Annotated in this window: 94 protein-coding genes and 1 tRNA gene (2 of these 95 running past the window's edge); 51 read left to right on the top strand and 44 right to left on the bottom strand. The window is 67.2% G+C overall.

The features are described 5' to 3' along the window. Together ASD21_RS00835 and ASD21_RS00830 are read right to left on the bottom strand one after the other, a co-directional pair. Positions 1 to 174, bottom strand: partial view of a hypothetical protein gene (locus tag ASD21_RS00835; protein WP_056435332.1) — the 5' portion only. The gene continues 411 nt to the left of window position 1, outside the view; 174 of the gene's 585 nt are visible here — the first part of the coding sequence; its start codon is at positions 172 to 174; its stop codon lies off the left edge, out of view. A gap of 104 nt (positions 175 to 278) precedes the next feature. Further along, complete coding sequence (locus ASD21_RS00830) at positions 279 to 779, bottom strand: bactofilin family protein (RefSeq protein WP_056435329.1); 501 nt, start codon at positions 777 to 779, stop codon at positions 279 to 281. Between the two features lie 282 nt (positions 780 to 1,061). On the opposite strand from ASD21_RS00830, the gene ASD21_RS00825 reads away from it, so the two are divergent. Next, entirely contained in the window at positions 1,062 to 1,658 is a 597-nt protein-coding gene (locus tag ASD21_RS00825) for a hypothetical protein (RefSeq protein WP_056435326.1), read from the top strand. 73 nt (positions 1,659 to 1,731) lie between these two features. Here the strand turns inward: ASD21_RS00825 and ASD21_RS00820 are convergent, their stop codons facing one another. Together ASD21_RS00820 and ASD21_RS00815 are read right to left on the bottom strand one after the other, a co-directional pair. After that, on the bottom strand, positions 1,732 to 2,151 hold the full coding sequence (locus ASD21_RS00820) for a GNAT family N-acetyltransferase (RefSeq protein WP_056435324.1): 420 nt from the start codon (positions 2,149 to 2,151) through the stop codon (positions 1,732 to 1,734). 205 nt (positions 2,152 to 2,356) lie between these two features. Further along, complete coding sequence (locus tag ASD21_RS00815; RefSeq protein WP_056435321.1) at positions 2,357 to 2,815, bottom strand: helix-turn-helix domain-containing protein; 459 nt, start codon at positions 2,813 to 2,815, stop codon at positions 2,357 to 2,359. Positions 2,816 to 2,893: 78 nt separating this feature from the next. Between ASD21_RS00815 and ASD21_RS00810 the strand changes: the two genes are divergently transcribed. Both ASD21_RS00810 and ASD21_RS00805 read left to right on the top strand, forming a co-directional pair. Then, positions 2,894 to 3,115 carry a helix-turn-helix domain-containing protein gene (locus ASD21_RS00810; protein ID WP_056435318.1) on the top strand — a complete coding sequence of 74 codons (222 nt, stop codon included), beginning with the start codon at positions 2,894 to 2,896 and terminating at the stop codon, positions 3,113 to 3,115. Positions 3,116 to 3,255: 140 nt separating this feature from the next. After that, entirely contained in the window at positions 3,256 to 3,489 is a 234-nt protein-coding gene (locus tag ASD21_RS00805; protein WP_056435316.1) for a helix-turn-helix domain-containing protein, read from the top strand. A 1,379-nt stretch (positions 3,490 to 4,868) separates the two neighbouring features. Here ASD21_RS00805 and ASD21_RS00800 read toward each other — a convergent pair. Further along, positions 4,869 to 5,258: a hypothetical protein gene (locus ASD21_RS00800; protein WP_056435313.1), complete on the bottom strand. Its 390-nt coding sequence runs from the start codon at positions 5,256 to 5,258 to the stop codon at positions 4,869 to 4,871. 259 nt (positions 5,259 to 5,517) lie between these two features. After that, positions 5,518 to 7,794, bottom strand: a complete 2,277-nt coding sequence (gene uvrB, locus ASD21_RS00795) for an excinuclease ABC subunit UvrB (RefSeq protein ID WP_056435310.1) — start codon at positions 7,792 to 7,794, stop codon at positions 5,518 to 5,520. A 146-nt stretch (positions 7,795 to 7,940) separates the two neighbouring features. Here uvrB and ASD21_RS00790 point away from each other — a divergent pair, with 146 nt between their 5' ends. Further along, positions 7,941 to 9,332: a hypothetical protein gene (locus tag ASD21_RS00790; protein WP_235524815.1), complete on the top strand. Its 1,392-nt coding sequence runs from the start codon at positions 7,941 to 7,943 to the stop codon at positions 9,330 to 9,332. A 174-nt stretch (positions 9,333 to 9,506) separates the two neighbouring features. On the opposite strand, the gene ASD21_RS00785 is transcribed toward ASD21_RS00790, so the two are convergent. From ASD21_RS00785 to ASD21_RS00770, 4 genes are all read right to left on the bottom strand, one after another. After that, a complete protein-coding gene (locus ASD21_RS00785) occupies positions 9,507 to 9,791 on the bottom strand; it encodes a hypothetical protein (RefSeq protein ID WP_056435307.1) in 285 nt (94 codons plus the stop codon). Positions 9,792 to 9,879: 88 nt separating this feature from the next. Further along, positions 9,880 to 11,700 carry a hypothetical protein gene (locus ASD21_RS00780; RefSeq protein ID WP_056435306.1) on the bottom strand — a complete coding sequence of 607 codons (1,821 nt, stop codon included), beginning with the start codon at positions 11,698 to 11,700 and terminating at the stop codon, positions 9,880 to 9,882. A 354-nt stretch (positions 11,701 to 12,054) separates the two neighbouring features. Beyond that, a complete protein-coding gene (locus ASD21_RS00775) occupies positions 12,055 to 12,777 on the bottom strand; it encodes a peptidylprolyl isomerase (RefSeq protein WP_056435303.1) in 723 nt (240 codons plus the stop codon). Positions 12,778 to 12,862: 85 nt separating this feature from the next. Further along, on the bottom strand, positions 12,863 to 13,099 hold the full coding sequence (locus tag ASD21_RS00770) for a hypothetical protein (protein WP_156398248.1): 237 nt from the start codon (positions 13,097 to 13,099) through the stop codon (positions 12,863 to 12,865). 293 nt (positions 13,100 to 13,392) lie between these two features. Here ASD21_RS00770 and ASD21_RS00765 point away from each other — a divergent pair, with 293 nt between their 5' ends. Further along, the gene (locus ASD21_RS00765; protein ID WP_056435296.1) at positions 13,393 to 14,337 is read left to right on the top strand and encodes an AraC family transcriptional regulator; all 945 of its coding nucleotides are present in this window, start codon (positions 13,393 to 13,395) and stop codon (positions 14,335 to 14,337) included. 181 nt (positions 14,338 to 14,518) lie between these two features. Here ASD21_RS00765 and ASD21_RS00760 read toward each other — a convergent pair whose 3' ends face one another. From ASD21_RS00760 to ASD21_RS00750, 3 genes are read right to left on the bottom strand one after another with little or no spacing between them, the layout of a single operon-like run. Next, positions 14,519 to 14,995, bottom strand: coding sequence for a hypothetical protein (locus tag ASD21_RS00760; RefSeq protein ID WP_056436245.1), 477 nt, complete (start codon positions 14,993 to 14,995; stop codon positions 14,519 to 14,521). Positions 14,996 to 15,022: 27 nt separating this feature from the next. Beyond that, a complete protein-coding gene (locus tag ASD21_RS00755) occupies positions 15,023 to 15,433 on the bottom strand; it encodes a VOC family protein (RefSeq protein WP_056435293.1) in 411 nt (136 codons plus the stop codon). Next, positions 15,433 to 15,816, bottom strand: coding sequence for a protease inhibitor I42 family protein (locus ASD21_RS00750; RefSeq protein WP_056435290.1), 384 nt, complete (start codon positions 15,814 to 15,816; stop codon positions 15,433 to 15,435). The genes ASD21_RS00755 and ASD21_RS00750 overlap by 1 nt, the downstream gene beginning before the upstream one ends. Positions 15,817 to 16,052: 236 nt before the next feature. Between ASD21_RS00750 and groES the strand changes: the two genes are divergently transcribed. Both groES and groL read left to right on the top strand, forming a co-directional pair. Continuing rightward, entirely contained in the window at positions 16,053 to 16,343 is a 291-nt protein-coding gene (groES, locus tag ASD21_RS00745; RefSeq protein WP_056435287.1) for a co-chaperone GroES, read from the top strand. A gap of 54 nt (positions 16,344 to 16,397) precedes the next feature. Continuing rightward, positions 16,398 to 18,044: a chaperonin GroEL gene (groL, locus tag ASD21_RS00740; RefSeq protein WP_056435284.1), complete on the top strand. Its 1,647-nt coding sequence runs from the start codon at positions 16,398 to 16,400 to the stop codon at positions 18,042 to 18,044. A 165-nt stretch (positions 18,045 to 18,209) separates the two neighbouring features. Here groL and ASD21_RS00735 read toward each other — a convergent pair whose 3' ends face one another. After that, entirely contained in the window at positions 18,210 to 19,787 is a 1,578-nt protein-coding gene (locus ASD21_RS00735; protein ID WP_056435282.1) for a sensor histidine kinase, read from the bottom strand. A 356-nt stretch (positions 19,788 to 20,143) separates the two neighbouring features. Between ASD21_RS00735 and ASD21_RS24530 the strand changes: the two genes are divergently transcribed. From ASD21_RS24530 to ASD21_RS00725, 4 genes are all read left to right on the top strand, one after another. Further along, complete coding sequence (locus ASD21_RS24530; protein WP_235523755.1) at positions 20,144 to 20,272, top strand: hypothetical protein; 129 nt, start codon at positions 20,144 to 20,146, stop codon at positions 20,270 to 20,272. Between the two features lie 117 nt (positions 20,273 to 20,389). Then, positions 20,390 to 20,518, top strand: coding sequence for a hypothetical protein (locus tag ASD21_RS24985; RefSeq protein WP_268761047.1), 129 nt, complete (start codon positions 20,390 to 20,392; stop codon positions 20,516 to 20,518). A gap of 46 nt (positions 20,519 to 20,564) precedes the next feature. Next, positions 20,565 to 20,879 carry a hypothetical protein gene (locus ASD21_RS00730; RefSeq protein ID WP_056436242.1) on the top strand — a complete coding sequence of 105 codons (315 nt, stop codon included), beginning with the start codon at positions 20,565 to 20,567 and terminating at the stop codon, positions 20,877 to 20,879. Positions 20,880 to 21,115: 236 nt separating this feature from the next. Further along, on the top strand, positions 21,116 to 22,282 hold the full coding sequence (locus ASD21_RS00725; RefSeq protein ID WP_056435279.1) for a DUF3089 domain-containing protein: 1,167 nt from the start codon (positions 21,116 to 21,118) through the stop codon (positions 22,280 to 22,282). Positions 22,283 to 22,455: 173 nt separating this feature from the next. Here the strand turns inward: ASD21_RS00725 and ASD21_RS00720 are convergent, their stop codons facing one another. Further along, positions 22,456 to 22,635 carry a DUF1328 domain-containing protein gene (locus ASD21_RS00720; RefSeq protein ID WP_056436239.1) on the bottom strand — a complete coding sequence of 60 codons (180 nt, stop codon included), beginning with the start codon at positions 22,633 to 22,635 and terminating at the stop codon, positions 22,456 to 22,458. Between the two features lie 111 nt (positions 22,636 to 22,746). On the opposite strand from ASD21_RS00720, the gene cobT reads away from it, so the two are divergent. From cobT to ASD21_RS00700, 4 genes are all read left to right on the top strand, one after another. After that, positions 22,747 to 24,675, top strand: a complete 1,929-nt coding sequence (gene cobT / locus ASD21_RS00715) for a cobaltochelatase subunit CobT (RefSeq protein ID WP_056435276.1) — start codon at positions 22,747 to 22,749, stop codon at positions 24,673 to 24,675. Next, on the top strand, positions 24,672 to 25,751 hold the full coding sequence (locus tag ASD21_RS00710; protein ID WP_056435273.1) for an esterase-like activity of phytase family protein: 1,080 nt from the start codon (positions 24,672 to 24,674) through the stop codon (positions 25,749 to 25,751). Before cobT ends, ASD21_RS00710 begins: the two co-directional genes overlap by 4 nt. A gap of 308 nt (positions 25,752 to 26,059) precedes the next feature. Further along, positions 26,060 to 26,359 carry a hypothetical protein gene (locus tag ASD21_RS00705; RefSeq protein ID WP_056435270.1) on the top strand — a complete coding sequence of 100 codons (300 nt, stop codon included), beginning with the start codon at positions 26,060 to 26,062 and terminating at the stop codon, positions 26,357 to 26,359. Between the two features lie 243 nt (positions 26,360 to 26,602). Further along, on the top strand, positions 26,603 to 26,893 hold the full coding sequence (locus ASD21_RS00700) for a hypothetical protein (RefSeq protein ID WP_056435267.1): 291 nt from the start codon (positions 26,603 to 26,605) through the stop codon (positions 26,891 to 26,893). A 108-nt stretch (positions 26,894 to 27,001) separates the two neighbouring features. Here ASD21_RS00700 and ASD21_RS00695 read toward each other — a convergent pair whose 3' ends face one another. The 3 genes from ASD21_RS00695 to rpmB all read right to left on the bottom strand — a co-directional run bounded on the left by ASD21_RS00695 (position 27,002) and on the right by rpmB (position 29,435). Next, positions 27,002 to 27,538: a hypothetical protein gene (locus tag ASD21_RS00695; RefSeq protein ID WP_056435264.1), complete on the bottom strand. Its 537-nt coding sequence runs from the start codon at positions 27,536 to 27,538 to the stop codon at positions 27,002 to 27,004. A gap of 519 nt (positions 27,539 to 28,057) precedes the next feature. Then, on the bottom strand, positions 28,058 to 28,825 hold the full coding sequence (locus ASD21_RS00685; RefSeq protein WP_156398246.1) for a CPBP family intramembrane glutamic endopeptidase: 768 nt from the start codon (positions 28,823 to 28,825) through the stop codon (positions 28,058 to 28,060). Positions 28,826 to 29,135: 310 nt separating this feature from the next. Further along, positions 29,136 to 29,435, bottom strand: coding sequence for a 50S ribosomal protein L28 (rpmB, locus tag ASD21_RS00680; RefSeq protein ID WP_056435258.1), 300 nt, complete (start codon positions 29,433 to 29,435; stop codon positions 29,136 to 29,138). A 234-nt stretch (positions 29,436 to 29,669) separates the two neighbouring features. Here rpmB and ASD21_RS00675 point away from each other — a divergent pair, with 234 nt between their 5' ends. Further along, positions 29,670 to 30,137, top strand: a complete 468-nt coding sequence (locus tag ASD21_RS00675) for a DUF3617 domain-containing protein (RefSeq protein WP_056435255.1) — start codon at positions 29,670 to 29,672, stop codon at positions 30,135 to 30,137. Positions 30,138 to 30,408: 271 nt separating this feature from the next. Here ASD21_RS00675 and ASD21_RS00670 read toward each other — a convergent pair whose 3' ends face one another. Together ASD21_RS00670 and ASD21_RS00665 are read right to left on the bottom strand one after the other, a co-directional pair. After that, a complete protein-coding gene (locus ASD21_RS00670) occupies positions 30,409 to 30,819 on the bottom strand; it encodes a nuclear transport factor 2 family protein (RefSeq protein ID WP_056435252.1) in 411 nt (136 codons plus the stop codon). Positions 30,820 to 30,862: 43 nt separating this feature from the next. After that, positions 30,863 to 31,438, bottom strand: coding sequence for a methylated-DNA--[protein]-cysteine S-methyltransferase (locus ASD21_RS00665; protein ID WP_156390557.1), 576 nt, complete (start codon positions 31,436 to 31,438; stop codon positions 30,863 to 30,865). Between the two features lie 286 nt (positions 31,439 to 31,724). On the opposite strand from ASD21_RS00665, the gene ASD21_RS00660 reads away from it, so the two are divergent. After that, positions 31,725 to 33,329 (top strand): amidohydrolase, encoded by a 1,605-nt coding sequence (locus tag ASD21_RS00660; RefSeq protein ID WP_056436233.1) that lies wholly within the window; start codon positions 31,725 to 31,727, stop codon positions 33,327 to 33,329. Between the two features lie 127 nt (positions 33,330 to 33,456). Here ASD21_RS00660 and ASD21_RS00655 read toward each other — a convergent pair whose 3' ends face one another. Beyond that, positions 33,457 to 33,885, bottom strand: a complete 429-nt coding sequence (locus ASD21_RS00655; protein ID WP_156390558.1) for a nuclear transport factor 2 family protein — start codon at positions 33,883 to 33,885, stop codon at positions 33,457 to 33,459. A gap of 85 nt (positions 33,886 to 33,970) precedes the next feature. After that, positions 33,971 to 36,133, bottom strand: a complete 2,163-nt coding sequence (locus tag ASD21_RS00650) for an autotransporter family protein (protein ID WP_162250196.1) — start codon at positions 36,131 to 36,133, stop codon at positions 33,971 to 33,973. Here ASD21_RS00650 and ASD21_RS24235 point away from each other — a divergent pair. From ASD21_RS24235 to ASD21_RS00635, 3 genes are all read left to right on the top strand, one after another. Further along, positions 36,120 to 36,440, top strand: a complete 321-nt coding sequence (locus ASD21_RS24235) for a hypothetical protein (protein ID WP_162250195.1) — start codon at positions 36,120 to 36,122, stop codon at positions 36,438 to 36,440. The two genes, ASD21_RS00650 and ASD21_RS24235, sit on opposite strands and share 14 nt — an antisense overlap. 136 nt (positions 36,441 to 36,576) lie before the next feature. Then, positions 36,577 to 39,132 carry a helicase-related protein gene (locus ASD21_RS00640; RefSeq protein WP_056435238.1) on the top strand — a complete coding sequence of 852 codons (2,556 nt, stop codon included), beginning with the start codon at positions 36,577 to 36,579 and terminating at the stop codon, positions 39,130 to 39,132. Next, positions 39,129 to 39,428 (top strand): RNA-binding S4 domain-containing protein, encoded by a 300-nt coding sequence (locus ASD21_RS00635; protein WP_056435235.1) that lies wholly within the window; start codon positions 39,129 to 39,131, stop codon positions 39,426 to 39,428. The genes ASD21_RS00640 and ASD21_RS00635 overlap by 4 nt, the downstream gene beginning before the upstream one ends. Positions 39,429 to 39,472: 44 nt before the next feature. Here the strand turns inward: ASD21_RS00635 and ASD21_RS00630 are convergent, their stop codons facing one another. Both ASD21_RS00630 and ASD21_RS00625 read right to left on the bottom strand, forming a co-directional pair. Continuing rightward, positions 39,473 to 40,117 carry a hypothetical protein gene (locus ASD21_RS00630; protein ID WP_056435232.1) on the bottom strand — a complete coding sequence of 215 codons (645 nt, stop codon included), beginning with the start codon at positions 40,115 to 40,117 and terminating at the stop codon, positions 39,473 to 39,475. Positions 40,118 to 40,143: 26 nt separating this feature from the next. Further along, complete coding sequence (locus ASD21_RS00625) at positions 40,144 to 42,237, bottom strand: putative bifunctional diguanylate cyclase/phosphodiesterase (protein WP_156398245.1); 2,094 nt, start codon at positions 42,235 to 42,237, stop codon at positions 40,144 to 40,146. Between the two features lie 244 nt (positions 42,238 to 42,481). Here ASD21_RS00625 and fdxA point away from each other — a divergent pair, with 244 nt between their 5' ends. Together fdxA and ASD21_RS00615 are read left to right on the top strand one after the other, a co-directional pair. Continuing rightward, positions 42,482 to 42,823, top strand: a complete 342-nt coding sequence (gene fdxA / locus ASD21_RS00620; RefSeq protein WP_056435226.1) for a ferredoxin FdxA — start codon at positions 42,482 to 42,484, stop codon at positions 42,821 to 42,823. A gap of 301 nt (positions 42,824 to 43,124) precedes the next feature. Beyond that, positions 43,125 to 43,640 (top strand): CarD family transcriptional regulator, encoded by a 516-nt coding sequence (locus tag ASD21_RS00615; protein WP_056435222.1) that lies wholly within the window; start codon positions 43,125 to 43,127, stop codon positions 43,638 to 43,640. Between the two features lie 103 nt (positions 43,641 to 43,743). Here ASD21_RS00615 and ASD21_RS23715 read toward each other — a convergent pair whose 3' ends face one another. Next, a complete protein-coding gene (locus ASD21_RS23715; RefSeq protein ID WP_156398244.1) occupies positions 43,744 to 44,316 on the bottom strand; it encodes a hypothetical protein in 573 nt (190 codons plus the stop codon). Between the two features lie 109 nt (positions 44,317 to 44,425). Further along, positions 44,426 to 44,749 (bottom strand): hypothetical protein, encoded by a 324-nt coding sequence (locus ASD21_RS23710; protein ID WP_156398243.1) that lies wholly within the window; start codon positions 44,747 to 44,749, stop codon positions 44,426 to 44,428. Between the two features lie 733 nt (positions 44,750 to 45,482). Between ASD21_RS23710 and ASD21_RS00610 the strand changes: the two genes are divergently transcribed. Further along, a complete protein-coding gene (locus ASD21_RS00610) occupies positions 45,483 to 46,580 on the top strand; it encodes a helix-turn-helix transcriptional regulator (protein ID WP_162250194.1) in 1,098 nt (365 codons plus the stop codon). A gap of 110 nt (positions 46,581 to 46,690) precedes the next feature. On the opposite strand, the gene ASD21_RS00605 is transcribed toward ASD21_RS00610, so the two are convergent. Further along, positions 46,691 to 47,083 carry a response regulator gene (locus ASD21_RS00605; protein WP_056435215.1) on the bottom strand — a complete coding sequence of 131 codons (393 nt, stop codon included), beginning with the start codon at positions 47,081 to 47,083 and terminating at the stop codon, positions 46,691 to 46,693. 70 nt (positions 47,084 to 47,153) lie between these two features. Beyond that, the gene (locus tag ASD21_RS00600; protein ID WP_056435212.1) at positions 47,154 to 49,643 is read right to left on the bottom strand and encodes an ATP-binding protein; all 2,490 of its coding nucleotides are present in this window, start codon (positions 49,641 to 49,643) and stop codon (positions 47,154 to 47,156) included. A 194-nt stretch (positions 49,644 to 49,837) separates the two neighbouring features. Here ASD21_RS00600 and ASD21_RS00595 point away from each other — a divergent pair, with 194 nt between their 5' ends. Continuing rightward, a complete protein-coding gene (locus tag ASD21_RS00595; protein ID WP_156390560.1) occupies positions 49,838 to 50,212 on the top strand; it encodes a GFA family protein in 375 nt (124 codons plus the stop codon). 31 nt (positions 50,213 to 50,243) lie between these two features. Here the strand turns inward: ASD21_RS00595 and ASD21_RS00590 are convergent, their stop codons facing one another. After that, positions 50,244 to 51,530, bottom strand: coding sequence for a dicarboxylate/amino acid:cation symporter (locus ASD21_RS00590; RefSeq protein ID WP_235524820.1), 1,287 nt, complete (start codon positions 51,528 to 51,530; stop codon positions 50,244 to 50,246). A 122-nt stretch (positions 51,531 to 51,652) separates the two neighbouring features. On the opposite strand from ASD21_RS00590, the gene ASD21_RS00585 reads away from it, so the two are divergent. After that, positions 51,653 to 51,729: transfer RNA gene (locus ASD21_RS00585), tRNA-Arg, on the top strand. Positions 51,730 to 52,207: 478 nt separating this feature from the next. On the opposite strand, the gene ASD21_RS23705 is transcribed toward ASD21_RS00585, so the two are convergent. Then, entirely contained in the window at positions 52,208 to 54,283 is a 2,076-nt protein-coding gene (locus ASD21_RS23705) for a hypothetical protein (RefSeq protein WP_156398242.1), read from the bottom strand. Between the two features lie 269 nt (positions 54,284 to 54,552). Between ASD21_RS23705 and ASD21_RS23145 the strand changes: the two genes are divergently transcribed. Together ASD21_RS23145 and ASD21_RS23140 are read left to right on the top strand one after the other, a co-directional pair. Continuing rightward, on the top strand, positions 54,553 to 55,692 hold the full coding sequence (locus ASD21_RS23145) for a DNA cytosine methyltransferase (RefSeq protein ID WP_200941378.1): 1,140 nt from the start codon (positions 54,553 to 54,555) through the stop codon (positions 55,690 to 55,692). 46 nt (positions 55,693 to 55,738) lie between these two features. After that, the gene (locus ASD21_RS23140; protein WP_156398241.1) at positions 55,739 to 57,457 is read left to right on the top strand and encodes an ATP-binding protein; all 1,719 of its coding nucleotides are present in this window, start codon (positions 55,739 to 55,741) and stop codon (positions 57,455 to 57,457) included. Positions 57,458 to 57,765: 308 nt separating this feature from the next. Here the strand turns inward: ASD21_RS23140 and ASD21_RS00575 are convergent, their stop codons facing one another. Beyond that, on the bottom strand, positions 57,766 to 58,191 hold the full coding sequence (locus ASD21_RS00575; protein ID WP_056435203.1) for a very short patch repair endonuclease: 426 nt from the start codon (positions 58,189 to 58,191) through the stop codon (positions 57,766 to 57,768). A gap of 299 nt (positions 58,192 to 58,490) precedes the next feature. Between ASD21_RS00575 and ASD21_RS00570 the strand changes: the two genes are divergently transcribed. The 6 genes from ASD21_RS00570 to ASD21_RS00550 all read left to right on the top strand — a co-directional run bounded on the left by ASD21_RS00570 (position 58,491) and on the right by ASD21_RS00550 (position 66,856). Beyond that, entirely contained in the window at positions 58,491 to 59,237 is a 747-nt protein-coding gene (locus ASD21_RS00570) for a hypothetical protein (RefSeq protein WP_056435201.1), read from the top strand. A 425-nt stretch (positions 59,238 to 59,662) separates the two neighbouring features. Further along, on the top strand, positions 59,663 to 60,571 hold the full coding sequence (locus tag ASD21_RS23700) for a hypothetical protein (protein ID WP_156398240.1): 909 nt from the start codon (positions 59,663 to 59,665) through the stop codon (positions 60,569 to 60,571). Positions 60,572 to 61,054: 483 nt separating this feature from the next. Further along, positions 61,055 to 61,900, top strand: coding sequence for a TnsA endonuclease N-terminal domain-containing protein (locus ASD21_RS00565; RefSeq protein ID WP_056435198.1), 846 nt, complete (start codon positions 61,055 to 61,057; stop codon positions 61,898 to 61,900). Then, positions 61,897 to 64,098, top strand: coding sequence for an integrase catalytic domain-containing protein (locus ASD21_RS00560; RefSeq protein ID WP_056435195.1), 2,202 nt, complete (start codon positions 61,897 to 61,899; stop codon positions 64,096 to 64,098). Before ASD21_RS00565 ends, ASD21_RS00560 begins: the two co-directional genes overlap by 4 nt. Continuing rightward, entirely contained in the window at positions 64,095 to 65,021 is a 927-nt protein-coding gene (locus ASD21_RS00555) for a TniB family NTP-binding protein (RefSeq protein WP_056435192.1), read from the top strand. The genes ASD21_RS00560 and ASD21_RS00555 overlap by 4 nt, the downstream gene beginning before the upstream one ends. After that, positions 65,018 to 66,856, top strand: coding sequence for a hypothetical protein (locus ASD21_RS00550; protein ID WP_056435189.1), 1,839 nt, complete (start codon positions 65,018 to 65,020; stop codon positions 66,854 to 66,856). Before ASD21_RS00555 ends, ASD21_RS00550 begins: the two co-directional genes overlap by 4 nt. 54 nt (positions 66,857 to 66,910) lie before the next feature. On the opposite strand, the gene ASD21_RS23695 is transcribed toward ASD21_RS00550, so the two are convergent. The 6 genes from ASD21_RS23695 to ASD21_RS00525 form a co-directional block, all read right to left on the bottom strand. Then, complete coding sequence (locus tag ASD21_RS23695; protein ID WP_156398239.1) at positions 66,911 to 67,084, bottom strand: hypothetical protein; 174 nt, start codon at positions 67,082 to 67,084, stop codon at positions 66,911 to 66,913. A 456-nt stretch (positions 67,085 to 67,540) separates the two neighbouring features. Next, positions 67,541 to 68,725, bottom strand: coding sequence for a D-alanyl-D-alanine carboxypeptidase (locus tag ASD21_RS00545; RefSeq protein WP_056435186.1), 1,185 nt, complete (start codon positions 68,723 to 68,725; stop codon positions 67,541 to 67,543). A 208-nt stretch (positions 68,726 to 68,933) separates the two neighbouring features. Beyond that, complete coding sequence (locus ASD21_RS00540) at positions 68,934 to 69,509, bottom strand: hypothetical protein (RefSeq protein WP_056435183.1); 576 nt, start codon at positions 69,507 to 69,509, stop codon at positions 68,934 to 68,936. A 54-nt stretch (positions 69,510 to 69,563) separates the two neighbouring features. Next, on the bottom strand, positions 69,564 to 70,736 hold the full coding sequence (locus ASD21_RS00535) for a mechanosensitive ion channel family protein (RefSeq protein ID WP_056435180.1): 1,173 nt from the start codon (positions 70,734 to 70,736) through the stop codon (positions 69,564 to 69,566). 69 nt (positions 70,737 to 70,805) lie between these two features. Beyond that, positions 70,806 to 71,165 carry a hypothetical protein gene (locus ASD21_RS00530; RefSeq protein ID WP_056435177.1) on the bottom strand — a complete coding sequence of 120 codons (360 nt, stop codon included), beginning with the start codon at positions 71,163 to 71,165 and terminating at the stop codon, positions 70,806 to 70,808. Positions 71,166 to 71,273: 108 nt separating this feature from the next. Next, entirely contained in the window at positions 71,274 to 72,572 is a 1,299-nt protein-coding gene (locus ASD21_RS00525) for an SLC13 family permease (RefSeq protein ID WP_056435174.1), read from the bottom strand. Positions 72,573 to 72,665: 93 nt separating this feature from the next. Between ASD21_RS00525 and ASD21_RS00520 the strand changes: the two genes are divergently transcribed. Both ASD21_RS00520 and ASD21_RS00515 read left to right on the top strand, forming a co-directional pair. Further along, positions 72,666 to 73,508 (top strand): hypothetical protein, encoded by an 843-nt coding sequence (locus ASD21_RS00520; RefSeq protein WP_156398238.1) that lies wholly within the window; start codon positions 72,666 to 72,668, stop codon positions 73,506 to 73,508. A gap of 10 nt (positions 73,509 to 73,518) precedes the next feature. Then, a complete protein-coding gene (locus ASD21_RS00515) occupies positions 73,519 to 74,262 on the top strand; it encodes a universal stress protein (RefSeq protein ID WP_156390562.1) in 744 nt (247 codons plus the stop codon). A 7-nt stretch (positions 74,263 to 74,269) separates the two neighbouring features. Here ASD21_RS00515 and ASD21_RS00510 read toward each other — a convergent pair whose 3' ends face one another. Next, complete coding sequence (locus tag ASD21_RS00510; RefSeq protein WP_235523756.1) at positions 74,270 to 74,737, bottom strand: MarR family transcriptional regulator; 468 nt, start codon at positions 74,735 to 74,737, stop codon at positions 74,270 to 74,272. A gap of 768 nt (positions 74,738 to 75,505) precedes the next feature. On the opposite strand from ASD21_RS00510, the gene otsB reads away from it, so the two are divergent. The 13 genes from otsB to ASD21_RS00445 all read left to right on the top strand — a co-directional run bounded on the left by otsB (position 75,506) and on the right by ASD21_RS00445 (position 106,904). Further along, positions 75,506 to 76,279, top strand: coding sequence for a trehalose-phosphatase (otsB, locus tag ASD21_RS00505; RefSeq protein WP_056435165.1), 774 nt, complete (start codon positions 75,506 to 75,508; stop codon positions 76,277 to 76,279). Further along, positions 76,276 to 77,691, top strand: coding sequence for an alpha,alpha-trehalose-phosphate synthase (UDP-forming) (otsA, locus tag ASD21_RS00500; protein WP_056435163.1), 1,416 nt, complete (start codon positions 76,276 to 76,278; stop codon positions 77,689 to 77,691). The genes otsB and otsA overlap by 4 nt, the downstream gene beginning before the upstream one ends. A gap of 201 nt (positions 77,692 to 77,892) precedes the next feature. Continuing rightward, a complete protein-coding gene (locus tag ASD21_RS00495) occupies positions 77,893 to 78,129 on the top strand; it encodes a hypothetical protein (RefSeq protein ID WP_056435160.1) in 237 nt (78 codons plus the stop codon). Further along, positions 78,130 to 78,519 (top strand): hypothetical protein, encoded by a 390-nt coding sequence (locus tag ASD21_RS00490; RefSeq protein WP_056435157.1) that lies wholly within the window; start codon positions 78,130 to 78,132, stop codon positions 78,517 to 78,519. Continuing rightward, on the top strand, positions 78,516 to 78,785 hold the full coding sequence (locus tag ASD21_RS00485) for a DUF5985 family protein (protein ID WP_056435154.1): 270 nt from the start codon (positions 78,516 to 78,518) through the stop codon (positions 78,783 to 78,785). Before ASD21_RS00490 ends, ASD21_RS00485 begins: the two co-directional genes overlap by 4 nt. Beyond that, positions 78,785 to 79,063 (top strand): DUF5985 family protein, encoded by a 279-nt coding sequence (locus ASD21_RS00480; RefSeq protein ID WP_056435151.1) that lies wholly within the window; start codon positions 78,785 to 78,787, stop codon positions 79,061 to 79,063. Before ASD21_RS00485 ends, ASD21_RS00480 begins: the two co-directional genes overlap by 1 nt. Before the next feature lie 122 nt (positions 79,064 to 79,185). Further along, entirely contained in the window at positions 79,186 to 80,568 is a 1,383-nt protein-coding gene (locus tag ASD21_RS00475; protein ID WP_235524814.1) for a chloride channel protein, read from the top strand. Continuing rightward, a complete protein-coding gene (locus ASD21_RS00470) occupies positions 80,565 to 80,882 on the top strand; it encodes a hypothetical protein (protein ID WP_056435144.1) in 318 nt (105 codons plus the stop codon). Before ASD21_RS00475 ends, ASD21_RS00470 begins: the two co-directional genes overlap by 4 nt. Before the next feature lie 563 nt (positions 80,883 to 81,445). Further along, entirely contained in the window at positions 81,446 to 82,072 is a 627-nt protein-coding gene (locus tag ASD21_RS00465) for a hypothetical protein (RefSeq protein ID WP_056435141.1), read from the top strand. A 17-nt stretch (positions 82,073 to 82,089) separates the two neighbouring features. Then, positions 82,090 to 82,893, top strand: a complete 804-nt coding sequence (locus ASD21_RS00460; protein WP_156390563.1) for a hypothetical protein — start codon at positions 82,090 to 82,092, stop codon at positions 82,891 to 82,893. Beyond that, positions 82,890 to 97,553 carry an Ig-like domain-containing protein gene (locus ASD21_RS24525; protein ID WP_056435135.1) on the top strand — a complete coding sequence of 4,888 codons (14,664 nt, stop codon included), beginning with the start codon at positions 82,890 to 82,892 and terminating at the stop codon, positions 97,551 to 97,553. The genes ASD21_RS00460 and ASD21_RS24525 overlap by 4 nt, the downstream gene beginning before the upstream one ends. Positions 97,554 to 97,926: 373 nt before the next feature. After that, positions 97,927 to 99,621 (top strand): ShlB/FhaC/HecB family hemolysin secretion/activation protein, encoded by a 1,695-nt coding sequence (locus ASD21_RS00450; RefSeq protein WP_235524813.1) that lies wholly within the window; start codon positions 97,927 to 97,929, stop codon positions 99,619 to 99,621. 17 nt (positions 99,622 to 99,638) lie between these two features. Next, positions 99,639 to 106,904, top strand: coding sequence for a YDG domain-containing protein (locus ASD21_RS00445; protein ID WP_056435130.1), 7,266 nt, complete (start codon positions 99,639 to 99,641; stop codon positions 106,902 to 106,904). 50 nt (positions 106,905 to 106,954) lie between these two features. Here ASD21_RS00445 and ASD21_RS00440 read toward each other — a convergent pair whose 3' ends face one another. Together ASD21_RS00440 and ASD21_RS00435 are read right to left on the bottom strand one after the other, a co-directional pair. Then, positions 106,955 to 108,064: a hypothetical protein gene (locus tag ASD21_RS00440; protein ID WP_056435129.1), complete on the bottom strand. Its 1,110-nt coding sequence runs from the start codon at positions 108,062 to 108,064 to the stop codon at positions 106,955 to 106,957. Between the two features lie 10 nt (positions 108,065 to 108,074). Further along, positions 108,075 to 108,338, bottom strand: a complete 264-nt coding sequence (locus ASD21_RS00435) for a hypothetical protein (protein WP_056435126.1) — start codon at positions 108,336 to 108,338, stop codon at positions 108,075 to 108,077. A gap of 192 nt (positions 108,339 to 108,530) precedes the next feature. Here ASD21_RS00435 and ASD21_RS00430 point away from each other — a divergent pair, with 192 nt between their 5' ends. The 3 genes from ASD21_RS00430 to ASD21_RS00420 are packed head-to-tail and all read left to right on the top strand — an operon-like array spanning position 108,531 to position 112,348. After that, positions 108,531 to 110,117 carry a toll/interleukin-1 receptor domain-containing protein gene (locus ASD21_RS00430; protein WP_056435124.1) on the top strand — a complete coding sequence of 529 codons (1,587 nt, stop codon included), beginning with the start codon at positions 108,531 to 108,533 and terminating at the stop codon, positions 110,115 to 110,117. Then, positions 110,114 to 110,755, top strand: coding sequence for a nucleotide synthetase (locus tag ASD21_RS00425; RefSeq protein ID WP_056435122.1), 642 nt, complete (start codon positions 110,114 to 110,116; stop codon positions 110,753 to 110,755). Before ASD21_RS00430 ends, ASD21_RS00425 begins: the two co-directional genes overlap by 4 nt. A 60-nt stretch (positions 110,756 to 110,815) precedes the next feature. Beyond that, on the top strand, positions 110,816 to 112,348 hold the full coding sequence (locus ASD21_RS00420) for a tetratricopeptide repeat-containing protein (RefSeq protein ID WP_156398237.1): 1,533 nt from the start codon (positions 110,816 to 110,818) through the stop codon (positions 112,346 to 112,348). A 156-nt stretch (positions 112,349 to 112,504) separates the two neighbouring features. Here ASD21_RS00420 and ASD21_RS00415 read toward each other — a convergent pair whose 3' ends face one another. The 4 genes from ASD21_RS00415 to ASD21_RS00400 form a co-directional block, all read right to left on the bottom strand. Then, positions 112,505 to 113,173, bottom strand: a complete 669-nt coding sequence (locus ASD21_RS00415) for a Crp/Fnr family transcriptional regulator (RefSeq protein ID WP_056435118.1) — start codon at positions 113,171 to 113,173, stop codon at positions 112,505 to 112,507. An 82-nt stretch (positions 113,174 to 113,255) separates the two neighbouring features. Next, the gene (locus tag ASD21_RS00410) at positions 113,256 to 113,984 is read right to left on the bottom strand and encodes an SDR family oxidoreductase (protein WP_056435116.1); all 729 of its coding nucleotides are present in this window, start codon (positions 113,982 to 113,984) and stop codon (positions 113,256 to 113,258) included. A gap of 11 nt (positions 113,985 to 113,995) precedes the next feature. Beyond that, complete coding sequence (locus tag ASD21_RS00405; protein WP_056436224.1) at positions 113,996 to 115,207, bottom strand: UxaA family hydrolase; 1,212 nt, start codon at positions 115,205 to 115,207, stop codon at positions 113,996 to 113,998. Between the two features lie 2 nt (positions 115,208 to 115,209). Beyond that, a protein-coding gene (locus ASD21_RS00400) for a UxaA family hydrolase (protein WP_056435114.1) crosses the window boundary here: on the bottom strand, positions 115,210 to 115,343 show its end. It continues 163 nt past the right edge of the window; only the last 134 of its 297 coding nucleotides appear in the window; its start codon lies off the right edge, out of view; its stop codon occupies positions 115,210 to 115,212.

Raw genomic sequence — 115,343 nt, 5'->3', positions numbered from 1 at the left:
GCCCGGCTTGAGGGTCGTGGGCCCGCCCGCCGCCGGGGCCGCGTCCTGGCTGGCCGACGCCGCCGGCCCGTCGGCCCGGTCGTCGGTCCGCGAACAGGCGGCCAGACCCAGCAGGACAGGGCCCAGCAACAGGATCGGAACCAGGAGGCGATGGCTCGGAAGCAGGTGACGCATGCCTAAATCCTAGCGCGCTCTGCGGCTGGCGGAAGGGCCCCATGCCCTCTCGCGCCGCGCTCGAGCGGGCCGCCGACGGCGCCGCTCAAGAGCTGAACGCGCGATCAGCCAGGATAGACCGCCATGGCCGGCGCGTGGCCCGCGGCGGGGGCCGGAGCGGAAGCCGGAGCCTGGCGCTGGAACTTCAGGCTGCGGCCCTGGAACTGGGCGCCGCTCTCCATGGCCAGCTGCTCGTGGGTGATGTCGCCGTCGACCACGGCCGTCCCATAAAGACGCACCTGCTTGGCCGAGACCGAGCCGGTCACCTTGCCGTGGATCTCGATGACCTGGGCGTACAGCGAGCCCTCGACCCGGGCGTTGGGGCCCAGGACCAGCTTGCCCACGCGGATGTCGCCCTGGACCACGCAGTCCAGATGCACCTCGCCGTCGCCCATCACCTCGCCCTTGATGGCCACGCCCTGGGCGACCATCGAGGCCGGCCTGGGACGCGGCGGCGCGGCGGCCGGGGTCGGGGCGAGCTCGACCGGCTCGGCCCGCGTCGGCGCGTTCTGGGCCAGCGGCGTGAAGGCCGGGGCGGGGGCGGTGTCTTTCTTCTTGGCGAACATGGCGACGGCCTTGTCTCGAAATGGAGCGTTGTGGAGTTGGTGGAGCAAAAGCGGCGCCGTAGCGAAGTCAGGCCCTCCCCCGTGGGGGAGGCGATCGCGCAGCGATCGGTGGGGGGCGTTGTAGGATCGAAGAGTCAGGACCCGGCCATCGGCCGATCACTCCCCCCTCCGTCGGCTGCGCCGACACCTCCCCCACGGGGGGAGGACTTGCCGACACCTCTCCACGCGAAAAGGGCCTATTCCCGCCGACTCGCCCCATGCTCCCCGCAGATCGGAGCCCCCATGGCCGAAACCCTCGAACAGCTGATCGACCGCCTCCGCGCCGTGGAGGCCCAGATCGAGGCCGCCTTCGCCGCCCGGGCCGCGCGCCACGCCCACGAGCACGAGGTCCACACCGACCCCGCCGGCCAGCCCTGCTTCAAGGCCGACGCGCTGCGCCGCCAGAAGGCCCACCGCAAGGGCCTGGGCCTGGCGCGGACCCCGTGGCCGACCCTGCTGACCATGCCGCTGATCTACGGCATGGCCCTGCCGCTGTTCATCCTCGACCTCAGCGTCAGCCTCTACCAGCTGGGCTGCTTCACCGCCTGGGGCATCGTGCGGGTCAAGCGCTCGGACTACGTGGTCATCGACCGCCACCGGCTGGGCTATCTGAACCTGGTGCAGAAGCTCAACTGCGTGTTCTGCGGCTACGGCAACGGCGTCATCGCCTACGCCCGCGAGGTCACCGCCCGCACCGAGCAGTACTGGTGCCCGATCAAGCACGCCCTGAAGGTCAAGGGCAGCCACGAGCGCTATCGCGACTTCCAGGCCTATGGCGACGCCGAGGGCTATGTGGCGAGCTCGGGGGCGTATCGCGAGCGGCTGAAGCGGGGGGAGTAGGGACAAAGTCCCGTTCCTCCCCCTTTATGGGGGAGGTGTCGGCGAAGCCGACGGAGGGGGCTCCGCCCACCCCCTACAGCTTCACCCGGAAATGGAACGCGTCCACGGCCAGGCCCTCGCGGAAATAGAACCGGTGGGCCTCCTGGCGGACCACGCTGGAGATCAGCTCCAGATAGCCGCAGCCCTCGCGCCGGGCCTCGGCCTTCAGCCAGTCCAGCAGCGCCTTGCCGTGGCCCCGGGACCGGACCCGCTCGTCGGCGACCAGGTCGTCGACGCTGAGGAACCGGCCGCAATGCAGCATGTCGGCCACCCGATACCCGGCCACGGCCCGCGCCACGCCGTCCTCGCTCACATAGGCCAGCCGGAACCCGTCGCTGGCCATCAGCTGGCGGATCCGGGCGACATAGGCGTCGCGGGTCAGGTGCGGCCGCAGCTGGGCCATCACCTCGAAGGTGGCCAGGATCTCGGCGTCGGTCTGGGCTTGGGTGATCATGGGCGGGTATTTAGGAAGTCGGCGCGTGCGGGAGAAGTGGTGACGCTTTCCCTCCCCCTTGTGGGGAGGGGGGACCAGCGAAGCTGGTGGGTGGGGCTTCACCGCCCCAACGGCGCCCTGCACCGATCCCCCACCCGACCCGCTACGCGGGCCACCCTCCCCGCAAGGGGGAGGGAAGGGGGCGCGGCGCCAGCTCTTCTCCCCCTCACGCCGCCGAGGCGCGATCCTGCGCGCGCAAGGCCGCCGCCGTGGTCTGGACCAGGGCGGCCAGGCGGTGGCGCAGCGGACCGGGCGGCAGGTCCAGCCAGGCCTCGGCCATGGCCAGGCCGCCGGGCGCGCCCAGCATCCGCGCCGTCAGCGACCGGCCTTCGTCGGCCGCGCGGCCCGTCCCCTCCTGGGAGCCGGCGCCGCCGACCGTCTCCGGCAGGCCGTCGAAGAAGAACGCCACCGGCACCTCCAGCGCCCGGGCGATGGCGTGCAGGGCCGAGGCGCTGATCCGGTTGGTCCCGGTCTCGTACTTCTGGACCTGCTGGAAGGTCAGCCCGATCCGCTCGGCCAGGGCTTGCTGGCTCAGCCCCCGCAGCTTGCGCCGCCATCGCACGGCGCGGCCGACATGGACGTCGACGGGGTGAGGGCCGGGCCGCGCTTCGGGGGTGGGCTTCATCGCGCACATTGCCTCCGGTTGAAAAAATACACACTGACAGTATGTAGAACGTGACGCCGACCAAGGCAACGGTCCGGCGTGGCCGACAAAGACGATCTCATCGCCCTGGGGCGCGAAATCCGCCGTCATCGCAAGGCGCTGGGCCTCAGCCAGGAAGCCCTGGCCGAGCGCGCGGGCCTGCACCGCAACTATGTCGGCTTCCTCGAACGCGGCGAACGCAACCCCAGCGCCACGACGATCTTCGGCCTGGCCCGGACGCTGGGGGTGCGGGTGGCGGAGCTGGTGGCGACCGTCGAGTGAGGATACCTATAGTCCGGATGCTTATAGTCATCATTCGTGGCTGAAGGCAAGCAAATCCGTCGCGCATAGCGAGAGCTGGGTGTCGAGAGGATACTCATAGTCCGTGGACCCATAGGCATCGTCTCGCGGCAAATGCCGCCATGGACGCGGATGAGGCCGTCATCAAGAAACGATTCGGCGAACGCCTCCGCGCGCTGCGCACGACGGCCGGCGTCTCGCAGGAAGGCCTGGCGCTGATCTGCGGGCTGGACCGCACCTATATCGGCGGCATCGAACGCGGCGAACGCAACGTGGCGCTCGTGAACATCGTCCGCATCGCGCGCGGGCTGGAGGTCAGCCCCCAGGTGTTCTTCGCCGAGGCGGACGAGAAGTAGTCCTCCTTCCCTCCCCTTCATGGGGAGGGGGGACCAGCGAAGCTGGTGGGTGGGGCTTCACCGCCGCCCAAACGCCCTGCACCGATCCCCCACCCGACCCGCTACGCGGGCCACCCTCCCCGCAAGGGGGAGGGACGGGGGTCAAGGCGGGCCCCTGCCGGTCCCCTTCCTCGCGAAGGGGAGCCAGCCTTTCATCTCACGGCGAGACGGTCGCCGGTCTGGACAGGTCACTCAAGGACGGCGCTCCGCGCCGCCGCGTCGCGGCTGGCCGCAGGCCAGTCCTTGACTGACCTGTCCAGACCGGCACGCTGCTGCCTACGAGAGATGTAAGACGGGGCAGGGCGCGAGACGCCTGCCCTTCGAGGGGGTGAATCGTTCGGATTGGAAGCGGACGCTGCCGTCAGCGCGCCGTCAGCGCGCCGCCGGCGGCGTGGTACTGGGCGTCGGACGGTCACTACCCGTAGTTTGGGAGGCCCTGCGCCAGCCGATGCTAAGGCTCTGCTGATCGAAGCGGTGCGTCAGCGTATCTTAAGTGGGAGGGGCTTTATCTGCGGTTCTGGAAAAGATCTTCCCGATTATAAGGAGTTGTACAGCGGCGGACGAAATAAAAGCCGACGCCGCTCCTACGTTTTCTGGATTTCTAATTGCAATTTCCGTGATTCCTATGAGTATTGATAAAAATGTTGATAGAGGTATCGAAATAATAGATATTCTCGTGTAAGATCCGCATGTTTCCATAACTTTTTTATTTATGTCCAATCTCCTATCTATGGAATCTGCGAGGTCGCAGTAAATCTCCTTTAGGGATCTACCTCCGCGATATCTTGTTTGAAATCGCTTGGAGACCACCCGAGAGGTTGCATGTACCTTGGCCAGGCACTCGCGGCTGCGGATGTCGCCGAAATCATGAATCCGAACACCGCGTAGGCAAGGGACCAAAGTAAAGCTGGGCTAGAACTTTTGGCAACGCTTCCAAGTACTGCCGCTGCACCAGCTGCGAGTGCCCCTGATGCTGTAAGTAATCCAATTGCTCGGGCATCTGACGCTTTAGCCATTTCGACTTGGACAGAAACCCTCGTTTCTCCCTGTCGGAGGATTTCCTTGACTAGTTCATCGTCAGCGGATGTCATCCAATGACAATCTAGGTCCGGATCTATCAAAATGGCCCCCAAAACTGATCCTACACCGATCCAAAAAGGTCCGGCCACTAATACGCCGGGGCGATCAACGCCGCCTCCTCCTCCGCCTTCTCCGCCTCCTCCTCCGCCTCCTCCTCCGAAGAGGTAAGTGGACTGGTGAATATCACGGGGCTTCCTCAAGTTGATACAGGAAGCCCCGATAGTCACTGAGCAATCTCGACGACTTGATTGCGTGCCCCCCTACCTCCCCACCCATCTCCCCGCCGCCACGTCACTATCATCCGGCCGCGTGTTGAACGCGATCCGCGCGCCCGGCGCGTGGCGGTGCACGGCGTTCAGGACCGTCTCGAACAGCGGCAGGCTGGGCGGCGGGTTGCGGATGCCGGCGCCGATGACGACCACGGCGTAGTCGCGGCCGGTCAGCTGGTCGGCGGCGGCGGCCTCGGCGGCGGCCAGGTCGGGGAGGACCTCCAGCTGGTCGACCGCGAAGCCCTGGGCCTCCAGCCTGGCCTGGCTGGCGTCCAGGCCGGCGCGGACCTTTTCGGCGGTCATGCCGGGGATGATGCCGGGGGCGTTGAAGTCGACGGTGTCCGGGTTCTGGCCGAGGATCAGGATGCGGGCGGCGGTCATGGCGTGGGGCTCCCCTGAGGTGGTGGGCGGGAGCTTGAGCGCGGCGGGGCGGTTGGGCAACCGGGGTTTTGCGACGCTCGATACGCGTTCACCACCCTATCGACCGTCATCCCGGGCCTTGTGCCCGGGACCCCTGGTTCAGCCGAACCGTGAGACGCAAGCGGTTCGCCAGCGAACCGCCCCTCCCGCACCCGCGGCGGACAAAGGGGTCCCGGGCACAAGGCCCGGGATGACGGTTGAAAGGGGAGGGAGAGGGCGTCTACAGCCGCGACTTCCTGAACGCCTCGGCCTGTTCGGCCCGCAGCTCCTGGCGCACCCGCTTGGGCATGGCCTTGTCCACGGTCTCGCCCGGGGCGGTCAGGGCTTCGTTGGCGAACTCCAGGTCCAGCAGCTTCATGCGCTTGATCTCGTCGCGCAGGCGGGCGGCGGTTTCGAACTCCAGGTTGGCGGCGGCCTCGCGCATCTTGGTTTCGAGGTCCTTGAGGGCGGCCTTGAAGTTGTCGCCGCTGAACGGCTTGGCGTCCTTGCCCTCGCCGATCCCGCCGATCGGCACCAGCACCCGGTCGCCGCGCTCGTAGGGGCTGTTGAGGATGTCCTTGATGTCGCGCTTGACGCTCTCGGGCGTGATGCCGTGCTCAAGATTGTAGGCGTGCTGCTTCTCGCGGCGGCGGGCGGTCTCGTCCATGGCCCGCTCCATGCTGCCGGTGATCCGGTCGGCGTAGAGGATGACCTTGCCGTCGATGTTGCGCGCTGCCCTGCCTATCGTCTGGATCAGGGAGGTCTCCGAGCGCAGGAAGCCTTCCTTGTCGGCGTCGAGGATGGCGACCAGGCCGCATTCGGGGATGTCCAGGCCCTCGCGCAGCAGGTTGATGCCGACCAGCACGTCGAACATGCCCAGGCGCAGGTCGCGGATGATCTCGATCCGCTCCATGGTGTCGACGTCGCTGTGCATGTAGCGCACGGCGATGCCCTGCTCGTTCAGGTATTCGGTCAGGTCCTCGGCCATCTTCTTGGTCAGGACGGTGACCAGGGTGCGGTAGCCCTTGGCCTTGGTCTGGCGGATCTCGTCGACCACGTCGTCGACCTGGCTGGCCCCGTCCTTGGAGACCGGGCGGACCTCGACCGGCGGGTCGATCAGGCCGGTGGGGCGGATCACCTGCTCGGCGAACACGCCGCCGGCCCGCTCCAGCTCCCACTTGGCCGGGGTGGCGCTGACGTGCACCGACTGCGGGCGCATGGCGTCCCACTCCTCGAACTTGAGGGGTCTGTTATCCAAGGCGGATGGTAGGCGGAAGCCGTACTCGGCCAGGGTCCATTTGCGGTTGCGGTCGCCCTTGTACATGGCGCCGATCTGCGGAACCGTCTGGTGGCTCTCGTCGGTGAACAGCAGGGCGTTGTCGGGGATGTATTCGAAGAAGGTCGGCGGCGGCTCGCCCGGCCGGCGGCCCGACAGGTAGCGGCTGTAGTTCTCGATGCCGGCGCAGGAGCCGGTGGTCTCGATCATCTCCAGGTCGAAGGTGGTGCGCTGCTCCAGGCGCTGGGCCTCCAGCAGCTTGCCGTTGGCGGTCAGCCATTCCAGGCGCTCCTTGAGCTCGGCGCGGATGCTGATGATCGCCTGGCGCAGGGTGGGGCGCGGGGTGACGTGGTGGCTGTTGGCGTAGACCTTGATGGCCTCCAGGTCGCCGGTCTTCTTGCCGGTCAGCGGGTCGAACTCGCTGATGCTCTCGACCTCGTCGCCGAACAGGCTGACGCGCCAGGCGCGGTCCTCGTAGTGGGCGGGGAAGATCTCGATGGTGTCGCCGCGGCGGCGGAACGTGCCGCGCTCGAAGGCGGCGTCGTTGCGGCGGTACTGCTGGGCGACCAGGTCGGCCATCATCTGCTTCTCGTTGATGGTCTGGCCGACCTCCAGGGTGAAGGTCATGGCCGTGTAGGTCTCGACCGAGCCGATGCCGTAGATGCAGCTGACCGAGGCCACGACGATCACGTCGTCGCGCTCCAGGATCGCCCGCGTCGCCGAGTGGCGCATGCGGTCGATCTGCTCGTTTATGGAGCTGTCCTTCTCGATGTAGGTGTCGGTCCGGGGCACGTAGGCCTCGGGCTGGTAGTAGTCGTAATAGCTGACGAAATACTCGACCGCGTTGTCGGGGAAGAAGCTCTTCATCTCGCTGTAGAGCTGGGCGGCCAGGGTCTTGTTCGGGGCCAGGATCAGGGCCGGACGCTGGGTGGCCTCGATGACCTTGGCCATGGTGAAGGTCTTGCCCGAGCCGGTGACGCCCAGCAGCACCTGGTCGTTCTCCTTGCCCTCCAGGCCGGCGACGAGCTCGGCGATGGCGGTCGGCTGGTCGCCGGCCGGCTCGTAGTCGCTGACCAGCTTGAACTTGCGGCCGCCTTCCGACTTCTCCGGCCGCGCCGGGCGGTGGGGCTGCCACAGGGCCGGGGTCGGCGCGCCCAGCTCGGCGTCCAGCGTCGTGTCATGGATGAACTTCGCGGAGACGTCGGACACGCCGCCGGCTGCGGTCTCGGGGGATCGGGCCATGGGCAGAAAGTAGGTCCGCGCGGCCGGGAAGGCTAGGGGGCCTGCTGACAGCGGCTGTCAGCAGACTGGCGGCAGGTGGCGGCAGCGTCCGTTCCATGGTTAAGGTTGTTCAGGTTGGTCGGGCAGCCGCGGGGGTGGCCATGAGCATGAAGCGTAAACAGGGCCGCGCGGCCTGGGGCCTGGCCGTGCTGGGCCTGCTGGGCGCGGGTTCGGCCGGGGCCCAGACCCCGGACATGCGGCTGCTGCGCGATCCGGTCTATGGCGAGCTGCGCGACGTGCTGGGCGCGACCCTGCCGGTCGCCACGCCCGCCGCGAAATGCCCCAAGCCCCTGCTGCTGCCGGACGGCGCCTGCCTGGACCGCGTGGTCGCGGGGATGAGGGCGCGGGGCGCGAGCGTCGACCGCGTGCTGACCGCGCCGGGCGCCGCGGGCGGAGCGGGGGCGGTGATCTCCGGCCCGCTCGGCCAGGCCTACCGCCTGTACGAGGTGTCCCTGGCCGGCGGCGGGCCGGTGGTCACGCCGGTGACCCTGCCCAGTTCGTCGGTGCGGGTCCCGCGCGTCTGTTACGAGATCGGCCGCGGCGTCGACTATCGGCTCGACATGCGCGACGGGCAGCTGGCGGCGCGGGAGGTCCAGACCGTGACCTGCGGCGGTCCGGTCCCGCCGATCGGCTACGGCGGCCCTCGCCGGCCGCCGATCGGGGCGGGCGAGCCGGGCGAGCGCTGGCCGGCCACCGCGACGGTGGAGGTCCTGGGCGCGTCCCGGCAGCTGGCCGCGCCGCGGCCGGACTGCCCGCCCGACGCGGCCCTGCGCGACGGCGCCTGTTTCGCGGCCGGGATCGCCGTGCTGACCGCCGCGCCCAATCTCAAGGAGCTGGACGTGATCGGCGCCAAGCGGCCGGTCGCGCCGGGCGCGGTGCTGATCGCCAAGGAGACCGAGCAGTACGTGCTCAAGCGCAAGGGTAAAGGCGGCTTCAAGGCCGACAAGCGCTGGTTCGACAAGTCCAGCCTCTCGGCCCCGCCCGGCTGCGGCCTGACCAGCCCGATCGACTTCGAGGTCGAGCCCGGCGACCGGGTCCACGAGCGGGCCCTGGCCGGCTGCGGGGCGCCCGGCGCGCCCGCGCCGGTCGCGATCTACGAGGCCTATGGCGCGCTGCTGCCCGTGGTCATGGGCAACCGCCCCGGCTGCGCCGAGAAGGGCGAGCAATTGCTGGGCGGCGCCTGCTTCACCGACGTGATCGGCTGGATGCGGGCCCGCAAGATCCCCAGGACCGAGGCCCTGGTGCTGGAGCGGCCGTACGGCCCGGGCGCGCGGGTGTATGGCGGCGGCCCGATCGACTTCTCGTACGCCGACGTCTGGGTCCAGCCCGACGGGACCTACAAGGCCGACCGCAAGCACGGATATTCAGCGCAGATCCGCGCCGGCGGCTGCGCCAACGTCACCGACGACGGCCCCGAGGCCGGCGGCGTGATGCTGGTCCGTCGCGACGGCGGGGTGATGGCCCAGGCCTATCAGTGGGTGGCCTGCCCGGTGCGGTAGGGGGGCATCAGGGCGTATCGATATTCAAGCTTGGTGCGTGGTCCTCGTCCCTCGACAAGCTCAGGATGAGGACCATGTGCAGGCGGCGGCGGTCGAAAACCTCATCCTGAGCTTGTCGCCAAAGCAACTTGGGGGGACGAGGTTTTCGCTTCCGAAGCGGCGCGCCGCCCAGCCCTACGGCTTGCAGCCCAGCTGGATCCAGCAGCCGAACAGATTGACCTGGTCCGGCGTCCAGGCGGGGGCCGGGAAGGGCGGCATGTCGCCGGACTGCACCTTGCCGTAGATGGCGCTCGACCACATCACCACGCTGTCATAGTTGCTCAGGTCCAGCTTGCCGCCGGTGACGTTCTTCATGTGGCTGATGTCGGTGCTGTTGAACAGCGGCGCGATGTCGGTGGCGAAGCTGACGCTGGTCGGGCAGCTGAGGGCGGCGCCGAGCAGTTCACGAACATTGGCCATGACGTTTTCCTTGGTCTGGAGGTGGGCTCTGAAAGGAAAGGCGAAGCGCCCCGAAACACTTTCACGGGGGACGCTGTCGCCAGGGACGCTATCGCCGGTACACGAGGGCGCGGTTCTTGTTGGGGAGCACTGTCATGCCGCTCGATGAGATCTCGGGCACGGACTCCGGGGTCCCGACGATGCCGCGGGCCAGGATCACGCTGAAGTCGCCGCCCAGGCTCTGGCCCTGGCTGCCGTGACAGCCCATGCAGCCGCCCATGTCGTGGCCGACGGTCTGGAAATAGGTATTCTTGTGGGTGCCGCCGCCGGTCTCGCCGAACTGCGAGGCGTAGTCGGAATTGGCGCCGGTGCCGCCGACCCCGCCCACCGCGCCGACCAGGCCGCCGCTGAAGATCTGCAGGGGGCGGTTGGTCTCGACCAGGATGTTGGCCAGGTAGTAGCTGGCCGGGTTCTTGTCCGTGGTCGGATCATTGCCCGTGTAGAAGCCGGGCGTGGTCTTGTCGATCGGCGTGTATTGGACATTGACCAGCTTGTAGAAGGCCCAGGGCGAGGCCTTGATGCCCTTGGCCGCGTTGTAGGCGGCGATCGCCGCGTGCGCGGTCTTGTTGGCGTTGATGATCACCGGCGGGATCGGATTGGCCCGGTAGTTGATGCAGACGAAGCCCCCCGTCGGCAGGGCCGTCAGGGTCGAGGTGTTCAGGTAGTAGGCCTGGTTGACCGGCAGCTGGCTGGTGCTTTGGGTGCAGTAGGCGGCGTTGGCCGGGTTCAGGGTGACGTTCGGCGGCACCTGGCTGGAGGTGACCACGCCGGTGTCGTTGAAGGTCAGGGCCGGCGTCACCGGGCAGGGCGCGGTCTGGTCCGAGCGACAGGGCGGCAGGGCGGCGATCGCGCCGTCGGCGTCCTCGACCGGCTTGCCGGCCGCGGTCAGGATGTTGTCGGCCTGCTCGAAGGTCGCGTAGATGAAATAGGGGGCCGAGGGGGTCTTCTGGATGATGTGCAGCGACACCAGGCCCCAGACCTGCTCGTTGTAGCAGAGCGTCGATCCCGTGCCCTCGTAGTAGCGCACCTTGGTGGTGTGGAACCGCGAGGCGTCCTCCTTCGCCGGATTGAGCATCCGCCAGCCGGCCTTGATCTCGATGGTGTTGTTGGGAAGGCTGACATATTGCGTGCCGCCGGGAGGCGGGTCGCCCTGGGTCTTGAAGTAGTTGATCGTGGCCGTGCGCAGGGCCCGCGACGGGCCGTTCACCGCGTTGATCTTCTGGACGTAGTCGAACTCGGCCCGGTTGGCCTTGGCCATGAAGCGGATCAGCTGCGGGGCGCTGTTGTCGGGCGTCGGCGTCGCCACCCCGACCCCGGCGTACATCGCCGCCAGGGTGATCTCGGTCGTCTCGTCCAGATTGACCCAGGCTGCCTGGGCGGGCGGCGCGCCGCCGTTACAGGCGCTGATCGTCTCGTTGTAGAGGTCGGTGTAGGTCGGGATCTGGTCGTAGGGCTGGGTGGCGCCGGCGGTGAAGATCTCGGCCTTGCCGCGGAAGGTCTGCCAGGTCAGCGGGCGGCTAACGCAGGCGGGGTCGCCGAACAGGCAGTCGGCGGCCGGCGTGTCGCGGTCTCCGACCGCTCCGGTCTGGATCTTGGCCGGCCAGTTCAGGGCGATGAACTCCTGCCAGGCGAAGGCGGCGGCCTGGTCGAGCGTGGCCTTGGCCGCGCCGCCGCCGGCGGGGTTGAGCTCGGTCGGCGGCGTGGAGCTGATGGTGATCGTCGCGCCGGGCGCGGTCGCCAGGGCCGCCTGGCTCGTCGGCTTGGCCGAGCAGGCCATCAGCAGGCCGCCGGCCAGCAGGGCGCACCCGGCCGCGGCGACCGTCGCGACGCGGAGCAGCGAAAAAGGCTTGCGCGGTGAGGGGCTGGTCATCGGCGGCGCTCCTGTCGGTAAGGGCTTTCGAGCACGGGTTTGCGAACCACTCTCAATACGGGTAGTATCGAAATATCGCCTTATGAGGGAGTGTTACGGCGAGCCTTGCCGTTTCGCAACCATGGCGTTCGAAAATCCACATTTCACCCAAAGGTTTCTTTGTCGCCGCCGGATCGGGCGAGGGCGCTAGGGCGCGTCGACATCCAAGCGCCGTGCGTGGCCCTCGTCCTTCGACAGGCTCAGGATGAGGACCATTGTGGGATGAGGACCAATGTGCGGGCCTCGACAGTAGAAATCCTCATCCTGGGCCTGTCGAAGGACGAGGAGAACGCACCTAGCTTATGTCGGTGCGCCCTACAGCTTGGGCGGGGCCGTGATGTCCGGACCGGGCGCCGGGATGCGGCGGGCCGAGGTGATCGGCACCGGCGGATCCAGGATCTGGCCCTTCATCACCGGATTGATCGCCTTGCCGGGCGTGGGCAGGGCCAGGATCTTCTTGGCCACGTCCATGCCCTGGACCACCCGGCCGAAGGCGGCGAAGCCCTGGTTGTCGCCGGTGGCGGCCGGGTTGGCGTCCAGATAGGGCGCGTCGCCGATGCAGATGAAGAAGTCGGAGGTGGCCGTGCCCGGCGCGGTGCGGGCGATCGAGACCACGCCGTCGGTGTGCTTGAGGCCCGTCTGGCTGGTGGGCTCGTGGGCCACCGGCGGCAGGGCGCCGATGCCCTGCAGCCCGCCCTGGATCAGGCCGTAGTCCACCGTCCCCGGCGCCCGCGAGGCCCGGAAGAAGGTCGCCTTGTCATAGAGCTTGCGGTCGACATAGCGCAGGAAGTTGGCGGTGGTGATCGGAGCCTGGGCCACGGCCAGCTCGATGACGATCCGGCCCTGCGGGGTGTCGATCGCCACATAGACAGGCGGCTTGGGCGCCGGCGCGGTCGGGGCGGGGGCGGGGGCGGGGGCGGGGGCCGGGGCCGGCGTGACTTGAGCCAGGGCGGCGGCGGGCAGGACGGCCAGCAGGCCGGCGCCGATCAGGACGTCCCGGCGGGCGGGGGGGCGACAGGCGAGGGGGCGATGGGTCATGGCGCGAGACTAGCGCCCAGGCGGCCCCGCGCAAGTTTCGGTCGCGCGCAAGATTTCACCGCCGAGGGATTTCCGAGGGGCCTTCTCAGGCGGCGAGATCCGCTTCGACGCCCTGTTCCGCCGCGACCATGCTCGCCACCAACCGCGAGACCAGGCGACCGGTGCTTTCGGCGAGCTGCTCGGCCTGGCGGCGCTCGCCGTCCAGTTCGATCTTCAAAGCGCGCTGGGCCGGCGTCCAGTGGGCGAGGGACGCCCAATCGCTGGTGATCTCGATGTCCAGCGTACCGAAGTCTTCCACTCGATCCCAAGTGCGTGGTTCCATCGTCGCCTCCCGAACTCTACCTCTTTATCGTTCCGATTATAATACGATGGCGCTATGCAGATTGCGCCAAATCAAATTTAACTGGAAACGTCGGAGAATATGGCCGTCTGTTCTATGTTATGGGCGAATCGAGGCGTAGTTTTCCGCTACGTCACCCGTAGGACTTTATCTAAGACTTAGATCTAAGATCTTTCTAAGGTAAAACCCGGATTTACCGCCTTGGGAAGTTGCGGCAATTTCGGTCCATGCGTGGGGCGCCGCTGAACACCAGTACCGAAGACACGGGCGCCGGGATGCGCTTCGTCGCTCATCAGATCGCGGGCATAGAGGATCTGAGCGAGAGCGTGCACGGCGCCGACCTCGTCGTGACCCAGTTGAGCGCCGCGCCGTGCCGGGGTTCGCTGACCCACGCCATCGACGGCGACATGGCCCTGACCCTGGGCGGCTTCACGGGCGACCTGCGCCTGCGCGGGGGCGTGGCGCCGGAGGCCGTGACGCTGGCCGTGATCCTGGAGCGGGGCCCGTCCCTGACCAAGTGGGGCCTCGACATCCAGGCCCACGACCTGGTGGTTTATCCCGTGCGGAGCGAGCAGGAGGCGCGTTGCCGGGGGATGACGCGCTACGCCGCCCTGAAGGCGCCGCTCGAAGTCCTGCAACAGCGCGCCGCCGCCTTCGAGCACCTGGCCGACGAGCGGTGCTGGAGCGTGGAGGCCAGGCTCAGGCCGGCGCGCGCCGCGGCGATCGCCCAGGAGATCGCCTGGCGCCTCGAGCGTCTGATGCGCCTGGGCCCGGGTCTCGAGCCCCAGGCCCAGGCCGGCCTGCGCGACGAGGCGCTGGAGGGGTTCCTGACCGCCGTCGCCGAGGCGGGCGACCGCGAACCGGGCCGGCAGGTCCGGATCAACAGCGCCCGCATCCTGCGCCAGGTCGAGGACTATCTGGACGACCGTACCGGCCGGGGCGTCCCGATCCCGGAGCTCTGCCAGGCCCTGGGCCTGTCGCGCCGCACCCTGAACCGGGCGTTCGAGGAGGGGCTGGGCGTGGGCCCCAGGACCTATCTGCGGCTGCGGGCCCTGTCGTCCGCCCGCAAGGCGCTGATCGCCGGCCGCCAGGCCGGGGCGTCGGTCACCCAGGTGGCCCTCGACCACGGCTTCTGGGAGCTGGGCCGGTTCTCGGTGACCTACCGGACGATGTTCGGCGAGAGCCCGTCCCAGACCCTGCGGGGCGTGGCGAGGGGCTAGGGCGTCAGCGAGGCCAGTTCATCTGGATTTTGAGTTGTCATCCCGGAAAGCGCGCAGCGCTTGTCCGGGACCCAGGGGCGGCCGCATTGCCTTGGCCCAGTCCCCAGGGTCCCGGACAGCCTCCGCGAGGCTTCCGGGATGACAACGGATTTTGGGCCTGGATCCCGCCAGGATGCAGCCGCTAGACCAGCATCCCGTGCCCGCGCAGCACCACCAGCCGGCCGGCGTTGAAGAACGGCAGCGACAGGGTGACGGCGATCATGACCTCGAAGGCCAGGCTGCTCAGGTTGAACCTGTCGCGGTTGCGGTCGACCAGGGCCGAGACGGCGCGGCCCAGGGCGGCGCCGGTCCAGGCCATGGCCAGGGCGAAGGCCATGGCCGCCCCGACATGGGACTGGTAGCCCAGGAACAGGGCCGCGGTGGCGTGCGACAGGATCAGCAGGCCGCCCAGGGCCCGGCCCTCGGACTTGCCCTCGCCCAGGCGGCCGGCGGCGGGCGAAGCCGCCTCGTCGTCCTCGTCCTTGTCCGAGGGGCCGCCGCCCTCCAGGGCGCTCAGGCCCAGCACCGAACCGGGCCGGACCAGGGTCAGGCCGCCCAACACGCCGCCGATCACGCAGGCGATGATCGCCAGGATGAGCGAAAGGCCGTAGCTCGAAATCGTCACGCTGGTCTGGTCTCCAACCGCTTAGGCGGGCGCATGGCAGACAGCCTCGACATTTCGGCCGTCCGGGTCGAGCACGAAAGCTCCATAGTAGTTGGGGTGATAATGCGGCCGAATCCCCGGCGGTCCATTGTCGCGTCCGCCGGCGGCCAGGGCCGCGGCGTGGAAGGCGTCGACCGCCGCGCGGCTGCGGGCCGTGAAGGCCACGTGCAGGGGACCGGTCAGGGTCTCGCCGCCGCCGATCCAGAAGCTGGGCTTGCCGGCCTGGATGTCGCGGCCGTCGGCGCTGGGGCCGTAGCCGAGATGGCCGTAGGCGCCGGTCTCCTCGGCGCTGACGCTCATCACCACCTCGATCCCCAGCGGCGCGAAGGCGGCGTCGTAGAAGGCCTTGGAGGCCTTGAGGTCGCGTACGGTCAGTCCGATATGGTCGATCATCAGCGCACCCTGACATGGAACACGACCTTGCGGTCGCCGGGACGGTCGGCCTCCCACGGCCGCTTGAGCGTGAAGGCCAGGTCGGCCCGGCCGTGTCCGACGGCCGTGTAGCGATAGACCGCGCGGACCGGCGCGCCCGGCGCCTTGGCCTCGGTCACGAAGCTGGAGCCGCCGGCCAGCAGGGGCGGCGCCTCATGGTCCAGCCGCCACGCATAGCCCGTGCCGGCGTTCAGCGGCAGGGCGATCTCCAGGTCCTGGCCGCCGACCAGTTCGACCACGCCGGCGTCGGCGTCGACATCCGTCACCGTGCGCACCGGCAGGGACGCGTCGGTGGCGCAGGCGCCGAGGATGAGCAGGCTCGCCGCGATCAGGATCGTCTTCATGCCGCCGTCCTCGTTCCTGTCGTTCCGGCCCGTCGTTCCGGGGCGATTTGCGTCCGTCATCCGACCTTGAACCCATTTCGCCCACAGCAAATCGACGGCCCTTGTCCTTGACTCCCCACACCGCCGGTCCTAACTCCTGCCCGGCGTTGGCACTCGATGGGAGCGACTGCTAACAGCGACGCTCCCCGCTTGCCGACGGACCATATCTTTAAAACCGTCCCGACGGAGAACGACCCATGAAATTTCGCCCGCTTGGCGACCGCGTCCTTGTGAAGCGCGTCGAAGAAGAAACGAAGACCAAGGGCGGGATCATCATCCCCGACACCGCCAAGGAAAAGCCGCAGGAAGGCGAAGTCGTCGCCGTCGGCCCCGGCGCCCGCAACGACAAGGGCGACATCGTCGCGCTCGACGTGAAGGCCGGCGACCGCATCCTGTTCGGCAAGTGGTCCGGCACCGAAGTGAAGGTGGACGGCCAGGATCTGCTGATCATGAAGGAAAGCGACGTTCTGGGCATCGTCGAGGGCTAAGCCCCGACCGTCCTCCGCTTTCGACCCAAGTTTCTCTTTTAGAAGGGCTCTCAAATGGCCGCTAAAGACGTTTATTTCTCCTCGGACGCGCGCGACAAGATGCTGCGCGGCGTCAACATCCTCGCCAACGCGGTGAAGGTGACCCTGGGCCCCAAGGGCCGCAACGTCGTGATCGAAAAGTCCTTCGGCGCCCCGCGCTCGACCAAGGACGGCGTCTCGGTCGCCAAGGAAATCGAACTGAGCGATCGCTTCGAGAACCTCGGCGCGCAGATGATCCGCGAAGTCGCCAGCAAGACCAATGACAAGGCCGGCGACGGCACCACCACCGCCACCGTGCTGGCCCAAGCCATCGTCCAGGAAGGCCTCAAGTCGGTCGCCGCCGGCATGAACCCGATGGACCTGAAGCGCGGCATCGACAAGGCCGTCCACGTCGTCGTCGACTCCATCAAGGCGTCGTCGAAGAAGGTCACCACCAACAACGAGATCGCCCAGGTCGGCACCATCTCGGCCAACGGTGACAAGGACGTCGGCGAGATGATCGCCAAGGCCATGGACAAGGTCGGCAACGAAGGCGTCATCACCGTCGAGGAAGCCAAGACCGCCGAAACCGAACTCGACGTCGTCGAAGGCATGCAGTTCGACCGCGGCTACCTGTCGCCGTACTTCATCACCAACGCCGACAAGATGGAAGTTCAGCTCGAAGAGCCGCTCATCCTGCTGTTCGAAAAGAAGCTGTCGTCGCTGCAGCCGCTGCTGCCGGTGCTGGAAGCCGTCGTCCAGTCGGGCCGTCCGCTGGTGATCATCGCCGAGGACGTCGAGGGCGAAGCCCTGGCCACCCTGGTGGTCAACAAGCTGCGCGGCGGTCTCCGCGTCGCCGCCGTCAAGGCTCCGGGCTTCGGCGATCGCCGCAAGGCCATGCTGGAAGACATCGCCATCCTGACCGGCGCCCAAGTCGTCAGCGAAGACCTCGGCATCAAGCTCGAGAACGTTTCGCTCGACATGCTGGGCAAGGCCAAGAAGGTCTCGATCACCAAGGACGACACCACCATCGTGGACGGCGTCGGTGAGAAGTCGGCCATCGAAGCCCGCATCTCGCAGATCAAGAAGCAGATCGAGGACACCACCTCGGACTACGACAAGGAAAAGCTGCAAGAGCGTCTGGCCAAGCTGGCCGGCGGCGTCGCGGTCATCCGCGTCGGCGGCTCGACCGAAGTCGAGGTGAAGGAAAAGAAGGACCGCGTCGACGACGCCCTGAACGCGACCCGCGCGGCCGTGGAAGAAGGCATCGTCCCGGGCGGCGGCGTGGCTCTGCTGAAGGCCTCCAAGGCCCTGGCGACCCTGGTCGGCGACAATGACGACCAGACCGCCGGCATCGCGATCGTCCGTCGCGCCCTGCAGGCTCCGATCCGTCAGATCGCCGAGAACGCCGGCGTCGAAGGCTCGATCGTGGTCGGCAAGATCCTGGAAAACGACAGCCCGACCTTCGGCTTCAACGCCCAGACCGAGCAGTATGTCGACCTGATCACCGACGGCGTCATCGACCCCGCCAAGGTGGTCCGCACCGCTCTGCAGGACGCCGCCTCGGTGGCCGGCCTGCTGATCACCACCGAAGCGGCCATCGTCGAAGCGCCCAAGAAGAACGCCGGCGCCGGCGGCCCTCCGGGCGGCGGCATGGGCGGCATGGGCGACATGGATTTCTAAGAGAAATCCATTCAAGTCGCCCATCCTTCCAAGGAGGCCGGGATCGACATGTCGATCCCGCGCGGCGACATGGATTTCTAAGAGAAATCTAGGTCAGCTCTCGCTGAACGAAAGAGAAGGGCGGGGCCGAAAGGTCCCGCCCTTTTTCTTTGCGCGGGCTGCGCGTCAGGCCGCGTGCAGGTCGCTGCGGGGCAGTTGCAGATAGAAGGTCACGCCGTGTTGCTCGCCCGGCGCGGCCCAGAGGCGCCCGCCATGGGCCTCGACGATGGTGCGGCAGAGCGACAGGCCCATGCCCATGCCGGTCTTCTTGGTCGTGAAGAAGGCCTCGAAGATGCGCGACATCGCCTCGTCCGTGATGCCGATCCCGTTGTCGCTGACCTGCAGCAGCACGTCGTGGCCATTGAGCGCCGCCGAGCGGATCGCGATGCGGCGAGCCCGGCCCCGCGTCGCGCCCAGGGATTCGATCGCGTTGGTGATGAGGTTGACGAGCACCTGTTCGATCTGGACCCGATCGGCCAGGATCGGCGGCAGCGCCTCGTCCAGGGTCAGCTGCAGCGAGACCTTCTCGCCGGCCAATTCCCGGCCCAGCGCCGACGCGGTCGCGCGCGCCAGGTCGTTGAGGTCGACTTCCGACGCCATGCCCGGTTGCTGGGCGAACATCGCCCGGATGCTCTTTATCACGTCGGCGGTTCGCTGGGCGGCGTCGATGGCGGCGCGCATCGACTTGACCGCCCGTTCGGGGTCGGGTTGCGGCCGATCGAGCCAGCTCACGCCGGCCGTCGCATAGGCGCGGGCCGCGGCCAGCGGCTGCCCGATTTCATGGGAGATGGCGGCCGCCACCGCGTCGATCGACATCAGCCGGCTTTCGCGTTCCCGGTTCCGGGCGGAGGTCGACAGGGCCAGCCGCAAATAGAGCCGGTGGGACTCGGCGAGCAGGGCCAGCATCACGACCAGGTGGGAAAACACGCTCACCAGGAACAGCCAGTACCAGCCCACCGTGAACCGGCCGTGCAGCGACAAGATCAGCAGCGATTGCGTCAGCCAGCCCGCGAAAACGACCAGCAGCCACAGGTCCAGCACCGACCTGCGCGTCCGAAACAGCAAGATCGTCGCGATGATGGAAAGCACGAAGACCACCGACTCGTACTGAAGCGAATTGGCGTAGGCCACCCGGGAATGCGTCACAAAAAACGGCGGGAGCAGAGCCTGTCCGATGGTCGTCAGCGCCGTGACCCCCGCCGCCAAGGCGATCGCCGCGATCACCCCGATCACGATCCCCGCCGCTGGGCGTTCCGCCTCGCGCGGCGCCGTCGACTCCGCGCGCCGGAGTTGGACATAGAAGAAGATGGCGATGGGAAAAGACACCCGCCGGCACCACGCGATCCACGCGGTGGTGTTGATCCCGGCGCTCAGCAGTCCGTCCGGGGCGAAGGCGCCGGGAAAGGTCAGCGCATGCGGAATCAGCAGGAGCGCCGTGAAGACGTAGACCGTGCCCACAACGGCCAGGGCCCGCGATCGGAAGACGGCGGTCTGCGCGTAGAGCAGGGTGGCGGTGATCAGCTCGCCGAGAAACATGATCGCGTTGGCCATCGGGATGAAGGCGTGGATTGGGCGCAGTGGAACGTCGCGCACCGGCAATATGACGAGCAGGGCGGCGAACAGCAGGCCGACGATCACCAGACTGAACTGGACTTGCCGCCGGGTCGGCGGCGTATCGAACAGTCCAAGGTGCTCTTGCGGCATGAAGCCCCCTGAAAACCCACCCGCGTCGATGGAGGCGCCCCCAGGGTCAACCTTTCCTGGCAGGCTAGCGCGTCTCTCTCCTGAAGCCCAGCCACCGCTGGAGCTTCAAGAGACAACGTCCGAACGCCGACGCTTGACGCCCGACTTCGGTCCCTGGGCGGACATCTTCAACGGCGGCGTTCGGACCTCGCGACCGCGAGACTCGTCGCCGTTTTCTCGCCGCTTGACGCAAAAGGCGGCAGCGCCTGCTCAGGTTGTGGATAACCGATCACGGTCGCGTTAACCTATGCAGCGAAAATGCGGCGAAGGCCGTTCCAGACTCCGCGAACGCACGCACGTTTCCTGGAGGGCTGGGCATGGCGCGTCACGAGATCCACGAATTCCGCGACCGGCGATCACCGCGTCCGGTCTTTATCGTACTGGGCCTTGGCCTGTGGCTGGTCCTCGGCGTCGTCAGCCAGGCGGCGTTCCAGGTCCTGGGCTGAGGGGCGGCAGGGTCGAAATGCTCTCTCCGCGAGAGTAATGGCCTATATACCGTTCAAGATTGCAGGCGTATCCTGGCGGCGAGACGCGCGCATGACGTGTCCGCTGGGAGAAACGCTATGCGTGACCGGCTCACTCGCCGTTCGCCGGAACCTCGTCTGCCGGCGATCAACGTGATCCTGGCGGACGTGGCTCTGTGGCTGGTGCTGGGCATAGCCGCCCAGCTGGCCATCCGGATGATGCGCTGATCGCCGCGACGCTTGAGCGCGGGCCGCGATGCGCTACACAGGCGGCATGTTCCGCCAGCGCCCCGACGCCGATCTGATCGTTCAAGGCTGGGTCGTCGGCGTGATGGTCGAGATCGCCGGCGAACGCCTGCCGGTCCGCCACTACTTCGCCGTCGGCAAGCCCGACCGCGCCCAGGCCGAATGGGCGGCCGTCGACCTGGCCATGCAGACCGGCCCCGTGGCCTCCAGCCCGTCGGCCGGCCGCGAACCGGTCGAGGCCCTGCGCGAGGTCGTGGCCTTCAAGATGCGCGAACTGGGCCTCAGGCCCGGCGAGGCGCGGGCGTTGGGCGACAAGTTTCCGCGGCGGTGGTTGCCGGCGTGAGCCGACGCCCCCTCCGTCACGCCGCTTCGCGACGCGCCACCTCCCCCGCTTTGCGGGTGAGGAGAAGATCGGCGCCGCTTCCTCCTCACCCGTGAAACGGGGGAGGTGGCATGGCGCGGATACGCGACATGACGGAGGAGGCGTCGGGCGCGCCGATCAGTGGCTTTGTAGGGCCTTCCCTTCCCTCCCGTCCCAAGCCATCCTCCGCTCCAAACAATCGTTGGAGGGGGACGTCGATGTCACGCAAGCTGTGGGCCGCGCTGGGCCTGATCGCGGGTCTGGGCCTGAGCGCGGCGGCCTGTTCGCAGCCGGCCCCCGCCGGTCCGCCGACGCCGAACGACTACGCCAAGGACGAGAACTGGCTGTGCCGGCCCGGCCGGGCGGACGCCTGCGCCGCCGACCAGACCGCCACGGTGATCCAGGCGAACGGCGCGACCAGCGTCGAGACCTTCAAGGCCGACCCCGAGGCCCCGATCGACTGCTTCTACGTCTATCCGACGGTGTCGTCCGATCCGGGCGGCAACAGCGACATGACGCCGGACCTGCCGGAAAAGGCCGTGGCCGACCAGCAGTTCGCCCGCTTCGGCCAGGTCTGCAAGCTGTACGCCCCCAGCTATCGCCAGGTGACGATCGCGGCGCTGCGCAAGATGATGATGGGCCAGGCCGCGGCCGGCGACGGCGAGCTGGCCTATGCCGACGTGCTGGCGGCCTGGAAGGACTACATGGCCCGCGACAACCTCGGCCGCGGCGTGGTGCTGATCGGCCACTCGCAGGGCTCGCGCATCCTGCTGCGGCTGATCAAGGAGGAGATCGACGGCAAGCCGGCGCAGAAGCAGATCGTCTCGGCCCTGATCCTGGGCATGAACACGCCCGTCGATCCGGCCAAGGACAGCTACGGCTCGCTGCCGCTGTGCCGCGAGACCGGCCAGACCGGCTGCGTGATCTCGTACGTCTCGTTCCGCGCCGACAGCCCGCCGCCGGCCACCAGCAAGTTCTTCGGCAAGGTGGCCGAGCCGGGCATGAAGGCCGCGTGCGTCAATCCCGCGGCCCTGGGCGGCGGCGCGGCGCCGGTGGAGAGCTATTTCAGCGACCGCACGATCATGGGCACCGCCATGCGTCCGGCCACGGTCTGGGCCAAGGATGTGACGGTGGATACGCCCTATGTGGAGCTGCCGGGCCTGGTCTCGGCCGAGTGCGTCAGCAAGGACGGCTTCGACTACCTGGCCGTGACGGTCCATCCCGACAACGCCGACCCCCGCGCCGACAACATCCCCGGCGACCTGCTGGTGATGGGCCAGCCGCTGAAGGACTGGGGCCTGCACCTGGTCGACGTCAACCTGACCATGGGCGATCTGGTGTCGGTGGTCGGGGAGCAGTCGAAGGCTTATGCGGCGGCGAAATAGGTCAGAGGCTCACTGACTTGCCCCCACCTGGCGGCTTCGCCGTCTGTCCGCCCCCATAGGGGGCGGAGGCTCGCGTCACGCACGGCGTCCTCTTCCCCCTGTGGGGGAGGACGATCGCGAAGCGATCCGTAGGGGGCAAGTGATCGCCGCACGATCACTTGCCCCTTGCTTTGTCAGTCCCTGGTCACGCTCTTGAACACCGTCACGCCCAGGACGGCGAAGATGATGAAGCCGATCAAGAACAGGAAGAACAGGATCTTGGCGATGCCCGCCGCCGCGCCGGCGATGCCGGTGAAGCCCAGGGCGCCGGCGATCAGGGCGACGATCGCCAGGATGATGGCCCACTTCAACATGGTCGTTTCCTCGAGCACTCGGCCCGCCCGTCGCGAGCTTCTTGAAGACAAACGCCGCCTTGTCTTCCGACGTTCCTTGTCTTCGCCGCGTTCGCTCGGTAACCCACTGACATGGCCTCCAAGCCCGAAAGCCCGACCGAACCGTTCAAGCGCGCCCTGGCCCACGCGGCGCGGTCGCTCGCCGAGACCCCCGACCTGGAGGTCGTGTTCTCCGGCGAGGGCCCCAGCCTGGTCGGCAACCGGGCGGTGCTGCCCCATCCGCCGCGCGACCTGAACCCCAAGGAGGCCGCCCGCATCCGCGGCCTGGCCGACCAGATGGCCCTGCGCCTGGCCCACCACGACGCCGCCAAGCACGCCCGCGCCCGCCCCAGCTCGCCCGACGGCCAGGCGGCCTTCGAGGCCATCGAGCAGGCGCGGCTGGAAGCCATCGGCAGCAATGCGCTGGGCGGGGTCCGCCAGAACCTGACCGCCGCGCTCGAGGCCCGCCTCGAGAAGCAGGGCCTGACCCGCGCCGTCGCCACCGACCGCCAGTCGGCGCCGATGGCCGAGATCCTGTCGCTGCTGGTCCGCGAGCGCCTGACCGGCGACGCCCCGCCGGACGGCGCCAAGGCCCTGGTCGACATCCTGCGCGCCGACATCGAGGCCCGGGCCGGCAAGGACCTGGACCGCCTGGCCGCCGCCATCGACGACCAGGCCGCCTTCGCCAAGGTCACCCGCGAGATCCTGCGCGACCTCGACCTGGGCGAGGACATGTCCGACGCCACCGAGCAGTCCGACGAGGACGAGGGCGACGAGGACCAGAACACCGAGGCCTCGGAAGACGATTCCGGCGAAGGCGAGGGCGAGCAGTCCGACGGCGCCTCGCCCGAGCAGGCCGAGACCTCCGACCGCGAGTCCGAGGCCGGCGACGAGGAGATGGTCCAGTCCGAGCAGGACGGCGAGCCCGAGGACAGCGAGGAAGCCCCGGAGATGGGCGACGGCGCCAAGCCGGCCCGTCCCGACGCCGGCCAGGGCGGCGCGGGCGAGCCGGCCTACAAGGTGTTCACCACGGCCTTCGACGAGGTGGTGCCGGCCGAGGACCTGTGCGACGCCGACGAGCTGACCCGGCTGCGGGCCTATCTGGACCAGCAGCTGGCGGCCTTCTCCAGCGTGGTCTCGCGCCTGGCCAACAAGCTGCAGCGCCGGCTGCTGGCCCAGCAGAACCGCGCCTGGACCTTCGACCTGGAGGAGGGGATGCTGGACGTCGCCCGCCTGACCCGGGTGATCATCGACCCCACCGCCCCCCTGTCGTTCAAGCAGGAGGAGGACGTCGAGTTCCGCGACACGGTCGTGACCCTGCTGATCGACAATTCCGGCTCGATGCGCGGCCGGCCGATCATGGTGGCCGCCGTCTGCGCCGACATCCTGGCGCGGACCCTGGAGCGCTGCGCGGTCAAGGTCGAGGTGCTGGGCTTCACCACCCGCGCCTGGAAGGGCGGCAGCGCCCGCGACGAGTGGATCAAGTCCGGCAAGCCGCCCGCGCCGGGCCGCCTGAATGACTTGCGCCACATCATCTACAAGAGCGCCGACGCGCCGTGGCGGCGGGCCCGCAAGAACCTGGGCCTGATGATGCGCGAGGGCCTGCTGAAGGAAAACATCGACGGCGAAGCCCTGATGTGGGCCCACCAGCGCCTGATCGGCCGGCCCGAAGCCCGCCGCATTCTGATGGTGATCTCCGACGGCGCGCCGGTGGACGACTCCACCCTCAGCGTCAATTCGGGCCACTATCTGGAGCGCCACTTGCGTCAGGTCATCGCCGAGATCGAGACCCGCAGCCCCGTCGAACTGATCGCCGTCGGCATCGGCCATGACGTGACGCGCTACTATCGCCGGGCGGTGACCATCGTCGATGTCGAGCAACTGGGCGGCGCGCTGGTCGACCAGCTGGCCGGGCTGTTCGACGAGGAGCCCAAGGCGGTCAAGCGGGCCAGGGGCCTTCTGGCCGCCCCGCCCACCGTCCAGCCGTCCGTTGCGAAAGCCGCCCGCAAGGTTCCCGCGTGATCGGACTGCGCGGCGTCCTCGTGCTGGGCCTGGCGACGGTGGTGGTGAGCCAGTGCGCCAAGGCCCCGCCGCAGCCGGCCGTCCTGCCCGTCGCCCCAGTCAAGGTCGGGCCCGAGATCAGCCTGGTCACCACCCCCGCGCCGCTCAGCGCGGTCAATCCGCCGCCCGCGAGCCTGGCGGCGGGGGCTATCGGCCGCTTCGTCTATGCCGGCGGGGTCGCGATCAGCAGCCCCGACACCCAGCGCCTGCACGGTTTGTCGGACCTGAAGTTCGGCCCCGACGGCGGCGTGGTCTCGGTCACCGACGACGGCGACCTGTTCGAGGCGCGGCTGCAACTGGACCCGGCCGGCCGCCTGGTCGGCCTGACCGACGGCAGGCTGCAACCGCTGAAGGGCCTGGACGGCCGTCCCCTGCAGGGCAAGGAGAAGTCCGACGCCGAGGGGCTGGCGATCCTGGCCAACGGCGACCGCCTGGTCAGCTTCGAGCGCGAGCACCGCATCTGGCTGTATCCGCGCCTGGCCGACGGGACCTACGGCCCGCCGCGCGCGGTCAACAAGCCGGCCACCACCTTCCCCGACAACGAGGGCATGGAGGCCCTGACCGCCTATCCGATCGCCGGACCCGACGCCTATCTGGTGGGCGGCGAGGAGGGCGAGGTGTGGCTGTGCAAGGTCTCGATCCCGTGCGTGGGCCTGGCTCCGCAGTCGCCGCCCGACTTCAGCTGGGGCCTGACCGGCTTCGCGGCCTTCGAGGGCCAGGCGGTGGCCAGCCTGTACCGCGCCTACGACCCGATCCGCGGCTGGCGCGGCCAGGTGCGGTTCGTGATCGATCCCCGCGCCCCGGCCGCCAAACAGTACCTGGCCGCCACCCTGACCCTGGACGGGGCGGCGACCCGTGACAACTTCGAGGGCGTGGCGCTGAGCAAGTCGCCATCGGGCGCGACGCGGATCTATATCCTGTCGGACGACAACGACGCCCCGCAGGAACGCACCCTGCTGATGGCCTTCGACTGGACCGCGCCGCCGCCTCCGCCGCCGGGGCCGCCGCCTTCGGCGAAGAAGCCGCGTCGGCGCTAGTTTTCGCCCCGTCCCTCCCCTTGTGGGGAGGGTGGCCCGCGCAGCGGGTCGGGTGGGGTTTGATGAGTCAGCAGGCCCACCCGTCACGCGGCTTCGCCGCGCGCCACCCTCCCCATAAAGGGGAGGGAAAGCGCTCAAGTTTTAGTCAAACCAACTAGTTTCCTTTGAAACTCAACATTCTACTTCAAACGACAACGTTGTCATGTTACCGCTACCTTCGATGACTGAGCAGGGCGAGATCCCAACGGTCATCAGAGGAACGCGTCGGGAGGTGGTTGAAACCCAACCCCCTTTCGGAAGTAAACATCATGAAGACTCTGTTTGTTCTGGCCGCTTCGGCCCTCGCCCTGACCACCGCCTCGTCGGCCTTCGCCGGCGAGCAGGTCGTCAAGGTCCGCGGCCGCACCGACGCCGCCGTCCACGCCGACATCGTCTCGGCCGCCTCGTCGATCTGCCGCGAAGACCTGGGCGGCCACGCCAACGACCTCTACGCCTACTGCGTCCGCGAAGTGACCCGCGACGCCGTCCTGAAGATTGGCACGCCGAGCCTGAAGGCTTATGACCGCCACGCCTTCCGCGCCGGCGGCCTGCAGAAGATCAGCTACTAGGACTCGTTTCGGGCCTGGTCCCGCGTGGCTTCGGCGGCGCGGGGCCGGGTTTCCTCCGGCCCTTTCCCGCGACAATTCGTGTCAATCGGTTTCGCGACCGCACTGCAACATAACCGTTGATAAGTGACGCGCAGAAAGTTATAGCTTGAGCAAGGCGGCAGAGCGGGCGAGATCCTGGACCAGCCGCCGGGGGAAACGCATTTCGGACGGGTTGAAAATCAACGCAGTCCCGGAATCCGTCCCATGATCCGCTCCATCGTCCTGGCCGCCTCGGCCGTCGCCCTGTTTGCAGCCGCTCCCGCCGGCGCCGCCGAAATCCGCATCAAGACCGCCGGCAAGGCCCCGGCCGAACTGCGCGCCGAGATCGTCAAGGCCGCCTCGACCGTCTGCTGGCAGAACGTCCGCGGCGAAACCCTGGCCACCTACATCTATCCCTCGTGCGTGCGCGCCTCGGTCAACGACGCGGTCAGCAAGCTGAACAACCCGGAACTGGTCGCCTACAACAGCGCCAACCCGGCCGTCTTCTCGCGCTAAGGCCAGTTCGAGAGGGCGGCGCGCCCGCCCTTTCCGCCTTTGTGATGCGTTGGAAAAGCCCTCCCCGGCGACGGGGAGGGCTTTTTCGTGGGCAGGGCTGAGGGCGGTCTATTTCGCCCCGGTCTGCAGCTGCAGGATCGGCAGCGACGAGGCGATCCTCAGGTCGATGGCCAGGGCGAGGCGGCGATCGATCTGGAAGAAGGTCGCCGCCTTGATCCCCGGCAGCACCTTGCCGACGATCGGCACATACTTGGCGCGCAAGGCGGTGGTCTTGACGTCCAGATCAAGCCAGCGGGCGATGAAATTGGCCGCGCCCTTGTCGTCGTACTTGCCGTAGGTGTTCACATACTCGGCGATCAGCTCGTACTGATTGTTCTTAATGACGGTCAGCTCCTTGGCGTACTGGTCATAGACCGGCCAGAACCGGGTGGCCTCGGCGTCGGTCAGGGTCAGGGTCGCCGCCGTCACCTGCTTCTTGGACGACCGCAGCTCGGCGCGCAGGCCTTCCAGATCGGCGGCGGTCAGCGGCTTGTCCGGCGCGGCCATCGGCGCGGTGGGCGCGGCGGTCTGAGCGTGGGCCGGCGCCTGGGCCAGGGTGGCGCCGGCGCCCAGCAACAGGACGACGGCGAGGGTCTTGAGGGTCATGAACTTGCTCCTGGTCGACCCCCTCTTGGACGGAGCGTCGCCGCTGGAAGCATCTTCAACGCCCCTGGCCGTCGCAATCAGGGTTTACCCGGCCAGGCCTGTGGGTTTTGCCTGTGTCGGGCGCCTTGACGGCGCAGCTGGACGAACTGCTCGCCTCGATCGACGTCCTGGCGGGCCCGACGAGCGACAGTCCCGCCTGGCCGATAACCCACGCCCTGCGGGTGGGACCGCTCCCCGACCACCATCGGGCCTGGGGCGCGGCCCAGGCGCGCGGCGCCGAGTTCACGATGCCGATGGACCTGGCGGGTGTCCCGGCGATCTGCCTGCCTGCGGCTTCTCGCCCGAAGGGCTGCCGTACAGCCTTCAGTTCACGGGCCGGCGCCTGAGCGAGGCGATGCTCCGCCGCGTCGCCTTTGCCTATGAGCAGGCGACGGACTGGCGCCGGCGCCGCCCTCCGATCCAGGGATAGCCGGGTGCGGGCCCAAGGTCTGCTCTGGCGCCGAGGAGCCAGTTCGCGGGCTAGGAATGCGGCGTCGCGCGTTCCGGCGGCCGCGGCCAGAGCAGCATGGTGGCCGTCAGAACGAGGTGCGCGCCGACCGAGAGCCACGGCGCGCCCGCGGCGTCCATGACGTTTACGCTGGTAAAGCCGTCGAGGAGCGCGTTTGACAGGTTCCAGCCCCAGTGCAGGCCAACCGCCGCCCAGAGACTGCGCCAGCGCCAGGCTGCGCAGGCATAGGCGAGCCCGAAGCAGAACAGCCGGATCCATTCGACCGGCCTTTCGGCGAGACGAAAGATATGGTTCAGCACGTAGATCGCGCTGGCCGTCAGCACAAACGCCGGGCCTGACCAGCGCACGGCCGCGGCTTTCAACCAGAACCCTCGGGTTACGATGTCCTCGGCGATGGAGGGGACGAAGGTCGAGACGAACGCCCCCGACATAAGGATCAACAAAGCCAGGCCCTGTGGAGGGGAGGGCGGCGCCCCGAGGGCGTACACGCCGCTGGCCAGACCCCAGAACAGCGCGGCCAGACGCGCCAGGCCGGCCAGGAGAAGGCCCACGAATACGAGACGGAGCGAATGTCGCGAAAGGTCGAGGGCGTAGGCATCGTATCCGCGATAGCCCAACCAGCGACCGATTGGCCAAGCCGCGAGCAATGAGCCGATCATGATTACCGCTTGAACCGAAGCGCTGTGAAGCAGACGAGCGCCAACGCCCTCGGCGGCCTGGTAGAGCACAAACAAGACGATGAAAGCCGCGATGCGGCGGTTCAGCGGCGCGGCGCTCAAAGGAACCTCTGCTTCAATGATGGCAGCGTTTGATTAAGGGACGCGATCTTTATCGTCAAACAATGTCGCGCGCATCGAGCGAAGCGTCCGCGATTCCGCGGCCGGGGCGTTGAAGGTCGAATTCCCGCCGACGCGCCAACGGCAGCTGCCGGCGTATCTCGGCTTCTGGACCTTTCAACCCCGAAGGTCCGCCTTGGGTCGAAGGCGGACCTCGGCTTCGCATCGAGCGCCGGACGGCCAAACCCCAGACGCGAAAAGGCCCGCGAGGCGAACCTCGCGGGCCTTTCGTTCGGCGAGAGCCGAGAAAGTCTTAGGCGGCGACCGCGGCGGCCTTGGCCTTGGCCTTGACCTGAGCCTTGATCTTCAGGGCGCGCGGCGACAGCTGCTCGTCCTTGGCGCCCAGCAGGAACACGTCCAGGCCGCCCCGGAAGTCCAGGGTGCGCAGGGCCGCGTTGCTGATGCGCAGCTTGAAGGTCTGACCCAGCGAGTCCGACTGCAGCGACGCGGGCGACAGGGCCGGCAGGAAGCGGCGCTTGGTCTTGATGTTCGAGTGGCTCACATTGTGGCCGACCATCGGACCGATCCCGGTGAGTTCGCAACGGCGCGACATGGTGGATACCTTGGGCTTGGGCGAAGCCGGCGGCTCCGCAACATGAATTCGGCCGCGCGATGGACGGACCGCCGCGCGAGAGCGGGCGATATAGGCGAAGGGGCGTTGCCGAGTCAAGCCGCGCGGCGCCCTCTCGGCGAAATGGCGGGCGCCCAAACATGGCCATCAGGCGCGGTTCATCTGCCGGCCTTATATCGTCCCCTATATAGAGACGGCCTGAAGAGAAGGAATCCCATGCGTCTGTCCGCCTCCGTCGCCGCCCCCGTCCTGGCCTCGGTCGTCACCGCCTGCGGCCTGCTGGCCGCCAGCGCCGCGCTCGCCCTGGCCGGACCCCAGGACGCCGACGCCAAGGCCGTGACCACCATCCTGACCGGCCAGTGGGAATACAACACGCGGGTCGGACCGATTCCCATCGACAGCGACCTGCACTGCCTGACCCCGAAGGACGTCGAGAACTTCAACCGCGGCATCTGCCTCAAGCGCTACACCTGCGACTACAAGACCCGCGTGGTGCGTGACGGCCAGATCGCGCTGAAGGGCACCTGGACCGACAAGAAGGGCCGCGTGGCCCCGGTCACCGCCAAGGGCTCCTATACGCCCGAGAGCTTCAAGATCGCGGTCAACGGCAGGACGGTCAACGGCCTGCCCATGGCCGCCACCCTGAGCGCCAAGCGCGTCGCCGCCACCTGCCCGGCGGGTTAGCGCCCGACGGCGTTCGACGCTTCGGGCTGATCGACCGGTCTCGGAGCCATTTCCTTTTATCCGTCTGTGCGTCCCGACCGTCGACCGCAGGCGTGGATCCAGGAACAGCGTCGCCATGTCGGTTGTGGTTAATCCGAATTAAGCTACAATAGCTAGTAGGGAACAAACACTGAATCGGGCGAAGTCGCTGATTCGGTCATGATTCGTTTCGCTCGTGTTCGACTGGCGGTCGATCGACGTTAACCGGTCAAGCTTCCCGCCCCTCGCCCCCTCACCTGACCGGCGGCTCCAGCGCCGTCGCGACCAGTTCCGTGTCCATGTATTCGGTCAGCGAGACGATCTTGCCGTCGGCCAGCCGGCACACCCAGCAATAGCGGTTGTCGTAGCGCTTGCCGGTCTTGGTGGTGACCTTGCCCCGGCACTCGACCACCACCGTGTCGCCCTCGGCGATGATGGCGTCGGCGACATTGACGTATTGGTCGGCGAACTGGGCGAACAGCGGCGTCAGCAGGTCGCGGCGGATGGCGGTCTTGCCGGTGTAGACGCCGCTCCAGGCGTTGGTCCCGGTCAATCGCCAGACGGTGGTTTCGTCCAGGCTGTCGAGGAAGGGACGGGCGTCGCCGCGCGCCAGGCCGTCGAAGATGTCCTGCATCAGTTGTCTATTGTCGTCGGTCACGCTCATGGCGGCTCTCCGGACGGGGGGCGGGAAGGGGGCCGATCGAGGCTCACCGCGCCCGCTGCGGCGCCACCGAGAACTCCAGGTCGAACAGGGTCGGGACGTCGCTGGTCTTGGCCCGTTCGAGGGTCAGCATGCGGGCCTTGGTCTCGACCCCGCCCGGGGCCGAGAAGCCGCCGCTCTTGCCGTCGGCCGCCAGCACGCGGTGGCAGGGGACGATGATCGGCCAGGGGTTCTCGCCCAGCGCCTTGCCGATGGCCCGGGCCGCGCCGGGCTCGTTCATGGCCTTGGCGATCTGGCCGTAGGTCGAGGTCTCGCCGGGCGGGATGGCGCGGGCGATCTCGTAGACCCGGCGGTTGAACGGGGCGACGACGCTGAAATCCAGCTCGACGTCGGTCAGGTCGTCGCGGCCGCCGGCCAGCAGGGCGTTGATCCGCTCGATCGTGCGCTGGACCGCTGGCGGCGGCGGGGAGGCCTCGACCGCGTCCGGATAGCGGCGACGCAGGCGGGCCCAGGCGGCGCCCGGCGCGGCCTCGGGCAGCTGGGCCCCGACCAGCCCGTGCTCGCCCCAGGCCAGGCCGCACATTCCGATCGGCGTTTCGAAGAGCGCGAAGCCTTGGGTCATCACCTGAATATAGCAGCGGGGCGTCGGGTTTCGAGGGGCGTTCACCCGCGTTTGTCATCCCGGACGCAGCGCGCGGCGCGAAGATCCGGGACCGACGCCTGAGCGCCGCGCTTCCGGCCATCCCGGATCGGCGGCCCTACGGGCCTTGTCCGGGATGACGGCATTTCGACGAACGGATCGTGGCCAGCGGCAAGGGTTGTTTCCAACGCCGCCGTTCCTGACCTAGATTTCCGTTTCTTGCTGTCGGGAGATCTTCGTGCGCCGCATCCTCACCCTCGCCGCCCTGATGGCTTCCGCCAGCCTGGTCCCAGCCTTCGCCGGCGACATCCTGATCCACGGCGGCCCGATCCACACCGGCGTCGCCGCCGCGCCGACCGCCCAGGCCGTGCTGATCCGCGACGACCGCATCGCCTTCGTCGGCGACCTTTCCGCCGCCCAAGCCAAGGCCGCCAAGGACGCCCGCGACATCGACCTGAAGGGGGCGGCGGCCTTCCCGGGCTTCGTCGACGCCCATGCCCACCTGACCGGCATCGGCCTGCGCGAGCTGACCCTGAACCTGGACCAGACCGACTCGGTCGAGAGCCTGGTCGCCGCCGTGAAGGCCTACGCCGCCGCCCATCCGGACGGCCCGATCTTCGGCCGAGGCTGGATCGAGACCCACTGGCCCGAGAAGCGCTTCCCCAACCGCGCCGACCTCGACCGTGCCGCGCCCGGCCGGGTGGTGGTGCTGGAGCGGGCCGACGGCCACGCGGTGGTGGCCTCCAGCGCCGCCCTGGCCAAGGCGGGCGTGACCCAGGACACGGCCGCCCCGGCCGGCGGCCAGATCCTCAAGGGGCCGGACGGCGCGCCCGACGGCATGCTGATCGACCACGCCCAGAGCCTGATCGCCGCCGTCATCCCGCCGCCGTCCGAAGGCCTCAAGCGCCAGGCCCTGGAAAAGGCCGGCGCCCTCTACGCCTCGCGCGGTTGGACGGGCCTGGGAAACATGAGCGTCGAGGCGCCGGATCTGGCGATCCTCCAGGGGCTGGCCGCCGAGAAGAAGTTCAGCCTGCGCGTCGACAACTACATGGACCCCAGCGGCGCCGCCGAGGTGCTGGCCAAGGGGCCGTCGACCGACGCCACCGGCCTGATCCGGGTGCGCGGGATCAAGCTCTACATGGACGGCGCCCTGGGCTCGCGCGGCGCGGCGCTGCTGGAGCCCTACAGCGACGCCGAGGGGCTGGGCCTGCAGCTGACCCCGCGCGACAAGGGCTTGGCGCTGATGAAGCAGGCCAAGGCCGTCAACGCCCAAGTGGCCATGCACGCCATCGGCGACCGCGGCAACCGCATGACCCTGGACTGGTTCGAGCAGAGCCTGGCCGGCGACACCGCCGCCCGCTGGCGCATCGAGCACGCGCAGATCGTCGCCGACACCGACGTGCCGCGCTTCGCCAAGCTGGGAGTGATCGCCTCGATGCAGCCCAGCCACGCGATCGGCGACCTCTATTTCGCCTCCGCCCGCCTGGGCGAGAGCCGGCTGCACGAGGGCTATCGCTGGAAGGACTTCCTGGACACCGGCGCGGTGATCGCCGCTGGCTCGGACGCCCCGGTCGAGGTCGGCGACCCGCGCATCGAGTTCTACGCCGCCGTCTATCGCCACAGCCTGACCGGCTTCGCCAATGCCGACTGGCATCTGGACGAGGCGGTCACCCGCGACCAGGCCCTGCGGATGCTGACCTGGGGCCCCGCCTATGCCGCCTTCGCCGAGAAGGACCGCGGCACGCTGGAAGCCGGCAAGAAGGCCGACGTCACGGTGTTCAGCAAGGACCTGATGACGGTGGCCCCGCCGGAGATCCTGAAGGTCGACGCGGTGCTGACCATCGTCGACGGCAAGGTGGTGTTCGAGAAGTAAGCCCCTCCCCCTGTGGGGGAGGTGTCGGCGAAGCCGACGGGGGGGAGTTATCGGGCGCTATCGGCTTGAGGGGCGACGATCCTAAACCTCCCTCACCGGCCTTCGGCCGCCTCCCCCACAGGGGGGATTACCGCACGATCGTCGCCTGCCGCACGCTCAGCAGCCAGTGGTCGCCCTCGGGCCGCCACAGCTCGGTGAAGCGGCGGCGCACGGTCTGGCCGGCCAGCGGGTTCTTGCCCTTGGGCACCACGGTCTCCTCACCCATCAGCAGCACCATGTCGCCGCGCAGGGAGGCGTGCTCGATCAGCCGCTCGTACTGGCTGTAGCTGATCTTGCCGTCGGCGTTCAGCTGGCGGACCGCGGCGCTGGGGGCGACGATGTTGCCGGGATTGTTGACGACCAGCTCCGGCGCCAGGGCGGCGGCGAACACCGTGTACTCGTCGGCGATCAGGGCCGCGTCCACCTTCTCGACCGCGTGCATCACCGCGGCGATCTTCGGGTCGCGCAACGCCTCGTGAACCTCGGGACTGGCGGCCTTCCATCGGGAATTCTGCACGGCTGGCCCCTTCCTGGTCCTCCGTGAAAACGCCCCGGGAGGCCTGCTCGTTGCGGTGGTCGTCCGGCCCGTGAGCCGCGTCAGCCTAGAACTTCACGCTGAGCCCGCCGCGCACGGTCTGATCGGTGGACGCGCCGGCGAACTGGGCGCCGTAGGCCAGGCCGAACGTGGCGGCGGGGGACAGGCGGGCCTCCAGGCCGAGTTCGACCACGGCGGCGTCCTTGCCGATCGGCGCGCCGGCGATGATGAAGGACGAGCCGCCCGCGAACGCGAACCGTGCGGTCGGCTCGATGTCGCCAGACGCGCGCCGCCAAGCCAGGGTCCCGCTCGCCGTCACGGCGCCTCCGCCGAGTTCGAAGCGCGAAGCGGTGCGCACGCCCAGGGTGGTGAAGGTCACCTCGCTCTTGTCGGCGGCGACCGACAAGGCCGCGTCGCCGCCCTGCTCCGTGAAGGCGTCGGTGTCCAAAGCGACATAGGCCAGGCTGGCGAACGGCTCGACCGCGACCGCCGGGCCGCCCACGTCGACGCGGTAGCCCAGCTCGCCGAACGCTTGCCGCGTGTGGCCCTTGGCATCCGCCTCGAGCGCGTCCGTGAAGCCGGGGAAGGCCACCCCGCGGCGCGCGGTCTGGTCGTGGGAGGTTACGCTCGCGCCCGTGCGCAGGGCGACGGGCCCCCATTCCCGACCGCCATAGACGCCCAGGTGATAGTCGTCATTGGAGCCGTCGTACCGCCCGTCGCGGGTCTTGTACTTGGAGTGGCCGTAGCCGGCCAGGACGCCCAACCGCCAGCCGTCGAAGGCCGGGGCGTCGACGCCGAAAACCACGCCGTCCACATTCCGCTCGAGAGTCGAGGCGTTCGCATTCCCGTCCAGGGCGCCCCAGCCGCCGAAGACGTCGCCCCAGACGACGACGCCCTCTTCGTGGGCGGTGGCGCTGGTCGCGGGCGCCCCGATGTCGCCGAATGCGGTCCGCAGTCGGTTGATAGCGGCGTCCCGAGGGATGCGGCTGTCCTCGACGATCACGGCCCGGGTCGAGACAAGGGCGGATCCCGAGAGCGAGTCGAACGCCGCGCGCGCCGAGTCCCCGTCGGGCAGAACGAACAGGGCCGCCACCAGGGGGCTGGTCGCGGGCAGGCTGTCCGCGCCGGCGCCCACGGCGACCTGGTTGGGGGTCTGGCCGACCGAGGCGAAGGTCCGGCTCTGGACGATATCGAGATAGACGTTGTTGGCGTCGTAGGCGGCGGCGAGGCGGACGAAGTAGCCGGCGTCCAGGTCGCCCGTCAGGGTGTAGGTCCCGGTGACGCCGCCGGCGGCGGTCAGCACGGTGTAGCGAACGCCAGGACGATAGAGGCCCGCGTCGGTCTTGACGACGTTGAGCACCGCGCCGTTGCTGATTGTCGCGGTCCCGGCGACCACGATGCGATCGGAGAGGCCGGCCGTGTTCAGTTCCGCCTGATAGGTCGAGCCGGCGGCCTGGCTGTAGGCGCCGCTGACGGACAGGGTTCCGACCGAATGACCGGGGGCCACGGTTCCCTGAACGGCCAGGGTCTCGACCGTTCCGACGCCGCGCAGCCGGCCTCCGGGCAGCACCGAAACGGTTCCCGTCAGCTGGCCGTCGACCGTCAGCACGCCGCCGGAGACGATGGTTCTTCCGCGGAAGAAGGCGTTGTCGGCGGTGAGGGTCGTTTCGCCGGCCAGGACCCGGATCGTGCCGCCGCCGCCGCCGCCGATCTGGCTGGCGAACACGTAGCCCGGCGTGGTGTGGTTGAAGACGAGTTCGCCGGTCAACAAGCCGACTCGGCCCGACACGAACCCCGCGGCCGCGGCCGACTGGTCAGCCGCCGCGCCGATGTTCAAGGCGCCTTGGTTGATCAGGATCGCACCGCCGCTGGCTACCGTCACCAAGCCGCCGTCCGAGACGGTGACGTTTCCGCTCGAGCCGTCCATGAGTTGGCCGAAGGTCAGCGACTGGAGCGACAATGTCGACCCGGCGCCCCGCACATTGACGATGCCGACGCAGTCGAAAAAGGAGCCCACCACGGCAGTTTCGGCCGACACCAGGCCTCCCGCCTCGATGTTCAGGACGCCGGTCCCGCCAAAGCCGCCGCCGACGCCAAGCGTGTTCGAAACGATCCAGGCCGAGCCTGCCCCACTGACGGTCACGACGCTGGGAATATTGCTCCCGCGGAAGTTCTCTCCGATGACGATGCCATAGTTGCTGGTGACGAGACTGCCGTTGGTGATCGTCATGGTTCCGAAGGCGTTGTTGAGGCCGACGGTCAACTGGCCGGAAACATCCCACGTGGGCGAACTGGACGGTGAGGGGGAAACAGAGCCGCCGGTCGTAACCTGCGCCGAACTGGGCGAGGGGTTCGACGCGATGACGGCGGCGAAAGCCGTGGTGGCCAGCAAGGGCGCGATGGCGCGGGCGCGCGCGCCGGTCTTCAGCCGCCGGTTCGTCGACATTGCTGTCATGTGGTCCCTTCAGCTCGTCCGTCGGCGCAAGCGGCCGACGCTCGATATGGCCGTCGTTATGGACGACAATCTGCGGCTGTGAAAGGTCGGCCGGGGGCCGCCATTGGTGATCCCGCCGCGGCGTGAACACAACGCGGTGTGGGCGGCATGGGTGCGCCGCGACGTCCAACCCCACGCCCCCGCTTGCCCCGCCGCGATTCCCATCCCACCTTTGAACCATGAGTGACCGTTCCACAGGCCTGGCCCCTTCCAAGCTGACGGCGGTGCTCGGCCCCACCAACACCGGCAAGACCCACCTGGCCGTCGAGCGGATGCTGGGCCACGCCTCGGGGATGATCGGCCTGCCGCTGCGCCTGCTGGCCCGCGAGATCTACGACCGCATCGTCAAGCTGCGTGGCAAGGCCTCGGTGGCCCTGATCACCGGCGAGGAGAAGATCGTCCCGCCGCGCGCGGCCTATTTCGTCTGCACCGTCGAGGCCATGCCGCTGACCCGCGAGGTCGAGTTCGTGGCCATCGACGAGATCCAGCTGTGCGCCGATCCCGAGCGCGGCCACATCTTCACCCACCGGCTGCTGCACGCCCGGGGCCGGTTCGAGACCATGCTGCTGGGGGCCGGGACCATGGCCCCGCTGGTGCGCCGCCTGCTGCCCGACGCCGAGATCGTCACCCGGGAGCGGTTCTCCAACCTCACCTATTCGGGGTCCAAGAAGCTGACCCGCCTGCCGCGCCGCTCGGCGGTGGTCGCCTTCTCCACCGACGCCGTCTACGCGATCGCCGAGCTGATCCGCCGCCAGCGCGGCGGGGCGGCGGTGGTGATGGGGTCCTTGAGCCCCCGCACCCGCAACGCCCAGGTCGCGCTCTACCAGTCCGGAGAGGTCGACTTCCTGGTGGCCACCGACGCCATCGGCATGGGCCTGAACATGGACGTCGACCACGTGGCCTTCGCGGGCCTGCGCAAGTTCGACGGCAAGCGCACGCGCTGGCTGCACCCGCAGGAGGTGGGCCAGATCGCCGGCCGCGCCGGGCGCTACACCCGCGACGGCACCTTCGGGGTGACCGGCGACTGCGAGGAGATGGACGAGGACCTGATCGAGAGCGTGGTCGAGCACCGGTTCGAGCCGGTGATGGCCGCCGAGTGGCGCAACGCCCGGCTCGACTTCGGCTCCCTGCCGGGCCTGCTGCGCTCGCTGGCCCAGCCGCCTCAGCGCGGGGGCCTGTCCCTGTCGGAAGAGGCGCTGGACGAGCGCACCCTGCGCAAGCTGGCCCAGCAGGAGGACGTGGTCGCCCGCTGCAAGGCCGACCGCTCGGCCCTGATCCGGCTGTGGGACGTCTGCCAGACCCCCGACTTCCGCAAGACCACCGACGACGACCACCAGCGCATGGTCCGCACCCTGTTCGACGACCTGACCACGGGCCGCAAGCGCCTGCCCGAGGACTGGATCGCCGGCCAGTTCAAGGCGCTGGACCGCACCGACGGCGAGATCGACAGCCTGGCCGCCCGCCTGTCGGGCGTGCGCACGCTCAGCTATATCGCCAACCGCGGCGACTGGCTGCACAACCCGGTCCACTGGCAGGGCACGACGCGGCAGCTGGAGGATCGCCTCTCCGACACCCTGCACGAGAAGCTGATGGCCCGGTTCATCGACCGGCGCACCAGCGTGCTGATGCGCCAGCTGGGCGACCGCGAGACCATGCTGGCCGGCGTCGGGGCCGACGGAGCGGTGACGGTCGAGGGCCACATCGTCGGCCGGCTGACCGGCGTCACCTTCGTCCAGGAAAAAGGCGGCAGCGCGCTGGAGGAAAAGGCGCTGCGCAACACCGCCCAGCGGGCGGTGACGCCCGAGATCGCGAGGCGCCTGGGCAAGCTGGCGGCCGAGTCCGACGAGGCCTTCACCCTGACGCCCGACGGCGCGGTGCTGTGGAACGGCGAGGCGGCTGGCGCTGTACGTTCGGGCGGCGACCTGCTGGCGCCCCGCGCGCGGCTGCTGGGCGACCTGGGCGACGCGGCCGCGCGGGAGCGGGCCGAGCGGCGGCTGGACGCCTTCCTGGCCGGCGAGGTCGATCGCCATCTGCACGGCCTGCGCAAGCTGGAGCGGGCGCTGTCGGGCGGCGAGCTGAAAGGTCTGCCGCGCGGCCTGGCCCACCGGTTGCTGGAGGCCGGCGGCGTGCTGGACAAGCGCGCGGTCGACACCGACCTGAAGGCCATGAGCCAGGCCGAGCGGCGGACGCTGAAGAGCCTGGGCGTGCGGATCGGGGCGTTCAGCCTGTTCCTGCCCTCGGTGCTGCGGCCCGAGGCCCTGGCCGCCGCCCGCGCCCTGACGACGGGCGGCTGGCGCGGTCAGAGCGAGCGCCTGGCCGCCGCGCCCAGCCCGACGCCCGACCCCCGCGCCCTGGCCGCCAACGGCCTGCGGCTGGTGGGAAAACACGTCGCCCCGGTCGAGATGCTGGAGCGCCTGGACGCCCTGCTGCGCGAGGGCCAGAAGCCCGGCGGGGTGGTGCTGACCGACGCCGCCCGCGACGCCCTGGGCTGGACCCCGGCCGAGGCCGCCGCCGTGCTGCGGGCCCTGGACTACACCCCGGCCCTCCGGCCCAGGGAAGGCGCCCCGATCCTGTGGAAGCGGCGCGGCGCCCAGCGGCCCGAGCCCAGGGTCGCGGCCCGTCCGGACTCGCCGTTCGCCGCCCTGGCCAAGCTGACCGAGCCGCCGCCCAGGCGGAAGAAGCCGCGCCGTGGGAAGGCGGCGGCCCCCCAAACCAACAAAGCGGCCGCCTCATGAGCGGCGCCGACGCAGGCCCCGATCCTGGCCACTGCCGCGCCGACGTCTGGCTGTGGCGCGCGCGTTTCTTCAAGACCCGCTCCCTGGCCGGCCGCTTCGTCGAGAAAGGCCGCATCCGACTGACCCGGGCCGGCGCCGAAGGCCGCGTCGACAAGCCCTCGCGCGGCCTGCGGATCGGCGACGGCCTGGTGTTCGCGATCGGCGGCCGGATCGTCTCGGTGCGGGTGCTGGGCTTCGGCGAACGCCGCGGGCCGGCGACCGAGGCGCGGGAGCTGTACGAGGCGGTGGGAGAGTAGTTTTCCTTTCTCTCCCCCTTGCGGGGAGGGAAGGGCGCTCCTTCCTACCGCGTCAGCCGCGTATAGGCCGTGATCGCCGGAGCCATTTCCGGGGTGGGCTCGACCGGCGGCGGGGCGGTTTCCGTCGGGGCGGCGCCGGCCAGGCGGGCCTGGGCCTCGGCCGACAGGGTGACGGTGTCCTTGGGGGCCGCGGGCGCCTGGGCCGCGTCGAGATCGGACCGCAGGCGGGCCCGATAGTCGTCCACCGACGCGGGCGGCGGCGAGCCGGGCACCCCGACCTGCAGCGAGGCGATGATCTGCTGGTGGTCGTCCGACAGGCCTTCGAACGCGTCCTTCATCCGCTGCTGCGGGACCGGCGGCTGGGCGTCCGATCCGGGCCAGGCGGCGCGGGTGAACGTGTTGACGGCGGTCTGGATGGTCTTGGCGAACGGAGACTCGGTCAGGGCGTGGGTCAGCGCCGCGCGCTCGCCGGGACCGGCCCCGGCCCAGCGGCCGGACAGGGCGTGATAGGCGTCCAGCTGCTGGCCGACGGCGGTCGCGCCGCTGGCGTCGTTGACCGCCGCGGTCGCCGCCGAGGCGCCGCCCGGAAAGGGGAACGCCGCCTGACCGCCCCCGCCGCTCGCCGAGATCTGGTCTATCTTCATCGCGCCGGCAGACTCGCGCGCGACGGTGAAGAGAAAATGAATCACGGGCGCGGCTCAAGGTCGCGGCGCGGCTACTTCCCGAAGCCCGCCAGATACTCCGCCACCATCCCCGCCGGCATCGGCCGGCTGAAGTGGTAGCCTTGGATCTGGTCGCAGCCGTAGTCGGCCAGGGCGTCCAGCTGCTCCTGGTCCTCGACGCCCTCGGCGACGACCTTCATGCCCATCGACCCGCCCAGGGTGATCACCGCCTTGACGATGGCCGCGTCCTCGGCGTTCTGGACGAAGGACTTGTCGATCTTCAGCCGGTCGATCGGGAACTGGCGCAGGTTGGCCAGGGACGCGTAGCCGGTGCCGAAATCGTCCAGGGCGATCATCACCCCGGCCTTGTGCAGCTGGTGGACGGTGTCGCTGACCATCTCAGCGCCCCAGCCCATATAGACGTTCTCGGTGACCTCGATGGTCAGGCGGTCGCACGGCACGTTCCAGCGGCCGAGCCGATCCTGGATCTCCTCGGCCAGCCGCCCGCTGCGGAACTGGGCGGCCGAGATGTTGACGGCCACCCGGCCGAACTCGACGCCCTGGTCCAGCCACTCGCGCATCTGCGCCAGCGCGGCGTCGAAGGCCAGGTCGCCCAGCTTCAGCGACAAGTCCTGGTCCTCGAAGGCGGCCATGAAGCGGTCGGGCGTCAGTATGCCCTGCTCGGGGTGGTCCCAGCGCATCAGGGCCTCGAAGCCGGCGACGCTGTGCGAGGCGATGTCCACCACGGGTTGATAGTAGAGCACGAACTCCCTGGCCGTGATCGCCGCGCGCACGTCGCGCAGCAGTTCGATCCGCTGTTCCAGCGACGAGCGCATCGAGGGCGTGAAGACGACGCTGCGGTTGCGACCTTCGTCCTTGGCCCGATAGAGCGCGATGTCGGCGTTCTTGATCATGTGGCTGGGGTCGGCGTCGAGGTCGCCGTGCAGGGCCGCCCCGATGCTGGCGCTGACCGAGAAGCTGCGGCCGCCGTGCTCGATGGGCCGGCGCAGCAGGTCCTGCAGGGCGTTCACGGGCCGCATCATGTCGGCCTCGGAATGCAGGCCGCGCAGGATCACCGCGAACTCGTCGCCGCCCAGCCGCGCGACGGTGTCGCCCGAGCGGAAGGCCGCGTGCAGCATCTCGGCCAGGCGCTTGAGCAGAGCGTCGCCGGCGTCGTGGCCCAGGGTGTCGTTGATGTCCTTGAAGTGGTCGACGTCGATCATGATCAGGCCGAACAGCTCGCCCTTGATCTCCGACGCGTCGACGGCCTCCTGGAATTTGCGATTGAAATAGGCGCGGTTGGGCAGGCCGGTCAGGCTGTCCTTGAAGGCCAGGTTCTCGACGGCCTCGGTCTGGCGGCGGCGGTCGGTGATGTCCTTGAACAGGTTCACCAGCCGCTCGGGCTGGCCGTCGGCGCCGAGGAATTTCTTCCCGACCGAGCGCACCCAGGTCTCGACCCCGTCGGGACGGTTGAGGCGGAATTCGAAGACCTGGGCCTCGCCGTCCTTTCGGTTGCGGACCAGCTCGGCCATCTTCTCGCGGTCGTCGGGGTGGACGATCTCCAGCGGGTCGTCCTTGAACAGGCACCACTTCTCCAGCTCCGGCGAGGTGCCCGAGCAATAGATCTCGCCGGTCCGCAGGTCGTATTCGCGGACCATCAGGTCGTCGAGCTCCAGCGCCATCTTCAGCCGCTGCTGGTCGCGCTCGGCCTTCAGAGCGGTCTCGGCGTAACCGCTGACGTCGCGGGCGGTGATGATCACCGCCAGGGTGCGGCCGGTCTCGGTGAGCGTGGCGGCGAACTCGGTGCGCCAGATCCGCGGTTCGGCGAGCTTGCCGTCCTGTCCAGGCAGGGAAATGGCGCGGTAGCGGGAGAACGGCTCGCCGAACGCCACGCAGCGCTCCAGGCTGTCGACGTCCTCGGGGCTGAACAGGGCGCGGCGGAAGTCGTCGCCGATCTCCAGATCGGGGCTCAGGCCGTGGCTGATCCAGTCGGGGCTGGCGGCGGTCAGGCGAAAGGCGTTGTCGACCAGGGCCGCGGCGAACGGCGCATGGCGCACGAAGGTCTCGAAGGCGGCCATTTGGGCGCCCGGCGTCTTGATATCGTGGGATGGGGTCGAAACCGGGGTGCGCACGGCGGTACTCGTCATGGTCGGGTTGTCGACTTCTTGTTTATTTTCCTCGGCTTGGTTGTGACCGAGCTTCGATAAGAAAGGGTAACGTAACGACGGTACACGACGATCCGCGCCTATTTAAAGGTGGCGTCGGACGGCCCCGTCCGGAGCGGTGTGAGAAATCCTGGGCTCCCGCGTAGTCAAGCCGCATTGACAAGCGGGCCCGCGACTTCGAAAACGCGGCCTCTCTCGCCTAGTCCCGGAACCTGCCGAGCCTTCGATGACCTACATCGTTACCGACGCCTGCATCAAATGTAAGTTCATGGACTGCGTCGAGGTGTGCCCGGTCGACTGCTTCTATGAGGGCGAGAACTTCCTGGCCATCAATCCGGACGAATGCATCGACTGCGGCGTCTGCGAGCCCGAGTGCCCGATCGACGCCATCAAGCCCGACACCGAGGACGAGCCGGACGGCAAGTGGCTGAGAATCAATTCCGAGTACGCCAAGATCTGGCCGAACATCACGGTTAAGGGCACGCCCCCCGACGACCGCGAGCAGTTCGAACGGGAAACCGGAAAATTCGAGAAATATTTCAGCGAAAAGCCCGGCAAAGGCTCCTGATCCGGCCGGTTCGGGCGGCTAAACAGGTCGCAAGCCTTTCATCAAGCTGAATTTTATGATATTGTCGATTTCGACGTAACGGTCGCGAACACTCGCGCCTGCACGTCATGTGGACGATATCTGCCGGGAGACCGGCGCGCCCGATCGAAGGCGAAGGGTGACTTAAGCACTATCCCCATCCTGACCGGTACTGGCCCCGCAAGCATTTCGCGGACGGGTCCTTATCGCCGTTTGGGACGCCCTTTGGATGCTTCGAGACGCGGTGTTTTGGGCTTGGCCCGAACTTATTGAGGACGAACGAATGAGCAAGAGCGGTCTGGAATTCTCGGTCGGCGATCACGTCGTTTATCCCGCGCATGGCGTGGGCAGCATCCAGGGCGTCGAGACCCAGGAAGTGGCCGGGATGTCGCTCGAGGTCTACATCATCACTTTCGACCACGAGAAGATGACCCTGCGCGTGCCGACCAAGAAGGCCAAGACGGCCGGTCTGCGCCCGCTGGCCGAAGGCAATGTCGTGTCGCAAGCCCTGACCACCCTGAAGGGCCGCGCCCGCGTCAAGCGCACCATGTGGTCGCGTCGCGCCCAGGAATACGAAGCCAAGATCAACTCGGGCGACCTGATCTCGATCGCCGAGGTGGTGCGCGACCTGCACCGCGCCGAGAACCAGCCGGAACAGTCCTATTCGGAGCGTCAGCTCTATGAATCGGCTCTGGACCGCATGGCCCGCGAAGTCGCCGCCATCGAGCGCATCGACCGCGAAGCCGCCATCGGCATCCTGACCAAGTCGCTGGTCAAGACCGCCGCCGCCGCCGCCTGAGGCGGTTAGGCCGAAACGAACAAAGCGCCCTCGGACCCCGGTCCGGGGGCGTTTTTCGTTTGGGGGCGACGAGGCCGGTCCTGACGGCTCGCGCCCAAAGGGGCTACTGCTTGCACTGCAGCCGCAGGCTTCGAAGTTCGCTCGTGCATGTCCTTTGCTGTTGCTCTGAATCCCATTGCCCCGTGCATGCGGCTTCGTATTGCTTCCATCGCGTGACGCAGGGGTCGTATTGGCTTCGCGCGAGATCGTTCGATAATCTGTTGCCGCGATCCGCTTCGGTCTTTCGTTGTTGAGCGGCTTGGTACTGAGCCAATCTTTCCTGGCAAATCCGGCCTTCTCGGGCGGCTTGGTCGGGGAGGGCGTCGCGAGCGTCGTGCAGGTTCTGACAAGCCGCCTTGGTGCAGATCGATCTCGTCTCGAGATTCCGAACCGCCGTTCCCGCATCGCCTTCGGCCTGGAGGCAAAGGTCGTGAGCGGTGTTTATATTGGCCAGCTTCCTTTGAAGTCTCTGCTCAAGCTCGACGCACTGCTGAGGCGAGGTGACCATGATTGGCGAGGTGATCAGGGTTGCTCCAGACCAAGCCAGTCGATCGTAATACACGCTCTGCGCGAGCGTCGCGCCCGATGTGGTCAAGACGACGATTGCCGCTCCAACCGCTATGCGACGCCTATTCATTCCCCATCTCCATCAGCTGCCCGCGCAGGGTCGAAAAATTCGGATTCATGCGCTCCTTCCCGCCGTGCAGGCGGCGCGCCATGCCGAAACATTTCGACCAAGACGCCAATCAGGCGTTCGCCGCATCCTCAAGTTTGAGGATGCGGTGAGCTCCAGCTTCGATCCAGGATGTGCTGCTGATGTAGTTCACGCCTTGATGCTCATCTTGACTGGGGCTTTGGATGGCAATCGTCGACAGGATGTTGCGCCGGACAATGGGCGCGTTGTTTGTATCCGCAATCGCGTTTTCGGCTGAAAGCAGTACCGCTTCGGAAGAGAAATCCGAAAATAAGCTTATGATAAAGTGCACATATTCTGAAGAATCTTTTGGATCTGGAATTGTTAGCGGAGAGAAGGTGGGTTTCTCCAAAGCGAGAGGGGGGGTAATTTTCATTATGGTGGGTGTAGATGGTTACAGTACCAATGCTAAGATTTACGATCCATCAGAAATGACGACATGGGAAATGGAGCCGTGCTTTTATTGGGAAAAGCCTGGATTTTCGTGTTCTCTGGATCAAAATATATTTAAAAAAGAATGGGACATAAGTGAGGGCGGATTCGATTTTGAAAATAATAGAGGGGAAGTAATCCGGGAAACGGTCGGATCAAGAATTATTAATAGAATTAATGGAGAATATAGGTACGTAAGTAAAATTACGGAAAGGTATAGATTGTTTGTATATACCCGAAGCGGACACAGAAGATTGGGGGACGCGTCTGGCATTTCCGGCGTGAAAACAATTTCACGCAGCGGAACGTGCGAAAAGGCAGAAGATCCACTGGCTTCCCAAGCCCACAAGTTCTGAACAAAGGCGACTCTGCCATTCAATGTAAGGCCGCCCTCGGTCGCGCGTCGCCATGGTCGCGGGAGGCCATTCCCAAGAGCGGCGTTCTCCACCGATCGCCAGCGTCGCGACGAGGTGGACATCCTGGACCCAGTTCTCCCGCTGGGCGTGACGTCCACGATGACGCTTAACCGCCCGGGCTTGCCGAGGTCTTCCTGAAACAGGGCCCCGACGCGCAAGGCGGCCAGCCAATGCTCATCGGAGGCGGTGAGCGCGCTCCGTTGGACTGAAACTGTGCTTGCGCCTATCATGCTCCGGGCTCTCGCGGAGATCGGGGAAGGCGTGGACGTGGAAGATCGTGTGCGCGAGGCGGTCGCCCGGATCAGTGAGGCTCCGCTGAACCCGGAAATTTGGCCCGTGGCGCTGGAGAGCGTGGCCAGGCTCAACGGCGGTTGGGGAGGGCAGCTTTTGGCCGCTCACCACGGCCAACCGATCCTGAATATCGGCGGCGGTGTCTCCTCCGACATTCTGCAAGCATTCGAAGACCGTGGCGGTACGGACCCTCGGATCAATCCGCGCGTCGGTTTCGCCATGACGATGCGGCCCATGGAAATCTTCACCGACACCGACTTCATCTCGGACGAAACGCGACGTCGGCATCCGTTCTACCAAGAATTCCTTGACCAGGTCGGCGCGCCCTACTGCAGCATGGCCGCCCTCCACGCTCATCCTGGAGATCAAATCTTCGCCGTCGTGCTCCGGTCAGCCGCACAGGGCCCGCCGGATGCGATCCAAAAACGCGTCATGACGCGTCTGTTGCCTGAGCTCGCCCAGGCCGTGAGGTTTCAGGCGCGGCTCGAAAGTCGCGCGGCGATCATGACGATGCGGGCTTTCGAAGGACTCGCTGTTCCCGCCCTGCTGTGCGAGCGGTCGGGAAAACTGATCGCCGCCACGAGCCAGGGCGATGATTTGCTTTCCGAACAAAAGATTGTCGCCAGTCGCGGAGGCTATCTGCGCGCCGTGGACGCCACGAGCCATGCGAAGCTCTCCTCCGCGCTTAGCCGGGCGGGCGCGGGAATGGAACGGGCCGAACGACGAAGCTCCTCGGTCTTGCTCTTTAGCGCCGCTCGCGATGCCTGGCTTAGCGCGGAGGTCGCGTCGCTTGCGGGGAGCCAGGACGGCCTGGGCGGGTTCGCGCCCATACTCGTCCTTTTCCAGCGCAAGCCCTCGCCGCCCTTGGATCTATTGTCGGGTATGGGGTTGACCCGAGCCGAAGCCGAGATCGCCAGCATGATGGGGGACGGTCGCCGCCCCGGCGACATCGCGCAAGCACGCGGCGTGGCCCTCTCCACGGTGCGCTATCAGGTGCGGACGATCTACGCCAAACTCGGCGTGAACCGGCAGGTCGAACTGCTCGCCTTGCTCAGGTCGCTGGGATAGCGACAAACCTGGGTTTTCAGCAAGGAACTCAACGCTGACCCTTGGCGCGGTTCGATCGGACAGGCGATCGGATCTTCGCCACCTCGGTGCTCGGCGCCCAAGCCTTCCCCCTAGCTCAGCACAAGCCCGCCTTCGCCCCGCCGGGCGATCAGGTCGCCGATGGTGGTGAACAGGGTCGACAGGTCGACGGGCTTGCGGATGACGTCGTCGGCGCCGGCGGCCTGGCAGTCGGCCTCCAGGGTCGTGCCGCTGTCGGCGGTGACCACGATCACCGGCAGCCGGGCCTTGGCGTCGGTGCGGGTGCGGATCTCGCGGATGGCGGTCAGGCCGTCCATGCCGGGCATGCGCAGGTCCATCAGCACCAGGTCGTAGGCGTTGGCGTCGATCATCGCCAGGCCGGACGGGCCGTCCTCGGCCTCGTCCATCTCGACGCCGCCGGCCCGCAGCATCTCGGCGATGACGCGGCGGTTCATCCGATTGTCCTCGACGAACAACACCCGCATCGCGGTCGATCCCCCGGCTTTCTCAAAATGACGGCTCTGAACCTAGATCAAACAATAGTTTAGACGGGGTTCAGACGGTGGCAATCGTCCTGGCGTCGTGATCGTCCGGCGCCCGCGTTTCGACCAGGGCCGCCAGCGCCTCGACAAGCTCGGTCGCGGTGACGGGCTTGCGCACGACCAGGGCGGCGCCGGCTTCCCGCAAGGCCGCCGTCTGGTCGCCCGCCTGATCCTTGGCGGCGTCGGCGAGCAGCACGGCGATCGGGGCGGGGGCCAGGGCGTCGCGCAGCGCGCCGAGGGTCGCCCGGCGCGTGTCGAGGTCGTCGCCCAGTTCGATCGCCTCGATCAGGACCAGGTCGAAACATTCGCTTCGAGCGGCGTTCAGGGCGTCCTGGCGGCCGGCGACGGCGCGAAGGTCGCGGACCTTGGGCCGCAGCACGCCGGCGATGACCGACCGGGACAAGGGATTGGAATCGCAGAACAGCAGGCCGAGATCCTGGAGCCCGGCCGAGATCGGGGCCCAGGCCGCCGCGCCCGCCCGCTCCAGCGGCAGGTCGACGGTGGCGGTCGCGCCCTGGCCGATCGTGCTGTCCAGGCGGATCTCACCGCCCATGGCGTCGACCAGCCGCCGGCAGATCGCCAGGCCCAGTCCGGCCCCGCCATGGACTCGGGTGCGGCTGGAATCGCCCTGGCCGAACGGCTCGAACACCTCGGTCAGCTTGTCGGGCGGGACGCCGGCCCCGGTGTCGGCGACCTGGATCCTCAGCCGTTCGCCGACCGGGCCCTGGTCGACGGACACCGTCAGACGCACCGTCCCCTCGGCGGTGAACTTCACGGCGTTGGACAGCAGGGCGAACAGGATCTGGCGCAGGCGGCCGGCGTCCTCGACGATCCGCCCGGGGGCCCGCGAGAGGTCGCAGGTCAGGGCCAGGCCCTTGGCCTCGGCCTTGTCCGACCACAGCTGGACGGCCTCGCGGCCCAGCTTGGGCAGGTCGAAGGCGGCGCGGTTGAGAGTGACGCCGTCGGTCTCGATCCGCGCCATGTCCAGGATGTCGTCGACCAGGGCCCGCATGGTCTCGGCGCCGGCGTTCACCACCGCCACGCGGTCGCGCAGCTTGGGGTCCAGATCGGGCTGCGCCAGCACCACCTCGGTCATGCCCAGGATGCCGTTGAGCGGCGTGCGCATCTCGTGGCTGGTGTTGGCCAGGAACTCGGTCCGGGCCCGCACGGCCTTGGCCAGCGCCTGATTGGCCTGGCGCAGCCGTTCATTGGCGGCGCGGGCCAGGTTGCGGCCGCGGCGCACGCCCACGACCGCCGCCAGCAGCACGACGGCGAGCAGGCTGGCGCCGGCCAGTAGCAGGGTGACGACCAGGTTGCGGGCCCGCGCCAGCTTGATGTCGCGCTCCAGCTGGCCGGCCTTGAGCTTGGCGATGCGCGAGGCCTGGTTGGCGTAGTCGAACTGGGCGGCCATCAGGGCGGCGTTGGTCGAGGCCGCCAGGGCCTGGCCCTGGTCGTCCAGCCGCTTGAACGCCTCCAGATGCGCCAGGGCCAGCTCGGTCTGGCCCAGCTGCTTGTAGGTCTTGTAGGCGGCCGAATGCAGGTCGGCGTAGTCGGGTCCGGTGGTCTTCAGATCCACGCCCTCGAACAGTGGCGCCAGCACCTGGGCCGCCGCCTTCGGACGCCCCCGCGCCAGCTCCACCTGGACCTTGGCCTTCATCACCGTCCGCTTGGCGGTCTCCGCGTCGGCCAGCGGGCGCAGCAGGGCGTTGGCGGCGTCGATCAGGGCCCCGGCGGCGTCGGGACGGCCGTCGTGGGCCTCGGCTATGGCCTGGTTGGCCACGATCCGAGCTTCCAGCTGGGGGCTGCCCATCTGGCGGGCGATCTTGCGGGCCTTCTCGAACTCGGTCACCGCCCGGCCGAACTGCGCGTCCGACATCAGCGCGTTGCCGATGTTGTTGGCCGCGCTCAGCCGCAGCAGCTGGTCGGCGGGGTAGGCCTCGGCCGACTGGGCGTAGTAGTGCAGCACCTTCTTGTAGTCGTGGGCGTCCTGGTAGATCGAGCCGATGTTCTGCAGGGCCACGGCCTGGCCGCGCGGATGGCCGGCCTTGCCGAAGATGCGATAGGCGGCCTGGAAGTCGCGCAGGGCCGACTGGACCTGGCCGCGGTCGGCCTCCAGGGCGGCCTGGGTCATCACCAGGTCGCCGTGCAGCTTGGTGTCCGGGACCTTCTGGGCGGCGACCGCCAGGCCGGCGGCGATCACCGGCGCGGCCTCGTCGGGACGATCCATCCGCAGCAAGGCCTCCCCCTGCAGCCACTGGGCCGCGGCGATCTCCTGGTCGCGGCGCGGGCCGGCGTCGGCCTTGGCCAGGGCCAGGGCCTGGATCGACAGGGTCAGGGCGCCGGCCGGATCGCCCATCATGGCGTCCTTGGCGGCGGCCAGCTTGGCGTCGACGGGGCCGGCGGGGGGATTGGGACCGGGACCGGCGGCGCCGGCGGCCGCGGGCGCGGCGGCCAGCAGGACGGCGAGCGCCGCCGCCGACCAAATCCGTGTCCTGTCGACCATGCACCCGCCCGATTTTTCGCCGACGTTTCGCCAACGCTCCCCAGAGTCGTCGCGGGCGCGTGGACAATTCGTAAACCGGGACGATAGCAGGCCTGGCCTGCGTCCCCGGCCGCGACCGGACGTCGCATGTTGACAGCAGGCTGTCAGCAGGAGCCGCCTAGGGTCGCGGGCGTTGTTCCAGCAAGGAGAGCGCCATGACCGACCTGCCCCTCAAGGCCCGCTGCCACTGCGGCGCCACCCAGTTCGAGGTGACGGAAGCGCCGACCGAACTGGCCGACTGCAACTGCTCGTTCTGTTCGCGGCGCGGGGCGTTGCACGCCTACTACAAGCCCGCCCAGTTCAAGCTGACCACGGCCCGCGACCGGGTCTCGACCTACCAGTGGGGCCACTATATCGGCCAGCATCATCACTGCGCGATCTGCGGCTGCCCGACCTATTCGGAGTTCCCCAGCTTCGACAGCGGCGAGCCCGACTTCGACGATCCCCGCATCAGCCTCAACGCCCGGCTGTTTATCGACTTCGACTGGGCCGCCTTGCCGGTGCGGAAGGTCAACGGCAAGGCCTACTGATCGCGGACATCGCTCCCTCGCCGAACGCGGCTCAGTCGGCGGGAAGATCCTCGAGGATGTCAAGGCGCGTGGCGACGGGACCCCGGTCCAGCTCCCGCGCCAGACGATCGCGATCCAGCGCGCCCTCCCAGCGGGCCACCACCAGCGTGGCCACGCCGTTGCCGACGAAGTTGGTCAGGGCCCGGCACTCGCTCATGAACCGGTCCACCCCGACCAGCACGGCCAGGGCGGCGATGGGGATGTCGGGGACCACGGCCAGGGTGGCGGCCAGGGTGATGAAGCCCGCCCCGGTCACCCCGCTGGCCCCCTTGGAGGTCAGCATGGCCACGCCCAGCAGGGCGGCCATCTGGCCGAAACCCAGATGCGTGTTGGTGGCCTGGGCCAGGAACAGCGTGGCCAGGGTCATGTAGATGTTGGTGCCGTCCAGATTGAAGCTGTAGCCGGTGGGCACCACCAGCCCGACCACCGACGGCTTGGCGCCCAGCCGCTCCAGCTTCTCGATCAGCTGGGGCAGGGCGCTTTCCGACGAGCTGGTGCCCAGCACGATCAGCAGCTCCTCGCGGATATAGGCCAGGAACTTCAGGATCGAGAAGCCGCAGGCCCAGGCGATCGCGCCCAGCACCACCAGCACGAAGATCAGGGCGGTGACGTAGAAGGTGGCCACCAGGGCGCCCAGCTGGATCAGGCTGGCCACGCCGTACTTGCCGATCGTGAAGCCCATGGCCCCGAACGCGCCCAGCGGGGCCAGCTTGACCACCACGTGGATGATGCCGAAGAACAGCTTGGCTAGGTCGCTCATCGCCGCCGCCGCCCGGTCGCCGAACGGGCCCATGCGCGTGCAGGCGAAGCCGGTCAGCACGGCGATCACCAGCACCTGCAGCAGGTTCCCCTCGGCGAAGGCCCCGAAGAACGTGTCGGGGATCAGGTGCAGCAGGTAGGGAACCAGCCCCTCGCCGTGATGGGCCTTCTCCAGGTACCCGGCGGCGATCTTCGGATCCAGCGCCGCCGGATCGATGTTGAAGCCGTGGCCCGGCTGCAGGATGTGGCCGACCACCAGCCCGACCACCAGCGCCAGGGTCGAGACCACCTCGAAATAGACCAGGGCCTTGATCCCCACCCGGCCGAACGCCTTGATGTCGCCCATGTGGGCGATGCCGCCGGCCACGGTCAGGAAGATCACCGGGGCGATCACCAGCTTGACCAGCTTGATGAACGCGTCGCCCAGCGGCTTCAGCTGCACCCCCACGTCGGGCCACAGCGCCCCGACCAGAACCCCCAGGGCGATGCCGATCAGCACCTGGACATACAGCGTCTTCAGCGGTCGCGGCAGAGCCATGGCCTTCCCCCGTTCGGTTCCCAGGATCGCTTCCCGTCACGCTTTTCCGCCCCGGGGTTCGCACGCCCGGAAACTTGCGCTATGGACCCAGACGCGCGCAACGCGGCCCGGTAGCTCAGCAGGATAGAGCAGCGCTTTCCTAAAGCGAAGGTCAGGGGTTCGAGTCCCTTCCGGGCCGCCACGCGGCTTGTCTGTCGTTGCAACTTAAGACGTACCCATTTGCAACTTAAGACCGTCAATAATGCGAGGCGGTCGCAGGTGGCCCACCGAGAGAGCCGTGCCCGGGGCTGACGCCATCGACGGACATTAGCTGCGCTCCAAGAACTTGACGCTCGCTAGTCAAGTGGCGAGCAGAATCGAAAGGCCTCGATCGCTATGCTTACGCTTTTGCCCTCTAGAGCACGATGCCCACATTTCGCGGCTTCGAATGCGAGGGAGCTTCCAAAACCCTGATCGGCGTCGCCCGTCCTCCAGCGGCCGACGCTCGCCAAAGAGCCGATTGTGATTGTGTTGACGGCAGCAGAGGATTTTCGTTCCAAGGCGGAAGTTTGACGGCACTGCCAAGTGTTCTTGGCTCCAGGGGGAGCTGCGCGGGCCGTTGGCGCGTGAGCAGTGCCCACCAACGCCGACGGTCCGTAGGTGCCGACATTAAACAACGCCTATCGCGCTAAAACATCCTGGAGATACGCATCGACCTCGTTCGTGTATCGTTGTTGTTGCAATGCGTGATAGTCGACGCCGAGCAGAGAGCCCATTTTATCGGGATCCAGCACATAGAATTTTCCATTGTCGAAAAGGTCTAATATTCCATCATTTAAGAGGGCAGAGACAAGCTTTTCTCCCCGAGCATCTTTTGTCATTCTTAATGAATCAATCTTCGGTGCGAAGCGTACCAGCTTCCCCTTGCTGTGCGATCGAAAAGACGTGAGAATTTTCCGCAGTCTACGTCGCATAAAATCCATGTCAGGACTTGGGGCGGAGCTTACATCTGCCGAATATGGATTCCATGGATGAATGTTTGAGCCGTTCCAAACTACCGAGAGCAAGGCACCGTTCACGGTGATGTTTTGCACGGACTGAACGTCAACGTCATCAGCCGCGAGTGTAACGATTTTTCCGTCGGGCTCGAGGCCAGATGCGCCATGAACAAAGAGTTGGCGCGCGGAAATCGAAAGTTCTCTCGAACGTATTTCGGTAGGAGATCCGATTTGCTGCGAATTGCCGTCACCTAGAGCGACCCAAATTGGCGCATCCACGTATACGTGACTGAAGGGGGCTCTCAACTCTAAGGCGGTGTCGTTCGTGCTGTTGTAAGGTCCGAATGAGCGTTCGAGGTCAGGTCTATCTTGGTCCGTAACCTCAAAGCTGACGCTGATTTCATCATCTTCGTTGGATGATACGTCGATAAGCGCGCGTTGCTTTGCGCCGACCTGCGCCTGTAGCGCCTGATAAAGAATACCTGCGTCGGCGAGGGGCAGAGCAGGAGCGGCGGCGCTACCCAGTTTCTCCGCGTACAATTCAAACAGAAGCCCCGAGAGAAGACTGGGATCGCGATTGAGCGCCGCCCTGACTTCATCTCGGAGCTTGCCCCCAGTTAGAGCCCAGACCGCGAGATCCGCTGAGAAAACAAGGTTGGTGGCTCGCCTAGCACCCCCGTCGAGAAATGGATGCTGCGCGATGAACTGTTCGACCATTTCCGCGTAGGCGTCTTGCGCGGAGCTCTCCGCGATAGGCGGCATGGCTGGGGCAGCTACGCCGAGGATGCGAGACAATACCCGATGGCGCTGCTCATCCGGGCCGTAGAGACTTGTAAGCTCGCCCTCTTCCAGTTGGGGCGCAGCGGCAATCAACTGGCTAAGAAGTTTTCCCTGCTCCCGTACCAGAATCGCTTGGGAGACCGCCTCCACCAATTCAACGGGAGTATCACCGTAGAGCGAAGCCAAGCGAACACTTGGGTTTTGCTGTTCAGGATCGAGGGAAAATTCGCAAATAGCGTCAAGCACAGGAGCATATCCGGAGAACCTAGGATCAGCTCCTCCACTCACGGCGGCAAGATGGTTTCTCGTTTCTTCTGCTAGGGCGTGAAAAACATTCGAGTGATTTAAATATGCTTCTCGCAGTTTTTCATGCCGCTCGGCGAGGCTTGAACATTTTGTTTGGATATATCTTCGTGCCTGATCGTCATCAAAGAATTCAATCTGAAACGTACATACGTTGTGCCCAGCCAGTTCGAGTATCAGCGCAGCGTTCTCAGCCGAGAGTGCGCGGCCGAGCAGCACGGTCGGCAAGGCGTGTTCACTTGCAACGATATCCCCTAGATCGACCAGCGCTGCTTCGAATGCTGCTGGCGCAGCACGCAGCTGTGCTTCGTCTAGGCCATCAATAATCAAGCCAATTTCGCCGTTAGCGGCACGCGGCAGAGCGTCAAACCCGAAGGCGTTGGCCAAGCCACCCTTGAAGAAGTTTCCACCCATCGGGGTGGTTTTAGCGAGGTCAACCAAGGCGTAGCCCGCGACGCTTGCTAGCGCCGAAGCTACCGTACTTTTGCCGACGGCACCTGGCGCCGAGACAATGAATATTTTTGCGACAGCAGGGTCGCCAGCGATAACGCTGAACGTCGGTTCAATGAAGCCGGTTGGCACCCCAGGAGGGGCCTTCCAGCCGTCGAGATTGGAGGCTGTTGGAGGGGTGGCGCCCGCTAGTGCTGACACCCAAAACTGATCGAATTCGAACATGCAGCTCCCCGCCAACTGACCATGCTTCTGAGCTTCAGCTCAAAAAGGCCTCAGACCAGACAACCATAAGGCGGAGCTTCGGTCGAGATATCGCTTGTAGTGCAGGCGCCTACGCCCGGCGCTTTGCGGTCCGAGGCTTGACGCAACGCTCTTTGAACCCATAGGAAGGTGCATTTATATATTATTTATCAATGACTTATTCGTCGGTCGACAAGTTGTTGGAAAGTGTGCTTTGTTCCCTTAGAAGTTGCGACTTTTTGGGGGAATATATGAGTATGGTCGGTGGCTCCTCGGGCACGCTCGTCGACCTCTTCTGCGGATGCGGAGGATTTTCGCTCGGTGCCGAACTCGCAGGCTTTCGCTCACTCGCCGCCATCGATATCGATGGAACGCTACAGTCGGGGTATCGCCGAAACTTTCCATCGAGCCGCGCCATACAGGCAAGCGTTGTAGATCTCGAGGGATCGGATTGGACACGCTTGCTTGGAGGCCAGCGCCCCAGCGGGGTTATAGGCGGGCCGCCGTGCCAAGGTTTCAGTCCGATCGGCAAGCGTCAGAAGGACGATCCGCGCAATAGCCTCATTGGACAATTTATTCGTCAAGTAAACCTGCTGAAGCCAAAATTCTTTATAATGGAGAACGTCCAAGGTCTCCTGCAAAGCGAAAATAGAAGCATACTGGACGACGCGCTTGGAGAACTAGCCCCGAACTACATTACCTTGGAGCCCATGGTTGTGAATGCCGCTCATTTTGGAGCGGCGACGGCGCGGCATCGTGTTGTTGTTATCGGTTTCGACCCGAACGAGGTGGATGCCTTTGGTGTTGACCTTTTCGACCGCAGAGATAGTTCACTCGTCACGGTTCGGGACGCAATCTCGGACCTGCCTTCGCCGATAAAGGACGCCAAAGTGGAGGGCGACTTTGGTTGGGCCGCTTATCCCGAAGCGGAAGATCTCTCTGTCTATGCGGCCGCGCTTCGAGGACCACCACCAGAGGGTCTGGGCTCCCAACAAGCCAGAGAGCAACACTCTGTCGGCCTAGTTTCGGGGCTCGTAGAGACAAGGCACAGCAAGGCAATCTCCGACCGCTATTTTTCGATTGAGGGTGGCAAGAGCGACCGCACAACAAAATCCCATAAGCTTCGCTGGGATGGGCAATGCCCAACGCTAAGAGCAGGAACGGGCTCGGACCGCGGCGCATTCCAGGCGGTCCGCCCACTGCATCCGGCGGAGGGACGAGTAATCACGGTTCGCGAAGCTGCGCGTCTTCAGGGCTTTCCAGACTGGTTTCAATTCCACCCGACGAAATGGCATAGCTTTCGTATGATCGGGAACAGCGTGTCTCCATTCGTATCCCGTTACCTTCTGGAGCGGATCGCGCAAAGGATGCATCTCGCGCTTGCAGCTTAGCCGCCGATAAACGACGCTTTCAGCGAGACGCCTGGGGGAGCAAGAAGTGGCCAGAGCTGGCAAGAAATTTATGGTCGATACAAGCCCGACCAAAGCGGTCGTCGTCAATAGTTTGACGCGCGATGCGACGGTCGAGGCATGCATATTTGATCTTATCGACAACGCCATTGACGCCGCAGGAGCAACCTCGCGCCACGCATTACTAGAAGATCTCCCAAATGAACTTCTTGAAAGCTATTTAGGATATGAAATTTCGCTCTCCTTTAGTGGAAAGTCTTTTAAAATTGAAGACAACTGCGGCGGGATTAGCGTAGCTGCCCTGCAGGGCATGGCCCTCCGATTCGGGCAGCGCTCCTCCCACGAAGGCGGCATTGGTGTATTCGGCGTTGGGCTAAACCGCGCGCTTTTCAAGCTTGGAGCGGTCAGCACCCTGACCACCGACACGGGAAGCTCAGGGGCCGCCTTCAAGTTGGACGTGGCCACCTACCTTGAAGCTGCTGGTTGGCAATTGGATGCCGAGGAACGCCCATCCTCAGGGAAGCCTGGAACCATCATTGAGGTTCTTCAGCCACCTTCGGACATATCTCGAGATTTTGCGGATTCCGACTGGGTAGCCAAGATCCGCAGTGAGATTGGCCAGAGGTACGGGCGCTTCATCGCTAAGGGACTGTCCCTGAAGGTGAATGGTAAGCTCGCAAAGGCTGCTCCAGTTTTGATCCGGGAGGATGGCCCCGTTGATAAAGAGTACAAGCTATATAAGGATCATGGCGTATCGATTCACGTCAGCTACGGCCAGCATCCCGATTACCGATTCACTAATGAAGCTGGGTACGATAGAGCAAAAAATGCGTCATTGACCCCGGAATTTGGTTGGACAGTACTATGCAATGATCGAGCAATACTTGTAGCGGATACATCTTGGAAGACCGGATGGGACAATTTTCACACGGAATTCTATGGCTTTGTCGGTATAGTTGAGTTTGTATCTAAAGATGCAAACAAACTCCCATGGCACACTACCAAAACCGACGTCGACCTAAACAACTCTGCCTACCAACTAGCGTTGGCAGATATGCGGAAGTTTGCGGAGAAGTGGCGGCAATTTGCCGACAAGCGAAAGAAGGGCAGCGCTAAGGGGGAAAAGCTTCGGCCAATACCTCCCCCTACACCCCCGAGCGCGCCGCCCAGCAAACCGCTGTCGCCCCAAAAGCCAAATGGAACGAAGGGTGCGCCAAACCCGCCTGCCCCTACAATAAAACCTGCTAAGAAACAGGACCACAACCAATCCCGGATGGTCCTGCCGCAGGACGTTGACGAAAAGCACTGTTTCGACAAGCATCTTGCGTTGGTGCATGAAGCAAAAACACTCGATCTTGGTATCCACACGTATGCAGGACTTGCTCTTATAAGGCTACTTTTTGAGGCATCTGTTCGCACCTACACTATACGGCACGGCCATGCCGATGCCCTCAAGGCATTCGCGATAGAGCAGCGAAATACGGCGCGGGGAACACCACTAACCCCAAAGCAAGAGGCCGAGGTGTCCGGAAAAATGGAAGAGATGCTCCTCTATCTTCAAAAAACCCCGAGCATCTGGGGAACTGGAAAGGCTCCGTTTATAAGGCCTAGCCTTGCAAAGATGGTTAAACACATGCCTTTGATAAACGGCGTGATGCATAACCCCTTCCAGCCTGTCAATAGAACCGTGGCTTTCGATATTCGAGACGAGATACTCCCAGTAATGCGTCACGTAATTGAAAACTAAACTGCTACTGCATGGCGCAGCCGAGTGGCCTCGGGATCCCCTGTCGCGATCTTCGCCAGTCGCCCGAGCGGCCTCGCCGAACGCGCAGCCATTCGAGCCGTTCTCGGCGATGGTGCGGCACTGGATGGAGAATTTCATGAGCCGGGCGGTCGCGGTCTGAGACACGCGTGGGAAAGAGGCTCGAGCGGTGCCGAACGCCGCATGTTGCGACGTCGTAGCGATTTCCTCTCTCATGCCGTTTTGGGTGCGGTTTTGGCACGAGGCACGTCCGCGCTTCCTAACGCGTCGACGGCGGATTTGCGGTCAAATCAATCACGATCGCGTCGGTAGTGCTCGACCAGAGGGGCTAGCCGTTCGAGAACGGTCTCGGGCTTGGTCGTCTCGCACTCCCAGATCACGATTAAGCGCCAGCCCCGGGCCTCGAGAGCGCTCTCCTTGGCGGCGTCCCGGCTGACGTTGCGAGCGAACTTCTCCTGCCAGAAGTCGATGTTCGACCGCGGCGTGGTGGCGAACCGACACCCCCCGTGGCGGTGCCAGAAGCATCCATGCACGAAGAGCGCTGTCTTCGCGCCGGGGAACGCCAGATCAGGCCGGCCGGGGAGAGTGCGCGGCGCAATGCGGTAGCGCAGACCCAGGAGAGTGGCCGCCTTGCGGACCTTCAGTTCGGGCTTGGTGCCGGTCTGCGGGATCGCGGCCATGACCGCCGACCGCTTTTCTGGGGAGAACACGTCCATCCCCTCAATCTAGGAAGCCGGAGCCCCAGCGTCGACGCATGTGTCGAGGTCGCGCCGATTGCCGGTCAGTGCCGTAGCGCCTGGCGCGGGCGAGCGGAAAAGGCGGTTGAAACCTGTCGAGCCAGAGAGGCGATAGTCCATTCCATGAGGGCGGCCCCGACAATCTCGAGACTTAACGGGCACCCGCGCAGGAGTACGGGCCAACCATTCAACCCAAAGGAAGACGCCGATGGCGCATGCATGCCACAAACTGTGCGGGTCTGCCCTCGGCGCCGCCGCCGAACACGAAGGAAATCCTGATGCCGCTGCCCTCTGACGCCGACGGTCCCGTTCTCCGGATCCACTATGAAACAGACCGCCTGTTGGACGCGACCGATCTGGCGAACGTTTTGGGCGAAATTGGCCGAGCCTTCGATCGCTACGCGAACCGGTCAATCCGCGGGTCAGGGCTCCGTCTTGCCGTCCGGCGCGTCGAGGTCGGAAGCGTCGTGGCGGACCTGGTCGTTGTGGGATCCGCCATGGCGGTAGCGCTCGTGAGCCACCGCGACGCGATCTACGGCTTCGTCGGCTTCCTCGGAGACCTTGTGTCCATCGCTCAGGGCCTGAAACCAGGGAAGAACAAGGCGGCGGACAAACGGCTTGTCGACGCCCTGAAAAATCCGATCGAGAACGTCGCCCGGCAAGTGAACATCTTCGTGGTCGGCGACGGCAACATTGTCACTATCGACAAGGCCGCGATCGAGCGCATGACGGGGACGAGCGAGGCGGCCAACCTGCAGGCTGAAGCCGACAGGGCGGAAGTGGCGGAGAACCCTCCCGCCGCGCTCGCCGCTCCGAGGTTTCTGACCCTGGACGGCAAGTTTGGAACTGCGATCGATGTGAAGGGGCGTTGGTATGTTCGCCTGGAAGGCGAGGGCGGCGTCCTCAATCCCCTGGAATTGGCCCAAGGCGTCATGGTTGTCGACGACCAGAGCTACCGATTTGACGGCGTCTGGGAGGGCCGAAGCTATCGTATCCGCGCGGCGCGGCCGATCGGGCAACCCTAGGCGTTTAACCTCCGCGCCGCAGGCCAGACTGGCGCCGACTGACCCTGCTGGATCCGCAGCCGGTGCCACTTCATGCCCGAGAACACCGCCTCGCTGGCGAGGCACCCTTGAGCGCGAGGCTTTCTGCGTAACCGACAGACCGGTGAGCGGCTCAGAAGGTGTGACTTCAGAGCCGGGCAGCCTAGATCCAATCTAACGTGCTGCAGCGGGGCACGTGGGCTTTTTCAGCCGAGCTTCTCGCCAGCCTAACTTGCGAGCGACCCGCGCTGTCTGCGGCGATCAGGTTTGGAAATTGCGCACCTCCGTTTGGGCTCACAGCCGTGACAGAGGCACTTCTTAAATCGGCGTTCATAAACGGCCGTCCAGCTTAGCTCTCTGGTGCTGATGCATTGCTTGGGAATCGAATGGCTGGATCGTTGTCGTTGATGCCCGGCGCGCCCGAGCCAAATGCCTTTACCGGCCTGATGCAGGCCCGCGACGGGACGAGGTTCGCTTTTGCCGAGTTCGCCGGCCGGGGTGAGCGCATAGAGGTGATCCTCCGCGGCGGGCGGTCGTCCAGTTATCGTGCAAGCGATCTCGAAAAGCTAAGATCTGACACGGTTGAAGTTGAGGCGCGGATCGGCGGCAAGAAAGTCGGTTCGGCAGACTTCAAACGATTTAGCGTCATAGAGGATAAGCGGCTGATCTCCCCTGGGGAGTGGAGTTCGGACATGACCGAAGTCAACGAGTCCTGGCGCCGTCGCAGAGTAGCTTTATCGCTCTATGGCATGATGAAGGCGTGCGGATTTCGCGTGCGTCCTTCAACGGCCATTTTGTCAGCGGGCATTGAGCTGTGGGGCGTCCTCGATCCGGCAATATGCGAATTTCCGCTGAAGGCGACGGAGCCGACTTGCGACGATCCTGCCTTAATCGCGGTGCACGCGCAGGAGTTTGAGGCTTGGCGCGATGGCATGGACCGGGTGCGCGACTGTCGATCAATTGCCGATATTACTGCCTTGGGGGCGGTGAGCGCGCCTTATCTGACGACGATTCAGGGCGGTTCGATATGGCCAAGCCGAAAGGTCGAAGCCGAGAGATTCTTTCGGCAATTCGCCCGTTATGATGATGTGCCAAGCGTTCTCAGCGAGCTCCAGGTTCAGGGAATGCCCGCTTGGGCAATATGGAGCTACCGCTTGATGGGTCGGAAGGCTCCTGGGCCGGTACCGGGGATCATTCAGGCCTGCCGAGAGGTTGTCCGCCGCGCAAGAGCTGCGGACGCTCCCCAGCTAAGCGCCTTCCGAGATTATCAAAAAGCTCGGTCTGAATGGTGTAGGCGGATCGATCGGCCGGCGTGAGCGCCGCCACCTCACAGAAAGCCGCCAGCGGAAATGTGTTCCAAAGTACACATTCAAAGGCGCGGCGGGCCGCAGAGAGAATATACTCTTTAAATTGTTAATTCTGGGCCTGACGTCAACTCGAATCGTCTTGCCTAGACTCGAATTTTCGAACTGACTTAGGCCGCGTTAGCGTCGTGACGCAGGCCGCGACCCCATGGTCAGCGGCATGGCGAAGCTATGTCTGAACGCTTAGCAGCGTCGTTTCAGGCCTAAGGAGAGAAATATGAGGTTCAGCTAACTCAATCCGCCATCTGGCGGAGCAGCTGGTGTTGCCGAGGAGGTTCCCGCCTCCCCGGCCACCGGTTCCGGAGCGAATCCGAAACGCGCTTTGTGAGCGAGCGGAACTCTCTCCTGACATCGCGAGGAAGTCAACGGCCGCTGCGAGAGCGATCGTTGAAGCACGCCTGTGCTCCGCCTCTTCAGCAAACAGAAGAGGTTCAAATGAACATCCACACAACCGACTGGCAAAACGGGCAGAGCCCCGGCCAGGCAATCTATGGCGAACTGAAATCCCCCGCGCCCAGCCTGCTAGACGCGGTGCTGGAGCGGCTATCAAAGCCAGGAAAAGGCGTTGGTAGTCGCCCGCTGCTGCCCTCAGCGACTGTGGTCCTCGTCCCCGACGGTTCGGCAATTCGCAGCGTGCTCACTGGCCGGCGCGTCATGGTCACCGGGTTCTACAACAGCCGTAAAGCAGGGCGTGCCTTGCCCTACGAGGGCATGAACGAACTGGCGCTGTTGAAGCACTGCGAGGTCGATACGACCGTCATCGACTACCGGTCCCAGCCCTTTCGATTCGAATTCGTGATCGAGGGTGCCAAGCGCATCTATATCGCCGACTGCGTTCGACTGCTCGACGATGGAACAGTGGAGGTGATCGAGGCGAAGGGGCGGCTGCGGCAACTGCTGGCGCCCGACTATGCCGAAAAGCTCGACGCTGTTCGCGACGCCTGTACGAAGCTGGGCTGGCGGTTTCGAGTCCTGAGCCAGAAGCAGCTCTTTGAGCCCCACCAGGTCTACGCCAACGTCGATCGGATCCAGTCTCGCCGGATGGTCCGGTTCGACCAGATCGACGCCTATCGGGCCATCGAGCACGTCGAACGGCAAGGTGGCCAAACCACCCTGGGAAGTCTGGCCGACGTCGTCGCCGCAGGGCCGAGGGGGTTGGCGATTTCACAAGCCATGATGGTCCGCCGACTGGTCAAGATCGATCTGTCTGCAAGGCTCAGTGCTGAAAATCGCGTGTCGCTCATCGCTCATCGCCCTGGCGAACGGGGGGTTTTCCGATGAGCATTTCCATCCGTTTCAACGCCGGCGAATGCTGGTCGTATCGTGGCAAGCGCCTGAGGTTCGAGCGTCATCTTGGTGACGACCTTCTGTACTTCCTGGATGAGGCGAGGCTGGGTCCCTTCCAGGTCGAGGGGGATGACGGTGAGCTACGCGCACCCGATGTCGATTGGGCGCTCAATGCCTTCGCCCAGGGGGACCTGAAACGACAGCGCGACCCTCAAGGGCCGCCTGTCCGACGAAGGGCGGCCCTGCAAGAAATCGGTCCGGACGAAGCCAAGCAAATGGACCCGATGGCCAGCCTCCGGGCGTTCGTGGTCCGCGGTCTGGATGCGCTGCCGGAAACGCCCAGAAGCGATAAATCCTATCGCCTTGCCTTGGCCAAGCTCTGGGCGGCTCATCCGGACCTGGTCGCGAAGTTCTCGGGTCAGCCGTCCCCCCGGGCTGCCAGGCGATGGATGGACGAGCGTGGCGCTCCGGGCGACCGGACGCTCCCCCAAATGGTGTCCATGACAGGGCGGGTGAAGAGGCAGCCACGCATCTGCCCAGAGGTGCGGGCGGAAGTTCACCAAGCCGCGCTTTGGTTTTGGTCGAGCCGCCGTTGGTCCATCACCGATGCATACGCCCGGCTCTCTGAAAGCCTGTCGCAGATCAACGCGCAGCGGAAAGATAGCTCTGTGCTCTCTGCACTTAAGCGCCCATGCCGCGAAACGTTGCGCAAAGAAATTCGCCGGACAGAGAGCTTCGAAACTGTTCGCGAAAAGTACGGTCTCCGGGCCGCGAACACAAAATTCAAGGCGTGTGGAAAAGGCCTAAGCGCTACTCGAATTCTGCAAATTGGAGCCATGGATCACACGCAATTGGACGGCGTGGCGGTGTTCGATGGCAAGGAGATGCTGCCACTTGGACGCCCTTGGCTGACGGCGATCGTTGACGTCTACAGCACCTGCGTCGTCGGCATCGTGCTCACGTTCGAGCAACCCTCGATCTATTCGGTCATGGAGTGCATCAAGCGCGCCAATCGGCCCAAGCTACATCTGCCGCAATCGGCTGATCAGTTTCCCGATTTGCGCGGCATCTTCGGGCGCTTCGACGAGATCGTCGTCGATAATGGGCGCGAGTTTGCCGGCGTAGCGATGGAGGATGGGCTTGTCGATGCGGGCATCTCCCTACGCCTCGCGCCGGTTGGCTCACCGACCTACAAGGCTGTTGTTGAGCGTCTGTTTGGCACGCTCAACTCGCTGCTCAATGAGAAACTTCCAGGGGGCGTCCTCAAGCCTGAGGTGCTGCGCGAGTTCGGATACGATCCTGAAAAGGATGCGGTCCTTACGCTGACGGAGCTCGAGGAGCTGATCTGGGAGGCGATCACCCTCTACCACATCACGCCGCGACGAGGGCAGAGTTCGCCCCCCGCCCAACTCTGGAAGGAGAGCGCTAAAGACGACGGTATCGACGTTATCGGCGACGATACCGAGCTGGACAAGATGCTGGGAGCGGTGAAGTACCCCTGCCGCGTCACGAGATCGGGTGTCGAGCTATTCGGCCTGACCTTCCACGACGAGGCCAAGGTCTCCGCGCTGCTCGAAGACCTGATTGGCTACGAGCCGGTTAGATCCCGTCGCAAAGGCTCCGCAACGGCGCGGGTGAAGGTAAAATACAATCCGGCGTGTCTCTCCGAGATCCACGTCTGGAACCGGCGCACTAGCCGCTACGTGACGCTGCCATGCGAGGATGAGCGCTACGCGCAGGGCGTATCGCTCTGGCATCATCGGCGCCTCCAGGAATGGGCCACCCTGAAGGGCGAGGAATTCAGTAGCGAAGCTGATCGCCTGCTCGTTCGGGCGAAGATGATCCGCAAACTGGAAGACCTGGCTCCGACGCTGAAGGGCAAAGAGCGCCGTGCCATGGCTCGGTTGCTAAACTCGCCCAAAATCCAGTCGCTGTCAGACGGCGGAGTGGCGCTTGCCTATGCCCCTTCGCGGCATGACGGCCTGGCTCCGATCATCGAGCATGACCTCCTGGCGCCCGTGCGAAGCGACGAAGGGCGCAAGCCTTCTCGCCCGGCTCCGACCAAGAAGCGAAAGCCGCCCAAGCCTAGGCGAGCCAAGGCCATCCTTGACCATACCCACCTGAAACCCCAGACAGGCGATATCGCGGACTTCTCGGTCGATCTGTCTTCCTGGAAGGAGATCGACCTGTGAATTCCCAGCAAATCGCCAGCAAGGTCGCGCTCTTCAAGCAAATCTACATCCCGTACCCACCGCACACGGCTTTCCACGAACAGTGTGAGTACCTTGTGCAGTTAGGTCGCGCCACGCGCGGTGAGCCGCAGAATGGTATGCGAGCCCTGGCAGAATCCGGCTCGGGCAAGACGGCGGCGGTCAAGGCATTTATCCGCCAGTTCTTGCGCAAGACGCCGAGAACGGCTGACTGCGTGCCGATAGTCTTCATCACATTGGACCAGACCGCCACATCAAAGCAGTTGATGACCTCGATCTTGGAGCACTTCGGCGACCGCTACTCCTCGCGCGGCACCGAGCAGTCTCTGAAGATGCGGGTCAAGGCCTGCTTCGAACGATTTCACACTGACTTGCTGTTCATTGACGAGGTTCAACATCTCAACTATCGCCGCTCCGAGAGGAGCGATGTCACTGACGGTCTGAAGAGATTGCTCGATGATGGCGTTGTGCCGATCGTTTTTCTCGGTACCGAAGAAGCAAACGATCTTTTCACGCGAAACGTCCAACTCAGTAGCCGGCTTATCTCTCCTTGCGACTTCAAAACGTTGGATTTGCGGCTTCCTGAGGACCGAGCGCTCCTGGCCGGCTATGTGGCGCTTATCGACCAAGCCATGGTTGAGAAGGGTATATTCCAAGATCTTAGCGACCTTGACGACCCCTCAGTACTCGTTTGCCTACACGCGATCAGCAAAGGCGTTATAGGGCGTGTCTCGCGATTATTGTTAATCGCGCTTCAAATCGCGCTTAAGCGGGGCGCCACTAGGATCGAAAGATATGATCTTGCCCTTGCCGTCGATCAGTGGGCCCTCCCCAGTGGTTTAACGGCGACAAACCCCTTTCTCCGCGATCCATCTGACCTGTCACCCCGGAAAGGTGCCGCATGAAGGCGGTCGCTGAGCACGTCATCGCTAGGGAGCACCGGCTGCTGTTTGGCCTGACGCCCTTCGATGACGAGAGCTTCTACGGCTTTGCCGCTCGACTGGCGGCCTGGAACCATTTCGACAGCCGCCATCAGTTCCTCTTGAGCATGGCCTTCCCTCATTTGTCGGGGGGAGGCCTACAAGCGGCTCTTGAGGATCGCGGGCAGCTGGCGTGGCGCCTACGACTGAGCGATGAGCAGTTAAGCCGGCTGACTGGCCGACACGATCCAGAGCTTGATCGATATCGGGCGCTTGTCAGCCTGACGGCTCGCCGCGTTTCGCCGGCGGCCTTGCGCAAGACCACCTACCACCGGGCGGGCTGGGCGCTCCAATTGCCCTTCTGCCCGGAAAGCTGGGAAATATTCATCGACCTATGTCCCGCCTGTAAGCGGCATCTCGGCTGGTCGAAAGTGCTGGCGATCGAGCTGTGCGACCACTGTGGCTTCGATCTCCGGGCCGCTGAAACAACCGCCGTTCCCAAGAGGCAGCAGGCCCCACTAGCCTTGATGGTGGGCTTGGTTCATCGCGACCCCGCCTTGCGGCTCTCTCCGAGCCTGACCCTGCCGCCTCATCTGGCGGATTGTTCGCCGTTCGAGGTCTTTGAGTTGGCGATGGTTTTCGCGAGAGCAACAGCGCTGATGCGAAGCCGGCTCAAACTGACGATGTCCTCGCCCATCAAGAAGACTGCTTACATGGCGGCCGGCATGGACATCATCTGCCGGTACCCAAGGTCGTTCGACGAACTGATGGGGGGAGGAAACGAGGCTCTGCCGAAGTTTTTCCGGACTGTCCGAGCATACGGCGGCAACTCAATTGGGATCTATCAGCGGCTTTTCTCGGATTGGGAACCTTGCCCGCACGGGCCCTCGCGGCTTCGTCAGAAGCGAGAGGTCGGCGGGCAGCTCACGCTTCGACAAGCCGCGCAGCAACTACGGCTGGAAAATCGCGATCTGCGCAAGCTGATCGACGCGGGGCTGATCGGTGCGCCGAAAGGCCGTGGCGTCGTGCGCAAATGTCAGTGGCTCGATCCGGGGGAGGTGAACAGCTGCGTGCGCCGGCTGGAGGACCGAATGTCCCTTCAGGAATTTTCTCGCGCCTTCAGGATTCCCGTCCGCGGAGTTGCGCAGCTGGTCAGCCTGGGGGTCTTGCCTCGAAACCAGGATCCGATCGTGAGGGAGCTGCATCCCACCACCCAACTTAATCGAAGCGCTGCGGAAGAGGTGGTCGGCCGACTTCTAGCGATACGTCGCGTACCGACTCCCGAGGTGCTGGTTTGGCCGATCGAAGACGTCTTCCATGGCGTTGGCTGCCAAGAAAAACCTTGGGGGCCGATGCTGCGAGCCGCCTTGGATCGCCAAATCCCTCTCTATTGCGATGGGGATGTTTCGACCGCTCTCCACATCGGGAAGCTTCAGATCTCGCAGACATTGGCCTGGGAAATCCTTGCGCGAGACCATCCCGACCTGCTGGAAGTCCCAGACCTTGCACTGGAGGAGCTGTCGGATGCCCCCATGAGCAGGGTCGAGGTCGAGAGCTATCTCAACTGCTTTCCCCGGGACCTGTCTTGGCTGTTGGCGGAAGGGCATCTCTCCAAGGGCCTATTGCCTCAGGAGGTCGCTGTGCTGGGGCAAAGCATCATCAGCTCGCGCGAGATCAGTTGGCGCTGGCGCGTCTCGCCAGCGTTGCGCGAGGCACTCGCGAAAAAACACGGCATCGGAAGAGCGCTCGGGCCCTTTTGGCCGCGAGCGGCGGTCGAGGAATACTTCGCCGCTAGATTTCCATTCGGCCGGCCGATGTAGCGGGCTGTGGCCAACGACTAGGTGTGGATCTGGCCGTTGGCCCCACCGTCGGCGCTAAGCGCCTGCCCACTTTAAAATAATGAGGAGGAGGGCAAACGCGCCAGCTCCTGCCAGCATGCCGATGATCGCGAGCAGCGTGGGGTTAAACTGAACGTTAGCGTTCGCGACGTTTCGGGCGAGGAAAACGCTATTGAGGTGGTGCATGCGCTCGATATCGCTCTGTTCCATGGCTCGATCCGATCCGCCGATTGTCGCCCTCGATCACACTCTCTCTCATTCCTGACGAGTTACAAGGAGGTGGCGGCGCGGCGCTCTCCCTCTGTCATGTCCACAAACCCTACGTCCCGTTTTGACGTACTTGGAGTGCATGGTTGAAGACGGCATTGAATGAGGGTCATCCTTAGGTGGTCGATGCGCGTCCAGGGACGGGCTTAGGTGGTCTGGGTGAAATGGTGGAATTTGGCCAGCCGAGTTAGATCAACGGCTTAGTCGGTCGCCCCTGTCGCGCACCGACAGGATCAGGCGGTGTCGGTCAAGTCGAACCGGCGGCCGTTGGCGCGAACGGGCGGCTTGCCGATGAAGGCGAGCGGCTGGCGGGCGGGACGTGAGCGCCGGCCCAGCCGCGCTCGGTCGTCAGGCCCAAACGCCGGCTGTCACGACGCGACGTCAGCGACAAGGATGGCTTCACTCCATGAGAACCAAGCAGTCTTCGCCTTCCGCGGTCAGGAGCGCGCAGGCGGCGTCGGCGCCCTGAGCCGTGCGGGCCGAGAACCGCGCCGCGAACAAGCGACCGATCTTGGACACGTCGCGGGCGCGCGCGCCAAAGCGACGGGGATGGCGCCTGGTGACGTCGGCCAGCCTGGCCAGGCTGTTGGCCTTGGACCGAAAGGCGCCGACCTGAACCCACCATCGAGCGCGTTCGGAAGTAGGCGGCGCCACATCGCCTTGGGCGACGGCGATTTCAGCGTCCGATGCGGCGGACGCCATCAAGGTTGGAGCGGCGGTTGGCGGGGTCGTCTTGTCGTCGATCGGCCGCGCTGGCTGCGTCGGGTTCAGCAGATCGTCGACCGCGACCTCGAAGCCCGTCGAGCGAATGGCCAAGCTTGAGAAACTGGCCTGGATCAGCCGCTCCATGAAGGCGTCGCGCGAGCGCGCCGAACGCCCGCCCAGCACCACGGCGATGACCCGGCGCCCGTCGCGCCGGCCCGAGGTCAGCAGGTTGTAGCCCGAGGCGTTGACGAATCCGGTCTTGAAGCCGTCGATCCCCGGCTTGGCCAGCAAGCGATTGTGGCCGCGGATCAGCCGACCGCGAAACACCGTCTGTTCCTGGTCGAAGATGGCGTAGTCGTCGGGATGGTCGCGCAGGAAGGCCCGGCCCAGCAGGGCCAGGTCGCGCGCGGTGCTGTAGTGACCCGGATCGGGCAGGCCCGAGGCGTTGCGAAACCGGGTGTGGGACAGGCCAAGGCTCCGGGCCTTGGCGGTCATGGCGCGGGCGAAGGCGGCCTCGTCGCCGCCGAGACGCTCGGCCAGGGCCGTGGCGACGTCATTGGCCGATTTGACGACCAGGACATCCATCGCCTCCTGCAGGTTCAGGCTGGCGCCGGCCGCCAGGCCCAGGCGCGACGGCGGGCGCGAGGCGGCGCGCGGCGAGATGGTCACCCGATCGGTCCGCTTGACGCGGCCCGTGTCGAGCGCGTCGAACGCCAGGTACAGGGTCATCACCTTGGTGATCGAGGCGGGATACCGGCGCGCGTCGGCATGACGGGCGTAGAGCGTCTCGCCGGTCTGGGCGTCGATGACAATGGCCGCGAACCGCTCATCGGTGGACCCCGCGCCGGCGGCGTTGGCGGCTGGGTTTGCGAACAACAAGAGGCAGGCCGCGACGCCGGCGACGACAGGACGAACCCAGGCGAAGGAGGTCCACGACGCTGGGCGAGCGGGCGCGGAAGCTTGAAGAGATCTTAGGCCGAACATGGGGGCCAATGCGCCGTTGGAATGGTGAATCGGAGCTTAAGGTTTGGCGAGAAATATCGTCCTACGATGTTAGTTGCGGCGCTCGCTCAGACCGCGGTTGGGCTTACGCCGCCGGCCGTTTGGGAAGCCCGTGGCTGGCCGTGATCCGCACCGACAGCGCCCCGAACGGGGTCGGATCGGTGAGGCTGGCCCGCAGGCCGCCCGCCCGCCAGGTCATCGTCAGTCGAGGCGCCGCGCCATGGGCGAATTGGATCCGCGCGCTATGCGACGAGGCGGGCGGCCCAAAGCGCGCCTTGAGAAGGCCCAGGAGCGCATGGAAATTGTCGGGCGAGGTTTCCAGCGACACCGCCTCGACGCTCTGACCACGGACAAACAGCGTCAGCCGCTTGAGCCTGACCTTGTCGGTGAGCGGCGGCGGGCTGTCGATCAGATAGTCGCCGTAGCGCCGCGCCACGCGACAGGCTTTGGCGCCGTCAGGCGCGGGATCAGCGCAGACCAGCGGCGCCGCGGCCAGGGTCGACATCGGAATGCCGACCAGCGCCTCGACGCCCGTCAGGCCCAGGGGGCTTTGGGCGGCCAGGACCGCTCCGGGGTCTTGGCTCTGGCCTGTGGTCTGCGCGGCGGGCGCGCCCGCCAGGGCGATGAAGGCGATAAGGGCGGAAAGTGGCGTTGCGGTCATGGGGCGGGGCCTTTGCGTCGTGGGGTAGCGTGCAGAGACGGGTCTGGTTGCCCCTTAGATCGCGCTCAAGCCCGCCAGTTCGGCGATCTGGCGCTCGGGCATGACGATCTTCAGGTGCGGGAAGGGGATCTCCACGCCGGCCTCGTCGAAGGCCAGCTTGATGCGCCGGTTGTATTCGCGCCCGACGGTCCATTGCTGCAGCGGCGGGGTCTTGATCCGCGCCTTGAGCACCACGCCGCTGTCGGCCAGGCTGTCGACCCCGACCACCTCGATCGGTTCGAGGATCTTGTCGGCGAAGTCGGGGTCGGCCTTCAGGCGCGCGCCGACCCGGCGCATGATCGCCAGGGCCGCGTCCAGATCCGAGCCGTACGACACCTGCAGGTCGAAGACGTAGTACGAGAAGCTCTTGGTCAGGTTATGCAGCACCTGGGCTTCGCTGTAGGGGAAGACGTGCACCGTGCCGTCGAAGTCGCGCAGACGGATGGTGCGCAAGGTCATCTGCTCGACCAGGCCCCCGCTGTCGCCGATGCGGACGATGTCGCCCACCGAGACGATGTCCTCGACGATCAGGAAGATGCCGGTCAGGAAATCCTTGACCAGGGTCTGGGCCCCAAAGCCCAGGGCCACGCCGACGACGCCCGCTCCGGCCAGCAGCGGTCCGATCTTCACCCCCAGTTCGCCCAGTCCCATCAGCACCGCGACGATGACGATGGCGCCTTGGGCGACGCCGCGCAGCAGCGGCGCCAGGGTGGCCAGCTGGGCCCGCCGGCGCGGTTCGGCGGCGTGATCGGCGAACCCCCCCATGGCGCGGCCGATCGCCAGGCCCGCCAGCTCGAACGCCGCCACCCCGACGATCAGCAACAGGCCAAGACGGATCGCGCCGGCCAGGATTCGCGCCCCCAACGGCCTAGCCGTCCAGGCCAGGAGGTTGAAGCCCCAGATGTCGGCGATGATCAACACCGCGGCGATGACGGCGGCGGCCTGGACGACGCGGCCGGCCAGGCGCGCCAGCCGATTGGACCGCACGGTCTTTTCCGCGTCGGACGGGCCGGGCAGATGATGCGCGCCCAGCCGCGTCAGGCGCCTGGCCAGGCGCCCCGCGGCCAGCGCCACGGCGGCCACCCCAACGGTCAGGGCGATGTCGATCATCCAGGCCAGGGGGCTCAGGCCGGAAAAATGCGCCAGAAGGGCCCGTAGGCCCGCCAGGATTCGTTCGCTCGCCGTCATCGGGCGCGCCTCCTCATGCTGTGCGGGTTTGGCCGCGCAATGCGGCGGTCGTGGCGGCACCGCGTGTCCCTAGGCCTGCAAGGGCTCGCGCGTCAGGGCGTGGCGGATGCGCGCGACCTGATGGTCCGGCGCGCGCCAGTCCTGCTGACCATGGGCCTCGTGCTCAAGGGGATCGAGCAACATGGAGCGCACGCCCCAGGTCGACAAAAGGGTCGCGGCCAGTTCCGGGACCTTGCGCTCGCCGGTCGGCTGGCCGGCCATCAACGCCAGGGTCGGGCCCGTCTGGGCGGTCATGGCCAGGGCCATCCTGGCCGTCTGGATGGGGCCCACGACACGGATGTCGGCGTCATAGAGCGTGGTCATGATCGCGGCGGCGTCGATATCCTCGCCGCAAATCAGCAGAACGGTTTCCTTGTCGTGATCAGTCATCGCGGCCCCACAGTTCAGGGCCCAAAGCGCTGGCCCAGAAACATCGTAGCACGATCTAATGAGGCGCCCGGACACATCGACCTGACGAATTCGTGACTCCTGTCGGGTCTAGAACGGGAAAAACAGGGGAATGACCGCCAGGCCAACGGCCCATGTGATCAGGTTGAGCGGCGCGCCGATGCGCACGAAGTCGAGATAGCGGTAGCCGCCCATCTGGTAGACCAGCACGTTGGTTTGGTAGCCGAACGGCGTGGCGAAGGCGGCGCTGGCGGCCATCATCACCGCCACCAGGAAGGGGCGGGGGCTGACCCCCAGGCTCTCGGCCAGGGCCACGGCCATCGGCGTCAGCAGGACGGCCACGGCGGCGTTCGACAGCAGCTCGGTCAGCAGCAGGGTCGCGCCATAGATCAGGGCCAGGGCGTAGAGCGGGCCCAGCTGGCGCAGCCATCCGACCAGGGCGTCGGTGGTCAGGGCCGCAAGGCCGGTGACCTCCAGCGACAGGCCCACCACCACCATGCCGGCGATCAACAGCAGGATCTCGGGCCGCAGGCCTTTGTAAGCGTCTTCCACGCCGATCACGCCGGTGACCACCAGAAGCACCGCGCCGGCGAAGGCCGAGGCGGCGATCGGCAAGAGGCCCAGGGCCGCGACCGTCACCACCAGGACGAACACGCCCAGGGCCGCGCCCGCGCGCCAGGGATCGAACGGCGCGTCGAGCGGGTAGAGGGCCGGATCCTCCCCCGCAGCCGTCATCGCCGCTTGCGGCGCGGCGGGCGGTTCGGGCGGCGCGGCGGTCTCGACGCTGAGCAGGCGCGGGCCCAGCAGGACCAGATAGAGGCCGCCGGCCGCGGCGATGATCAAGGCCACCGGCGTGGCCTCGAACAGGCTGAAGGCCGGTTGGCCGGCGTTGCGGGCCATGTCGTTGACCAGCAGGTTGGTCGACGTGCCGATCAGGGTGCAGGCCCCGCCCAGGATGGTGGCGTAGGACAGCGGGATCAGGAAGCGCTTGGGCGACAGGCCCAGCGACTGGGAGACGTCGCGCACGACCGGGGCGCTCAGGACCACGATCGGGGTGTTGTTCAGAAAGGCCGAGGCCATGCCGCAGAACACGATCACCAGCCAAAGGCCCGCCGCGCCCAGGCGCGCGCAAAGCCGCGTGGCCCCGCGGATCAGCAGGCCCAGGAGCCCCGACAGCTCCATGGCGTAGGCGATGACGAACAGGGAGGCCAGGGCCAGGATGGCGGGGCTGGCGAAGGCGCCTTGAACCTCGACAGGACGTACGGTGCGCGTGCCCAACAACACCGCCGCGCCAGCCAGGGCCACCACATCGGCGCGCAGCTTGCCGTGGATCAGGGCGGCGACCACGGCGGCCAGCACCGACAGGGCGATGATCTGGGCGAGAGTCATCGCCGGCGCGCCGGCTCGCTGGGCGGGGCGTCCGGCGCGGACCGGGGCGGAGACGATTGCAATCGGGACCTTGTCTTCTGCTAGGCTGGCGCCATGAGCGACCATAGACCGAGGTCCCCGGACCGCAAGTTCGCCTTGATCGCCCCGATCGCCATCGGGGTCGCGGCCGTCATCGTGCTCGTCCTGGTGCTGACGCGCCCCGGGCCTGTTGCGGCGCCCCCGCTCGAGCCGCCCCCGCCGCTCGTGCCCGCGCCGGCCGCGCCCGCGCCGCCGGCCACGGCGTCCCGCGCCGACCTGATCGCCGCCGCGGCGGCGGCGGCCGACGCCTATGCGGCCGGTTCGACCCTCAGCGCCAAGGCGCTGGTCGGGCGGCGCTTCGTGGTGCGGCTGGCCTTCGGCTGCGGCGGCCCGGTCGCCGATCCGGGACCGGCCCAGGCCTACTACCAGTATGATCCGGCCGGCCCGGCCCTGCGCCTGGTCGCGCGGCCCGCGACCTGGACCGACCTGCCGCTGGTCCGCGCCGCCTCCGGCCAGGCCACGGCCGAGACGGTCGAAGGCTTCTGGATCCCACGCCCGTGGCTGACGGGCGAGACCTGTCCCAGGCGGCGTGACGTCGCGCCGCCGGCCACGCCGACGCCTGTGGAGGCGCCAAGCCTTGGCCTGGCCATGTTCCATGACGCCGGGGCCTCGCGCGTGGAGCGTCGCAGCGAGCGTCCCTATGAGCATGTCGTCAAGCTCGACGGCGGGGACGCCGATCAGCAGCGGTCCTTTGATCTGCGGCTGGAGGGGCGTATCGCCAGCTTCGCCGACGGGGCGGCGATCCATTGCTGGAGCGAGTCGGCCGAACACCGTCCGACCTGCCTGTTCGCCGTGGACCTGGATCGCGTGGCCTTCGAGGACGCCAAGGGGACGATGCTGGCGGACTGGCCGCGATGAGCGTGCGCCGGTGAGCGAGCGTCAGGCGCGGGTTACGGCCCTCGTGGACCAATCGGCCTATGCCGTCAGTGTGGCCGAGCATGCTGCCTGGCTTTGCGGTCGCCTGGGCGGGCGGCTGCAGTTGCGCCACGCCCGCGAGACCGATGAAGCGATCGAGGACGCCCGACGACTGCTGTCGGACCTGACCGCACAGGTCACCGACCAGGGCGCCGAAGCGCCGCGGCAGAGCCTGGTCGAGGGCGGGGTGCTGGCCGCGGCGATCAGCGCCGAGACCGATCTGCTGGTGATGGGCAAGCGAGGGGCGGGCGCCCAGGACGCCCCGGCTATGCTGGGCCGCCATGTCGATCCGGTCGTTCGGGCGGCCAAGGTCCCCGTCTGCCTGGCGTCCAAGGTGTTCCTGCCCATCCATCGGGTCGTGGCGGTGATGGACGCCGAGCCGGGGCGACGTGCGGCGCTCGACCTGGTCGCCGCCCAGTCGGGCCTGGGAGATTTCGATCTCGACGTCGTGGTGGCCGCCTATCCCGGAGAGGAGCCCGACGAAAAGCTGGCCCTGGTCCGCCAGACGCTGGACGGCCGGGCCGCGGCGTTCGCCATCCGCGCCGAACGGCTTGGCGCTGCGGTCTGGGACTATCTTGGCGCGCGCTCCGCCGACCTGATCGTCATCTCGCGCGAGGTTCTGTTGACCGCGGCCCCGTTGCGCGCGGTCTCGCCGCGGAGCCTGTGGGCGGCCCGCGCCTCGGTGCTCGTCTGCTGAACCGTCGCTAGCGGCTGGGCCGCGCCGCGCGCCGGGCGGCCTCGATGATGCCGGCCAGGATGTCAGCCCCCTCGTTGAGGCGGCCCAGGTTGCGCTGGGAAATGGCTTCGAGGATGGTCTCGCCGCGCGGACGCAAGGCCAGGACCACCCGGCGGCGGTCGGCGTCGGAGTCGCGGCGCGCCACCAGATCGCGCTCGACCAGGCGCGCGACCAGTTCGACGGCGCTGTGGTTCTTGATCAGCAGGCTGCGCGACAACTCGCCGATCGAGATCGGATCGGGTCCCGGATGGGCCTTGATGGCCAGCAGCGCCTGGTGCTGTTGGGCGCTTAGGCCGTGCTCGCGCGCGCCCTGTTCGCTGAACGCCAGGAACTGGCGGATCGCCAGGCGAAAGTCGCCCAGCGCGCGATAGTCGTCTTCGGTCAGGGCTGGATTATCGACAGGATGGGGCGAAGGCGGCGAGAGCGGCGGCGTCACGGGAAAGATCCTGGCGGCGCGACCAAGCTCGCGGCCAACCGATCTTCTAGCACGCCTGACGAGTCGCGGCGGTTTCGTGATCGACCGATTTGACTCATTACATCGTGTCACGATATTTGATGCTCATGGCTTTAAGGAAAGCCGTGCGCGCCCAGGTCACGGGGCCGCCGGCGCGGGCTTTTAGAGGGCGGCTCGCGCCGGCGTTGCGACGTCGGTGGCGGCTGTGGACTCTGCTGGTTGGGGCGGCCGTCATGGCGGCTGCCGGAGCCTTGGCTGGAGCTCAGATTCGCCTGGACGACCTGGAGCTCCGACCTGGCCATGCGCCGCATCTGCGCGTCGGGCCAGGGCAGGGGCGGTAAAGCCGGCCTCACTATCGCGTGAGGCTTCGCCCGCCTGCCGCCCCGCCTGCTAGGCTCGCGCGAGCTTCGACCGCCCGGGGCCGGGCTTGCGCTTTCGCCGGCGTCGCATCGCGCGACGGGGTTGGCCATCCTTCGATGGCCGATCCGACACTTTGGAGAACCACCGCGCCGCGCACGGCGCCCAAGACCTCAAGGGGCACTCTATGCGACCAAGGATCCAAGCCGGCGCGTCTCGCCGCCCGCGCGCCCGGCGCGCCACGCCAAGCCGCCGCGCCGCGTCGCCACGGCTCCAGGCCTGATCACACCGCCGCGATGGCCTGGCCGTCGCCCCCTTGAGCCGCCGCCGCCCGCCGGCGTGATGGCAGAGCGCGTCCGAACCGATTTGTCGGACGCGAGCCATGGAGACTCCATGACGGCCCAGATCATCACCTTTCCCGAGACGCTCTCAGCGCCCCCCTCGCTCGACACCGCCGGCTGCGCCCTGTTCCTGGACCTCGACGGCGTTCTGGCGCCGATCGTCGATCGGCCGGACGGCGTCAAGCCTGATCCGCGACGGACCTGGATCCTGCGCCGGCTGGCCGAACGTCTCGACCGCAGGATCGCCATCGTCAGCGGCCGCACCATCGCCGAGGTGTCGGCGATCACCGAGAACGCCGTCGTCGCCGTGGCCGGCGTCCATGGCCTTGAACGCCGGACGGCCGTGGGCGAGGAGGTCGCCGTGCTCGCCGACCCGGAACTGGCGGAGGCCAGCGCTATTTTTAACGCTCTGGCCCGGGCCCAGCCGCAGCTGATCGTGGAGGAAAAGGGGCTTTCGGTCGCGCTGCATTATCGCGCCGTGCCCTCGGCCTGCGAGGCGGTTCGCGAGGTCGCGCGACGCCTGGAAGCGGCGACGGATCTGGTCCTGCAGGAGGGCGATATGGTCGCCGAGCTTCGCACCGCCGGGTCCGACAAGGGCCAGGCGCTCGAGGCCTTCATGGCCGAGTGGCCCTTCCAGGGCGCGCGGCCGGTCTTCGTGGGCGATGATCTTACCGACGAGGATGGCTTCCTCGCCGCCGAAGCGGCCGGCGGCTATGGCGTGCTGGTGGGGGAAAGCCGGCGCCAGACCGCGGCCCGCCATCGGCTAGCCGACGTCGCGGCGGTTCTCGACTGGCTGGAGGCGGCGATCGTCGAGCGCGCCTCGTGAGCCGCCTGATCGTCGTTTCCAACCGGGTCAATCCGCCAAGCGACGCGGGCGTGGGCACCGCCGGGGGCCTGGCCATGGCGCTGGCGGCGGCCTTGCGCGAATATTCCGGCGTCTGGTTCGGCTGGAGCGGCGAGACGATCGAGAGCTTCACGGGCCAGATCTCGATGCAGAAGGTCGGCGGGGTGACCGTGGCCCTGGTCGATCTGGAAGAGCAGGATCGCGAGGAATATTACGACGGCTACGCCAACCGCACCCTTTGGCCTCTTTTCCATTCGCGCACGGATCTGGCCGCCTATGAGCGCTCGTTCGGCGAGGGCTATCAACGGGTCAACCGCCGCTTCGCCGAGACCCTGGCCCCGCTGATCGGTCCAAACGATCTGGTCTGGATCCACGACTATCACCTGATCCCCCTGGCCGATGAACTGCGGAAGCTCGGGGTGACCAACCGCATCGGCTTTTTCCTGCACATTCCCTGGCCGAGCCGGCGGCTGCTGACCACCTTGCCCCAGCACAAGGAGCTGGTGGAATCGCTGCTGGCCTATGACCTGGTCGGCTTCCAGACGCACGACGCCCTGGAGGCGTTTTCCGACTATGGCGAACGCGAGCTGGGGCTTGCGATCAACGACGGCGTCGTCGAGGCCGGCGGCCGTCGAACCCGCATCGGCGCCTTCCCCATCGGGATCGAAGCCGACGCCTTCGCGCAGCTGGCCCAGCAGGACGCGGCCCGCGAGACCTTCGAGCGCGTGCGCGCCAGCCAGGCGGGCCGGCGCATGATCCTGGGTGTTGATCGCCTCGACTATTCCAAGGGCCTGGAGGAGCGGTTCCTGGCCTACGAGCAGTTGCTGGTCGATCATCCCGACTGGGCCGAGCGCGTCTTCCTGCTGCAGATCGCCACCCCCAGCCGCGACGCCGTGCAAGCCTATCAGGAGATTCGCGCGCGGCTCGACGGCGTGTCCGGCCGGATCAACGGCGCCTTCGCCACGGTCGACTGGGTGCCGATCCGCTATGTCAACCGCGCCCATCGGCGCGACGAATTGGCCGGCATCTACCGGGCGGCCCAGGTGGGGCTGGTCACGCCCTTGCGCGACGGCATGAACCTGGTGGCCAAGGAATATGTCGCCGCCCAGGATCCGGACGATCCGGGCGTCCTGGTCCTGTCCAAGTACGCCGGCGCCGCCGAGCAGATGCAGGACGCCTTGATCGTCAATCCGTTCAGCCGCGAGGAAACCTCCGAGGCGCTCGGCCAGGCCCTGGCCATGCCCAGGACCGAGCGAATCGCGCGCTGGAGGCGGCTGATGGACGGGGTGGCGCGCGACGACGTATCGGCCTGGCGCGATCGCTTCGTCGCCGCCTTGGCCGGCGATGTCGCGATCACCACCGCGCCGGGTGGCGACAGGCGCAAAGCATCGTGATACGATGTTGTGGCCGGGTGAAACCGGCGCGAGCGGCCGCCAGAGCCGCCGCGGGGAGGAGGCGCACCATGAAACCTGGACACCTGAGCGGCTTGCCGCTCGAAATCATCCTCGTCGCGGCCACCGTGGCGGCTTGCGCATGGTTCGTGTCGCAACGCCTCGGCGGCTGAGCGACAAAACGTTGATCGTGATGGAGACCCGATGAGCGAAAGCGCCTGGGAGGACGCCCTGGAGATCGTTGTGGCCGTCCTCGAAGCGCCGCCACCGCCCGATTCCCGAGAGGGACAGGTCGTTGACGAGGCTCGGCGGCGGGTGCTGGCCAATCCGTTTGGCGATCTTCCGGACGACATTGGTCAGACCCTGGGCATGGACTTGGGCCGCACCTTGAGGATGGAGAGCTTTGTGAGGCGTTCATACGCCACGACGGCGGACGACTAGATGCCGCGTCGAGACGATCCTGGATTTGACGACGACATCGTTCGGTTCGTGGTTTCGGACCTGCGCACGGTGTGGGCGCTGGAACTGCTCCTCCTGATGAAGGGCGCGCCGGACCGCGTCTGGACGGATGTGGCGTTGACCGCCGAGCTGCGCGCCAATCTCGGCATGGTCGGCGAGATTCTCAAACGCCTCCAGACCCTTGGACTGGCGGTGTGCGACGGGGAGGGCTGGGCCTATCGCGCAGCCAACGCCGAACTCGACGCGCTCTGCGCGCGCACCGAGGGCGCCTATCGTCAAAAGCCTTTCGCGATGATCAGCCTGATCGGGCGCGGCCATGACGCTCTACGCGATCTGGCCGACGCCTTTCGGCTAAAGGGCAAGGAGCCATGAGCCTGCTTGCGCCGCAACTGGTCTATCTGCTGTGTCTGGCCACCAGCCTGGTCTGTGCGGTGCTGCTGGCGAGGGCCTATGGGCGATCGCGCCATCGTCTCCTCCTATGGTGCGCGATCAGCTTCGCCCTCCTGGCTCTGAACAATCTCCTCCTGGTCGCCGACCTCGTGCTCTTTCCGGCCAGGGACCTGTGGATCTGGCGCCAGGTGGCGGCGGCGGCCGCTCTGGGCGTCCTGCTGGGCGGCTTCATCTGGGAGCGCGATTGATGCCTTCATCGGTCTTGATCGGCTTCGTCGGCGGCGCCTTGGCCATGGGCTATCTCGTCGCCGCCGGCTTCTTCCTGCGGTTCTGGGCCACCAGCCGTGATCGTCTGTTCCTGGCCTTCGCCGGCACCTTCGCCCTGATGGCCGCCGCCCAGGTCTTCACCCTGATGGGCCGGTCAGCGCAAGAGGGGAACGGCCAGGTCTACCTGCCGCGCCTGGCCGCCTTCGTGCTGATCATCGTGGCGATCCTTCTGAAGAACCTGCCGTCCCGCCGGACCTGAAGCGGTCGCCTTGACCCGGACGCCGCGCGCGGCTAGGGCCTAAACATCGTGAGGCGATGTAATCGTCTCGCGTCACCCTTCATTCTTCTTCCCGCGCCTCGGCGTCGAAAAGCCCTTTGACCATGTCCTCGCCCCTGGAGACCCTCGGCCGTCAGCACAAGCTGGTGCGCCTGCGGGCCCGACGTTCGATGCGGACCGGCGCGGTCGTGGCCGCGGCCGTGGTCGCCGGGGCCGCGGCGGTCGGCTTCGCCAAGCTGTGCGACGCGGCCATGGCCCTGCACGCGCGGATGATCGTCGGCAAGGCCTGGCTTGGGCCGGCGCTGCTGGTCGTCGGCATGCCGCTCTGCGTCTGGCTGATGCGCCGCCTGGCGCCGGCCTCCGCCGGCAGCGGCATCCCGCAGGTGATCGCCGCCGGCGAGATCGGGCGGGGACGGGGGCTGGACGGCGAGAAGATCCACGATGAGCGGGTCTCGATCCGCACGGCGCTAGTGAAGATCTTCCTGGCGGCGCTGCTGTTGGTTTGCGGCGGATCGATTGGCCGCGAGGGGCCCACCGTCCAGGTCGTCGCCGCGGTCATGGTGTTCCTGACCGGTTGGCTGCGAGGCGGGCCCGGTCGGCGCACCCTCCTGATCGCCGGCGGCGCGGCCGGGGTCTCGGCGGCGTTCAACACGCCCATCGCCGGCATCGTCTTCGCCGTGGAGGAACTGGCGCGGGGCTTTGACAAGCGCGCCAACACCGTGGTGATCCTGGCCGTGGTCTCGGCGGGCGTCGCGGCCTACGCGCTGGGCGGCAACTACGCCTATTTCGGCGACATGTCCGGTTCGGCCGGCTGGCACGCCTGGCTCAGCGCGGCCCTGATCGGCGTCGTCTCTGGCGTGGCCGGCGGCCTGTTCTCGCGCCTGATGGCCGCGGTCCTGGTCGGCGACAATCCCGTCCGACGTTGGAAGGACGCGCGGCCCGTCCGTTTTGCGATGATCTGCGGCGTGATCGCGGCGGGCGCGGCGGTTCTCAGCGGCGGGGTGACCTATGGCGCGGGCTACGCCGAAGCCAAGTCGCTATTGTTTGGCCACTATGCGTCAGGCTGGGGTCTGGCGGCCGGCAAATGGCTGGCGACACTGTCGGCGGCGGCCAGCGGCGCGCCCGGCGGCATCTTCGCCCCGTCACTGGCCACGGGCGCCGGTCTTGGGGCGTTGTTCGCCCATCTGGCGCCGTGGGCCGGCGGGCGCGAGGCGGTGACGCTTGGCATGGCCGGCTATCTGGCCGGCGTCGTCCAGGCGCCGCTGACCAGCGCGGTGATCCTGATGGAGATGACTCGCGATCCAGGCTTGGTCGGGCCGCTGTTGCTATGCACCCTGATCGCCAAGCGCTGCTCCGAAGCGGTCGCGCCGGTCCCGCTCTATCACGCCTTGGCGCGCGCCTGGACGCGGCCCCGCCGACGGGCGGCGCGGCAGGCGCCCGCCAACCTGGCGGTTTCGGGCCCCGTCTCGGGTGAGGGGACGCCGTGACGTTTCTGCACTTGGTCCGCCGGCTGCTCTGCTTCAGCGCGCTGACGATGATCGGCGCGATCGCCATCAGCGTGATGACCCACGACGCCTGGCTTCTGGTAGGTCACGTCCTTGGCGCCGCCAGCGCGGTCGTGGCCGCGATCGCGGTCTTGGCGTTCGTGGTGGTCGGATTGCGGCGGATCGCGGCGGATTTGCCGCCAAGGCCCACTGAGGTCCACGTCATCGCCCCCTTCGAGCGGGGCCTCACCGGGCTTGCGCAGCCGCCAGATACGGAGCCTCCCTCGGCGCCCGATGCTGATTGGTCGCCGGACTGAAGGTCGTTTTTCCGGACCGACACCAATGTCCGCATTTGGCGCAGACCCGCATGCCGACTTCAACTCGCGGGGCGACGAAAGGCGGCATAGGCCGCGTCGAACGCTGACAAAGGGCCCGGATCAAAGGGCTTCGCCACGACGGTTGTATCGAGCTCGAAATACTGAGGGTGCTCTTCTGCGAACTGCGAGAATGAAGGCATGAAGTCTGCCAAGCCTATACCGGCCCGAACAATTGTCGCCGCCGATGGGCGCATAGTTGAAGACGGCATTGAACGAGGGTCATCTTTAGGTGGTCAATGCGCATCCAGGGACGGGCTTAGGTGGTCTGGGTGAAATGGTGGAATTTGGCCAGTCGAATTAGATCAACGGCTTAGTCGGTCGCCCCTTTCGCGCACCGACACGGCCGGTATCCACTTACCAAATCGCCACTTTAGATAGCTGTCGCCGACGCATCGAAGGCGTTCGGCCGACAAAGCGCAACTTTACCTTGCGTCGCGAGACTCCGCGGTCATATTCTTAACCGAGTTGGCGTGGGGGGCGGAATGAGGGGGAGTTCTGGTCGGGTGCGCGGGCGCACCTACCTCGCCGTCGGCCTGTTCATCGGCGCCTTGATCGTGATCGCGCTCAACGCCGGGGTGATAATTCCCTTCGTCGAACGGAGGCCAGAGATCATCGCCGTGAGCGACGAACCGTTCGCCTACGGACCTTCCCTCGCCTCCTGGCTCGGCGAGGACATTATCCACAACGTGGCCCTGATGCTGAAGGAAATGCATCCGGTCACGGACAGCGGCTTGCGGATGGAGACCTTGAATCCGGCCCCGACCTTGCTGTTCGACAGGCCTGGTTTCACGTTTGAAGCGTCGGATGGCCACGTCCAGGCCTACCGCGGCGTATTCGGGGATTCACCCATCGATCCGCATACGGATTTACGACCTGTGGATCCGGTCGGCATGCTGGGGCGGGTCGCGGGGACCCTCGACGACGTCAACATGCGCCCGTTCATGAGTGCGGCGGGCGTGCATATTCCCGATGTTTCGCTTCCGCCGAACGAGCGGGATTGGGTCACCCGTGTGGTGCATCCGGGAGCCAGCGCGGGGAGCACCAATCCGCCTCTGCCGGCCGTCCGGGCGGCGGTGGAGGGCCTGTTCGAACCGGCCTTTTCCGCTGTCGTCGTCGGCACGTCGGTTTAAGGAAGGGGTGCAGAAAGATGAGCCAGTTGTCGTTGGGAAAACGCATGGAAGATAATCGAGCCTGGCCGCTGCCGTATTTGCTAGAGGCGGTGTCGCCGCCGCTCAATCAACCGAAAATGCTGCCCAAACCTTCCGGGCTGCAAAAGGAAATCGTCGTGCAAACCCTCACCGTCGGGGCAGTCGGAATCAGCCTAGGCGGCCCTTTTTGGGACGAGGTGTACGAGATGCACGATGCGCTCGCCGCGACCTTGCCTCTCCCCCTCGAAGCCTGGTTGCGACCGGGGGAAGACGACGAGGGCGAGCAGCGTCCGCTGCCGGATCTGTTCAATCACAACGCCGCTCTGATCGTCTCCCCCCGTTTCATGGAAATCGCGACGCCCTTCCTGCGCGATTTCGAGGTCCTTCCGATCCGCTTCGAAAGCACGCCGGCGGGAGAGGATCCAACGGTGAAGGGCGGGGGCGAGACGATCGACGGGTATGGATGGCTGCGCACCTGGAGGCGGTTGGATCTCATTGATCGATCAAGGTCGGAGTTCCGCCCCATGCCTCCACCAGAGGCCGATTCACCTTACCGCGACGCTCCGGTGTCGATTTACGATTGGTCGAACTTGGTGCTGTCGCCGGTCCCGGTCGACGAACATCTGTTCGGGCTGACCGGCCTGCTGGGCGGGCGCCGCTTCTTTTCCCTCGAGCTCTATCGGGCGATCCACCAGGCCGGCCTTCGGGTCCACTTCAGGCCCGCATCTCTCAATGTGGCCGACAAGGCCAAGCACTGGGCTGAAGAGAGCGCGCTCAAGGCGAGTGTCGGGGGGGGGCGTTGACCGATTTCAGCACTCTGAACCAAGATCCTCGGATCCAGGCCCGACTGGCCCTGATCGAAAAATACCGTAACGAGGTCGCCGGCTTCAAAGGCCCGCCGTCCCGAGGTCAGACGGTGGCCTCCCACCACCTCTCACCGATTTCAACCATCTACACCACCATCAAGGATGCCGCTGGCAAGACGATCGGTTTCCGGCTGGAAGACACCACGTCGGCCCGCGCCTCCTTGCTGCTTGACACTCTAGCCTCGCAGGATCCGACGCGCTGGGGCGCCTACGCGGTCAACGGCGCCGATAACGCCATGCTGTTGCCGGCAGGGGCGAGCGTGGACGGGCAGACGTTCGGCGGCACCGCCCGCCACAGTGGAAATCACGTCGCGTTCTCAGCGTACGAGGACGCTCGCCTTCAAGCGGCTTTGCAGAGCGACCCGCAGGTCAGCCTCCTTCTCGGCAACCCGAGCGCGTTTGAAAATGCGATGTTCACGGGCAACATCCCGACCGATGTGGCCAACAAGGTCGCCACCATCGTTTCCGACGTGCGCTGGGAGATGCGCAACAGCCTTACGGTGAAGGCCTCCGATCTCAGTTTGAATTCGGCGGCGATCAAGGCTGGAAACTACGAGACGCTAGGCTCGATCGCGTTTCTGAACAAGACGGATCCGAGACTGCTCGACGTTCTCAAAAGCGTCGGGATGGACGACAACGCGGACAATCGCACCAAGATCTATGAGGGCCAGAACGCAAGACTTCTTGCGGGCCAAGTCGAGTTGTCGCCGAACGACACCAAGCGCATCAGTTGGATGAAGACCATCTGGGGGGACGCGCCCCACCTGGCCGGCATCGACCCGAAAACCGCCAATGGCGGCGCCATGCTTGAATGGGCGACCAACGAACTCAAGATCAGGCCCACTGATCCGACCGCCTTGTCGATCGTCAGCACGGCCAGCAAGCTGGACTTCATCGAGCAGCAGCTGGCTCAAAAGCAACTGAAGATCCTCAAGGGCGTCGATCGCGCGCAGTTCGTGCTCGATCTGATCAACAACCCCGAAAAAGCGCTCGGCGACTACATCGTTCAGACCGCCATCGAGCAGGGTTACAAACCGGTGATGACGGGCTTGCTGAGGGCCGCGGGGATCTCGGAGGCGGGCATCACATCGGCCATGTCGGCCTCGGCGACAGCGTCGGCGTTGCTGGGGCGGATAGCGGTGTTCGCTGGTGCGGCGCTCGCCTTGGCGGAGAGCGGCACCGCCATCGCGGCCAGCAGACGTACGGATCTGCATTTTAGATCGCCACTCCGGCCACTGAGGCCAGGTGAAGAGACTTTCGATGCGATGGGCGAAACGGCCGCCGCCCTGCGGCAGTTCTTCGATCCCACACAGCGCAAATACACCAAGACGATTCAGAGGCTGAACGCGGACGGATCGTCAAATCTGGAACGGCTCAAGGCCCCGCCGGGCCTGTATGTTTATGTGAACCCGGGTGCCTCGCCGGACAGCGACGCCTTTTTCCAGATCTCGCGCAAGCCCAATCCCGGCCAGGCCGACGTCGACGCCTCGCTCGCCGGCTTCATCCAGCTGGAGCCAGGCGGAGACCTGGCCACTCACGGCGACCTCCGCATCATGGTCCTGGAGGTCTATAACCAACAAACCACGAGCGGCCGGCGTGCCGGCGTGCTGGTGCACACCACCGACCCGAACAATCCGTTCAAGTCGCAGTCCGTCGATTTTCGGGCCGCCGACAGCGGACCCTATTCCAACCCCGACAAGTTGAGGGACCTGATCGCCGCGTCCAAAGGCGGCGCCGTACAGGGGGAAACCCAGGAACAGACCGCTCGGCGCTATGCGAATATCTTCAACTTGCCCGTGGACGACGTCACGGCGATGCAAACGGGCGACATCGGTGAGCTCACCAATCTAGGCATCGCCCATGTCGAGCAACTCAAGTCCGATACGGTTGCGACCGTCGATGAGATGCTGGCGGACTCGCAGGAGGAGATCCGCAGCGTCGACATCGCCCTGGCCAGGGTCAACGCATGGCGCAAGCTCTATCAGTTCGACGCCACTGCGTTCGCCAGTTCGGTCGGCTCGGTGCTCGGCCGCGAACTGGCTGGCGACAACCAGATCGCCCAGATCATCGGCTCCGCCGCCTTGTCGACCTTGTTTGTCAACATCGCCGACAGCTTAACCCAAGGCGCCGCCGATACCGGGACCGAACTCCTGCCCGACGCCTTGCGCGGGGCGACCAGTTCCACCTTCTATGAAAACCTGCGCAGCGAGGGGATCGGGGCGATCAGCTCCTACCTAGTGGGGGAGGTCTTCGCCGCGGTTGGGGCCAGGGGCACGATCGCGGAAGGCGTCCAAAGCGTCAGCACCAAGGTTGTCAGCCAGATCATCACCAACCTGACGACGCCGTCGCATTTCGTGAACGCCGCGGGCGAGGTCGTGGCCGAGGGCTCTCCAGGCGCGATCCCCAAATACGATTGGAAGGCGGGGATCGACCAGGCGTTCCTGGCCTCGGCCGCCGCCTCTTTCATCGGCGGCAAGCTGGCTGACTCCATCCATCAGTTCGACACCAAGGGCGGTCAGATCGGCGCGGCCATCGGTCAGAGCTATGGTTCCATACTGGCGGCGAACTACCTGGCCGCCGCGGGCGTCACGCCGGTAACGTTCGCCATCGCCGTGGTCGCCATCATCGCCTACAAGCTGCTGGGCGGCGCCATCGGATCATTGTTCGGCGGCAAGCCGAAAGCCGAGGCGACCCTGTCGCTGGATTTCCGCAACGAACGGTTCGCCGTGTCGGGCGCCAAGGCCAAGAACGGCGCAAGCCCCGAAAGTGCGTCCAGTCTCGCCGACTATGTCGGAAGCTTCCTAAACCAAGCTCTGGACGCCGCGGGCGGCCATATCGTCCAGCTCACCAACACCCGAGTGGTTTTCGGTATCGAGGGCAAGAAGTACTTCTTCCGCGACGGGGCCACGGTCTTCAAGTCCAGCAATATGGACGACGTGGTCCGCAACAGCAGTCACGCAATCCTGAACAGCCTCGTCGGCTTGATCGCCGGCGGCGACATTTACGTGAAGCGGGCCCTGGCCACGATCGCCGCGCAGCCGGTGCAGCGCTTCGATCTTCAATCGGTGACCGGCGCGATCGCCATCGCCGGCGACTATGTCAACTACCTGAACAATTCGGTGCAGATAGACGGCATCGTCAATAACAACACCGATAGCGCCTTCACGGCGGGTTGGGCGATCACCTTGGCCAGCGCCGCCGAACTCGGCATCGACCGGCGCGGCTACACAGACTGGATCGGGGGCTGGAATCTCTATCTCGACGAGGCCTTCGACTATGTGATCGACGGCGGCAGCGCGCCTCCCTCGCGCTTGTGGGTGGGTCTGGACAACGGCGAGCGGCTGTTTGCCTTGCTGGACGACCTTGGCAACGTCATCGACGCCTTCGGCGACACCATCGACAGCACCGCTAAGGTGCGGGTGTCTGGAACCGGCGGAACCGATCTCATCCAGATCACCGGCGATCTGCTGCAGAACACCGCGGGCGTGACCGTCCGCCCGAAGGCGAACCAGGAGGCCGCGGCGTTGACCGCGCCGTACAAGATCGGCATCGCAGCCCTGATCGACGCCGGCGACGGCGACGACGTCGTCCGTGCCGGCGACCTCGGCAACGACGTGCTCGGCGGGGCCGGGAACGACAGGATCGTCGGCGGCAAGCTGGACGATTGGCTGTTCGGCGAAGACGGCGATGACGTGCTGTTCGGCGGCGACGTGGTCGGCGCCGGGATCATTTCCATGGGGGCGCTCAACGCGTTCCCGAATATCCAGGAACCCGACTACGAACTGGTGGTCAATGCGGCGACCGCCGTGACCGTCGACGGCGGCAACGGCGATCTGCTGGACGGCGGGGCGGGCAACGACCGCCTGTATGGCGGCAAGGGTTCGGACTGGCTGAAGGGCGGCGAAGGCGACGACCTGCTGGTCGGCGGGGCCGGCGGCGACATCCTCGAGGGCGGGAAGGGCGACGACCAGCAGGTCGGCGCCGCGGCCGGGATCCTCGGCGGCGCGGGCTCGGACCAATATGTGTTCGGCTACGGCGACGGCGCCGACGTGCTGTTCGACGAGTCCGATCCGGCCGGGGTCGCCGGTTCGAGCGGGGACAGCCTCTACACGCGGATCAGCCAGATCAACGCCGGGAGTCTGACCCGAAATTGGGCCGGCGGCGGCAGCTATGAGGTCGACGGCTCGGTGAAGGGCGGCGAGGACGCGATCGTGTTCGGCGCGGGCGTCACGATGCAGAACCTGGTCATGAAGCGCTCGGGCACGACCGCCGCGCCGGGCTCGGACCTGATCATTCAGCTGACCGCCGACGATCCGGCCGGGACCCAGGTCAACGGCCATCCGGCTCAGGTCCTCACCGGCGACAGCCTGACGATCAAGGACTGGTTCGAGAGCACCCGCAAGGTCGAGTGGCTGCGCTTCGCCAACGGCGACGACATCCGCATCGGCGACATCACCTCCTACATCATCGGCGTGGCGGGCGCGTCGGTGATCCTGGGCACCAACGGGGCCGACTGGATCGTCGGCACGGACGGCGCCGACAAGATCTACGGCCTGAACGGCGACGACTTCGGGTTCGGCGGCCTGGGCAACGACCTGGTGTCGGGCGACGCCAATAACGACCTGGTGTCGGGCGGCGGCGGCGAAGACATCGTGATCGGCGGCGCGGGAAATGACACCGTGCTGGGCGACGGCGGGTACGACCACCTGCTGGGCGGCGCGGGCTCTGACCTCCTGGCGGGCGGCAAGGGCGCCGACCGGATCGTCACCGGGGCCGGCAACGACGTGATCCGCTACGCGCGCGGCGATGGTCAGGACGAGCTGATCGACGAGATGGTCGATAACTGGGATCTGGTCTGGCAGGACGGCGTCTACGTCAACGGCTACAGCCTGGGTCCCAACGGCACGGTCGGCAAGACCACGGGCAACATCCAAGGGACGGCCACCACCGTCTATTTCGACGGCTCCAAATGGATCAACGGCGCCGACTACGACTATGACGCGGCCACCCGCACCCTCAAGCGCCACATGGGCGCGGTGAACGGCGTGATCGGAGTCAATTCCGGCACGGACACTCTGGAATTCGCGGTCGGGATCGACATTCAGGACCTGCTGCTGCGCCGGGTCGGCAACGACCTGGAGATCACCGTCTCGGACGTCGACGCCACCAGCGGCTTCGACGGCACCGGCGACACGATCCGCATCCGCGACTGGTGGTCCAACACTACGGGCGCCGAGCTGCGGCCGATCGAAAAGTTCAGCTTCGTGGCCACTGGCGCGGCGCTGATGAGCGGCTACACCATGGTGGCCGGCGCGACCGACGGGGCCGACTCCCTGACGGCGGCGGCCACCAGCAGCTGGATCACCGGCGGAGCCGGCGACGACCTCCTGACCGGCGGGGCGGGCCAGGACATCCTGAGCGGCGGCGACGGCGCCGACAAACTGCTGGGCGGCTCCAGCACCGACTATCTCTATGGCGGGGCCGGAGACGACAGCCTCGACGGCGGCGCCGGCGCCGACCTGCTGTTCGGCGGCGCGGGAACCGATCTGGCCTCCTACGCCTCGAACGGAACCACGGCCATACGCGCCTATTTGGGGGCGACCTTCGCCAATGGCGGCGCCGCTTTCGGCGACGTCTATTCCAGCATTGAGGGCGTCGAAGGCGGCCAAGGCGCGGACCGGCTCGGCGGCGACGCCGCCGACAACATCGTGCGGGGCGGGCTGGGCAACGACAATCTCTGGGGCGGGGCGGGGAACGACACCTACGAATTCAATCGCGGCGACGGGACGGACAGCATCCGCGAGGGCGCGCTGGAGCTCGAGGAGATCGTCGACAAGAACGGCGTTCTCAATGCCGCCTTCACGACCTCTTGGCAGCTGATGCGTTTCGGACCGGCCACCGGCGTGACCGGAGACTACTATCAGTATCAGCTGACCGTGACGCGCACCGCCGACGGCGAGGTGGTCTATCAGAGCCGCGACGGCGTCGACTTCCTTTACACCACGACCCAGGCCGCGGCGGCCTCAAGCGCATGGCCGTATGCGAACAGCCAGTGGAAGACCGGCGCGTCGCGCACCGGCAATGGCGTGCAAACCGTGGCGGAACGGATCACGGCCGGAGACGGCGGCAGCGACACCCTGGCCCTGGGCCCGACGATCAGCCTTTCGGATCTCACCGGCTTCCGAGGGACCAACTACCTCAAGCTGACGATCGACGCGTCCAGCGCCGTGGCTCTGTACGATCAGACCCTCGCCGACCGCGGCGTCGAAACCCTGCAGTTGGCCGACGGCCTGACCGTCGATCTGACCAAGATCCGCCTCGGGACCGAGGCCGCGACGGCCGACGGCGACTTCATGCTGGGATCCACCAGCAACAACACGCTCAGCGGGCTGGCCGGCGATGACGTTCTCTCCGGCGGCGGGGGCAACGACATACTCGACGGCGGAGCCGGCGACGACACGCTGGAAGGCGGAACCGGCGCGGACACGCTGAACGGCGGCACGGACAGCCAGACCGACGGCCTGGCGGTCGGCGCCAGCTACGGCGACACCATCCGCTATGTGAGTTCGGTCGCGGCCGTGGCCATCGACCTGTACGCCAGGACCGCCTTGGGCGGCGACGCCCAGGGCGACATCATCGGCGCGGTCAACACCGTCGCCACCATCGAGAACGTGGTCGGCTCCGACGCCTATGGCGACCAGCTCAGCGGCGACGGTCGTCTCAACCGGCTGTTCGGTCTTGGCGGCGATGACGTCCTCGACGGCCGGGCCGGCGACGACGTGCTGGTGGGCGGCGCCGGCGACGACACCCTGTACGGCGGCGACGGCGACGACGCCCTGTCCGGCGAGGACGGCTACGATCAGCTCTACGGCGGGACCGGCAAGGATCTGCTGAGCGGCGGCGCGGGCGGTGACTCGCTGGGGGGCGGCGACGGCGACGACCAGCTGTCGGGCGATGACGGCGGCGACTCGCTGTGGGGCGGCGACGGCCTGGACACCCTGGGCGGCGGCGCGGGCGCGGACCTGCTCTATGGGGAAGCCGGCGACGACAAGCTTGTCGGCGGCGAAGGCGACGACCGATTGAACGGCGGCGACGGCGACGACATCCTGGTCGGCGAGACCGGCTCTGACTGGCTCGACGGCGGCCTCGGCGACGACGTCTATGCCTTCGACGCCAACAGCGGCTCCGATGGCATTATCGACGCGTCCGGCACCAACCACATCACCATCAGCGGCGTGACCTCGGACCAGATCTGGCTGACGCGATCGGGCGACGATCTGGCGATTCTCGTCGGCGGCTCCAACACGATACGCATCTTTGGCTACTACGCCGCCACTGACGCGAGCCGAGTGAAGGACATTATCCTGGACGGTGCGACGCTGTTCCTGGCGCACGCCCAGCCGCTGATCGATGCGATGACCACCTGGTCCACCTTTCCGACAATGTCGGATCGGGCCGCCGTCCTCGCCCAGGCCGCTCCGTACTGGCACGTCGGCGGCAAGGCCGCGCCGGTGGCCTCGGACCAGACCCTGACGATCAACGAAGATCAGGCGATCTCCGGCCAGGTCGGCGCCATCGACGACGACGACAACATCACCGGCTACACCCTGATCAGCGGCCCGACGCTGGGGGCGCTCAGCCTCGACACGGCGACCGGCGCGTGGAGCTACGTTCCGGCCGCCGACATCAGCGGCGCTGACCAGTTCGTGATCGAGGTCAAGGACGCCGACAACCACGCCGTTCGGCAAACGGTCTCGGTGTCCATCGCGCCGGTCAACGACGCGCCCCGCGACGTGACCGCGCCGGGCCCGCTTTCGCTGCTGGAAACGGCGGGGGTCACCTCGCTGGGCGTCTTCTCGGCCACGGATGTCGATGATCCGGCCTCGAGCCTGGTCTATGCGCTCGAGGACACGGCCGGCGGGCGGTTCGAGATATCGGCGACGGGCGAACTGAAATTCACCAACGGGGCCACGATCGACCATGAGGCGGCGCACAGCCACATGATCGCCGTGCGGGTGACCGATCCGCATGGGGCCTACGTCATTGTCCCCTTCGAGGTGACGATCGAAAACGTCAACGAACGACCCGATGCGGCGTTCAAGACCTCGACCGACATTTGGGTCACCGAAAACGCCAACGGCGGCCCGGCCTTGCCGACCACGCCGGTGGCGGTGTTCGCCTTGAGCGATCCAGACGATCAGGGCGCGCCAACGCCCTCGGTCCAACTGCGGTTGGCGTCCGATCCAAAGAACCTGTTGCAGGTGGTCGGCAACACCGTCGTGCTGCGGCCCGGCGTCGTGGCCGACTTCGAGACCCTGGCGCCCGGCTACACCTTACAGGACCTGGATGGCGACGGCGGCTTGGAGTTCGTCTACGCCTACACGGTCGAAGCCTGGGACGGTCAACTGGCGTCCACCGCCAAGACCACCGGCTTCCTGACGGTCGAGGACTATAACGAAACGCCCGCGACGCCGACGTTCAGCGACAAGGTGACCTCCATCGCCGAACGGGACAACCCGATCGATGGCGCGACCGCGCCCGCCATCGTCGTGGCGACGGTGTCGGCGACAGACCCGGATCTGTCGCCACTCTTCGCCGCCCTACAATATTCGGTCGATGATCCAAATTTCGAGGTGGGAACCAAGACCGGCGGCGGTTTCGAATTGCGATTGAAGGCCGGCGCCGTGCTCAACTTCGAGACGGCCTCGTCGATCACCGTCAGGGTCAAGGCGACCGACAAGAACGGCGCGGGGAGAACCTCGGCCGAGCGCTCGATCACCTTCACCGTCAGCGACCAGGACGACTACTGGTACGGAGACAAGGTCCCCGACGCTCTCAACGACACGATAGCCGGCGGGCAAGGTCGCGACCTGATCTACGGCAAGACCGGCGACGACACGCTTTCGGGCGGCGCGGGCAATGATCTGCTCGATGGCGGTGACGGCAACGACACGCTGTCGGGCGGCGACGGTCTTGACAGCCTGATCGGCGGGGCGGGCGACGACAATCTAGACGGCGGCGCCGATAACGACACGCTGACCGGCGAGGCGGGCGTTGACGTGCTTTCCGGCGGGACCGGCGCGGACACTCTGATGGGGGGAGCCGGCAACGACTTCCTCTACGGCGGCGCGGACTACGACGTCCTGTATGGCGACGCGGGCGATGATCTGCTCGACGGCGGCGACGGCGTCGACACGCTGTCGGGCGGCGACGGCAATGACACCCTCGTCGGCGGCCTGGGCAACGATGCGCTGGTCGGCGGGGTGGGCGCCGATGTCCTGATCGGCGGCGCGGGCGCCGATCAATTCACCGGCGGCCTGGACGATGACACGGTCAGCTATGCGAACGCCGGCTCCGGCGTGAAGGTCAGCCTGGCCACGGGCGGCACGTTTGGCGACGCGGCCGGCGACACCTTCCTTGACGCCATCGAGATCCTGGAAGGCTCGGGCTGGGAGGACGAACTCCAGGGCTCCGGCGGCAACGACATCCTCAAGGGCGGCGACAGGAGGGATATCCTGCGCGGCGGCGCCGGCGACGATTTCCTCTACGGCGACGCGGGCGACGACGACCTCTATGCCGAGGACGGCAACGATCGCCTGTACGGCGGTCTGGGCGCCGACAAGCTGGTCGGCGGAACCGGTAACGACACCTACTATCTCAATGCCGCGTCCGGCCTCGACACGATCGAGAACTTCAATTCCGCGCCGGTGGATATCGACGTCATCGCCTACCAGGACAGCGACGTCGACCGCACCAAGCTGTGGTTCCGGCGCGATGTCGATGATCTGTTGATCGACGTGCTCGACACCGGCACGACGACGCGCGTGAAGAATTGGTTCACCCCCCTCGTGGGCGGTTTCGACAACAAGATCGACTTCCTGTTCACCGGCCAGTTCGTCAGCAAGACCGTCAATGTCGAAGAGCTGGTCAAGCTGATGGCGCTCAACCTGCCCGCCGGCGTGCCGTCGGGCGGCAAGCCCACGCTGGGCCAATTCGACACCTTGCGCGCCAACAGCTTGTTCAACACCCAGTGGCAAGGGCTTTGGGACGGCAACGACAAGCCCGTCGTCTCGCCGATCGGCGATCTGACGCTCGGTGAGCGGCCGGCGAACGGCTACGCCACGCAGCAATTGTCGGTGTCGATCATCGACAATTTGCCCGCCGGCGCCACCTTGCAGGTGACGGCCGTCAGCGCCAGCGATCACGCGGTGAGCGACACGCGCTTGGTCAGCATTCTGACCGGCTCGGCGGTCAGCGGGACCGGCGAGGCGACGATCAACTTCACGCCGGTCGACTACGCCAGCGGCGTGTTCGACGTCCGGGTGGTCGCCCTCGACCAGGGGGGGCTGCTCAGCGACCCGCGGTATTTCCGGATCACCATCAATCCGGTCGCCAACACGCCGGTCATCGGCACGCTCTCCGCCGTCTCCGGAACCTTCAACGGCGGGGCGACCATTCCGCTGACCTTGCCCATCGATACGCCGGACGGTGATGGTTCGGAGTATGTGAGGGTGGAGCTGCGGGGAATTGACCCCGGCGTGACCTTGAGCGCGGGCGCCCCCTCCGGGACTGGCGCGAATATCGTCTGGACCCTGATCAAAGACCCGCAGATCGGGCGCAATGATCTGGCGAACCTGACGCTGCGCAGTACGGATCCGACCTGGTTCAAGGACCTGACCATCGGCGTCACCGCCTATGGCGTCGAACGGATCACCGCGCTCAATCCCACCGAGATCAGCAGCGTGGCCGCGACGGCGTCGTTCAACGTCGCCATCAACGCCGCGCCCTCGACGATCACGTCGACGACGCTCCATGTCCGGGAGGATGCGGCGCCGGGAACCTCGACCGTCGTCGGCAGCTTCTCGGCGATCGACAAGGACAATGATCCGCTGAAGTACAGGTTGGTCAACAGCAGCGGCCAGGCGGTGACGGGCGGCCCGTTCGCGCTGTCGCTGGGCGGCCAGCTGACGCTCGCCGCGCCGGTCGATTATGAGGCCGCGATCAGCTACGGGATCTATGTGACCGTGTCGGACGACAAGATCACGTCAGGCCCGCAATACTTCACGGTGGCGATCGATCCGGTCAACGAAAACCCCAATGTCCCCACGCTGATCAATCAGGCCCAGAGCGAGCGCGATGAAGGCGCCGCCCTTGACACCTTGGTGGCGACCTTCACCCGCACCGATCCGGACATGACGGCGACGATGACGACGCCGCCGTCGCTGGAGAGCTACGATCCCGACAACCTGTTCCAGATCGCGCCAAACACCAACGAACTGCATCTGAGGGCCAATGCGAACATCGATTTCGAGACGCTGAAGGCCAACGCCGGAGACGGCTGGCACCGGCTCGACACCGCCGGCAGACTGGCGATCCGAGTCGATGTCCGCGCGGTCGACGCGGCCGGCGCCGGCAGCCTCTGGACCTCGCTCTGGTACGTGATCAAGGACGTGAACGAGAAGCCCGGGATCCCGGCCGTCGATGCCGCGGGCTCGATCCTCACCGAAGGCGTGCAGACCAATACAGACCTGGGGACCGCCAAGGCGCCCGATCCGGGCAAGCCCCTGGATCCGGAAGGCGGCTCGGTCACCTTCGCGGTGGCGTTCAATCTCTTCGATTGGCTGGAAGTTCCGACGAACAGCAATGTTCTGCGAATGAAGGCCGGTACTAACATCGACTATGAATGGTTGAAGTCGCTGACCACCGCCAACTACGCCAATATCAATGATTGGCGAACGCTGAACAATGATCTCGATGGCGATGGTCTGAAGGAGATTGGCCTCCTGGCGGCCGTGGCCGCGAAGGACGCCGCCGGCAATACGTCGGACCCGGCATGGCTCTGGTATTACGTCGAGGACGTCAACGAGAAGCCGTCCGTTGCGACCATTTCTCAGTCCATCACCCTGATCGGCGAGAATGCGGCCGACCAGGTCTTCGCCAGCTACTCGGCGAACGATCCCGAGGGCGCGCCGCTATCGTACGGCGAGGCCTTCGATCCGCTGGATCTGTTCTACATGGCCGGCAATCAATTGCATCTGCGGGCAAATCTCGACTTCGAAACCCTGTCCGCGGGCATACCCGCCGGCGGCGAATGGTGGCGGTATAACACCGTCATCAATGGCCAACGCGTAGCCGCCTTCGCCGTCGCGGTGACGGCGAGCGACGGGGTGAACACCAGCCAGGATCCCACCTGGGCCTGGGTCCAGATCGCGGACACCAACGAGGCGCCGAGCCTGACCCTCGAAACTCAAGGCGACGGCGCGGTCCATGCCTCCGAGGCGCTTTCCTGGGCCGGTCCTGGACAAACCTTCGGCAAGTTCTACGTCAGCGACCAAGACCTCGGCGACAACTGGTCCGTGTCCGTCAACGACGGCGGACTGAACATCTTCAGCGCATCCCTCCTGAAGAACGGCGACGGCAGCTACTACCGTGAAGGCGGCAAGGTGGTCGGACAGTTCATCGTCCACGGCGTCATCGACTATGAAGCCACCACCGCCTACGCCGTGACCCTCGATGTCTGGGACAACGGCGGCGCACACGCCACCGCTCAGCCCATGCCGGTCACGATCAAGATCGACGAGGTGAATGACGCGCCCGTCCAAAATCCAAATGGTGTTGTTCAGACGGTCGGTTATGTCGGAACCGATCAGCAGTTCTTCTACAGCGCCAGGATTAACGCGATCGATCCCGACAGCCCCCAGGCCTTTACCTGGAAGGTCAAGAATGTCGTGGGTTATGGGGGCAGTTTTTCGCCGCCGGCTATTGGCACGACCGTGACCGGCGCCTCTTTCGATTTCCTGCTCTACAGGGTCTCGCGCAACTACGGAAACCCTCAGTTCGCGAGCTACGATCTGGAATTGGAGGTGAAGGACGACAGAAACGGCTTGTCCACGGCGACGTATCACGTGGCGAGCGGGGGCTATAGCCGCATCGCGCCAATCGTGCTCGACCTCGATGGCGACGGCGTCACCTTGACGGAGTTGGACGGGAACAACGTCTGGTTTGATCAGGACGGCGACGGGGCCTTTGACCAGACCGGCTGGATAGGAGCGGGCGACGGCCTGCTCGTGCTGGACCGCAACCACAACGGCAAGATCGACGACGGCTCGGAGATACGCTTCTCGACCGATGAAGAAAGCGCGGTCTCGGATCTCGAGGGTCTTCGCGTATACGACACCAACGCCAACGGATTCTTCGACAGCGAAGACGAGGCCTACGGCGACTTCCAGGTCTGGCGCGACGTCAACAGCAACGGCGAAAGCGAGGACGGCGAACTGGTGTCGTTGGCGCAGCTTGGCGTCTCGGCGATAAATCTGACGCTGACCACCTCGGGGCAAGCGCCGGATCCCCTGCACAACCATATCTACGGCACGACGGAATTCATCCGCGCGGACGGAAGCGCCGGGCTCGTCGGGGACGTCATGCTGGCCTATCAGGGCGCGCCGACGATCACGCTTGTGGAGCCCGCTTCCGCGCCGGACGAAACCCAATTGTTGCCGCCGGTGGTGATCGATCTGGACGGTGACGGCGTCGAACTGGTGGCGCGCGCCCGATCCACGATCAGCTTCGACGTGTCGGGCGACGGCGTGCTCCGGCGCACCGGTTGGGTTGCCGCCGACGACGCCTTCCTGGCGCTCGATCGGGATGGCGACGGCAAGATCACGAGCGGCGCCGAAATCTCGTTCGTGGGCGATCTGGAAGGCGCGGTTTCCGATCTCGAAGGCCTTCGCGCCTTCGATACGGACGAGAACGGCTTCCTCGACGGCGGCGACGCGCGGTTTGACGCGTTCCGGATCTGGCAGGACAAGAATCAGGACGGCGTCAGCCAGGCCGATGAGCTGCACAGCCTGAGCGACCTCGGCTTCCAGGCGCTGAACCTGACCCGGACCCTGACCGGGGCCGGTTTGGACTCGACCGGCGAGAACGTGCTCTACGCCACGTCCGACCTGGTCAAGGCGGACGGCTCCCGCCTCGCGGTCGGCGACGTCATGCTGGCCTTCGGCGAGGGACATCCGCTCGTCGGCCTTCAGGACGACAGGGCGGGCGACAGGGACGACGATCGGTTCGACCGGTTCGAACGCAAGTACGGCTCGCGCGGGAAGGTCTTCGATACGGCGCTCGCCGACTCCTCGGCCTCCAGCCCGTCGGACGATCTGGACACGATCGACCGCACCGCCGAATCCACCAAGCCCAAGCCGGCGAAGTCGCCCAAGCCGGCGTCCGACGGCGGCGAAAGACGGGCCATCCGGCCCAGGGCCGAGCCGCTGTCGTCTTCGTCGGCGGACGACGGCCTGCCCGCCGCCCTCGCGCCGCGGTCCTGGTCGCGGATCGATCTGGCCGGCATCCTCGACGCGGCCGCGACCGCGCCCTCGGGCCTGGCGGCGATCGACTATGACGCCATGTTGGCCGGGGCCTCGCCCTCGGCGGTGGACGCCAACCTGGCCCTGGCCCAGCAGACGCGCCTGCGGATGATCCAGGCCATGGCGGGCTTCTCGCGCGAGGGCGCGGCCGACCTGGGCCCCGACGCCTGGCGGCAAGGTCATGCCCAATCGCTCGCGCTGCTCACGGCGCTGCCCGATGTCCGGTCCGGTGGATGATCGACGTCGAACCCGGGTGACCTCGCAAGAACGCCCCAGACAGTTCATCCGGACTGGCTGGGGCGCGGCCCTTCACAGCGGATAAGATCATCGAGGTTTTGACCGCCCGATAGTCCCGGACTCCCACGGAGTCCCAGGCGGAAGGTCTAGCGCGGCAGGGGATTGTCCACGTTGAGCCTTCGGCTCTCTAAGGCGAAGGCCAGAGCTTCCGAATCCTTCCCGGGCCGCCGGTGAAGTGTCTGGAAATCCGCCGTTCGGCGATCACTGTTATCCAGCTAAGATTTGGGTCATACTCAGCCATGAGGTGGGCCGACGCCACGCAGGTGGCGGGAGGGGTTTCTTGCGAGTTCTGTTCAGAATGCATCGCGCCGTCATGGGCGTGAGCGCAATGGCGTGTCTGGGCTCGGCCCTGCTCGTCGCGGCCCCGGCGGCCGCCCAGGTGGCCCTGCCGTCCCGCCAGGAACTGGATCCGGCCCGCGCGGCCCCGATCGCGGCCGCGCCGCGCGGCGACCTGTTCAAGGGCGTCGAGGCCGGGCCCTGCGCCTTCCGCGACAGCCCCATCAAGGTCACCCTGAAGGCGGTCGAGTTCCACGGCGCGACGTCCGGAGAAAGCGGGGGCGGCGCCCTGGCGCTGTCGGACCAGGCCCTGGCCTCGACCTATGCCGAGTTCATCGGCCGCGAGGCGCCGCTGAGCGTGGTTTGCGACATCCGCGACCGGGCTGCGGCGCTGTATCTGCGGCGCGGCGTTCTGGCCAGCGTGGTCATTCCCGAACAGAAGATCGCCGACGGGCGGCTGACCCTGACCGTGGTCGAGGCGCGGATCGCGGCGGTGAACTATCACGGCGACGCCGGCCCGGCCCAGAAGCAGGTCGCGCGCTTCCTCGACCATCTGCGCGGCATGGCGCCGTTCGATCTCGACGTCGCCCAGCGCTACCTGCTGCTGGCCTCCGACGTGCACGGTGTGCGGATCCAATCGGTGCTCAAGCCCTCGCCGGTCGGCCAGGGCGCGCTGGACCTGGACATCGCCATTTCCCGAGACGCCGTCGACGGCTCGGTCGTGGCCCAGAACTACGGCTCCAAGACCGTCGGCCGCGACCTGACCCTGGCGCGGCTGGACCTCAACAGCTTCACCGCCCTGGGCGAGCGGACCTCGATCCTCGCCTACGGCACGCTGTCCAGCGACGAGCAGCAGGTCGTCCAGGTGGTCGAGCGCTTCTTCATCGGCGGGGACGGCCTGGCGGCCGACCTATCGGGCTCCTGGGCCTGGACCCGGCCGGGCGACGTCCTCAAGCCGCTGGACCTGGAGGGCGAGTCGTTCGCCGGCGGCGTCCGCCTGACCTATCCGCTGATGCGCCACCGCCGCCACAACCTCAATATCGGGGCCGGCCTGGACGTGATCGACCAGAGGGTCGAGTTCGGCGGCGGCGCGGCCGTGCTGACCGACGACCATCTGCGGGTGTTCTTCGTCCGGCTAGACGGCCACTACGCGCCGGCCGGCCTGGCGGCCAATTCCGTGGCCATGACGGGCGTGCTGGAACTGCGCCAGGGCGTGCACGGCCTGGGCGCCAGCCGTTACGGCGAACCGACCGCCTCGCGCTTCCTGGGCGAGCCGGACGCCACGGTGACGCGGGCCGAGGGCGAGATCGGCGGCCGCGCGGGACCGATGGTCGGCAAACTGAAGGTCGCCTGGCAGCACGCCGACGATCCGCTGCTGTCCTATGAGGAATACGGGGTCGGCAACCTGACGGTCGGGCGGGGCTACGACCCGTCGGTGATCTCCGGCGACCGCGCCGTCGCCGCCTCGGTCGAGGTCAGCACCGTGCCGCTGCCGCTGGCCGGAGGCCGCGCCGCCTGGCGGCCCTACGCCTTCTACGACACCGCCGAACTGACCAATCTCGGCTTCGGGGCGGGCAAGCTGGACCTGGCCTCGGCGGGGGTCGGCGTCCGCGCCCAGGTCGCCTCGCGGGTGGCCTTCGACCTGACCTGGGCCAAGCCGTTCGACAGTCCGTTCGGCGTCGGCGACGAGCCGCCGTCGCGCGTCCTGATCTCCCTGTCCGCCGCGTTCTAGTCTCCGGAGCGTCCCCCATGACCCCGTCCCAGATCCGCTCGATCCTCCCTCGCACCGCCCCGCGCTCGGCGCGACGGACCCGTCTGCTGGCGGCCTCGGCCCTGTGCGGCGTGGCGACGCTCCTGGCCCAGCCGGCGCTGGCCCAGACCCTGCCGGGCATCCCGGGCGGCGGCAGCATCACGGTCTCCACGGGCGGCTCGGCGCCGGTGATCACCGCGCCCAACGCCAACACCCTGGACATCGACCTGAACGCGCCCCACACGGTGATCAACTGGTCCAGCCTGCATGTCAGCGGCGCCGACGAGATGGACTTCCACTTCGACGCCGCCAGCGACATCGTCCTCAACAAGACCACGACCCAGATCGCCATCGACAGCGGCGCCGTGGTGACCGGCAAGGTCGGGGCGTCGACGGGCGGCAATATCTGGTTCTATTCGCCACAGGGCGTGATCGTCTCGCCCGGCGCGACCATGACCGCCGGTGGCTTCCTGTTCAGCCGAGGATCGGCGATTGTCGACGCCACGTTCGTCGACGCCGCCGATCCGCTGGCCAACCTGCGCGCCGCCACCGACGCCCTGATCCGGATCACGACGATCAGCACGGCGACCAGCGCGTCGATCGACGCCAGCGGCAATGTCCTGCTCTCCGCCTCGAGCGGCGGCCTGAACGTCGCCATCGCCGAAGGCGCCACGGTGGGGGTGAGCACCACTTCGGGTTCGATTACCGTCAGCGAAGCCACGGCCGCCACCGGCGCGGCCTCGGTGACGGCCGGCGGCCCTGGCGCGACCGTCACCGCGATCACGGGCGCGACCGGCGTCACCGTCTCTTCGGGCTCCAACACCTCCGTCGGTTCGGCCACCACCACCACCTCGGGCGACATCGTCCTCGGCAGCGGCGGCTCGGTGTCGCTGACCCTGGGCAATTCGGCGCGCGACACCCTGCTCACCGCCCCGATCATCTTTCTGAGCACCCTCGACGCGGGGCGCGACGCCATCCTGACCGGCGACACCGGAGTCACGGTGACCAACCGCATCTTCGCCGGCGACGACATCGAGCTGACCGCCTCCAACGGCGACATCACGGCCGGCGGCGCCTTCCTGAAGTCGACCGGCCTGGGCGCCGGCGACGACGCGCACATCCTCCTGCGTTCCGACACCGGCGCGGTCACCGCCACCAACACGCTCCAGACCCAAGGGACCGGCGCGCGGGCCGGCGACGTCACCGTCCAGGCGGCGACGACCGCCAGCGCCGGCGCGACCACCGCCACCCGCGACGTGAAGGTGACCGGCGTCACCGCCAGCCTGACCAACGGTTCGGCGGCGCGCGACCTCTTCGTGACGGCCACGACCGGCGGCGCGACGGTGACCACCGCGGCCACGGCCGGCGACGACGTCGAGGTCACCGCGACCACCGGCGCGGTCTTGGCCAGCGGCGCGACGCTGAGGTCCACCGGTGTCGGCGCCACCGACGACGCTCACGTTCTGGCGCGATCGACCGGCGGCGCGGTCAATGTCGGCACGGCGCAGAGCCAGGGCGCCGGCGCGGCCGTGGGCGACATCACGATCGACGCCGCCACCACCGCGACCCTGGGGACGGGCAGCTCGACCCGCGACCTGTTCCTCGCGGACGCCACGGGCCTGACCCTGACCGGCAACTACGGCGCCGCCGGAACGGTCTCGCTGACCGCGTCGGCCGGCGGCATCGTCCAGAGCGGCGGCGTGATCACCGCCGACATCCTGACCGCGCAGAGCGACGGGGGCTTCAGCGCCACTCGCGCCAACCTGGTGAACAAGCTTGGCTCTGTCCAGGACAGCGCGTCGGCCGATGTGGCCTTCTCCAACGCCCAGGCGCTGTCGATCACCGACACCGTCTCCGGCGGCGGCGACATCGACATCACCACCACGGCGGGCGTCCTGACGCTGGCCGCCAACGCCCAGGTCATCGGGCAGGGCGACGTCACGCTGACCGGCGACGGCGGCTTCACCGCCATCCCCAGCGTGAGCGGCACGTTGCAGGGCTCCAATGTCATCGTGACGGCGATGACCGGCGACGCGCTGGTCGACCACGTGTTCGTCACGGGGGGCGGGGGGGCGGCGTTGGTGCAGGCCTTGGCGGGGGCCGCGACCCTGCGCAACGTGCTCGTCGACGGCGCCGTCGACCAGATCCAGGTCGTGGCGACCGGAACCGCGACCCTGGGCGCCGACAGCCAGGCGGGGATCGTCGCGCACAACAGCGTCGACCGACTGAGCGGCAGCCTGACCTATCTCGTCGTCTCCCTGGACGGCGACGCGCGGGTGTTCCTCGACAGCCTGGACGCCGACCTGGGCTCGGTCAGCGCCAACGCCGCCACCGGAACGGCGTCGGTCGGCGTGGCGGACGGCTTCACGGTGGACGCGGTCGGCGGCCACAACGTCTTCCTCAGCGCCGGCAACGGCGTGATCGCGGCCAACACCGTCACGGTCGGCGGCGGCGACTACACCGCCGAGGCCCAGGACTGGGGCGGCAACGTCCTGGCCCCGGCGGGCGTGATCCGCGACCTGTCGGTCATCGACACGGCCGGCGGCCTGGCCCTGACCAACGCCCTGACGGCCACCGGCGACCTGTCGCTGTCGTCGGCCGGCGTGCTCGGCGCCGCCGACGCCCTGGTCGCGGGCGGCGACATCGACGTCACGGCGACGGAGGACATCGATCTGGTCTCGGCCGAGGCGGGCGACGACATCACCGTCACCGCCACCGGCGGCGGCGCGATCCTGCGCAAGGCCGTGCTGACCGGCGCGGGCACGGGCCGCGATCTCGCCATCGCCGCCCTCGACGACGCGGTGCTGGGCGATCCTCTCTTCTCCGCCATCACCGCCGACAATACCTTCAGCCGCACGGGCGGGAGCACGGGCGCGGCGACGGTCATCTCGGCCAGCGGCGACGCCCTGGTCCACCTCGACACCAGCGCCAAGCTCGACACGCTGGAGGGCGCGGGCGTCGACGTCACCATCGCCAGCGGCGCGGCGGTCATCGACACCCTCACGGCCCTGACCGACGACATCTATGTCGAGACGCTGGACGGCGCCTTGACCGTCGGCGCGGCCACGGCGAACACCGGCGACGTGGAGCTCTTCGCCGACGGCGGCGACCTGACGATCACCGGCTCGGCGCATGGCGACGGGCTGGTCCGCATCGGGACCGACGGCCTGCTGGACGGAACCTTGGCCAGCCTGATCTCCAGCAACGGCGACCTGGACCTGGAGGGCGGCGCGGTCGATGTCGGATCGCTGCAGGCCGACGGTGTGATCACGGCGACCGCCGACACCGGAAACATAGACGTCCAGTCCGCCCTGGCCGGCGTCGGGATTTCGATCGGCGGGTTCGGCGACGCCTTCGTCGGTACGGCCGAGGCGGATCAGGGCGTCTTCGTGGTGGCGGGCGGCGACGCGCTGGTCAATTTCGCCAAGGCCAACGATCCCGCCGGGTTCGTCATCGTGCATGGCGACGGCGACGCGACCCTGCGCGCGGGCGAGGCGCCGGACGGCATCCTGGTCGACGCCGTGAACAAGGCCACCTTCGGCGCGGACGACGCGGCGTCGGTGACCGCCGCGAACTATGTGGTCACCGACCCCACCTGCGGCTGCGGCGCCGGCGGATTGCAGGTTGTCTCCAGCGACGGCGACGCCGTGGTCAACATCAACTCGGCCAGCAACGGCGTCACCCTGGTCGCCGCCGCCGTCGACGGCGACGCGACCGTCTTCCAGAAGACCGGCGACCTGAAGATCGAGGAGCTGGCCGCCTTCAACATCACGCTGGAGGCCATGGCTGGCACGCTCGAAACCGGCTCCACCACCGTCAGCGGCGGCGACTACACCATCACGGCCCACGACTTCCTGGGCGACGCGCTGACCCCGATCCTGTTCTCCGGCGCGATCCACGACGTCGCCATCACCGACACCCTGGGCGACCTGGACCTGGGCAGCGCCGCCATCCACGCCGACCGCAAGCTGACCATCGTCGCCTCGAACGGGGCGGTGACCGGCGCGGGCCAGCTGGACGCCGGGATCGGGGCGCACGACGGCGCGGTCGACGTGACCGCCGACGCCATCAGCCTCGACGCGGTCGTGTCCGACGGCGACGTGAACCTGACCGCCGCGACCGGCGGGGTGAGCCTGGGGACCGGCGGCGGTCACGCCGACCACCTGCTCCACATCACCGCCCTGAACGGTGCCGTGGCCAGCCTGGGTCAGCTGGACGCCGGCCAAGGGGCGGGGGCGCACGACGGCGAGGTCAATGTGGCGGCCAACGCCATGACACTGAATGCGGTCCTGTCCGACGGCGACGTGAGCCTGAGCGCCGGAACCGGCGGGGTCAGCCTGGGCGGCGTCGTTCACGCCGACAACCTGCTGGCCGTCACCGCCTTGAACGGCGCGGTGACTGGCGCGGGCCAGCTGGACGCCGGCGACGTCGAGGTCACGGCCGACGCCATCGCCCTCGACACGGTGCTGAGCGGCGGCGATCTGGACCTGGAGGCCGGAACCGGCCTGGTGAACGTGGCGACCAGCGTCACCGTCGGCGACGCCTACGCCCTGACCGGCGGCGACTTCTCGGCCGCCGCCCTGGCGCCGCTGGGCGCCAAGGCCGGAGCCTGGACCATCCTGGACCAGGCCGGTGATTTCGACTTCAGCGGCAAGACCCTGCGCCACGGGGGCTCCATCGGCGTCACCGTGACCAGCGGCGACATCCTCGGCGGCGACATGACCAGCGACCTGGGCGGCATCTCCGTCGCGGCGCGTGGCGGACACCTGGGCGCGTTGTACGGCGGGGGCGGCGCGATCACGGCGACCGCCAGCGTCGGCGGCATGGCCGTGGATTCAGCCGACGCGCTGGCGGATGTCACGGTCCTGGGCGCGGCGGGCACGGCGAGCCTGGGCTCGGCGGTCGTGAGAGGCTCGGGAGCTCGCACTCTGACGGTCGTCTCGAACAGCGACGTGGTCCTGGGGGCCGCGACGTCCGGCGCGATCACCGCGGGCAACGTCTTCACCTCGACGGGGGGGAGCCTGACGATAGTGGCCTCGGCCCCGACGGGCAAGGTCGACGTCAATCTTGACCACACGACCAACGCCGGCCTGAACACGGTCTTTGGGCTCAACGGGGTCAAGATCAAGGTCGTCAACGGTTCGCACCAGATCGGCTTCGCTGGATCGACCAACGGCGGCGTCCAGATCGACGGCCCGACCGGCGCCTTGACCGTGTACGCCCTGACGGCAGGCGCGGCCTCGCGGGTGAACGGCGGCGGCGACACGCAACTGGTGTCGGCCGACGTCACCGGCGACCTGGCGGTGACGTCGGCCAGCGGCAATCTGCGGTTGGGCGACGCGACGCTCGGCGGGGTGATCGACGTCCGCGACGTGCTGTCCCTCAACGCCGCCACCGACATCGCCCAGCACGCGGCGCTGCACGCCGGCGTGCTGGACGTGACGGCGGGAACCGGCGCTGTCCTGCTCGGCGCCAACCAGATCTCCTACCTGGACGCGGTCACGGTCGGCGCCGGCGGCTTCGCGTTCAACAGCACCACCGGCTACGACCTGTACGGCGCGGTCAACGCCGTCGGCCAGACGGTGGACCTGCGTTCCGACGGCGCGATCGGCCAGGTCTCGACCGGGATCATCACCGCCCAGAAACTGACGGGCTGGGCGACCGGCGGAGCGACCTTCGGCGCCGCCAACCAGGTGGTCCAGCTGGGCGACTTCACCAACACCGGCGGCCTGCTGAAGCTGATCGACGGCCGGTCCCTGACCGTCGTCGGGACCGTCTGGAGCACGGGAACCGTGTCGCTGACCTCGCACGCCGGCATGACCTTCGCCGGCACGGGCCGGGTCCAGGCCGACGGGACGGGCGACGCGGCGATGCTGGCCTCGGATGGGGTGTTCACCAACGCCCGTGGGGCGGACGCGGTGACCGCCGCCAACGGCCGCTGGCTGATCTACACCCAGGCGGTGGGCGCGCCGCTCGGCTCGACGGCGGGCAATACGTTCAACGGCCTGGCTGGCAAGAGCTTCTACGGTTCGGCCTATGACTTCTCGAACGAAACCTTCGCCACGCCCGTCAACGCCGGCAACCGCTTCGTCTACGCCTACCAGCCGACCCTGACGGTGACGCCCGACAGCCGGACCGTGATCTATGACGGGACGATCCCGACGACCTCGGCGACGATCGCCGGCCTGGTCAACGGCGACCTGGCGGCCGACGCCTGGTCGGGCGCGCCCGCGGTCTCCGGCGCGACCAGCAAGGTCGTCGGGACCTATGTCCTGACCGCCGCCGCCGGCGGCCTGGCCTCCGACCTCAACTACGCCTTCGGCTATGGAACGGGTTCGCTGCGCATCGATCCCAAGGCCCTCACCGCCGTGCTGACCGCCAACACCAGGACCTATGACGGCACGACGGCGGCCACCGGCTCGATCGGCCTGACCGGCGTGGTGGCCGGTGACGCGGTCGGGGCCTCGGGGACCTACGCCTTCGCCGACAAGACCGCGGGGACCGGCAAGACGGTCACCGCGTCGGGCGTGGCCCTGTCGGGCGCCGACGCGGGCAACTACACGCTGACCTCGACGGCCGCCGGCACGGCCGACATCCTGAAGAAGGACCTGACCGGCGCGCTGACCGCCGACACCAAGACCTATGACGGCACGGTGGCGGCCACCGGCTCGATCGGCCTGACCGGCGTGGTGGCCGGCGACGCCGTCTCGGCCTCGGGCAGTTACGCCTTCGCCGACAAGAATGTCGGGACGGGCAAGACCGTGACGGCGTCCGGCTCGGTCCTGGCCGGCGCCGACGCCGGCAACTACAGCCTGACCAGCGTCAGCGCCGCCCTGGCCGACATTCTGCGGCGGCAGGTGACGGTGGCCGCCAACCCCCTGTTCAAGCCGTTCGGCCAGGTCGAACCCACCCTGACCTACCGCATCACCGTGGGCGACCTGGCGGCGGGCGACGCCTTCACCGGCGCCCTGGGACGCGAGGTCGGCGAGATCCCCGGCAGCTACGCGATCACCCGCGGGACGCTGGCCCTGTCGGCCAACTACGACCTGACCTTCACCGGGGCGGTGTTCACGATCAGGCCGCTTCCGTCGAACGAAGCGGGCGGCATGCCGGCGCTCAGGCATCTCACCCAGGCGCCGGACTTCATCCTGGACTGGGATCCGGAGTCCCACCTCACGACCGAGGGCGAGGGCTGCCTCGGCGAGGGCTGTCCGCCGCAGGGCGCCATGTCCGGCGGCGGCAAGGTGGTGGCGGCGCTGCGTTAGGCCGCCGGCCCGTCCAGATTGGGTTTGGGGAGGGCGCGGCGGCCGCGCGGTCAGAAATTCAGCAGCGAGAAGGCTTTGCCGAAGAACAGGCTGACCAGAAGGTCGTGCTTGTCGCTGCGCCAGCCGAACTTCACGCCGCCGGTCAGGGCCTCTCCGGACGGGTTGCGCACGAAATAGACCGGGACCTCGACGCCCCAGACGTCGTCGCTGAAATCGTGGTTGACCTTGGCGGTCACGCCGAGGCCGCGGCTGAAGATCTTGCGGGCCTCCAGACTGACGACGTCGCTGCGCTTGTGGACCGGCTCGCCGTACGCCCCGGCCGCGCAGGTCACCGGCGCCGGACCGGCGGGACAGACGGTCGCCTCGTCCGCCGCCTCGTAGGCGTCCTGGTGCTCGAAGCCGGCGCTGAGCAGGAACCGGGCCTTGCGCGGGAAATAGGTGGCGAAGCCGGAGACCGACCAGACCGCCTTGTCTTCGGACCGCGAGGCCAGGGTGGTGGTCTCCAGATAGTCGAAGCTCTGGTGACCGACCTTGGCGGCGGCGCCGAGGATCACGGCCTTGGCCTTCGGATCCCAGAACAGGTCTTCCCAGGCGGTGTTCATGGCGGGGTCGTCCGCCGCCACCGCCGCGCAGCGGACGCCCTTGTCGGAACCCTTCCCGTGCTTGTCGGTGTAGCGGGTTCTGGCTTCCTTGCAGAGCGCCTTAAGCTCCGCCGCCATGGGGCTTCGCACGCCATAGGCCTGGACGTTCGAAAACTTGAATTCGAGACTGACGGCCTTGGCCAGGGTGTCCAGGCTCGCCGCCATCGCCGGCGAAGCGTCTTCGCTGAGCGGCGAACTGAGGGTCAGGGTCCTCACCCTGTAGGAAGCCTCGCCCTTATTCGCGTCGAGAGCGGAATCCACCCAGGACAGCCAAGCCGAGACGGAACTGTCGTCCGACCCCGCCTGGAGTTCGGCGCCGCCGCCCAGGGCGGTGCCCCGGCTGGTCGGCCCGGAGTTGGGAACGGCCTTGGAAAGTGGCGGGACGGGCTCCGCAACGATGCTCTCCTCGGGGATCTCATCGGACGCCGGCGCGGGGGCCGGCGCTTGGGTTTGGGCCCGCGCCGCTCCCGCCTCGGCGAGCAGCACCGCGGCGAGCAGGGGAAGAATGATCGACTTCATCTCGCCCTCCCTAGACCGTGAACGGTTCGAGATCGCCGGTCCAGCCGCTGCTGCCGGCGGGAATGGACCAGTCCACGTTGCAGACCTCTCGTCCGCCGTCCCGGAGCACCGCCTTGAAGGTGTCGCCGGGGCTGCCGATGATCGACCAGATCAGGTCATGATCTCCCGGCGCCAGGTCGATGACCTGACCGTCGTGCAGTAGAACGGTCGTTTGGTTATCGACCCACGCCCGGTGCGGGCGACTGCAGGTGATGTGAACGGAAATCGCGGTCATTGAACGGATCCTTCTGAGCGGGGTCTTCCCCGGGCCACCCCGGTGACCGCGAGGAAACCTGGACCCGCGCCGCGCCGACCCGGCGTGACGGCCGTCACGCCCCTGCGGGAAAGTTCCGCCAACGACCGATAAAGTTGTGCGGGTCCGGCGCCTCTGACATTCTGTGTCGGGGCATGGGGCGGTCAGCGAACGATGGACGGGGATCGAGTCGGCGCCGCGCGCTACCGCGCCTTCATCAGCTATAGCCATCGGGACGCTGTCTTCGGCCGCCAGCTGCACGGCCGGCTGGAGCGCTACGCCTTGCCAGGGCGGCTGGTGGGCCGCGAAACGCCGCGGGGCAATGTCCCGCGCCGCCTGGCGCCGATCTTCCGCGACCGCGAGGAGCTGGCGGCCGCCAGCAACCTCACCGTCGAGGTCCGCGCCGCCCTGGCCGATTCCAACGCCCTGATCGTGGTCTGCACGCCCAACGCGGCCGCCTCGCCGTGGGTGGCGCGCGAGGTCGAGCTGTTCCGCGAGCTCCATCCCGACCGGCCGATCCTGGCGGCCCTGGTCGCCGGCGAGCCGCACGAGGCCTTTCCCGCGCCGCTGCGCGACGGGGTCGAGCCCCTGGCCGCCGACTTCCGGTCGACCGCCGACGGCCCGCGCCTGGCCCTGCTGAAGCTGGTGGCCGGGGTGACGGGCGTGGGGCTGGACGAGCTGGTCCAGCGGGACGCGCAACGACGTCTGCGCAGCGTGACGGCCGTCACGGGGGCGTCGCTGGCGGCGGTGCTAGGCATGGGGCTGCTCACGGCCTTCGCCCTGAACGCCCGCGACGAAGCCGAACGGCAGCGGGGCGAGGCGGAGTCCCTGGTGGAGTTCATGATGACCGACCTGCGCGGCAAATTGACGGGAAGCGAGCGGTTGGCCGTGCAGGGCGCGGTGAGCCAGCGCGCCCTCGACTACTATGCCGGCCAGGACCCGGCCCGCCTGTCGCCCGCCTCGCGAGCGCGTCTCGGCCGGCTGCTTCATGCCGTGGGCGAGGATGGCGAGCAAGGCGGCGATCTTTCAACCGCCGCCACGCGCTTCCACGACGCCTACGCGCTCAGCACCCGGCTGCTGGCGGCAGAACCGGACAATCCGCAGCGGATCCTGGACCAGGCCCAGAACGAGTATGGCCTGGCCACCATCGACTATCGCAGGAAGCGCTGGCCCGAGGCCAAGGCCGGTTACGAACGCTATCGTGACCTGGCCGGCCGCCTGACCCGGTTCCGGCCCGACAACATCGAGTACCGCCGCGAACTGGGCTACGCCGAAGGCAATCTCTGCGCCGTGGCCGTGGAGTCCGGCGACAAGGCGGGCGGCCTGGCCCATTGCGCCGAGGCGCTGAAGGTCATGCAGGAGGTCGACGCCCGCATGGTCGACGCGCGGCGAAGCCAGGCGGCGAACCTGGTCACCCGCCATGGCTGGATGGCCGACGCCTACAACGAAGCCGGCGACCTGGAGCGCGCCGCGGCGGAGCGTCGGGCCCAGGAAAAGATCCTCGACGCCGAGATGGCCGCGCACCCCGACGACCGGGGCCTCCAGGCCGACTGGATCGGACTGAAGCACGCCCAGGGCGGCCTCGCCTACGTCTCGGGCGACGGCGCGGGAGCGCTCTCCTACCTGGCCGCCGGCCGGGCGCGCGCCGTGGAGCTCATCGCCTTCGATCCCGACAACGCCCGCGCGCGGCGTCTGCTCGCCCGGATCGACGAGAGTATCGCTTACGTGAAGAAAAACCCCGCCCCAAGGAGGCGCAGATGAGCGAACGCATCCCCACGACGAAGCCGAGCAACTTCATCCCGAAATCGATCGTTCACGTCATCCTGACAGTCGACAGGACGAAGCTCGCCACCGACCCACAGCTTGCGATGAACTTGGCTTTCACCGTCCAAGCCCCCGCGCCCACGACGCCGACCATGGGCGCGGGCGATGAAACTGAAGTGGAAAAGTACGCGCTGGCGCGGGCAGGGTTCCAGGCTGTCGATCTGCTGACCACGCCCGCGCCGTCCCCCTTCGACATCGACGTTCGCGAGCAATGTTGGGTCGTTGTGGAGCTCGACTCCAAGATCCACGGCTGGCAGTTCGCCAAGCACGAACGCGGAGCGACCACCAAGGGTGAATCCGACAGGAATTGCTATCTGCGGCACGTCTACGCGAAAGGCGTGGAAGCACCGGGGGAGCGCATACCGCGTGACGGATGTCGGGTGCTGTATTTCGGCGTGGTCGCCCGGGATGTGTTCGATCCTAAGAAAGATCCCAACCCGGGCAGCGAGGCCTTCAATTTCCATACCGAGTTCCTCATGGAGGAGAATGACCCCAACGGGGTGAAGATCAAGAAGCGCCTGAACGTGATCTTCGACCCGGACGTGAAGAACGATGGCGGGAAGTTTCCGCCATAGGCTTCGCCGCCTGGTCATCACCGCCATCGTTCCTGTTCCCGCTTTCATCGCGAGCCTCGCTTGTCCCAGTCGCCCTTTCTTCTCGACCTCGCCGCGATGGTGCGGGCCGGCGCCGTCAATCACGCCTGGAGCCTGTTCGCCGGGGCGGGGTTGGCGGCGTCGGACGATCCCGCCGTCCTGACCCTGAAGGGGCGGATCCTCAAGGACCGGGCGCGCGCCGCCGAGGGCGGGGCGCGCGCCGAACTCTACGGCCAGGCGGCCGCCGCCTACCTGGCCGCCGCGCCGCTGGGCGGCGGGGCCTACGCCCTGATCAACGCCGCCACCCTGTCGCTGCTGGCCGGCGACGAAGCCGCCGCGCGGATCCACGCCCTGGCCGTGCTGGAGACCGCCGACGACGACACGCCCTACTACCAAGCCGCCACCCGCGCCGAGGCCCTGCTGGTGCTGCGCCGGTTCGCCGAGGCGCGGGCGGCGCTGGACGCGGCGGTGGCCGTGGCCCCCAGGGCCTGGGAGGACCACGCCGTCACCCTGCGCCAGTTCCGGCTGCTGCTGGCGACCCTGAACGAAGACGACGGCTGGCTGGCGGTGCTGGCGCCGCCCCGGGCCCTGCACTTCGCCGGCCACATGGCCGTGTCGCCCGACGACGAGGCCCTGGCCGGCCAGGTCGCCAGCCTCGTTTCCGAGGAGCGCGTGGCGTTCGGCTACGGCGCCCTGGCGGCGGGGGCGGACATCCTGATCGCCGAGACCCTGGCCGCCGCCGGCGTGGAGCTGCACGTGCTGTTGCCCGCCGACCCCGCCGTGTTCCGGGCCCAGTCGGTGATCCCCTGGGGCGAGGCCTGGGGGCCGCGCTTCGACCGGCTGATCGCCGAGGCCGACAGCGTCCGGGTGACGGCGCCCGACGCGACGGACGTGGGACCGCAAGCCATCACCCTGGCCGCCGAGACGGCCATGGGCCTGGCCGTGCTCAAGGCGGCGGCCCTGGCCAGCGAGGCCGTGCAGGTGCTGGTGCTGGACGAGCCCGGCGCGCCCGCCGCCACGCCCTGGACCCGGGCTGGGCGACGTCAGCGGATACTGACGGCGGCCCGGCGGACCGCCGCGGCGACGCGTTCGCCCCAGTCCGTGTCGCCTCAGTCCGTGTCGCGGCTGGCGGCCTTCCTCGGCTGCGCCCTGGATCTGTCGGCCGAGACCGACCCGCGCGATCTGCTGCGAGATCTGGCCAAGGCGATTCAGGACGGCCCCGTCCCGCTGACCGCGCCCAGCTGGTCGGGTCGGACGCTGCTGCTTGTCTACGCGGCGCCCGCCGACGCGGCGCGGGCGGCCCGGGCGATCGCGGCGGCGCTGGGCGCGCGCGTCCGTCTCGCGGCGAGCCACGGCCTGACCGTGATGGCGCCGGATCCCTTCGGCGACGGTCCGCTGGCGACCAGCGCCCAGGCCGAGGTCGTGGCCGGCCTGCTGGCGGCCACTCCGGCCGGGGCGATCCACCTTGGCCTGACCTTCGCCGCGGTCCTGAGCGCGGCCGGCCCCGCCGACCTGACCCAACGGCTGATGGACCTGACGGGCGACGAACTGGGCCCCTACGCCCTGCGGGCCTGACCGCTCAGGTCAAACCTTTTTGAGCCGAGTAAGTGGTCCTCGTCCTTCGACAGGCTCAGGATGAGGCCCATTGTGCAGGCCGCGGCAGTAGAAAACCTCATCCTGAGCTTGTCGAAGGACGAGGTTTTCGCTTCCGAAGCCGAACGTCGATCCGCTTCAGTCGATCATGCCTTCCAGCCGCCGCGGGGCCACGACGATCAGCGCGTCGGGCGTGCGCCGCACGACGCCGCGCCGCTCCAGCGCGTTGACCGTGCGCGACACGGTCTCGCGGGTGGTCTGCAGATCCAGGGCTAGGGCGGCCAGCACGGGCGAGGGGCTGATCGTCCACCCCGTCCGCTCGGCCCGGCGCCAGAGTTCGGCGTGGATCCGGCCGACTGCGCTGAGGGTGTTGCGGTCGATCATCCGCTCGGTGGTCTGGCGAAGCTGGGCAAGCAGCATCCGCGATAGGGTCAGGCCCACGCAGCTGTGCCTTTCCATCATCCGAAGGAAGTCCAGGGCCGCGAAGACGGCGGCGCGGGCGGCCTCGAGCGCCACCACCTCGGCCTCGCTCTTTTCCCCGGGCTGGGCCGTGGCGCCGAACAGGTCGCCGGGCGCGAAGTCGCGCAGCAGGATCGGCTCGCCGCCCCGGCCCACCGCCGCCGCCCGAGCCCGGCCCAGGGTCAGCAGATAGGTTTCGGTGCAGGAATCGTCCTGGCGCAGGATCACCGCGCCCGACCGATAGGCGCGCTCGATCGCGACGCCGGCGATGCTCAGGGCGACGTCCTCCTGGCACTGGAAGACCTCGCGGACGAAGGCCGTCAGGCCGGCTGGCTGGTTCCCTGACAATCGCTCCCCCCGGGGCTTGCTCCCCGCCAGGGTGACACACCCGATCGGCGACCTACAGCCTGAAGTGGAGGGCGGCGCGGGATCAGTTGATCCAACCGCCGTCGATGATGTGGATCTGGCCGGTGGTGAAGCTCGACTCGTCGCTGGCCAGGTACAGGGCCAGCTGGGCCAGCTCCTCGGGCCTGCCCAGGCGTCCCATCGGCTGGCGGGCGGTGAAGGCCGCTCGGGCGGCCTCGTAGTCGCCGGTGTCGGCCAGGCGCTGGTTCAGCGACGGGGTCTCCACCGTGCCCGGACAGATGGCGTTGCAGCGCACGCCCTGGCCCACGAAGTCCGCCGCCACCGCCTTGGTCAGTCCGATCACCGCGGCCTTGGTGGCGCCGTAGGCGAAGCGGTTGGGCACGCCCTTGATCGAGCTGGCCACCGACGACATGTTGACGATCGACCCACCGCCCGCTGCCAGCATGGCCGGCAGGAAGGCGCGGATCATCCGGTACTGGGCGGTGACGTTGAGGTCGGTGGAGAACGCCCAGACGGCCTCGTCGCAGTCGAGGATGGTTCCGCTGTGGACCACGCCGGCGCAGTTGAACAGAACGTCGACCGGGCCCAGCTCGGCGGCCAGGTCGAGAATGGCTCGCGGGTCCAGCACGTCCAGGGGACGGGTTTCGCAACCGACGAGCTCGGCCAGCAACGCCGCGTTGATGTCGGTGGCGATCACCCGCGCGCCTTCGCGGGCGAACAGCTCGGCGCTGGCCTTGCCGATGCCCTGGGCGGCGGCCGTGACCAGGGCGGTCTTGCCGGAAAGTCTTCCCATCTCGATGCTCTCTAACGGGTCCGCCGAAGCGGAAGACAGGCCGGACCGATCGGGTCGAAGGCCTTGTAGGTGAGGATGAATTCCTGGTGGCCCAGCGCCTCGGAGACGGTGCGCGCGCCGCCGGCCACGGCCAGCACCAGGTCGTGGATCTCGTCGCCGACCTCGTCCAGCGTGCCGCGCCCCTCCATGATCCGCCCGGCGTCGACGTCCATGTCGCCGGCCAGCTTGCGGTAGGTCTCGGGATTGGCGCAGATCTTGACCACCGGGGAGATCGCCGAACCGACCACCGAGCCGCGGCCGGTGGTGAACAGGGTGACGTGGGCCCCGCAGGCGATCAGCTCGACGATCTCGGCGTTGTCGGAAATGTTGGGAAAGCCGAAGCGCGGCTCGCCGTCGGGCACCACGTCCAGCAGGTAGAGCCCGCCGCTGGGCGGCTGGTCGCCGGGCTTCAGGATTCCGACGATCGGCGCCGATCCGGACTTGGAATAGGCGCCCATCGACTTTTCTTCCTGGGTGGTCAGCCCGCCCTCGGCGTTGCCGGGCGCGAAGCTGCCGTAGCCCATCACGGTGTAGTAGGCCTCGGCCTTGTGGACGCTGCGCTCCAGCTCCAGGCCCAGTTCCGGGGTCAGGGCCCGGTCGGCCATGATCTTTTCGCAGCCGACCAGTTCGCCGGTCTCCTCGAAGACGCAGGCCGCGCCCTGGGCGCCCAGGCGGTCGAAGGCGCGGCCGACGGCGGGGTTGGCGGTGATGCCGCTGGTGCCGTCCGAGCCGCCGCAGATGGCGCCGATCACCAGCTCCGAGATCGCCATCGGCGCGCGCGGGGTCTGGGCGGCGACCGCCCGCAGGCGGGCGACGGCCTCCACCCCCTTGGCGATGGTGCTGGCCGTGCCGCCGCTCTCCTGGATCACCAGGGTCTCGACCGGGCGGCCGCTGGCCTCGATGGTCTTGCGCAATTGCTCGCGGTTGAAGCTCTCGCAGCCCAGCGAGATCAGCAGCACGCCGCCCACATTGGGATGGGTGGTGACGGCCTGCATGACCTTCAGCGCATAGGCGTTGGGGTAGCAGCCGGGAAAGCCGATCAGGTGGACGTCGGGGTCGTCGCTCTTGGTGACGACGGCGCGGGCCACGTGGTGGGCGCATTCGACTAGATAGGCCACCGCGACCACATTGCGGATGCCCTTGCGGCCGTCGGCCCGCGAATAGCCCTGCAGCGTCTGGGCCATGGTCATTGTCCTTCCGAACCCGTCGCCCGCCGGGTGTGGCTGGCGATGTAGTCGCTCTTCATGTTGTGCAGGTGGACGTGGCCGCCGGCGGCCACGGGGGCGGTGATCGAGCCGATCGGCGCGCCGTACTTCAGCA

Origin of the sequence: Caulobacter sp. Root1455 (assembly GCF_001426905.1) — a bacterium.
GTDB lineage: Bacteria > Pseudomonadota > Alphaproteobacteria > Caulobacterales > Caulobacteraceae > Caulobacter.
Note: the sequence above shows the minus strand (reverse complement) of the source record. Positions and strands in the feature narration are given on the sequence as shown.

Excerpts from the sequence above, each read along its gene's own strand:
- ASD21_RS00830 (WP_056435329.1), bottom strand. The coding sequence starts at position 779 with ATGTTCGCCAAGAAGAAAGACACCGCCCCCGCCCCGGCCTTCACGCCG.
- ASD21_RS00825 (WP_056435326.1), top strand. The coding sequence starts at position 1,062 with ATGGCCGAAACCCTCGAACAGCTGATCGACCGCCTCCGCGCCGTGGAG.
- ASD21_RS00820 (WP_056435324.1), bottom strand. The coding sequence starts at position 2,151 with ATGATCACCCAAGCCCAGACCGACGCCGAGATCCTGGCCACCTTCGAG.
- ASD21_RS00815 (WP_056435321.1), bottom strand. The coding sequence starts at position 2,815 with ATGAAGCCCACCCCCGAAGCGCGGCCCGGCCCTCACCCCGTCGACGTC.
- ASD21_RS00805 (WP_056435316.1), top strand. The coding sequence starts at position 3,256 with ATGGACGCGGATGAGGCCGTCATCAAGAAACGATTCGGCGAACGCCTC.
- ASD21_RS00800 (WP_056435313.1), bottom strand. The coding sequence starts at position 5,258 with ATGACCGCCGCCCGCATCCTGATCCTCGGCCAGAACCCGGACACCGTC.
- uvrB (WP_056435310.1), bottom strand. The coding sequence starts at position 7,794 with ATGGCCCGATCCCCCGAGACCGCAGCCGGCGGCGTGTCCGACGTCTCC.
- ASD21_RS00790 (WP_235524815.1), top strand. The coding sequence starts at position 7,941 with ATGAAGCGTAAACAGGGCCGCGCGGCCTGGGGCCTGGCCGTGCTGGGC.
- ASD21_RS00785 (WP_056435307.1), bottom strand. The coding sequence starts at position 9,791 with ATGGCCAATGTTCGTGAACTGCTCGGCGCCGCCCTCAGCTGCCCGACC.
- ASD21_RS00780 (WP_056435306.1), bottom strand. The coding sequence starts at position 11,700 with ATGACCAGCCCCTCACCGCGCAAGCCTTTTTCGCTGCTCCGCGTCGCG.
- ASD21_RS00775 (WP_056435303.1), bottom strand. The coding sequence starts at position 12,777 with ATGACCCATCGCCCCCTCGCCTGTCGCCCCCCCGCCCGCCGGGACGTC.
- ASD21_RS00770 (WP_156398248.1), bottom strand. The coding sequence starts at position 13,099 with ATGGAACCACGCACTTGGGATCGAGTGGAAGACTTCGGTACGCTGGAC.
- ASD21_RS00765 (WP_056435296.1), top strand. The coding sequence starts at position 13,393 with ATGCGCTTCGTCGCTCATCAGATCGCGGGCATAGAGGATCTGAGCGAG.
- ASD21_RS00755 (WP_056435293.1), bottom strand. The coding sequence starts at position 15,433 with ATGATCGACCATATCGGACTGACCGTACGCGACCTCAAGGCCTCCAAG.
- ASD21_RS00750 (WP_056435290.1), bottom strand. The coding sequence starts at position 15,816 with ATGAAGACGATCCTGATCGCGGCGAGCCTGCTCATCCTCGGCGCCTGC.
- groES (WP_056435287.1), top strand. The coding sequence starts at position 16,053 with ATGAAATTTCGCCCGCTTGGCGACCGCGTCCTTGTGAAGCGCGTCGAA.
- groL (WP_056435284.1), top strand. The coding sequence starts at position 16,398 with ATGGCCGCTAAAGACGTTTATTTCTCCTCGGACGCGCGCGACAAGATG.
- ASD21_RS00735 (WP_056435282.1), bottom strand. The coding sequence starts at position 19,787 with ATGCCGCAAGAGCACCTTGGACTGTTCGATACGCCGCCGACCCGGCGG.
- ASD21_RS24530 (WP_235523755.1), top strand. The coding sequence starts at position 20,144 with ATGGCGCGTCACGAGATCCACGAATTCCGCGACCGGCGATCACCGCGT.
- ASD21_RS24985 (WP_268761047.1), top strand. The coding sequence starts at position 20,390 with ATGCGTGACCGGCTCACTCGCCGTTCGCCGGAACCTCGTCTGCCGGCG.
- ASD21_RS00730 (WP_056436242.1), top strand. The coding sequence starts at position 20,565 with ATGTTCCGCCAGCGCCCCGACGCCGATCTGATCGTTCAAGGCTGGGTC.
- ASD21_RS00725 (WP_056435279.1), top strand. The coding sequence starts at position 21,116 with ATGTCACGCAAGCTGTGGGCCGCGCTGGGCCTGATCGCGGGTCTGGGC.
- ASD21_RS00720 (WP_056436239.1), bottom strand. The coding sequence starts at position 22,635 with ATGTTGAAGTGGGCCATCATCCTGGCGATCGTCGCCCTGATCGCCGGC.
- cobT (WP_056435276.1), top strand. The coding sequence starts at position 22,747 with ATGGCCTCCAAGCCCGAAAGCCCGACCGAACCGTTCAAGCGCGCCCTG.
- ASD21_RS00705 (WP_056435270.1), top strand. The coding sequence starts at position 26,060 with ATGAAGACTCTGTTTGTTCTGGCCGCTTCGGCCCTCGCCCTGACCACC.
- ASD21_RS00700 (WP_056435267.1), top strand. The coding sequence starts at position 26,603 with ATGATCCGCTCCATCGTCCTGGCCGCCTCGGCCGTCGCCCTGTTTGCA.
- ASD21_RS00695 (WP_056435264.1), bottom strand. The coding sequence starts at position 27,538 with ATGACCCTCAAGACCCTCGCCGTCGTCCTGTTGCTGGGCGCCGGCGCC.
- rpmB (WP_056435258.1), bottom strand. The coding sequence starts at position 29,435 with ATGTCGCGCCGTTGCGAACTCACCGGGATCGGTCCGATGGTCGGCCAC.
- ASD21_RS00675 (WP_056435255.1), top strand. The coding sequence starts at position 29,670 with ATGCGTCTGTCCGCCTCCGTCGCCGCCCCCGTCCTGGCCTCGGTCGTC.
- ASD21_RS00670 (WP_056435252.1), bottom strand. The coding sequence starts at position 30,819 with ATGAGCGTGACCGACGACAATAGACAACTGATGCAGGACATCTTCGAC.
- ASD21_RS00665 (WP_156390557.1), bottom strand. The coding sequence starts at position 31,438 with ATGACCCAAGGCTTCGCGCTCTTCGAAACGCCGATCGGAATGTGCGGC.
- ASD21_RS00660 (WP_056436233.1), top strand. The coding sequence starts at position 31,725 with ATGGCTTCCGCCAGCCTGGTCCCAGCCTTCGCCGGCGACATCCTGATC.
- ASD21_RS00650 (WP_162250196.1), bottom strand. The coding sequence starts at position 36,133 with ATGACGATCACCAACGGCAGTCTCGTCACCAGCAACTATGGCATCGTC.
- ASD21_RS00640 (WP_056435238.1), top strand. The coding sequence starts at position 36,577 with ATGAGTGACCGTTCCACAGGCCTGGCCCCTTCCAAGCTGACGGCGGTG.
- ASD21_RS00635 (WP_056435235.1), top strand. The coding sequence starts at position 39,129 with ATGAGCGGCGCCGACGCAGGCCCCGATCCTGGCCACTGCCGCGCCGAC.
- ASD21_RS00625 (WP_156398245.1), bottom strand. The coding sequence starts at position 42,237 with ATGACGAGTACCGCCGTGCGCACCCCGGTTTCGACCCCATCCCACGAT.
- fdxA (WP_056435226.1), top strand. The coding sequence starts at position 42,482 with ATGACCTACATCGTTACCGACGCCTGCATCAAATGTAAGTTCATGGAC.
- ASD21_RS00615 (WP_056435222.1), top strand. The coding sequence starts at position 43,125 with ATGAGCAAGAGCGGTCTGGAATTCTCGGTCGGCGATCACGTCGTTTAT.
- ASD21_RS23715 (WP_156398244.1), bottom strand. The coding sequence starts at position 44,316 with ATGAATAGGCGTCGCATAGCGGTTGGAGCGGCAATCGTCGTCTTGACC.
- ASD21_RS23710 (WP_156398243.1), bottom strand. The coding sequence starts at position 44,749 with ATGAAAATTACCCCCCCTCTCGCTTTGGAGAAACCCACCTTCTCTCCG.
- ASD21_RS00605 (WP_056435215.1), bottom strand. The coding sequence starts at position 47,083 with ATGCGGGTGTTGTTCGTCGAGGACAATCGGATGAACCGCCGCGTCATC.
- ASD21_RS00600 (WP_056435212.1), bottom strand. The coding sequence starts at position 49,643 with ATGGTCGACAGGACACGGATTTGGTCGGCGGCGGCGCTCGCCGTCCTG.
- ASD21_RS00595 (WP_156390560.1), top strand. The coding sequence starts at position 49,838 with ATGACCGACCTGCCCCTCAAGGCCCGCTGCCACTGCGGCGCCACCCAG.
- ASD21_RS23705 (WP_156398242.1), bottom strand. The coding sequence starts at position 54,283 with ATGTTCGAATTCGATCAGTTTTGGGTGTCAGCACTAGCGGGCGCCACC.
- ASD21_RS23145 (WP_200941378.1), top strand. The coding sequence starts at position 54,553 with ATGAGTATGGTCGGTGGCTCCTCGGGCACGCTCGTCGACCTCTTCTGC.
- ASD21_RS00575 (WP_056435203.1), bottom strand. The coding sequence starts at position 58,191 with ATGGACGTGTTCTCCCCAGAAAAGCGGTCGGCGGTCATGGCCGCGATC.
- ASD21_RS00570 (WP_056435201.1), top strand. The coding sequence starts at position 58,491 with ATGCCGCTGCCCTCTGACGCCGACGGTCCCGTTCTCCGGATCCACTAT.
- ASD21_RS23700 (WP_156398240.1), top strand. The coding sequence starts at position 59,663 with ATGCCCGGCGCGCCCGAGCCAAATGCCTTTACCGGCCTGATGCAGGCC.
- ASD21_RS00565 (WP_056435198.1), top strand. The coding sequence starts at position 61,055 with ATGAACATCCACACAACCGACTGGCAAAACGGGCAGAGCCCCGGCCAG.
- ASD21_RS00560 (WP_056435195.1), top strand. The coding sequence starts at position 61,897 with ATGAGCATTTCCATCCGTTTCAACGCCGGCGAATGCTGGTCGTATCGT.
- ASD21_RS00550 (WP_056435189.1), top strand. The coding sequence starts at position 65,018 with ATGAAGGCGGTCGCTGAGCACGTCATCGCTAGGGAGCACCGGCTGCTG.
- ASD21_RS23695 (WP_156398239.1), bottom strand. The coding sequence starts at position 67,084 with ATGGAACAGAGCGATATCGAGCGCATGCACCACCTCAATAGCGTTTTC.
- ASD21_RS00540 (WP_056435183.1), bottom strand. The coding sequence starts at position 69,509 with ATGACCGCAACGCCACTTTCCGCCCTTATCGCCTTCATCGCCCTGGCG.
- ASD21_RS00535 (WP_056435180.1), bottom strand. The coding sequence starts at position 70,736 with ATGACGGCGAGCGAACGAATCCTGGCGGGCCTACGGGCCCTTCTGGCG.
- ASD21_RS00530 (WP_056435177.1), bottom strand. The coding sequence starts at position 71,165 with ATGACTGATCACGACAAGGAAACCGTTCTGCTGATTTGCGGCGAGGAT.
- ASD21_RS00525 (WP_056435174.1), bottom strand. The coding sequence starts at position 72,572 with ATGACTCTCGCCCAGATCATCGCCCTGTCGGTGCTGGCCGCCGTGGTC.
- ASD21_RS00520 (WP_156398238.1), top strand. The coding sequence starts at position 72,666 with ATGAGCGACCATAGACCGAGGTCCCCGGACCGCAAGTTCGCCTTGATC.
- otsB (WP_056435165.1), top strand. The coding sequence starts at position 75,506 with ATGACGGCCCAGATCATCACCTTTCCCGAGACGCTCTCAGCGCCCCCC.
- ASD21_RS00495 (WP_056435160.1), top strand. The coding sequence starts at position 77,893 with ATGAGCGAAAGCGCCTGGGAGGACGCCCTGGAGATCGTTGTGGCCGTC.
- ASD21_RS00490 (WP_056435157.1), top strand. The coding sequence starts at position 78,130 with ATGCCGCGTCGAGACGATCCTGGATTTGACGACGACATCGTTCGGTTC.
- ASD21_RS00485 (WP_056435154.1), top strand. The coding sequence starts at position 78,516 with ATGAGCCTGCTTGCGCCGCAACTGGTCTATCTGCTGTGTCTGGCCACC.
- ASD21_RS00480 (WP_056435151.1), top strand. The coding sequence starts at position 78,785 with ATGCCTTCATCGGTCTTGATCGGCTTCGTCGGCGGCGCCTTGGCCATG.
- ASD21_RS00475 (WP_235524814.1), top strand. The coding sequence starts at position 79,186 with ATGTCCTCGCCCCTGGAGACCCTCGGCCGTCAGCACAAGCTGGTGCGC.
- ASD21_RS00460 (WP_156390563.1), top strand. The coding sequence starts at position 82,090 with ATGAGCCAGTTGTCGTTGGGAAAACGCATGGAAGATAATCGAGCCTGG.
- ASD21_RS00450 (WP_235524813.1), top strand. The coding sequence starts at position 97,927 with ATGGGCGTGAGCGCAATGGCGTGTCTGGGCTCGGCCCTGCTCGTCGCG.
- ASD21_RS00445 (WP_056435130.1), top strand. The coding sequence starts at position 99,639 with ATGACCCCGTCCCAGATCCGCTCGATCCTCCCTCGCACCGCCCCGCGC.
- ASD21_RS00440 (WP_056435129.1), bottom strand. The coding sequence starts at position 108,064 with ATGAAGTCGATCATTCTTCCCCTGCTCGCCGCGGTGCTGCTCGCCGAG.
- ASD21_RS00435 (WP_056435126.1), bottom strand. The coding sequence starts at position 108,338 with ATGACCGCGATTTCCGTTCACATCACCTGCAGTCGCCCGCACCGGGCG.
- ASD21_RS00430 (WP_056435124.1), top strand. The coding sequence starts at position 108,531 with ATGGACGGGGATCGAGTCGGCGCCGCGCGCTACCGCGCCTTCATCAGC.
- ASD21_RS00425 (WP_056435122.1), top strand. The coding sequence starts at position 110,114 with ATGAGCGAACGCATCCCCACGACGAAGCCGAGCAACTTCATCCCGAAA.
- ASD21_RS00410 (WP_056435116.1), bottom strand. The coding sequence starts at position 113,984 with ATGGGAAGACTTTCCGGCAAGACCGCCCTGGTCACGGCCGCCGCCCAG.
- ASD21_RS00405 (WP_056436224.1), bottom strand. The coding sequence starts at position 115,207 with ATGGCCCAGACGCTGCAGGGCTATTCGCGGGCCGACGGCCGCAAGGGC.